The 111,466-nt window shown below is 65.8% G+C and carries 107 protein-coding genes, 4 tRNA genes and 1 riboswitch (2 of these 112 running past the window's edge); of the genes, 48 read left to right on the top strand and 63 right to left on the bottom strand.

Going from position 1 to position 111,466, the window contains the following annotated elements; all coding sequences use genetic code 11:
* Positions 1-118, bottom strand: partial view of a glutamine--tRNA ligase/YqeY domain fusion protein gene (locus KW836_RS23555; RefSeq protein ID WP_218344919.1) — the 5' portion only. 1,649 nt of this gene lie to the left of the window's left edge; only the first 118 of its 1,767 coding nucleotides appear in the window; its start codon is at positions 116-118; the stop codon falls past the left edge of the window.
* A 136-nt stretch (positions 119-254) separates the two neighbouring features.
* Here KW836_RS23555 and KW836_RS23550 point away from each other — a divergent pair, with 136 nt between their 5' ends.
* Together KW836_RS23550 and KW836_RS23545 are read left to right on the top strand one after the other, a co-directional pair.
* Positions 255-1,598 carry a cytochrome ubiquinol oxidase subunit I gene (locus KW836_RS23550; RefSeq protein ID WP_175137185.1) on the top strand — a complete coding sequence of 448 codons (1,344 nt, stop codon included), beginning with the start codon at positions 255-257 and terminating at the stop codon, positions 1,596-1,598.
* Positions 1,595-2,650, top strand: coding sequence for a cytochrome d ubiquinol oxidase subunit II (locus tag KW836_RS23545; RefSeq protein WP_175123204.1), 1,056 nt, complete (start codon positions 1,595-1,597; stop codon positions 2,648-2,650). Before KW836_RS23550 ends, KW836_RS23545 begins: the two co-directional genes overlap by 4 nt.
* Before the next feature lie 65 nt (positions 2,651-2,715).
* On the opposite strand, the gene recQ is transcribed toward KW836_RS23545, so the two are convergent.
* A complete protein-coding gene (gene recQ, locus KW836_RS23540; RefSeq protein ID WP_175123203.1) occupies positions 2,716-4,545 on the bottom strand; it encodes a DNA helicase RecQ in 1,830 nt (609 codons plus the stop codon).
* A gap of 92 nt (positions 4,546-4,637) precedes the next feature.
* Positions 4,638-5,975, bottom strand: a complete 1,338-nt coding sequence (locus tag KW836_RS23535) for a fimbrial protein (protein ID WP_255596164.1) — start codon at positions 5,973-5,975, stop codon at positions 4,638-4,640.
* A 219-nt stretch (positions 5,976-6,194) separates the two neighbouring features.
* Between KW836_RS23535 and KW836_RS23530 the strand changes: the two genes are divergently transcribed.
* The 5 genes from KW836_RS23530 to KW836_RS23510 all read left to right on the top strand — a co-directional run bounded on the left by KW836_RS23530 (position 6,195) and on the right by KW836_RS23510 (position 11,791).
* Positions 6,195-6,896 (top strand): response regulator, encoded by a 702-nt coding sequence (locus tag KW836_RS23530; RefSeq protein ID WP_008158717.1) that lies wholly within the window; start codon positions 6,195-6,197, stop codon positions 6,894-6,896.
* Positions 6,896-8,485: a sensor histidine kinase KdpD gene (locus KW836_RS23525; RefSeq protein ID WP_218344918.1), complete on the top strand. Its 1,590-nt coding sequence runs from the start codon at positions 6,896-6,898 to the stop codon at positions 8,483-8,485. Before KW836_RS23530 ends, KW836_RS23525 begins: the two co-directional genes overlap by 1 nt.
* Positions 8,486-8,614: 129 nt before the next feature.
* The gene (gene ruvB / locus KW836_RS23520) at positions 8,615-9,691 is read left to right on the top strand and encodes a Holliday junction branch migration DNA helicase RuvB (protein ID WP_175123201.1); all 1,077 of its coding nucleotides are present in this window, start codon (positions 8,615-8,617) and stop codon (positions 9,689-9,691) included.
* A 103-nt stretch (positions 9,692-9,794) separates the two neighbouring features.
* On the top strand, positions 9,795-10,760 hold the full coding sequence (locus KW836_RS23515; RefSeq protein WP_175123200.1) for a threo-3-hydroxy-L-aspartate ammonia-lyase: 966 nt from the start codon (positions 9,795-9,797) through the stop codon (positions 10,758-10,760).
* Between the two features lie 104 nt (positions 10,761-10,864).
* Positions 10,865-11,791 (top strand): complex I NDUFA9 subunit family protein, encoded by a 927-nt coding sequence (locus KW836_RS23510; protein ID WP_175123199.1) that lies wholly within the window; start codon positions 10,865-10,867, stop codon positions 11,789-11,791.
* A 9-nt stretch (positions 11,792-11,800) separates the two neighbouring features.
* On the opposite strand, the gene ruvA is transcribed toward KW836_RS23510, so the two are convergent.
* The 6 genes from ruvA to KW836_RS23480 all read right to left on the bottom strand — a co-directional run bounded on the left by ruvA (position 11,801) and on the right by KW836_RS23480 (position 17,340).
* A complete protein-coding gene (gene ruvA / locus KW836_RS23505) occupies positions 11,801-12,373 on the bottom strand; it encodes a Holliday junction branch migration protein RuvA (RefSeq protein WP_175137187.1) in 573 nt (190 codons plus the stop codon).
* A 128-nt stretch (positions 12,374-12,501) separates the two neighbouring features.
* The gene (gene ruvC, locus KW836_RS23500) at positions 12,502-13,050 is read right to left on the bottom strand and encodes a crossover junction endodeoxyribonuclease RuvC (protein WP_142050713.1); all 549 of its coding nucleotides are present in this window, start codon (positions 13,048-13,050) and stop codon (positions 12,502-12,504) included.
* The gene (purH, locus tag KW836_RS23495; protein ID WP_218344917.1) at positions 13,050-14,639 is read right to left on the bottom strand and encodes a bifunctional phosphoribosylaminoimidazolecarboxamide formyltransferase/IMP cyclohydrolase; all 1,590 of its coding nucleotides are present in this window, start codon (positions 14,637-14,639) and stop codon (positions 13,050-13,052) included. The genes ruvC and purH overlap by 1 nt, the downstream gene beginning before the upstream one ends.
* A 101-nt stretch (positions 14,640-14,740) precedes the next feature.
* The gene (locus KW836_RS23490; protein WP_006217670.1) at positions 14,741-14,980 is read right to left on the bottom strand and encodes a helix-turn-helix domain-containing protein; all 240 of its coding nucleotides are present in this window, start codon (positions 14,978-14,980) and stop codon (positions 14,741-14,743) included.
* A gap of 36 nt (positions 14,981-15,016) precedes the next feature.
* Positions 15,017-16,042, bottom strand: a complete 1,026-nt coding sequence (dusB, locus tag KW836_RS23485; protein WP_175184421.1) for a tRNA dihydrouridine synthase DusB — start codon at positions 16,040-16,042, stop codon at positions 15,017-15,019.
* Positions 16,043-16,158: 116 nt separating this feature from the next.
* Complete coding sequence (locus tag KW836_RS23480) at positions 16,159-17,340, bottom strand: UbiH/UbiF/VisC/COQ6 family ubiquinone biosynthesis hydroxylase (protein WP_218344916.1); 1,182 nt, start codon at positions 17,338-17,340, stop codon at positions 16,159-16,161.
* Positions 17,341-17,418: 78 nt separating this feature from the next.
* On the opposite strand from KW836_RS23480, the gene KW836_RS23475 reads away from it, so the two are divergent.
* Positions 17,419-17,883 carry an NINE protein gene (locus tag KW836_RS23475; protein ID WP_218344915.1) on the top strand — a complete coding sequence of 155 codons (465 nt, stop codon included), beginning with the start codon at positions 17,419-17,421 and terminating at the stop codon, positions 17,881-17,883.
* A gap of 18 nt (positions 17,884-17,901) precedes the next feature.
* Here KW836_RS23475 and KW836_RS23470 read toward each other — a convergent pair whose 3' ends face one another.
* A complete protein-coding gene (locus tag KW836_RS23470; protein ID WP_218344914.1) occupies positions 17,902-19,245 on the bottom strand; it encodes an aminopeptidase P N-terminal domain-containing protein in 1,344 nt (447 codons plus the stop codon).
* 147 nt (positions 19,246-19,392) lie between these two features.
* A riboswitch (yybP-ykoY riboswitch) is annotated at positions 19,393-19,583 on the top strand.
* A gap of 43 nt (positions 19,584-19,626) precedes the next feature.
* Here KW836_RS23470 and KW836_RS23465 point away from each other — a divergent pair.
* The 5 genes from KW836_RS23465 (at position 19,627) to KW836_RS23445 (ending at position 26,811) form a co-directional block, all read left to right on the top strand.
* Complete coding sequence (locus KW836_RS23465) at positions 19,627-20,631, top strand: sodium:calcium antiporter (protein ID WP_175123193.1); 1,005 nt, start codon at positions 19,627-19,629, stop codon at positions 20,629-20,631.
* 438 nt (positions 20,632-21,069) lie between these two features.
* Positions 21,070-21,402 (top strand): hypothetical protein, encoded by a 333-nt coding sequence (locus KW836_RS23460; protein ID WP_218345038.1) that lies wholly within the window; start codon positions 21,070-21,072, stop codon positions 21,400-21,402.
* Positions 21,403-21,831: 429 nt separating this feature from the next.
* The gene (gene mgtA / locus KW836_RS23455; protein ID WP_218344913.1) at positions 21,832-24,675 is read left to right on the top strand and encodes a magnesium-translocating P-type ATPase; all 2,844 of its coding nucleotides are present in this window, start codon (positions 21,832-21,834) and stop codon (positions 24,673-24,675) included.
* Positions 24,676-24,726: 51 nt separating this feature from the next.
* Entirely contained in the window at positions 24,727-25,830 is a 1,104-nt protein-coding gene (locus KW836_RS23450; RefSeq protein WP_218344912.1) for a porin, read from the top strand.
* A 108-nt stretch (positions 25,831-25,938) separates the two neighbouring features.
* Positions 25,939-26,811, top strand: a complete 873-nt coding sequence (locus KW836_RS23445; RefSeq protein WP_175123189.1) for a cytochrome c oxidase assembly protein — start codon at positions 25,939-25,941, stop codon at positions 26,809-26,811.
* Positions 26,812-26,863: 52 nt separating this feature from the next.
* On the opposite strand, the gene galU is transcribed toward KW836_RS23445, so the two are convergent.
* Entirely contained in the window at positions 26,864-27,715 is an 852-nt protein-coding gene (galU, locus tag KW836_RS23440; RefSeq protein ID WP_175123188.1) for a UTP--glucose-1-phosphate uridylyltransferase GalU, read from the bottom strand.
* A gap of 56 nt (positions 27,716-27,771) precedes the next feature.
* Between galU and KW836_RS23435 the strand changes: the two genes are divergently transcribed.
* A complete protein-coding gene (locus KW836_RS23435; RefSeq protein ID WP_175123187.1) occupies positions 27,772-29,295 on the top strand; it encodes a M48 family metalloprotease in 1,524 nt (507 codons plus the stop codon).
* 7 nt (positions 29,296-29,302) lie between these two features.
* On the opposite strand, the gene KW836_RS23430 is transcribed toward KW836_RS23435, so the two are convergent.
* The 4 genes from KW836_RS23430 to KW836_RS23415 all read right to left on the bottom strand — a co-directional run bounded on the left by KW836_RS23430 (position 29,303) and on the right by KW836_RS23415 (position 32,111).
* A complete protein-coding gene (locus KW836_RS23430; protein ID WP_056568815.1) occupies positions 29,303-30,403 on the bottom strand; it encodes a YheT family hydrolase in 1,101 nt (366 codons plus the stop codon).
* Positions 30,404-30,420: 17 nt separating this feature from the next.
* Entirely contained in the window at positions 30,421-30,843 is a 423-nt protein-coding gene (locus KW836_RS23425) for a nuclear transport factor 2 family protein (protein WP_175123185.1), read from the bottom strand.
* Positions 30,844-30,883: 40 nt separating this feature from the next.
* Positions 30,884-31,102, bottom strand: coding sequence for a zinc-finger domain-containing protein (locus tag KW836_RS23420; RefSeq protein WP_175123184.1), 219 nt, complete (start codon positions 31,100-31,102; stop codon positions 30,884-30,886).
* Positions 31,103-31,190: 88 nt separating this feature from the next.
* Positions 31,191-32,111 carry a branched-chain amino acid transaminase gene (locus KW836_RS23415; protein WP_175123183.1) on the bottom strand — a complete coding sequence of 307 codons (921 nt, stop codon included), beginning with the start codon at positions 32,109-32,111 and terminating at the stop codon, positions 31,191-31,193.
* A gap of 173 nt (positions 32,112-32,284) precedes the next feature.
* Between KW836_RS23415 and KW836_RS23410 the strand changes: the two genes are divergently transcribed.
* From KW836_RS23410 to KW836_RS23400, 3 genes are all read left to right on the top strand, one after another.
* Entirely contained in the window at positions 32,285-33,034 is a 750-nt protein-coding gene (locus KW836_RS23410) for an AzlC family ABC transporter permease (protein WP_175137193.1), read from the top strand.
* A complete protein-coding gene (locus tag KW836_RS23405) occupies positions 33,031-33,366 on the top strand; it encodes an AzlD domain-containing protein (protein WP_175123181.1) in 336 nt (111 codons plus the stop codon). Before KW836_RS23410 ends, KW836_RS23405 begins: the two co-directional genes overlap by 4 nt.
* A gap of 283 nt (positions 33,367-33,649) precedes the next feature.
* Positions 33,650-35,131: a DEAD/DEAH box helicase gene (locus tag KW836_RS23400; RefSeq protein WP_175184116.1), complete on the top strand. Its 1,482-nt coding sequence runs from the start codon at positions 33,650-33,652 to the stop codon at positions 35,129-35,131.
* 92 nt (positions 35,132-35,223) lie between these two features.
* Here the strand turns inward: KW836_RS23400 and KW836_RS23395 are convergent, their stop codons facing one another.
* Positions 35,224-35,607, bottom strand: coding sequence for a thioredoxin family protein (locus tag KW836_RS23395; protein ID WP_175137194.1), 384 nt, complete (start codon positions 35,605-35,607; stop codon positions 35,224-35,226).
* A 63-nt stretch (positions 35,608-35,670) separates the two neighbouring features.
* On the opposite strand from KW836_RS23395, the gene KW836_RS23390 reads away from it, so the two are divergent.
* The 3 genes from KW836_RS23390 to KW836_RS23380 all read left to right on the top strand — a co-directional run bounded on the left by KW836_RS23390 (position 35,671) and on the right by KW836_RS23380 (position 38,339).
* Positions 35,671-36,480: an EI24 domain-containing protein gene (locus KW836_RS23390; protein ID WP_218344911.1), complete on the top strand. Its 810-nt coding sequence runs from the start codon at positions 35,671-35,673 to the stop codon at positions 36,478-36,480.
* Positions 36,481-36,511: 31 nt separating this feature from the next.
* Positions 36,512-37,327 carry a molybdopterin-binding protein gene (locus tag KW836_RS23385; protein ID WP_175123177.1) on the top strand — a complete coding sequence of 272 codons (816 nt, stop codon included), beginning with the start codon at positions 36,512-36,514 and terminating at the stop codon, positions 37,325-37,327.
* Between the two features lie 148 nt (positions 37,328-37,475).
* Positions 37,476-38,339: an IclR family transcriptional regulator gene (locus KW836_RS23380; protein ID WP_175123176.1), complete on the top strand. Its 864-nt coding sequence runs from the start codon at positions 37,476-37,478 to the stop codon at positions 38,337-38,339.
* A gap of 100 nt (positions 38,340-38,439) precedes the next feature.
* Here the strand turns inward: KW836_RS23380 and KW836_RS23375 are convergent, their stop codons facing one another.
* Positions 38,440-39,417, bottom strand: a complete 978-nt coding sequence (locus KW836_RS23375) for a tripartite tricarboxylate transporter substrate binding protein BugD (protein WP_056568785.1) — start codon at positions 39,415-39,417, stop codon at positions 38,440-38,442.
* 381 nt (positions 39,418-39,798) lie between these two features.
* Between KW836_RS23375 and phaP the strand changes: the two genes are divergently transcribed.
* On the top strand, positions 39,799-40,377 hold the full coding sequence (gene phaP / locus KW836_RS23370; protein ID WP_105237564.1) for a TIGR01841 family phasin: 579 nt from the start codon (positions 39,799-39,801) through the stop codon (positions 40,375-40,377).
* 128 nt (positions 40,378-40,505) lie between these two features.
* On the opposite strand, the gene KW836_RS23365 is transcribed toward phaP, so the two are convergent.
* The 5 genes from KW836_RS23365 to KW836_RS23345 all read right to left on the bottom strand — a co-directional run bounded on the left by KW836_RS23365 (position 40,506) and on the right by KW836_RS23345 (position 44,725).
* Positions 40,506-41,549 carry a quinone-dependent dihydroorotate dehydrogenase gene (locus tag KW836_RS23365; RefSeq protein WP_218344910.1) on the bottom strand — a complete coding sequence of 348 codons (1,044 nt, stop codon included), beginning with the start codon at positions 41,547-41,549 and terminating at the stop codon, positions 40,506-40,508.
* A 62-nt stretch (positions 41,550-41,611) separates the two neighbouring features.
* Complete coding sequence (locus tag KW836_RS23360; protein ID WP_175137197.1) at positions 41,612-42,349, bottom strand: arginyltransferase; 738 nt, start codon at positions 42,347-42,349, stop codon at positions 41,612-41,614.
* An 84-nt stretch (positions 42,350-42,433) separates the two neighbouring features.
* Positions 42,434-43,204, bottom strand: coding sequence for a leucyl/phenylalanyl-tRNA--protein transferase (aat, locus tag KW836_RS23355; RefSeq protein ID WP_218344909.1), 771 nt, complete (start codon positions 43,202-43,204; stop codon positions 42,434-42,436).
* Positions 43,201-43,782, bottom strand: coding sequence for an NUDIX hydrolase (locus KW836_RS23350; protein WP_175123172.1), 582 nt, complete (start codon positions 43,780-43,782; stop codon positions 43,201-43,203). Before KW836_RS23350 ends, aat begins: the two co-directional genes overlap by 4 nt.
* Positions 43,783-43,792: 10 nt before the next feature.
* A complete protein-coding gene (locus KW836_RS23345) occupies positions 43,793-44,725 on the bottom strand; it encodes a LysR family transcriptional regulator (protein WP_239216275.1) in 933 nt (310 codons plus the stop codon).
* A gap of 132 nt (positions 44,726-44,857) precedes the next feature.
* On the opposite strand from KW836_RS23345, the gene KW836_RS23340 reads away from it, so the two are divergent.
* Positions 44,858-45,259: a DoxX family protein gene (locus KW836_RS23340; RefSeq protein WP_105237569.1), complete on the top strand. Its 402-nt coding sequence runs from the start codon at positions 44,858-44,860 to the stop codon at positions 45,257-45,259.
* 118 nt (positions 45,260-45,377) lie between these two features.
* The gene (locus KW836_RS23335) at positions 45,378-45,833 is read left to right on the top strand and encodes a nuclear transport factor 2 family protein (RefSeq protein ID WP_175137199.1); all 456 of its coding nucleotides are present in this window, start codon (positions 45,378-45,380) and stop codon (positions 45,831-45,833) included.
* A 14-nt stretch (positions 45,834-45,847) separates the two neighbouring features.
* Here the strand turns inward: KW836_RS23335 and KW836_RS23330 are convergent, their stop codons facing one another.
* The 6 genes from KW836_RS23330 to KW836_RS23305 form a co-directional block, all read right to left on the bottom strand.
* Positions 45,848-46,447, bottom strand: a complete 600-nt coding sequence (locus KW836_RS23330) for a DUF2946 family protein (RefSeq protein ID WP_175137200.1) — start codon at positions 46,445-46,447, stop codon at positions 45,848-45,850.
* A gap of 4 nt (positions 46,448-46,451) precedes the next feature.
* Positions 46,452-46,787 carry a hypothetical protein gene (locus KW836_RS23325; protein ID WP_175123169.1) on the bottom strand — a complete coding sequence of 112 codons (336 nt, stop codon included), beginning with the start codon at positions 46,785-46,787 and terminating at the stop codon, positions 46,452-46,454.
* Between the two features lie 102 nt (positions 46,788-46,889).
* Positions 46,890-46,963 (bottom strand) — tRNA-Cys (locus KW836_RS23320).
* 55 nt (positions 46,964-47,018) lie between these two features.
* A tRNA-Gly gene (locus KW836_RS23315) sits at positions 47,019-47,094 on the bottom strand.
* Positions 47,095-47,250: 156 nt separating this feature from the next.
* Positions 47,251-47,326, bottom strand: a tRNA-Gly gene (locus KW836_RS23310).
* Positions 47,327-47,550: 224 nt separating this feature from the next.
* A tRNA-Gly gene (locus KW836_RS23305) sits at positions 47,551-47,626 on the bottom strand.
* Positions 47,627-47,830: 204 nt separating this feature from the next.
* Between KW836_RS23305 and murB the strand changes: the two genes are divergently transcribed.
* The gene (murB, locus tag KW836_RS23300; protein ID WP_218344908.1) at positions 47,831-48,874 is read left to right on the top strand and encodes a UDP-N-acetylmuramate dehydrogenase; all 1,044 of its coding nucleotides are present in this window, start codon (positions 47,831-47,833) and stop codon (positions 48,872-48,874) included.
* A gap of 111 nt (positions 48,875-48,985) precedes the next feature.
* Here the strand turns inward: murB and dapB are convergent, their stop codons facing one another.
* Together dapB and KW836_RS23290 are read right to left on the bottom strand one after the other, a co-directional pair.
* Positions 48,986-49,777: a 4-hydroxy-tetrahydrodipicolinate reductase gene (dapB, locus tag KW836_RS23295; protein ID WP_218344907.1), complete on the bottom strand. Its 792-nt coding sequence runs from the start codon at positions 49,775-49,777 to the stop codon at positions 48,986-48,988.
* A gap of 16 nt (positions 49,778-49,793) precedes the next feature.
* Complete coding sequence (locus tag KW836_RS23290; RefSeq protein WP_175137203.1) at positions 49,794-50,330, bottom strand: outer membrane protein assembly factor BamE; 537 nt, start codon at positions 50,328-50,330, stop codon at positions 49,794-49,796.
* A gap of 154 nt (positions 50,331-50,484) precedes the next feature.
* Between KW836_RS23290 and fur the strand changes: the two genes are divergently transcribed.
* The gene (gene fur, locus KW836_RS23285; RefSeq protein WP_056321269.1) at positions 50,485-50,904 is read left to right on the top strand and encodes a ferric iron uptake transcriptional regulator; all 420 of its coding nucleotides are present in this window, start codon (positions 50,485-50,487) and stop codon (positions 50,902-50,904) included.
* Positions 50,905-51,040: 136 nt separating this feature from the next.
* Here fur and recN read toward each other — a convergent pair whose 3' ends face one another.
* Both recN and KW836_RS23275 read right to left on the bottom strand, forming a co-directional pair.
* Positions 51,041-52,702 (bottom strand): DNA repair protein RecN, encoded by a 1,662-nt coding sequence (gene recN, locus KW836_RS23280; RefSeq protein ID WP_218344906.1) that lies wholly within the window; start codon positions 52,700-52,702, stop codon positions 51,041-51,043.
* Positions 52,703-52,715: 13 nt separating this feature from the next.
* Entirely contained in the window at positions 52,716-53,615 is a 900-nt protein-coding gene (locus KW836_RS23275) for an NAD kinase (RefSeq protein WP_105237577.1), read from the bottom strand.
* Between the two features lie 141 nt (positions 53,616-53,756).
* Between KW836_RS23275 and hrcA the strand changes: the two genes are divergently transcribed.
* The 7 genes from hrcA (at position 53,757) to dnaJ (ending at position 60,501) form a co-directional block, all read left to right on the top strand.
* A complete protein-coding gene (gene hrcA / locus KW836_RS23270) occupies positions 53,757-54,761 on the top strand; it encodes a heat-inducible transcriptional repressor HrcA (RefSeq protein WP_062840377.1) in 1,005 nt (334 codons plus the stop codon).
* Positions 54,762-54,806: 45 nt separating this feature from the next.
* On the top strand, positions 54,807-55,922 hold the full coding sequence (gene hemH, locus KW836_RS23265) for a ferrochelatase (RefSeq protein WP_175123164.1): 1,116 nt from the start codon (positions 54,807-54,809) through the stop codon (positions 55,920-55,922).
* Complete coding sequence (locus tag KW836_RS23260; protein ID WP_218344905.1) at positions 55,912-56,148, top strand: hypothetical protein; 237 nt, start codon at positions 55,912-55,914, stop codon at positions 56,146-56,148. Before hemH ends, KW836_RS23260 begins: the two co-directional genes overlap by 11 nt.
* 126 nt (positions 56,149-56,274) lie before the next feature.
* Positions 56,275-56,832, top strand: coding sequence for a nucleotide exchange factor GrpE (gene grpE, locus KW836_RS23255; protein WP_175123162.1), 558 nt, complete (start codon positions 56,275-56,277; stop codon positions 56,830-56,832).
* 14 nt (positions 56,833-56,846) lie between these two features.
* Positions 56,847-57,251, top strand: a complete 405-nt coding sequence (locus tag KW836_RS23250; RefSeq protein WP_218344904.1) for a thioredoxin family protein — start codon at positions 56,847-56,849, stop codon at positions 57,249-57,251.
* Between the two features lie 84 nt (positions 57,252-57,335).
* Positions 57,336-59,261 (top strand): molecular chaperone DnaK, encoded by a 1,926-nt coding sequence (gene dnaK, locus KW836_RS23245; protein WP_175123160.1) that lies wholly within the window; start codon positions 57,336-57,338, stop codon positions 59,259-59,261.
* A 109-nt stretch (positions 59,262-59,370) separates the two neighbouring features.
* Positions 59,371-60,501 carry a molecular chaperone DnaJ gene (gene dnaJ, locus KW836_RS23240; protein ID WP_175123159.1) on the top strand — a complete coding sequence of 377 codons (1,131 nt, stop codon included), beginning with the start codon at positions 59,371-59,373 and terminating at the stop codon, positions 60,499-60,501.
* Positions 60,502-60,636: 135 nt separating this feature from the next.
* Here the strand turns inward: dnaJ and KW836_RS23235 are convergent, their stop codons facing one another.
* The 3 genes from KW836_RS23235 to KW836_RS23225 form a co-directional block, all read right to left on the bottom strand.
* Positions 60,637-60,918, bottom strand: a complete 282-nt coding sequence (locus tag KW836_RS23235; RefSeq protein ID WP_218344903.1) for a DUF4148 domain-containing protein — start codon at positions 60,916-60,918, stop codon at positions 60,637-60,639.
* A gap of 1,068 nt (positions 60,919-61,986) precedes the next feature.
* The gene (locus KW836_RS23230) at positions 61,987-62,376 is read right to left on the bottom strand and encodes a DUF4148 domain-containing protein (RefSeq protein WP_175137208.1); all 390 of its coding nucleotides are present in this window, start codon (positions 62,374-62,376) and stop codon (positions 61,987-61,989) included.
* Positions 62,377-62,663: 287 nt separating this feature from the next.
* Entirely contained in the window at positions 62,664-65,411 is a 2,748-nt protein-coding gene (locus KW836_RS23225; RefSeq protein WP_218344902.1) for a pitrilysin family protein, read from the bottom strand.
* Positions 65,412-65,528: 117 nt separating this feature from the next.
* Between KW836_RS23225 and KW836_RS23220 the strand changes: the two genes are divergently transcribed.
* The 3 genes from KW836_RS23220 (at position 65,529) to KW836_RS23210 (ending at position 67,416) form a co-directional block, all read left to right on the top strand.
* Entirely contained in the window at positions 65,529-66,128 is a 600-nt protein-coding gene (locus tag KW836_RS23220) for a GNAT family N-acetyltransferase (protein WP_218344901.1), read from the top strand.
* Positions 66,129-66,376: 248 nt separating this feature from the next.
* Positions 66,377-66,757 (top strand): hypothetical protein, encoded by a 381-nt coding sequence (locus KW836_RS23215; RefSeq protein WP_218344900.1) that lies wholly within the window; start codon positions 66,377-66,379, stop codon positions 66,755-66,757.
* A gap of 101 nt (positions 66,758-66,858) precedes the next feature.
* On the top strand, positions 66,859-67,416 hold the full coding sequence (locus KW836_RS23210; RefSeq protein ID WP_175123153.1) for a GNAT family N-acetyltransferase: 558 nt from the start codon (positions 66,859-66,861) through the stop codon (positions 67,414-67,416).
* A gap of 46 nt (positions 67,417-67,462) precedes the next feature.
* Here the strand turns inward: KW836_RS23210 and KW836_RS23205 are convergent, their stop codons facing one another.
* Positions 67,463-68,635: a VWA domain-containing protein gene (locus tag KW836_RS23205; RefSeq protein WP_175184131.1), complete on the bottom strand. Its 1,173-nt coding sequence runs from the start codon at positions 68,633-68,635 to the stop codon at positions 67,463-67,465.
* 25 nt (positions 68,636-68,660) lie between these two features.
* Positions 68,661-69,542: a MoxR family ATPase gene (locus KW836_RS23200; protein WP_175123151.1), complete on the bottom strand. Its 882-nt coding sequence runs from the start codon at positions 69,540-69,542 to the stop codon at positions 68,661-68,663.
* 175 nt (positions 69,543-69,717) lie between these two features.
* Here KW836_RS23200 and KW836_RS23195 point away from each other — a divergent pair, with 175 nt between their 5' ends.
* Together KW836_RS23195 and KW836_RS23190 are read left to right on the top strand one after the other, a co-directional pair.
* Positions 69,718-70,071, top strand: a complete 354-nt coding sequence (locus tag KW836_RS23195; protein ID WP_056568700.1) for a cytochrome c — start codon at positions 69,718-69,720, stop codon at positions 70,069-70,071.
* A 12-nt stretch (positions 70,072-70,083) separates the two neighbouring features.
* Positions 70,084-70,446, top strand: coding sequence for a cytochrome c (locus KW836_RS23190; protein ID WP_175123150.1), 363 nt, complete (start codon positions 70,084-70,086; stop codon positions 70,444-70,446).
* 63 nt (positions 70,447-70,509) lie between these two features.
* Here KW836_RS23190 and KW836_RS23185 read toward each other — a convergent pair whose 3' ends face one another.
* Positions 70,510-70,935 carry a DUF1841 family protein gene (locus KW836_RS23185; protein ID WP_056321316.1) on the bottom strand — a complete coding sequence of 142 codons (426 nt, stop codon included), beginning with the start codon at positions 70,933-70,935 and terminating at the stop codon, positions 70,510-70,512.
* Positions 70,936-71,140: 205 nt separating this feature from the next.
* On the opposite strand from KW836_RS23185, the gene icd reads away from it, so the two are divergent.
* The 3 genes from icd (at position 71,141) to KW836_RS23170 (ending at position 75,593) form a co-directional block, all read left to right on the top strand.
* The gene (icd, locus tag KW836_RS23180) at positions 71,141-72,397 is read left to right on the top strand and encodes an NADP-dependent isocitrate dehydrogenase (protein WP_056568692.1); all 1,257 of its coding nucleotides are present in this window, start codon (positions 71,141-71,143) and stop codon (positions 72,395-72,397) included.
* Between the two features lie 155 nt (positions 72,398-72,552).
* Positions 72,553-73,824, top strand: coding sequence for an O-antigen ligase family protein (locus KW836_RS23175; protein WP_218344899.1), 1,272 nt, complete (start codon positions 72,553-72,555; stop codon positions 73,822-73,824).
* A 212-nt stretch (positions 73,825-74,036) separates the two neighbouring features.
* Positions 74,037-75,593 (top strand): methyl-accepting chemotaxis protein, encoded by a 1,557-nt coding sequence (locus tag KW836_RS23170; protein WP_218344898.1) that lies wholly within the window; start codon positions 74,037-74,039, stop codon positions 75,591-75,593.
* Here the strand turns inward: KW836_RS23170 and KW836_RS23165 are convergent.
* The 9 genes from KW836_RS23165 to kdpF form a co-directional block, all read right to left on the bottom strand.
* Positions 75,556-76,455: a 4-hydroxy-tetrahydrodipicolinate synthase gene (locus KW836_RS23165; protein WP_218344897.1), complete on the bottom strand. Its 900-nt coding sequence runs from the start codon at positions 76,453-76,455 to the stop codon at positions 75,556-75,558. The genes KW836_RS23170 and KW836_RS23165 overlap by 38 nt on opposite strands.
* Before the next feature lie 3 nt (positions 76,456-76,458).
* Complete coding sequence (locus KW836_RS23160) at positions 76,459-76,785, bottom strand: hypothetical protein (protein WP_255596152.1); 327 nt, start codon at positions 76,783-76,785, stop codon at positions 76,459-76,461.
* A 139-nt stretch (positions 76,786-76,924) separates the two neighbouring features.
* The gene (locus KW836_RS23155; protein WP_218344896.1) at positions 76,925-77,686 is read right to left on the bottom strand and encodes a TorF family putative porin; all 762 of its coding nucleotides are present in this window, start codon (positions 77,684-77,686) and stop codon (positions 76,925-76,927) included.
* A 160-nt stretch (positions 77,687-77,846) separates the two neighbouring features.
* Positions 77,847-78,539, bottom strand: coding sequence for a two-component system response regulator KdpE (kdpE, locus tag KW836_RS23150; RefSeq protein WP_218344895.1), 693 nt, complete (start codon positions 78,537-78,539; stop codon positions 77,847-77,849).
* Between the two features lie 9 nt (positions 78,540-78,548).
* Positions 78,549-81,425, bottom strand: coding sequence for a sensor histidine kinase KdpD (locus KW836_RS23145; protein ID WP_218344894.1), 2,877 nt, complete (start codon positions 81,423-81,425; stop codon positions 78,549-78,551).
* A 51-nt stretch (positions 81,426-81,476) separates the two neighbouring features.
* Positions 81,477-82,085 carry a potassium-transporting ATPase subunit KdpC gene (gene kdpC, locus KW836_RS23140; RefSeq protein ID WP_218344893.1) on the bottom strand — a complete coding sequence of 203 codons (609 nt, stop codon included), beginning with the start codon at positions 82,083-82,085 and terminating at the stop codon, positions 81,477-81,479.
* Positions 82,086-82,125: 40 nt separating this feature from the next.
* On the bottom strand, positions 82,126-84,369 hold the full coding sequence (kdpB, locus tag KW836_RS23135) for a potassium-transporting ATPase subunit KdpB (RefSeq protein ID WP_218344892.1): 2,244 nt from the start codon (positions 84,367-84,369) through the stop codon (positions 82,126-82,128).
* Between the two features lie 21 nt (positions 84,370-84,390).
* Complete coding sequence (kdpA, locus tag KW836_RS23130; RefSeq protein ID WP_218344891.1) at positions 84,391-86,169, bottom strand: potassium-transporting ATPase subunit KdpA; 1,779 nt, start codon at positions 86,167-86,169, stop codon at positions 84,391-84,393.
* Entirely contained in the window at positions 86,169-86,258 is a 90-nt protein-coding gene (kdpF, locus tag KW836_RS23125; RefSeq protein WP_056321339.1) for a K(+)-transporting ATPase subunit F, read from the bottom strand. Before kdpF ends, kdpA begins: the two co-directional genes overlap by 1 nt.
* 738 nt (positions 86,259-86,996) lie before the next feature.
* On the opposite strand from kdpF, the gene KW836_RS23120 reads away from it, so the two are divergent.
* Positions 86,997-87,275, top strand: a complete 279-nt coding sequence (locus KW836_RS23120; protein WP_175123140.1) for a DUF4212 domain-containing protein — start codon at positions 86,997-86,999, stop codon at positions 87,273-87,275.
* The gene (locus KW836_RS23115; RefSeq protein WP_218344890.1) at positions 87,275-89,365 is read left to right on the top strand and encodes a sodium:solute symporter family protein; all 2,091 of its coding nucleotides are present in this window, start codon (positions 87,275-87,277) and stop codon (positions 89,363-89,365) included. Before KW836_RS23120 ends, KW836_RS23115 begins: the two co-directional genes overlap by 1 nt.
* Here the strand turns inward: KW836_RS23115 and KW836_RS23110 are convergent.
* The 5 genes from KW836_RS23110 to trxB are packed head-to-tail and all read right to left on the bottom strand — an operon-like array spanning position 89,362 to position 93,105.
* Positions 89,362-90,492 (bottom strand): hypothetical protein, encoded by a 1,131-nt coding sequence (locus KW836_RS23110; protein WP_218344889.1) that lies wholly within the window; start codon positions 90,490-90,492, stop codon positions 89,362-89,364. The two genes, KW836_RS23115 and KW836_RS23110, sit on opposite strands and share 4 nt — an antisense overlap.
* On the bottom strand, positions 90,479-91,126 hold the full coding sequence (locus tag KW836_RS23105) for a hypothetical protein (protein WP_255596150.1): 648 nt from the start codon (positions 91,124-91,126) through the stop codon (positions 90,479-90,481). The genes KW836_RS23110 and KW836_RS23105 overlap by 14 nt, the downstream gene beginning before the upstream one ends.
* 32 nt (positions 91,127-91,158) lie before the next feature.
* A complete protein-coding gene (locus KW836_RS23100) occupies positions 91,159-91,488 on the bottom strand; it encodes a multidrug efflux SMR transporter (protein ID WP_056568656.1) in 330 nt (109 codons plus the stop codon).
* Complete coding sequence (locus KW836_RS23095; protein ID WP_218344888.1) at positions 91,485-92,159, bottom strand: Smr/MutS family protein; 675 nt, start codon at positions 92,157-92,159, stop codon at positions 91,485-91,487. The genes KW836_RS23100 and KW836_RS23095 overlap by 4 nt, the downstream gene beginning before the upstream one ends.
* Positions 92,146-93,105 carry a thioredoxin-disulfide reductase gene (gene trxB, locus KW836_RS23090; RefSeq protein ID WP_218344887.1) on the bottom strand — a complete coding sequence of 320 codons (960 nt, stop codon included), beginning with the start codon at positions 93,103-93,105 and terminating at the stop codon, positions 92,146-92,148. The genes KW836_RS23095 and trxB overlap by 14 nt, the downstream gene beginning before the upstream one ends.
* Before the next feature lie 42 nt (positions 93,106-93,147).
* Here trxB and KW836_RS23085 point away from each other — a divergent pair, with 42 nt between their 5' ends.
* Together KW836_RS23085 and lolA are read left to right on the top strand one after the other, a co-directional pair.
* On the top strand, positions 93,148-95,529 hold the full coding sequence (locus KW836_RS23085; protein ID WP_175137219.1) for a DNA translocase FtsK: 2,382 nt from the start codon (positions 93,148-93,150) through the stop codon (positions 95,527-95,529).
* A complete protein-coding gene (gene lolA, locus KW836_RS23080; RefSeq protein WP_175123354.1) occupies positions 95,529-96,152 on the top strand; it encodes an outer membrane lipoprotein chaperone LolA in 624 nt (207 codons plus the stop codon). The genes KW836_RS23085 and lolA overlap by 1 nt, the downstream gene beginning before the upstream one ends.
* A 310-nt stretch (positions 96,153-96,462) precedes the next feature.
* Here lolA and KW836_RS23075 read toward each other — a convergent pair whose 3' ends face one another.
* The 9 genes from KW836_RS23075 to KW836_RS23035 form a co-directional block, all read right to left on the bottom strand.
* The gene (locus KW836_RS23075; protein ID WP_175123134.1) at positions 96,463-96,900 is read right to left on the bottom strand and encodes a RidA family protein; all 438 of its coding nucleotides are present in this window, start codon (positions 96,898-96,900) and stop codon (positions 96,463-96,465) included.
* 39 nt (positions 96,901-96,939) lie between these two features.
* On the bottom strand, positions 96,940-98,409 hold the full coding sequence (locus tag KW836_RS23070; RefSeq protein ID WP_218344886.1) for an amidohydrolase family protein: 1,470 nt from the start codon (positions 98,407-98,409) through the stop codon (positions 96,940-96,942).
* A gap of 13 nt (positions 98,410-98,422) precedes the next feature.
* A complete protein-coding gene (locus KW836_RS23065) occupies positions 98,423-99,295 on the bottom strand; it encodes a MurR/RpiR family transcriptional regulator (protein ID WP_175123132.1) in 873 nt (290 codons plus the stop codon).
* A 29-nt stretch (positions 99,296-99,324) separates the two neighbouring features.
* Positions 99,325-100,323: an ABC transporter ATP-binding protein gene (locus tag KW836_RS23060; protein WP_175184148.1), complete on the bottom strand. Its 999-nt coding sequence runs from the start codon at positions 100,321-100,323 to the stop codon at positions 99,325-99,327.
* Positions 100,320-101,327, bottom strand: a complete 1,008-nt coding sequence (locus KW836_RS23055) for an ABC transporter ATP-binding protein (protein ID WP_218344885.1) — start codon at positions 101,325-101,327, stop codon at positions 100,320-100,322. Before KW836_RS23055 ends, KW836_RS23060 begins: the two co-directional genes overlap by 4 nt.
* 2 nt (positions 101,328-101,329) lie before the next feature.
* Positions 101,330-102,199 (bottom strand): ABC transporter permease, encoded by an 870-nt coding sequence (locus KW836_RS23050; protein ID WP_056568629.1) that lies wholly within the window; start codon positions 102,197-102,199, stop codon positions 101,330-101,332.
* A gap of 9 nt (positions 102,200-102,208) precedes the next feature.
* Positions 102,209-103,150, bottom strand: coding sequence for an ABC transporter permease (locus tag KW836_RS23045; RefSeq protein ID WP_218344884.1), 942 nt, complete (start codon positions 103,148-103,150; stop codon positions 102,209-102,211).
* Positions 103,151-103,240: 90 nt separating this feature from the next.
* On the bottom strand, positions 103,241-104,800 hold the full coding sequence (locus KW836_RS23040; RefSeq protein ID WP_218344883.1) for an ABC transporter substrate-binding protein: 1,560 nt from the start codon (positions 104,798-104,800) through the stop codon (positions 103,241-103,243).
* Between the two features lie 111 nt (positions 104,801-104,911).
* The gene (locus KW836_RS23035) at positions 104,912-106,180 is read right to left on the bottom strand and encodes an amino acid deaminase (RefSeq protein ID WP_175123128.1); all 1,269 of its coding nucleotides are present in this window, start codon (positions 106,178-106,180) and stop codon (positions 104,912-104,914) included.
* 177 nt (positions 106,181-106,357) lie between these two features.
* Between KW836_RS23035 and KW836_RS23030 the strand changes: the two genes are divergently transcribed.
* The 4 genes from KW836_RS23030 to KW836_RS23015 all read left to right on the top strand — a co-directional run bounded on the left by KW836_RS23030 (position 106,358) and on the right by KW836_RS23015 (position 110,471).
* Positions 106,358-107,149 (top strand): deaminated glutathione amidase, encoded by a 792-nt coding sequence (locus tag KW836_RS23030; RefSeq protein WP_218344882.1) that lies wholly within the window; start codon positions 106,358-106,360, stop codon positions 107,147-107,149.
* A 107-nt stretch (positions 107,150-107,256) separates the two neighbouring features.
* Complete coding sequence (locus tag KW836_RS23025) at positions 107,257-108,597, top strand: replication-associated recombination protein A (RefSeq protein ID WP_056568621.1); 1,341 nt, start codon at positions 107,257-107,259, stop codon at positions 108,595-108,597.
* Between the two features lie 45 nt (positions 108,598-108,642).
* Complete coding sequence (gene serS, locus KW836_RS23020) at positions 108,643-109,989, top strand: serine--tRNA ligase (protein WP_175137226.1); 1,347 nt, start codon at positions 108,643-108,645, stop codon at positions 109,987-109,989.
* 233 nt (positions 109,990-110,222) lie between these two features.
* Positions 110,223-110,471 (top strand): hypothetical protein, encoded by a 249-nt coding sequence (locus tag KW836_RS23015; RefSeq protein ID WP_175123125.1) that lies wholly within the window; start codon positions 110,223-110,225, stop codon positions 110,469-110,471.
* A 231-nt stretch (positions 110,472-110,702) separates the two neighbouring features.
* Here KW836_RS23015 and KW836_RS23010 read toward each other — a convergent pair whose 3' ends face one another.
* Both KW836_RS23010 and KW836_RS23005 read right to left on the bottom strand, forming a co-directional pair.
* Positions 110,703-111,035, bottom strand: coding sequence for a virulence factor (locus tag KW836_RS23010; RefSeq protein WP_218344881.1), 333 nt, complete (start codon positions 111,033-111,035; stop codon positions 110,703-110,705).
* Positions 111,036-111,330: 295 nt separating this feature from the next.
* On the bottom strand, positions 111,331-111,466 hold the 3' end of the coding sequence (locus tag KW836_RS23005; RefSeq protein WP_175123123.1) for an ASCH domain-containing protein. The gene runs 377 nt beyond the window's last position; 136 of the gene's 513 nt are visible here — the last part of the coding sequence; the start codon falls outside the window, past its right edge; it ends in the stop codon at positions 111,331-111,333.

Here is a 111,466-nt window from a genome sequence, read left to right as displayed (position 1 = left end):
CCGGGCCAGGCTTGCCCGCCCAGCGCTTGCCCTGGAAGCGGTTGGCTTCGAGGTCGTCTTGGACGATGTTGAGCAGGAAGTTTGATGCGGCGGGGGTCGGCGTCGGGGCGGTGGTCATTCTTGAAAGAATAGGAAAAAGCAGCGACAAAGCGTCAATTTTGCCACGTTCCGCAGCGCGGCCATTTTTGCCACGCCTTCAACCGGTTTCGATCGGCCCCCATAGTCATGTAACTGGCTCTACACTACGGGCCATTATGGATATCTCGACCCTATCCCTGGCCCGGGCGCAGTTTGTGGCCAGCCTTAGCTTCCTGGCGCTTTTCCTAGCCGTCTCTCTGGCGCTGGCCTGGGTGCTGCTGTTCTTCAAGATCCGGGCCCGGTGGTCCAGCCACGGTGGCTGGACGGCGGCCTACCGCTTCTGGGTCCGCATCTTTGCGCTGTCCTTCGTGTTGACGCTGGCCGCCAGCGTGCCCGTCCTGATCCAGATCGGCAGCCTGTGGGCGGGCCTGATGGACAAGATCGGCAACGTGGCCGGTCCGCTGCTGGGTTACGGCATCCTGTCCGTCTTCATCCTCAAGTCCTGTTTCCTGGGCGTCATGCTGTTCGGCCAGCGCCGCGTGTCCGATGGCGCGCACACGCTGGCCGTCCTGATGGTGGCGGCCGGGCAGCTCGTCGCCGTGTTCTGGGTGCTTGCCCTGCAATCGTGGATGCAGACGCCGGACGGCGCGCTGCTGGTCGACGGCCGCTACCAGGTCTATGACTGGCACAAGGTCGTGCTCAATCCCTCGGTTGGCTGGCGCATGGCCGTGGTGATGGTCGGCGCGGCGTTGGCCGCCTCGTTCCTCATGATGGGCGTGACCGCGCTGCAGGCGTTGCGGCGGCCGCTGGGCGAGGGCGAGCGCAGCGCGTTCAAGACGGCGCTGGTGGTGGCCGTGGTGGCCGCGTTCCTGCAGGTGCCCGTGGCGACCGGCGCGGGTCAGATGATGGCAAAGCTGCAACCGGCCAAGGCCGCGGCCGCGGCGGGCTTCTGGGAAAGCGGCCCCGTGCCGCAACTGGTGCTGTTCGGCTGGCCCGACGCGCGCGGGCACGTCAACGAAGGCGACCTCACGATCAATAACGCCGGCGGCATGTGGCTGCATCGCAATGCGGACGGCACCTACCAGGGCCTGGACAAATATTCGGGCATGCTGCCGCCGGTGGCGCTGACCTTCTGGTCGCTGCGCGTGGCCGTCGGCCTGGGACTGCTGATGCTGGCCGTGGCGTGCGTGACCTTCCTGTGGACGTTCCGGCGCGGCATGGACCCGTCGGTCCTGCCGCCTTGGTGGCAGCGGGTCCTGTGCGGCATGATGTTCTCCGGCGGCATCGCCGTGGTGGCCGGCTGGTGGGTCTCCATCATCGGGCTGCAGCCTTTTGTCGTGAACGGCACCGTTACGCAGTCCGAGGTCCTGGGTTCCGTGCCCTCCAGCACCGTGCTGTACGGGCTGGCCGGCTACGGACTGCTGTACGCGCTGCTGCTGGCCGCGTTCGCCGGCATGCTGTTCCATGCGGCGCGCTACGGCGTCGTGCCTGTGCGCAAGCTGAGCGGAGGTGCGCCATGATCGCCATGCTGGCTGCGTCGCAAGGCCTGAGCCCCGACGATCCTTCGTTCTGGATGCCGCTCGCCTTCATGGCGCTGCTGTTTGTCGTGATTGCCGCGGGCATGGTCCTGGACGGCTTCGACCTCGGCGTGGGCATCCTGCTGCAGATCGCGCCGGAACACGAGCGCGGGCGCATGATGAGCCTGCTCAGCCCGTGGCGCGACGCCAACGAGTTCTGGCTGCTGCTGGGCATGGGGCTGTTTGCGGCGGCGTTCCCGTTCGCCTGGGGCGCCGTGCTGGGCAAACTTTATGGGCCGCTGACGTTCATGGTGCTGGGCGTGGTGCTGCGCAGCGTCGCCTTCGAATTCCGCATCCGCGCCCGTAACGAAATGAAGCCGCGCTGGATCTTCGCATTCTGGATCGGCTCGGTCATCACCGCGTTCGGCCAGGGCACGCTGCTTGGCCGCATCGCCACGGGCTACCAGTCCGACGCGGGTTATGGCTGGTTTGCGATGTTCGTGGGCCTGTGTGCGGTGGCCGCGTACGTGTTGCTGGGCGCGTCGTGGCTGGTCATGCGTGTCGAGGGCGACCTGCAGCGCCGCGCGGCCAACTGGGCGCGCCACGCCATCCGCTGGACCGCCGTGGGCATGGTGTCGATCGCGGTCACGCTGGGCCTGGCCAACGCCGGCATCTTCTACAAGTGGAGCAACATTGCCCACCTGAGCCTTGCGGCGTCGGTGTGGGTGCTGATGCTGGCCGGCTTCGTGGCCGCGGAAATGCTGCTGGCGCGGCTGCCGGGCCGCGCCGACCGCTTCAGCTGGCTGCCTTTCGTGCTGACGGTGGCGCTGTTTCTGCTGATGCTGAGCGGACTGGCGTACAGCCTGTTCCCGTACCTGATCCTGGACGACATGACGCTGTGGGACGGCGCGGGCGCGCTAGGCTCGATGCGGCTCGTGATGGCGGGCGCCGTCGTGGGGATTCCGGTGGTGCTGGTGTTCAACATCCTGGCGTACCGGTCGGTCTTCGGCAAGGAGCGCCGCCCCGTGCCGCTGCTGCCGCCGCCGTCGTACTAAGCGATTCAAGGCGGGGCGGATTGCCGGACCGGCATTCCGCCCGGGCTTCTGGTGCTGTCCGGGCGCTACAGCACCGGCCGCGCCACCCGCTGCAGGATTTCTTCGCCGTAGGCTTCCAGCTTGCGGGCCCCCACGCCGTTGATGTGGCTCAGTTCGTCCATGGACTCGGGCTGCGCCAGCGCGATCTCGCGCAGCGTGGCGTCGTGGAAGATCACGTAGGCAGGCACGCCGTGGCTCTTGGCGACTTCGCCGCGCCAGGCGCGCAGTGCCTCGAACACGGGCTGCAGTTCGGCCGGCAGGTCGATCGCCGCCGCCTTGGGCCGTCCGCTGCCCGTCTTGCCGGAACGCGGCTTCTTTTCGGATTCGCGCCGCAGCATGAGCTGGTGCTCGCCCTTGAGCACCGCGCGGCTGCCTTCGGTCAGGGCCAGCGTGCCGAAGCCTTCGTTGTCCACGGTCAGCAGGCCCTGCGCCAACAGTTGGCGCAGCACACCGCGCCACGCGGTGTCGGAGAGGTCGGCGCCCACGCCGAACACGCTGAGCGACTCGTGGCCATGCTGCTTGGTGCGGTCGGTGACCTTGCCGCGCAGGATGTCGATAATGTGGCCGGCGCCGTAGCGCTGGCCGCGTTCTTTCCAGAGCCGGTACACGGCTGACAGCACTTTCTGCGCCGCCACCGTGCCGTCCCACGCCTGCGGCGGATCCAGACAGACGTCGCAATTGCCGCAGGCGGTGATCTGCTGCCCAAAGTAAGCCAGCAGCCGCACGCGCCGGCATTCCACCGTTTCGCACAGGCCCAGCATGGCGTCGAGCTGCTGGCCCAGGCGCCGGCGATAGGATTCGTCGCCGGGCGATTCGTCGATCATGCGGCGCTGCTGCACCACGTCTTGCAGGCCATAGGCCAGCCACGCCGTGGCGGGCAGGCCATCGCGGCCGGCGCGGCCGGTTTCCTGGTAGTAGCCTTCGACGGACTTGGGCAGGTCGATGTGGGCCACGAAGCGCACGTCGGGCTTGTCGATGCCCATGCCGAACGCAATGGTGGCAACCATGACCACGCCGTCCTCGCGCAGGAAACGGGACTGGTTTGCCGCCCGGATCTGGGGGCTGAGGCCCGCGTGGTACGGCATCGCATCGATGCCCTGATTGCACAGGAATTCGGCCGTTTCTTCGACCCGGGCGCGCGACAGGCAGTACACCACGCCGGATTCGCCTTCGTGCTCGGTGCGGATCATGTCCAGCAACTGCTTGCGCACCTCGTTCTTTTCGACGATGCGGTAGCGGATGTTGGGACGGTCGAAGCTCGAGACGAAATGGCGCGCTTCATCCAGGGACAGGCGCTGCGCGATCTCGGTGCGGGTGACGGCGGTGGCGGTGGCCGTGAGCGCGATGCGCGGCACGTCGGGCCAGCGCTCGTGGAGCATGGACAGGCCCAGGTATTCGGGCCGGAAGTCATGACCCCATTGCGACACGCAGTGCGCTTCGTCGATGGCGAACAGGGCGATGCGGCCGCGGTCCAGCAATTGCAGGCAGCGGTCGGTCAGCAGGCGTTCGGGGGCGACGTAGAGCAGGTCGAGCTCGCCATCCAGAAAAGCCTGTTCAACTTCGCGCGCCACCCGCCAATCCTGCGTGGAATTCAGGAACGCCGCGCGCACGCCCAGTTCGGTCAGCGCGTCGACCTGGTCCTGCATCAGCGCGATCAGGGGCGACACGACGATGCCGGTGCCTTCGCGCACCAGCGAGGGGATCTGGTAGCAGAGCGACTTGCCGCCGCCCGTGGGCATGAGAACGAGCGCGTCGCCGCCGCCGATCACCTGTTCGACAATGGCTTGCTGGTCGCCGCGGAAGGATTCGTAACCGAAAACGCGCTGCAACACGCCTAGGGCGCGCGCGTCAGACATGGGGGTAGGCCGGAAGCATCATGGCAGCGATTTTAAGCCCCAAATCCCGGCCGCCCGTTCCGGAGGGAGATTTTGGCCACGCTATCCGGCACTTACCAGCTGAGCCAGGTGCCGCGCATGAAGGTGTCGACCGGCATGCTCAGGTTGGCGCGCCAGCCGTAGTCGCCCGTCACGATGTCGCGGTCGGCGCCGACGGCCAGCTTGACCTTCGGAGCGACGAACATGCTGTGGGACAGGCCCACGCGCTGTTCGGCCAGCACGGAGCCTTCGCGCAGCCCGGAATACGTACCGCTCAGCGTGCCCCAGCCGGACAACGGGACGCCCGCCGATACGGTATTGCGCGTCTGGGCCGTGGACGCGACGCCGTCGGAATAGGTGGACAGGTCGCCGTAGCCCGCACCGATCTGCTCGTTGGTGTAGCCCAGCGTCACCGTGTCGGCCACGTCGATGCTGTAGCCGAAGCGGTAGCGGTAGCCGCTGGCCGCATCGAAGGTGCTTTGCGTGGCGCCGGCCCGGAAGGTGCCGAATTCGCCGGCGTTGTACGTGGTGCCCACGCCGCGGGTGGTCAGGGATGGGGCGCTCTGCATCTGGCCTTCGACCGTCACCACGGGCGTCAGCCCGTAGCGCACGCTGCCGCTGCCGACGGACGCGCCGTAGTCCACGGCCCCGGACTTGGCGGCCGGGTCCATCAGGTTCAGTTTGCCCACCGATGACGAGTAGCCGAAGCTGCCCTCGGGCAACGTGGCGCCGCTGCCGCCCCAGTTGGCGATCTGCAGTCCGCCCACCGGCGCGCCGCTGCCCCACGCGGGCGCATTCGGATTGACATTGCCCACGGTGAGGGAAGGGCCGACGGTGTTGTTGTAGACCCAGTTGCGGCTGCCGCCATAGCGCAGGCCATCCAGTCCGCCGACGGACGAGAACCAGGGACGCGAGGGGCGCGAAACCCCGGAAATCACCACCACGGGTATTTTCGGGAGATCGCCGTCTTCCAGAGCAAACGAGTAATCGGGCGGGATGTCGACGGCGGAAGCCGGCGTTGCCAGGGGATCGCAGGACAGCGGGACCGTCGGCGCGTTGCCCGTCAGGCCCATGCCGGTGCCGGGGATGAAGCCTTCGGCAGGGTCGTCAGCGCCATCGCGCACCGTGGTGTCCATGCCGGGTTCCGTCGCGTGCAGGTCGCACGGCGTCGGGTCCAGCGGCACGGCCCGATCTTCCAGCGACGGGGCGGGGCGCACCGGCAGCGATTGAACCGGCGAGAGCACGCCGATGCCGCGCGCCACGCGCGTGACGTCGCCCGCCGGGGGCGGCGTCCAAGTAAAAGGGGACACGTCGGGCTCGTCACCAAAAGCGGGCGCCAGCGGCCAGGCCAGGCCCGCCGTCAGCGCCGCGTGCAACAGCCCTCTGCGCCAGGGGTTAGCTGTGGCGGCCATGGGGACAGTGTAGGGAGCACCCTGCCGGGCATCTGTAAACGATCTTTAGGAAAGTCCACGAAGGGCGGCAGGCGAAGCGACATTCTAGGGCCAGTTCGGGGGCGAGGGGACCCCCGTTGCAAAAAGCCCGACACATCATCCGTACATCGTGCAACGGGTATATTTCAGATGATTTCCCGCCCCTTGCGGGCGACGGCGACGCGCCGCACTATGACGCCCATGGACAATTCCCACACCAAGCTGCTGGTCGTCGACGACGATCCGGCGCTGCGCCAATTGCTGGCCGACTACCTGAACCGGCATGGCTACGACACTTTGCTTGCCCCGGACGCGACCGACCTTTCCTCGCGCATTACCCGTTACGCGCCCGATCTGCTGGTGCTCGACCGCATGCTGCCCGGCGGCGACGGCGCCGATGCCTGCCGCCGCCTGCGCGAGCAGGGCGAGGACATTCCCGTCATCCTGCTGACCGCGCGCGACGAAGCCGTGGACCGCATCATCGGCCTGGAGGCCGGCGCTGACGACTACGTCGGCAAGCCCTTCGATCCCCGCGAACTGCTGGCCCGCATCGAGGCCGTGCTGCGCCGCAAGCGCGGCCCGTCCGCGCTCACCAAGGACGCGCCGGTCTCGTTCGGCCCATTCGTGTTCGATCCGTCCACGCGTCAGCTGTCCCGCGACGGCACCGTCGTCAAGCTGACGGGCGGCGAGATCAACCTGCTTGAAGCCCTGGTGCGCAACGCCGGCAAGCCGCTGTCGCGCGAACGCCTGCTGGCGCTGGCCCGCGACGACGACGCCGGCGAACGCAACGACCGCGCGATCGACATCGCAATCCTGCGCCTGCGCCGCGTCATCGAAGACGATCCCAAGCAGCCGCGCTGGATTCAGACCGTCTGGGGCATCGGCTACCGGTTCTCGCCCTGATGCGCTTTTCCCCCGGCATTCTGGTGCCCCGCTCGCTGCGGGCACGGCTGATCCTGCTGATCCTGGGATCCGTCCTGCTGACGCAGGCCGCCACGTTAGTGACTGTGTCGTACTTCCGGCACAAGTTCATGGAAGACGTGGCCATCGGCTACATCGTCACCACCATCCGCACGCTGCGGGCCGCCGTGTCCCAGGTGCCGGCCGAAGACCGCGCCGATTTTGTGCGGGCCGCGTCGCAGAACCAGTGGCGGTTGTGGTCGCGTGTGCTGCCCGCCGAAGCCAAGCTGCAGCGTTTCAACGGCCGCCGTCCGCCACCGCCACGCGCCGCGCCGCGCCCGCCGCCTCCGCCGCCGTCGTCCTCCCAGGATGCCCAATTTCACGGGCCGCCGCCGCCCCCGCCGCCCGAAGTCCGCGACGACGAGCGCGACACGCACGCCGCCCAGGCCGACGGGCGCGGCGACGCGCAGCGCACCGGCGATGGCGCCCGCGACCGCGAGGAGTCCAACCGCCGCTACAAGCCCGAGCCCGACGACATCCGCCGCGATCTGCGCGTGCTGGTCCAGCAGCTCAACGAACGCCTGAACGACGGCACGCGCGTGGCGTTGTCGCGCGGCCCCACGCCGGAAATCTTCATTTCGCTGGCGCCCAACCCGGCCACCGAAGACGCACCGCGGCTGCGCGAGTGGCTGGTCATTCCGCTGGAACGGCTGGACCCGCCCGTGGCCACGCCCTTCATCGCCGCCTGGCTTGGTGGTCTGGGCCTCCTGCTGCTCCTGGCCGTGGGCTTTTCGTGGCACATCACGCGGCCGATCACCCGCCTTGCCGATGCCGCGGACCAGTTGGCCGCCGGCCAGCCGCAACGCGTGGAGCCCTCGGGGCCGCATGAAACCCGCGTGCTGGGCGAACGCTTCAACGCCATGCTGGACGCGTTGTCCGAGTCCGACTCGGTGCGGCGCACGCTGCTTTCCGGCCTGCCGCATGACTTGAAGGGGCCGCTGTCGCGCATGTGGCTGCGCGTTGAAATGGCCGATGATTCCACGCTGAAGGAAGGCCTGCGCACCGACCTGCGCGACATGCAGCACATGGTGGATCAGTTCATCGGCTTCGTGCGCGGCACCGATCCGGCGGCCTACCGCTATGCGCCCATCGTGCTGGCCGAATGGCTGACCGAGCGCGTGGGCGCCTGGCAGGGCGCCGGCACCGCGATCGGCCTGGACACCGCCCAGGATGCCAGCGGGGCGGTGGTGCAGGCCGACGCCGTGGCGTTGGGCCGTCTGCTGGACAACCTGATCGGCAACGCGCTGAACCACGGCGCGCCGCCGGTGGACATCGCGCTGCGCCGCGAAGAAGGGCACGCGGTGCTGGACGTGGCCGACCATGGACCGGGCATCGTGCCCGAACGCCGCCTGGAAGCCTTGCGGCCGTTCAGCCGGCTGGACGACGCGCGCACCCGCACGGGCAGCGTGGGCCTGGGCCTGGCCCTGGCCGAGGCCATCGCGCGGGCGCACGGCGGATCGCTCGAACTGCGCGAGGCCGAATCCGGCGGCCTGTGCGTGCGCGTGCGTCTGCCGCTGTCGCAGGCCGCCTGACCGCAGGCCGCCTGATCGCAGGCCGCCTGATCGCAGGCCGCCTGCCCGGCGTGTCCTCGGGGCGGCCCCAGGGCGGGCCGGGCTACGGTACGATTCATCCTGCTTCGTCCTCTGCCCGTACCCCGCACCATGGCCATCCAGTCCGATTCGCTTTCCTCCCGTCCCGACGCCCCTCGCATCGTGGCGCCGCAGCCGGTGTCGCCCAACGAGGAGTCGATCGAACGCGCGTTGCGGCCCAAGGCGTTACAGGAGTACGTCGGGCAGCAGCGCGCCCGCGAACAGCTCGAGATCTTCATCGCCGCGGCCAAAAAGCGCGGCGAGGCTCTGGATCACGTCCTGCTCTTCGGCCCGCCGGGCCTGGGCAAGACCACGCTCGCGCACATCATCGCCCACGAAATGGGCGTGCAGTTGCGCCAGACTTCAGGCCCGGTCCTCGAACGCCCGGGCGACCTGGCCGCGCTGCTGACCAACCTGGAAAAGAACGACGTCCTCTTCATCGACGAAATCCATCGCCTGTCGCCCGTCGTCGAGGAAATCCTCTACCCGGCGCTGGAAGACTTCCAGATCGACATCCTGATCGGCGAAGGCCCGGCCGCGCGCAGCGTGAAGCTGGATCTGCAGCCCTTCACGCTGGTAGGCGCCACGACGCGCGCCGGCATGCTGACCAATCCGCTGCGCGACCGCTTCGGCATCGTCTCGCGGCTCGAGTTCTACAACGCTGCCGATCTCGGCCACATCGTGACGCGCAGCGCGGGCTTGTTGAACGCCGTCATCACGCCGGACGGCGCAGCCGAGGTGGCGCGGCGCGCGCGCGGCACGCCGCGTATCGCCAACCGTCTGCTGCGCCGGGTGCGCGACTACGCCGAGGTCAAGGCGGGCGGCACGATCGACGCCGACGTCGCGGGCCGCGCGCTTGCCATGCTGGAAGTCGATCCGCAAGGGCTGGACCTGATGGACAGGAAGCTGCTCGAAGCCATCGTCCACAAGTTCGATGGCGGCCCGGTCGGCGTGGACAGCCTGGCCGCGGCCATCGGCGAAGAGCGCGACACGATCGAGGACGTCATCGAGCCGTATCTCATCCAGCACGGCTACCTGCAACGCACGCCGCGCGGGCGCACCGCCACGCTGACCACCTGGCGCCACCTTGGCCTGGCGCCGCCTGCGGGCACCGCCACCGGCGGCAGCGGCGACCTCTTCGGCAAATAATCCGCGCCACGCGCCGTCATGCCAACGGGCGGCGCGCAAACCGCGCGACGGGTTTATGATCCGAGGGTTTCGTTTCCCCCTCGCGATCTAAGGACCTTATTCCATGCAGCCCGAATTGCCCTCCTATGATGACGTCGTGCGCGCCAGCGAGCGCCTGGCCGGCAACGCACACCGCACGCCCGTCCTGACCTCGGCCACCGCCGATGCCATCGCCGGCGCGTCGCTGTTCTTCAAGTGCGAGAATTTCCAGCGCATGGGCGCGTTCAAGTTCCGGGGCGGCTACAACGCCATCGCGCGCCTCACGCCCGAGCAGCGTGCCGCCGGCGTGGTGACGTTCTCGTCGGGCAATCACGCGCAGGCCATCGCGCTGGCCTCGAAGCTGCAAGGCGTTCAGGCCACGATCATCATGCCGCTGGACGCGCCCGCGGCCAAGCGCGCGGCCACGGAAGGCTACGGCGGCAAGATCGTCACGTACGACCGCTACACCGAAGACCGCGAGACCATCGCCCGCCGCATCCAGGCCGAAACCGGCGCCACGCTGATCCCGCCGTACGACCACGAGGACGTGATCGCGGGGCAGGGCACCGCCGCCAAGGAGCTGTTCGAGGAAGTCGGCGAACTGGACTACCTGTTCGTGTGCCTGGGCGGCGGCGGCCTGCTGTCGGGCTCGGCCCTGTCCGCCTTCGCGCTCAGCCCCCGCTGCCTGGTGTACGGCGTGGAGCCCGAAGCCGGCAACGACGGGCAGCAGTCCTTGCGCAAGGGTGAAATTGTCCGAATCCCCGCGCCCAAGACGCTGGCCGATGGCGCCGCCACCACGCACCTGGGCAACATCACGTTCCCCCTCATCCAGAAGTACGTGCGCGACATCGTCACGGTGACGGATGAACAGCTCGTCACGACGATGAAGTTCTTTGCCGAGCGCATGAAGATGGTCGTGGAACCCACGGGCTGCCTGGCCGCGGCGGCCGTCATGCAGAACGTGGTGCCGGTGCGCGGGGCCCGGGTCGGCGTCATCATCAGCGGCGGCAACGTCGACCTTCCGGCCTACGCCCGGCTGCTGGCGGGCTGACGCGCATCAAGCGGCGCGCGCGGCGTGCGCCCTGCGCGCGCTTGCGCCTGCCGACCTGGCAAGGCAGAATCGAACCTCGATCCTGACGAACCGGAGGCTACGCCATGCGTATCCTTGTCATTGGCGGCACGGGCTTCATCGGCCGCCACTTGGTAGCACGGCTTTGCGCGGACCCGCATCAGATCGTCGTGCCCACGCGGCTCATTGCACGCGGACGCGACCTGCAATTACTTCCCACCGTCACGCTGCTTCAGGCGGACATCCATGATGACGCCGCGCTCGACGGCATGGTCCGGGGCTGCGATGCCGTCGTGAATCTGGTGGGCATCCTGCATGGCAATCTGGGCCGGCCATATGGGTCGGACTTCGCGCGGGCCCACGTGCATCTGCCGCAGCGCATTGCGCAGGCCTGCGTGCGCCACGGCGTGCGTCGCCTGCTGCACGTCAGCGCGCTGGGCGCCGATTCCAGCGGCGACAGCATGTACCAGCGCTCCAAGGGCGACGGCGAGGCCGCCATCAAGGCGGCCTACCAAGACCGCGGCGATATCGGCTGGACCATCTTCCGCCCGTCGGTACTATTCGGCCCCGACGACAACTTCACCAATATGTTCGCGTCGCTGGCGCGCTGGCTGCCGGTATTGCCGCTGGCTGGCGCCAACGCGCGCATGCAGCCCATCTATGTGGGCGACGTGGTGACCGCCATGACCACGGCGCTGGCCGACTCGCATACCTGCGGCAAGACCTACGAACTGGGTGGACCGCAGGTCTACACGCTGGGCGAGATCGCGCGGCTGTGCGCCGCCTGGAGCGGCCATCCCCGTCCCGTCATCAGCATCCCGATGGGGGTGGGGCGCATGCAGGCCCGGCTGTTCGAATGCATGCCGGGCACGCCGCTGATGTCGCGCGACAATCTGGATTCCCTGCGCCGCGACAACGTCTGCGGCGGGCCGATCGCCCCCGAGCTGCATGTGGTGCCCACGGGGCTGGAAGCCGTGGCGCCGCGCTACCTGCAGCACGGCAAGACGGCCTAGCGCGATTACTCAGCGCACCAGCGCCTTCAGCGCCTGCTTGATGCCGTCGGACACGCCCACGCCCTCGGGCAGCGTCTTCAGGGCCGACAGCGATTCCTTCTCGGAGTAGCCCAGCGCCAGCAGGGCATTCAGGATGTCGGACTGGTTGTCGTGCGTGACGTGCGCCGCGGCGCCGATGTCCGCGCCCAGCTTGCCGCGCATCTCCAGCAGCAGGCGTTCCGCGGTCTTCTTGCCGATGCCCGGCACGCGGGTCAGACGGCCCGACTCCTGCAGCGTGATGGCCTGCGCCAGATCCGCGACCGACAAACCCGACAGCACCGACAGCGCGGTTCGCGCCCCGATCCCGCTGACCTTGATGAGCTCGCGGAACGCGCTGCGCTCGCCTGCCGAGGCAAAGCCATACAGGATGTGCGCGTCTTCGCGCACGGTCAGGTGCGTGTAGAGCGTGACGCGCGCGCCCGTGTCGGGCAGCGAATACAGCGTGCTCATGGGCACGTCGATGTCGTACCCGATGCCGCCCACGTCCACGCAGATCGTGGGGGGCAGTTTTTCGATCAGGGTTCCGGTGATTCTTCCGATCATGGTGAGAGGCCTGGCAATGGTGGAGCCGCGCAATGCGCGGCAGATGCGGGGATTCTATACGTGCGGGCGCGCGAGCGGGCGGGGCCGCGTAGGCGTGATGTGACGCAGCGAAAAAGGGAAAGCGGGGATCAGCCGATCAGCCGGCCGTTGCGGATGCGGGTCTTGCCGCCCATGCGCAGCGCGCTGCCCAGGCGTTCCAGCTTGTCCTGCAGCGGACCCACGTGCGCGTGGCAGATCGCGCAGGCCAGCGCGTCGGCCGAGTCGGGGGCGGGCACGCCGTCCAGCGCCAAGAGATGCTGCACCATCATCTGCACCTGCTCTTTCGCCGCGCGGCCGGTGCCGACCACGGCTTTCTTGATCTGCAGGGCGGTGTATTCGTGCACGTCGAGCGAACTGTCGGCCAGCGCGCACAGCGCCGCGCCGCGCGCCTGCCCGAGCAGCAGGGTGGAAGCGGGATTGGTGTTCAGGAAGACGATTTCCAGCGCGGCCACGTCGGGTTGCGTGTCGCGGGCCACCTGGCGCAGATTGTCCAGGATGACCTTCAGGCGTTCGGACAGCGTCAGCGCCGGCGGGACCACGATGGTCCCGCTGGCCACGTAACGCAGCCGCGAGCCTTCGGCATCGATCACACCGAAGCCGGTGCGGCGCAGGCCGGGATCGATGCCGAGGACGCGCATCAGTGGCGGAAGTGGCGGGTGCCGGTCAGCACCATGGCGATGCCGTGCTCGTCGGCGGCGGCGATGACTTCGTCATCGCGCACGCTGCCGCCCGGCTGGATCACGCAGGTCGCCCCCGCCGCCACCACGACGTCCAGGCCGTCGCGGAACGGGAAGAACGCGTCGGACGCCACGGCCGAGCCCTTCAAGGTCAGGCCGGCGTTTTCCGCCTTGATCGAGGCGATGCGGGCCGAGTCGATGCGGCTCATCTGGCCGGCGCCCACGCCCAGCGTCATGCCGCCGCCCACGAACACGATGGCGTTGGACTTGACGTACTTGGCGACCTTCCAGGCGAACGACAGGTCGTTCATTTCCTGTTCGGTGGGCTGGCGCTTGGTGACGACCTTCAGGGCGTCACGCGGCACGTTGTAGGCGTCCGGCGTCTGCACCAGCCAGCCGCCGCCCACGCGCTTGATGTCGAAGGCGTTCTGGCCCGTGCCCATCGGCACTTCCAGCACGCGCACGTTCTTCTTGGCGGCCAGGATGGCCAGCGCGGCGCCGTCGTAGGCCGGGGCCAGCAGCACTTCCAGGAATTGCGCGCTGACGGCTTCGGCGGTCGCGGCGTCAACCGGGCGGTTGAAGGCGATGATGCCGCCAAAGGCCGACGTCGGATCGGTCTTGAAGGCTTGCTGGTACGCGCCCAGCGTGTCGGTGGCAACGGCCACGCCGCACGGATTGGCGTGTTTGACGATGACGCAGGCGGGCGCCTCGAAGCTGCGCGCGCATTCCCACGCCGCGTCGGCGTCGGCGATGTTGTTGTAGGACAGTTCCTTGCCCTGCAACTGGCGGTAGTTGCCCAGCAGGCCCGCCGGACGCTGCGCGTCCACATAGAAGGCGGCGCTTTGATGCGGGTTTTCGCCGTAGCGCAGGGCCTGTTCCTGCTTGACCTGCAGCGTCAGCGTGCCGGGCCATTCGTTGCGGGCGGGCACGGCTTCCTGCACGGGTTCGGCTTCGGTCAGGCTGGTCAGGTAGGCGGCGATGGCGCCGTCATACGAGGCCGTGTGGGCGTAGACCTTGGCGGCCAGCGCCAGGCGCAGGCCGTAGGAGGTCGAGCCGCCCTTGTCCATTTCGGCCAGGACGCGCGAGTAGTCGACCGGGTCGATCACGACGGTCACGCCGCCGGCTTCGGTGCCGTGGTTCTTGGCGGCAGCGCGCAGCATGGCGGGGCCGCCGATGTCGATGTTCTCGACGGCGTCGGCAAACGTGCAGTCGGGCTTGGCGACCGTCTCGCGGAACGGATACAGGTTGACCACCAGAATGTCGATGCGATCGATGCCAGCCGCCTTGATCGTGTCCATGTGCTCGGCGCTGTCGCGGCGGGCCAGCAGGCCGCCGTGGATCTTCGGGTGCAGCGTCTTCACGCGGCCGTCCAGGATCTCGGGCGAGCCGGTGTGGGCGGCCACTTCGGTGACGGTCAGGCCGGAATCGGCAAGCAGCTTGGCGGTGCCGCCGGTCGACAGCAGGCGCACGCCACGCGCGGCCAGGGCGCGGGCAAATTCAACGATGCCGGTCTTGTCGGACACCGAAAGCAGGGCGGTTTCGATTTTCATGATGGGACGGAGTGGGGCGGGGACGCCTTTCTCGTTCTGGTCGGATGGGAAATCTGGAGGGGGCGGCGGCGCCAAGCATGCGCCGCCCGCGCGGGGGAAAGCTAAACCTGGATATTGTGCGCCAGCAACTTCTTGCGCAGGGTGTTGCGGGTGATGCCCAGCATCTCGGACGCCCGGGACTGGTTGCCGCCCGACCGCTCCAACGCTACTTCAAGCACCGGGCGCTCCACGCAGCGCATGACCATGTCCCACATATCGTGGGGCTCGGACTCGCCCAAGTCTTCGAAATAGCGCTCCAGGCTGGCGCGCACGCATTCTTCCAGGACATCTTTCTTGCTCATTTGAGTACAGATATTTTTATGTTGGTGTTTAGGCGGTCATGCCGCCAATAGGGCTTCTGCGGCCGGCGCCGGGGTAGGGGCGCCGTCGCGTGATAGCGTGTCGAACCAGTCCGCCACCGCCCGCCATTGGTCGCGGGTGTTGTCGATCAGGTTCATGCCGGCGCAGAACGAATCCGCGCCCGGCAGGCCGTCCACATACCAGCCTATGTGCTTGCGCGCGGTGCGTACGCCGGTGTGCTCGCCATAGAAACGGTAGTGGTCGTCGAGATGTTCGAGCAGCAGCTCGCGCATTTCCCTATAAGAGGGAGGGGCCAGTGTTTCGCCCGTGCGCAGGTAGTGGTCGATTTCGCGGAAGATCCACGGACGGCCCTGGGCCGCCCGGCCAATCATGACCGCATCGGCGCCAGTGTAATCCAGGACATGCCGCGCTTTGGCGGGCGAGTCGATATCTCCGTTCGCAATCACGGGGATGCCGATTTCGGCCTTGACGGCGCGGATGGTGTCATATTCCGCCTCGCCCGTATAGAGGTCGGCCCGCGTGCGGCCGTGCAGCGTGAGGGCGGCAATGCCGGCGTTTTCGGCCAGCTTCGCGACGCGCAATGCATTGCGGCTGTTGCGATCCCACCCGGTGCGGGTCTTCAGGGTGACGGGCACGCCAAGTGGCGCGCAGGCGGCGACCACCGCGTCCAGGATGCGGACGATCAGGTCTTCATGGCGCAACAGCGCCGATCCCGACGCCACATTGCACACCTTCTTGACCGGACATCCCATGTTGATGTCGATGATCCGGGCGCCCTTGTTGGCGTTGAAGACGGCCGCCTCGGCCATCATGGCGGGGTCCGCCCCGGCGATCTGCACGGAAATCGGGGCGATCTCGCCATCGTGGTTCAGGCGGCGCGACGTCTTGACGCTGTCCCAGAGTTTCGGGTTGCTGGCGGCCATCTCGGACACCGCGTAACCCGCCCCCAGCTTCTTGCAAAGCTGGCGGAAAGGACGATCCGTCACGCCCGCCATGGGCGCGACAAGAACGTTGTTGGGGAGGGTCCACTGGCCTATGCGCATGCTCACATTTTAACCGGCTCGATCGAACCCCCATTTTTGGGGCGCGAGGGCCTGGTAACAAACAGGGAATAAAAGAGGGCGATCCCGCCCCTATGCGGGGCCGGATCGAAGGGAGGTCAGGCGCGGAATCCCTGCAGCAGGTGCTGCGCGAGCGGGGCGCGCAGCGGGGAGGCAAGGTCCATCCCCAAGAGCGCGGCGCCGCAGGCGTGTTCGACGGGCGCGAGGCCTGTGGCGAAGATGCGCGGCATGAAATCGGTGAGTCCGGCGGTGATGAAACGATCCAGATGGCGCGCGCTGGCGAATTCGGCGAGCGCGGGGCCGGGGTTTGAGCCGGCGTTGGCAGCGCGACTCGCCAGCCAGCCCGCCAGGGTCTGCGCCAGCCGCGCCGCGTCGCGCAGGCCCAGGTTCAGACCCTGCCCCGCCACCGGGTGCAAGGTCTGGGCCGCGTTGCCGATGGCCGCCACGCGGCCGTGCACCTGTGCGCGGCGGGCGGACAGCGCCAGCGGGAAAACGTGGCGGGGCGCATGGCTGGACAGGCGGCCCAGGCGTTCGCCGAAGGCCTGCGTCAGTGCGTGGGAAAACGCGGCGTTATCCAGCGCCGCCAATTCGGCTGCACGGTCCGGCGCGCTGCACCAGACGACCGAATAGGCGTCAGGCGTCTGCGGGTGCGGCAGCAGCGCCAGCGGGCCCTCGGACGTGAACCGTTCCCATGCCCAGCCGCGCCGGGGCAGGGTGGCCTGCGCGGTGGTCAGCACGGCGTGCTGGTCGTAGTCGCGCCGCACATCCGTGGCGCCAGCGCCGTCGGATTGCACCGCAACGCCGCAAAGGATTTGTGTTTCGCCCTGCTGGATACGCACGCCGTCGGCATCCTGGAGGCCGATCTGCGCCGGCGGACCGGCCAGCACGGTGACGCCGGACGCCGCGACGCATTCGTCCAGCTTGGCGTACAGCCCGGAATAGGCCACCACGCTGCCCAGCTGGGGCACGTTGAAATCGGTGTGCTGGATCAGCGTGCGGCCCAACCGGCCGCGCTGCGACACATGGATGTTGCGGATGTCGGCCGAGCGTTCGGGCCAGGCATGCAGCGACTCCAGCAGCACCCGGCTGCCGTGGTTCATGGCGAGCACGCGCGGATCCGCGGCCGGGATGGCCGCGGCCGGTGTGACGGGGACCGGCGCGCTGCCCGCGAGCAGGGCGATGCGCGCCGGATCGGGCGCCACGCGCGCCAGCATCAGGGCCAATACGCAGCCTACCGGGCCGGCGCCAAGAATCGCAATGTCGTAGGCGGAGGAAGTCATGCCCGGATTTTACTCGTCCACTACAATCGCGGCAGCCGCCGCAGCCCGGCGCCACGGCTCCCTTACCGGTTGATTGACATGACGCAGGCTCAGGCTTCCTCTTCGCTTTCCGCCGTATCCGCCCGCCGCCCCCGCCGCAAGGTTGTGGTGGGGCTGCTGGCCTGCCTGCTTGGCGCCTTCGGGGCGCATTGGTGGTATCTGGGCCGGCGCCACGCGTGGCTGGTCACCGCGTTCGCCGCCGTGTGCCTGTTCTGCGCATTCCGCTTCTACCCGGTCTGGTACGACAACCCCGCGTTCTTCCTGCTCTTCATCCCGATGATCGACGGCTTCATCGAAAGCGCCGTCTACTCGCTGATGCCGGACGAGAAATTCGATCGGCTCTGCAATCCGGGCTTGGGCAAGGTGTCGTCGACAGGTTGGGGCCCGGTGCTGGTGGCGATCCTGGCCTGCCTGGTCGGCGCCATCGTCACCATGTTCGCCATCGCCATGGTCGTGGTCTACGTGTGGGTGGCCATGGGCTGGCTCGACGGCTACGTGCTGTAAGTCGCTTGCCCCGCCGCGCTATTCGCGCATCAGCGCCTCGATCTCGGTGGCCTGCACCGGGACGCCTCGGGTAATCAGTTCGCAGCCCTCGTCCGTGACCAGCGCGTCGTCCTCGGTGCGGATGCCGATATTCCAGTAGACCTCGGGCACGTCGTCCGCCGGGCGCACATAGATGCCCGGCTCGATCGTCAGCATCATCCCGGTTTCCAGCGTGCGCCACGGCCGCTCCGCGCCGGTTGCCGTGCCCGGCTGTCGGTAGTCGCCCACGTCGTGGACGTCCAGCCCCAGCCAGTGGCCGGTCCGGTGCATGTAGAAGCGGCTGTAGTCGCCCGATTCCAGCACGCCGTCCAGCGACCCCTTCAACAGTTTCAGATCGAGCATGCCTTGCGCCAAGACGCGCAGGGCGGCCTCGTGCGCGTCGTTGAAGGTGCGGCCCGGCGCCGTGGCCTGGGCCGCAGCATCCTGCGCCGCCACCGTCAGGTCGTACAGCGCGCGTTGCGGGCCGCTGTAGCGGCCGTTCGCTGGAAACGTGCGTGTGATGTCGCTGGCGTAGCTGTCGACCTCGCAGCCCGCATCGACCAGCACCAGATCGCCGTCGCGCAGCACCGCCTCGCCGGCCGGATAGTGCAGCACACAGGCGTTGGCTCCGGCGGCGACGATGCTGTTGTACGCCACCGACTGCGCGCCATGCCGGCGGAATTCATAGAGCAGCTCGGCTTCGATTTCGTACTCGCGCATGCCTGGCCGCGCAACGCGCATGGCCCGCGCGTGCGCGCCCGCCGATATCTTGGCCGCGCGCCGCATCGCCGCGATCTCCGAGGCGTCCTTGATCAGCCGCATGTCGGCCAACAGCGGACGCACGTCCTGCTGCCGCGTCGGCGGGGTGTGTCCGCCACGGCTCTTTTCCTGCGCGGCGGCCAGCCAGCGGCGCAGGCGGCCATCCGTGCGCTTGTCGCCGGCCAGCGGCGCGTACAGCGTGGGGTGGTCCAGCATCAGCGCGGGCACCAGCTCGTCCAGCGCGTCGATGGGGTGGGCGTCGTCAAAGCCGAAGTAGGCCGCGGCAGCCTCGGGGCCGAAGCGCTTGCCTTCCCAGAGTTCATGCTCGACATGGCGCGGCCGGCAGAACAGCACGGCCCGGTCCGTGGCGCCGGCAACCAGGACCAGCCACGCGTCCGGTTCGGTAAAGCCGGTCAGGTAAAAAAAGTCGCTGTCGTGCCGGTAGGGGTACTCCGCGTCACGGTTGCGGATGGCTTCCTGCGCCGTCGCCAGGATCGCGATGCCGCCACCTTCTGCGCGCATGCGCTCCATCAGGCGCTGGCGCCGCGCGGCGAAAGGGGCGATGTCGTCGGGAGGCAGGCTCATGGCGGGCGGGTCGGGGCGGGCACCCCGGCAAGGGCGAAAGATGGGGCCTACTTTACCCGCCATCCCGCGAATGCAACACCCCGGCAGCGAATCCGCGAGGACGGCGCGGTGATGACTGGACGGCGCGCGAACCGCTGCTACAATCGCCGCTCTGTCATTGGGGAGTAGCCATCCTTTTCCCCTAAAGGAGTCAGCGTCAACAGACTTGGTGGTTCAGTGCTGCGGAGCAGCCGCTAGAACCCCATGGCGCTGACGGCACCCACGCCCGGCTTGCCGCCGCGTGGATCAGCCAGGCGAGACCTTTGGCCGCGTAGCGTTCACCCTTGGCCGGGCGAGCCGCTGCGTCGCGCCAATGGTATCTGCTCGTCCGGCCGCGTTCCCATGTTGCTCACCCTGTTTCTGTTCTTCCTGTCCGCGGCAGTGATCTACGTCGCGTGCGAGTTCTTCGTCAACGGCGTCGAATGGGTCGGTCATCGCTTCCAGTTGGGCGCGACCGCCACCGGCACCGTGCTGGCGGCCTTCGGCACCGCGCTGCCGGAAAGCGCCGTCACCTTCATGGCCGTTGTCTTCGGCGATACCCCAGAACAAAAGGACATCGGCGTCGGCGCCGCAATGGGCGGTCCTCTCGTGCTGGCCACGCTGGCCTACGCCGTGGTCGGCCTGGCCCTGTGGCGCGCGCGCCGCGGCCAACCCGCGCAGGCAGACTGTATCAACGCGGACCAGCGCCGGCTGGCCCGCGACCAGGCCTGGTTCATGGGCATCTTCATCTTCAAGGTGGGCCTGGGGCTGCTGGCCTTCGCCTGGAAGCCGTGGCTGGGCTTCGTGTTTCTGGCCACCTACGCGCTCTACATCAAGCGTGAGCTGAGCAACGACGAGGAATGCCTGGACTGCGAGGATCTCGAGCCGCTCAAGCTGCGACCCCGCGACGAGAACCCGACCATGTTCTGGGCCGCCACGCAGACCATCATGGCGCTGGTGGTGATCGCCGGCGCGTCGCACGTCTTCGTGAACCAGATCGAACTGCTCGGCATTGCGATGGGCGCATCGCCGCACGTGGCCGCGCTGCTGCTTGCGCCGGTGGCTACCGAATTGCCGGAAATCATGAACGCGCTGATCTGGGTGCGCCAGGGCAAGGAGCGTCTGGCGCTCGCCAACATCTCGGGCGCCATGATGATCCAGGCCACCATCCCCAGCGCGCTCGGCATCTTCATGACGCCGTGGGTGCTGGATGCGCCCCTGCTGGCCGCAGGTCTCTTCACCATGGTGTCCATCGGCCTGTTGTGGATGCGCTTCCGCCGCGCTGCCATGAGCGTGCCGGCGCTGTCGGCGGTGGGCGGACTGTATGCGCTGTTCGCCGGCTATCTGGGCTGGCACTTCTACGCCTGAGCGCAGTTGCCGGGCAGGCCTTTCCGTGCCTGTCCGGCTTTGCTTCATTTGTGTGTCAAAAGTGCGTCAGACCCTTGTCCATCAGTACAAACCCGCGTAAACTCGCCGTGTTTTCCATCCCAGGAGTTGTCTTCGTGAATACCGATTCCGGCGAAAGTTGTCGATCTTGCATCGACGTCGCTGTCTGACAGGATCCACGCAGAACTCCGTCTGCCGCATCCTGTCATTCAGGTTGCGGTGTATCCCAAGCGGCAGGCATCAGCCCGGCCCATAGTGCAGGCCTACGGTCTGCCGGGACTCCCCCCGACATAAACCGCCAGAACCGCCGCTAGTCGCAGCGCCAGCGTTCGTGCACGTTCGTCGTGCCCGCCGCAAGGGCGTTGTCCGGCTGCGCTCGTGTTCGCGATCACGCTCCGCCTTCTTGTCATGGAGGTCGTTATGCGTTTCTTCGACTTGTTCCTGCGCCGCGCTGGCGTGGACCGTGCCACCGCCCTGGGCCGCCGTCGCGGCACGTCCCGGCTGACGGTGATCTGTCCTCGCGGTGAGCTCGGCGCCCTGCGCAAGCAGATCTGCCTGGACTTCAGCGCCGCCGGCCTGGATGTCGCGCAAGTGCAGATCGATCAAGGCCAGGAGCGGGATCTCGCATCGGCTTGCATCACCGTCAATTGCCCCCCGGAGCTGCGGGCGGAACTGATGACGCAAGCGCGCCGTTTGAGCGCCAACCCTGCTGTCCGTCACGTGCATTTCGGCGCGCAGGCCGCATTGGCCTGATCGCGCCTTTTCTTTCAACCCAGGAGAAATCATGCCTAGCGCCTTAGACCCAGAGCCTCGATTGCGCCCTGTGCGCGGCTCCGGCATGCCTATCTGACCCGTCATCTCCCTGCGAGCCGACTGGCCGGATAGACATCCCGGTCCGTACGGAACCCGCAGCCTGGAATCCCCGGCCCAGCACGCGCCCTGCGCGCCCCGGCGCCCGGTCCTGATTCCACCGCCCGCTCCCTTTCCGTTTTCCGCACCCGGCGCGCCATAGACGCGATCCGGACACCGGCAACATTGCTCCGGCGCCTGCGCACGCCCGTCAGTGGCGGTCTCACGGCATTTCCTCGGAAACGCCGCGGCCCGCTGCTGCCCGCGCGCGGCCGCCGCCGGCAGGGTAGTCCGTGTCTCCCGCAACAACTTTAATAAATGCGGAGCACTCCCATGTTTGCTTTCCTGAAGTCCTTTTTTTCTTCCGCTGCGCGCCTGCGCCGCACCGGCCGGCACTTTCGCCGCGCCCCCATTCTCGAGCAAGGCGGGGATCAGGCCGCGGCTTCGTCCGAAGCCGCCCGCCGCGCCAGCCAGCGTATGGTCGAGACGTCCCGGCTCGGTTTCGATTCGCTGTTCGAGCGGTTCGGCAGCGGCTGGGGCGGCCTGTCCGACGCCCAGGCGCTGGCCGCGCGCGAACGCCACGGCGCCAACGAGGTCGACCACGAAAAGCCGCTGTCCTGGCCAGCGCACCTGTGGCTGTCGTACCGCAATCCGTTCAATCTGCTGCTGACCGCGCTGGCCGTGCTGTCGTGGCTGACCGACGTGCGCATGGCGGCGCCCGAGGAACAGTCCTGGACGGCGGTTGCGATCATCGGCTCGATGGTGGTGATCTCGACGGTGCTGCGCTTCGTGCAGGAGCAGCGCTCGAACCGCGCCGCCGAGGCCCTGAAGGCGATGGTGCGCAACACCGCGACGGTGCTGCGCAGCGATGCCGGAGCGCCGGCCGCCGGAGCGCCGGCCGCCGGGTCGCCGGCCGCTGGATCGCCGGACGCGGGCAATGGCCGGCGTTTCTTCGGCGCCGCCCTGCATGCCACCGGCTCGCAACAGTGCGAAGTGCCGCTGGCCGACCTGGTGCCCGGCGACGTGGTGCTGCTGTCCGCGGGCGACATGGTCCCCGCCGATTGCCGCATCCTCAACGCCAAGGACCTTTTCGTTGCGCAGGCCGCGCTGACGGGCGAATCGCTGCCCGTCGAAAAGCACATGTCCCCGCGTGAGCAATCGGCCAATGCCCTCGAGCTCGAAAACATCGCCTTCATGGGCACCAACGTGGTCAGCGGAGCGGGCAGCGCGCTGGTGGTGGCCACCGGCTCGGACACGTACTTCGGCCAGTTGGCGGGCCGCGTCACGCAGACCTCGCGCGCGCCCACGCAGTTCCAGCAGGGCATCAACCGCGTGAGCTGGATCCTGATCCGCTTCATGCTCGTCATGGCGCCGGTGGTGATGTTGATCAACGGCTTCACCAAGGGCGACTGGCTCGAAGCGCTGCTGTTCGCGCTGGCCATCGCGGTGGGACTGACGCCCGAAATGCTGCCCATGATCGTCACCGCGACGCTCGCCAAGGGCGCCGTGCGCATGTCGCGCCGCAAGGTGGTGGTCAAGCGCCTGGATGCGATTCAGAACCTGGGCGCCATGAACGTGCTGTGCACCGACAAGACCGGCACGCTGACGCAGGATCGCATCGTGCTCGAGCGCCATACCGACGTGTATGGCGCGGCCAGCGACGACGTGCTGGCGTACGCGTATCTGAACAGCTACTACCAGACGGGCCTGAAGAACCTGCTGGACGTGGCGGTGCTGGAGCATGCCGAGATCGCGCGCAGCCTGGATCTGGCGGGCCGTTACCGCAAGATCGACGAGATCCCGTTTGATTTCTCGCGCCGCCGCATGTCCGTCGTGGTGAACGAGACCGAGAACGGCCGCGACCACCACGAACTGATCTGCAAGGGGGCGCTCGAGGAAATGCTCTCGGCCTGCACGCGGCTGCGCGTGGGCAACGAGGTGCATCCGCTGACCGACGCCCGCCGCGCCGATATCCGCCGCGTGACCGCCGGTCTGAACCGCGACGGCCTGCGCGTCATCGCGGTGGGCGTCAAAGAGTTGCCACCCACGCAGCAGGCCTATGGCATCGCAGACGAATCCGATCTGGTGCTGGTGGGGTACATCGCCTTCCTGGATCCGCCCAAGGAGTCGACGGGGCCCGCGCTGGCTGCGCTGAAGGACTCGGGCATCGAGGTCAAGGTGCTGACCGGCGACGTTGAACTGGTCACGCGCAAGGTCTGCCGCGAAGTGGGACTGGACGTGCGCAAGGTTTACCTGGGCGCCGAGATCGAGGCGATGGACGACGAGGAGCTTGCCGCCGCCGTGCGCGAGGCCAACGTGTTCGCCCGCCTGTCGCCCATCCACAAGGAACGCATCGTGCGCAGCCTGCGCGCGCAGGGCAACACGGTGGGGTTCATGGGGGATGGCATCAATGACGCGCCGGCGCTGCGGGCAGCCGACGTGGGCATTTCGGTGGATTCGGCGGTGGATATCTCGAAAGAGGCTGCCGACATCATCCTGCTGGAAAAGAGCCTGATGGTGCTGGAGGACGGCGTGATCGAAGGCCGCAAGACCTTCTGCAACATGCTCAAGTACCTGAAGATGACGGCCAGCTCGAACTTCGGCAACGTGTTTTCAGTGCTGGTCGCAAGCGCCTTCCTGCCGTTTCTGCCGATGCTGCCGATCCATCTGCTGCTGCAGAACCTGATGTACGACATTTCGCAGACGGCGATCCCGTTCGACAACGTCGACGAGGAACTGCTGAAGCAGCCGCAGCGCTGGGACCCGGACGGCCTGGGCCGCTTCATGGTGTTCTTCGGCCCGATCAGCTCGATCTTCGATATCGCCACCTATGCCGTCATGTGGTACGTGTTCCAGGCCAATGCGCCCGAGCACCAGACGCTCTTTCAGTCCGGCTGGTTTGTCGAAGGCCTGTTGTCGCAGACGCTGATCGTGCATATGATCCGCACGCGCCGGATTCCCTTCCTGCAAAGCCGCGCCTCCTGGCCGCTGATGGGTATGACGCTGATGGTGATCGCGCTGGGCCTTGTGCTGCCGTTCTCGCCGTTGGCGGAATACTTCCAGCTGCAGGCGCTGCCCTGGAGCTATTTCCCCTGGCTCGTCGGCATCCTGCTCGGGTATTGCGTGCTGACGCAGGCGCTGAAGGGTTTCTGGGTGCGCCGCTACGGCTGGCAGTAGGCTGATGCAACCGGCGGCGGGCTCAACCCGCCGCCAACGCAAGGAAAGATCATGAGAATTGCATTGTGCGCCGCCTTGTCGGCGGCCGGCCTGATTCCGCCCTGTACCGCGCTGGCCGCCGATGCCGGGTCCGGACTGCAACTATATGGCGTGGTGGACGCGGGCGTTGCCGTGATCCGGGTGTCGGGGCAGGGCAGTCACAGCGGCCTGCTGAACGGCGGGCTGACCGACTCGCTCTGGGGGCTGCAGGGGACGGAAGACCTTGGCGGCGGTTGGGCCGCCAACTTCCAACTGGAAAGCGGCTTTGACCCGTCCAGCGGCACCGCGGCCGACGGCAGCCGCCTCTTCAACTATGGCGCCTGGGTCGGCCTGGCCCATGCGGACTATGGCGACTTGCGGTTCGGCCGCCAGTACACCGTTGGTCAGACCTACGGCGACGCGCTGGAGATCGCCTCCTGGAAAGACATGGGCATAAGCGCCACCTTCAAGGCGTCCGACAACTACCAGTTCAGCAACATGGTGAACTGGTATTCGCCGCAGTGGCGCGGGTTCCAGGCCGGGGTCGGATACGCCTTCGACGCGGATGGGCAGGACAACTTCCGCACCAACCAGAACACTCGGGCAATCAGTGTGGGCCTGAAGTATGAGGACGGCCCGCTGCTGGCCGTGGCGACTTGGGAACAACTGCGCCCGGCCGACCCTCCCGCGGCGGCCGAGGGGCGTCCGCAGGCGATGCAGCTGGGCGCCTCGTACGACTTTGAGGTGGCCAAGGTGTCGGTGGCCTGGTCGCGCCAGCGCAACGGTTACGTGGGGCTGGACGGCGGCGACCCGGATGGCCTGGGCGTCGGGCTGGGCCCGGCGGCCTTCGTGCAGGGCGGCACGGTCGATGCCTGGCTGGTCGGGGTCAGCGTGCCTGCCGGGCCGGGCGCGGTGCTGGTGCAATGGTCCCTGGCCAAACCCGACTGGCGTTGGGCCAATGGCATGACGGCGCGCAATGCGCAGGTCGCGACGCTGGGCTATACCTACGACCTGTCCCCACGCACGACCCTCTACGCCTTCGCCGGCTACGCGTCGAACTACACGCTGGACAACCAGTTCGACCCCGGCAACGCCCACACCACGCGCATCGGCACGGGCGTGTCGCACCGCTTCTGACGCATGCCGCCGCCGGCGGCGCCCGGCAGCGGACAACGGCGGGGTCTACTACAATCGCCTGAGATCGGCGCCCGGCGCGCCGGTCCTCGTCTTCGCGTCGTTTCTCGGATGGCCCGCATGGATAGTCTCGAATGGCTCGTACCCTGGGAGTTCTCTCCCACGCTGGTGGCTTCCTTCCTGGTGGCCATCGTGCTGTTCGTACGCGGCCAGCGGGTCCACCACGTCACGCGTGCGCGCAGCATTCTGTTCTGGACAGGGATGGTCCTGCTGTACCTGTCGCTGCACACCCGCCTCGACTATTACGCCGAGCGCATGTTCTTCATCCATCGCATCCAGCATCTGGTCCTGCATCATCTGGGACCGCTGCTCGTCATGGCGGCCTTCCCCGGACAGGTGATGCGGGCGGGCCTGCCGATGCGGTGGCGCGTTCGGCTGCGCGACTTCCTGCGCACGGGCACGGGCCGCGCAACGGTGGCCGTGCTGACCAACAAGATTTTCGTGCCGGCCCTCTTCGTGTTCCTCGTGCTGGTCTGGCTGATCCCGTCGGTGCAGTTTTATTCGATGCTGGATTGGCGCCTGTACCGGCTCATGAACTGGTCGGTGGTGATCAGCGGCTTCATGTACTGGAACTTGATTCTGGACCGTCGTCCAGCGCCTCCGGCGGCCATGTCGCCCGGCGGTCGGGTGATCTCGCCCGTGGCGACCATGCTGCCGCAGATGGTCGCGGGCGCCGTCATCGCCTTCACGGAAAGCGACATCTACCCGCTCTTCGAGCTGTGCGGCCGGGCCATCGCCATGTCGGCGCAGACCGATCAGACGATCGGGGGGCTGACGATGTGGATCCCCGCCGCGCTGGTGGAAGTGATCGGCCTGATGGTGGCATTGGGAACGCTGATGCGTCTTTCCGCCAAGGGGCGGCTGCGCAAGGCGGATCGCGATGCGCGCGCGCGCGCCAAGTCCGGCGCGGCGCTATCGTCGTAAGCCCGGCCGGGAATGCCGCGCTGATTGGCGCATTCCCGTCAGGCCGTGCGGGTCATTCCGGCAGCAGGCCGTGATACTTCTTGCCCAGCGCCACGGTGGCCTGGAACATGCCCGCCTTGTTGCCGCAGTCGTAGCGCACGCCGTCGAAGCGATGCGCATAGACCTCGCGCTCGCGCATCAGCGAGGCGATGCCGTCGGTCAACTGGATCTCGTTGCCCGCGCCCATCTTGGTCGAGCGCAGATGGTCGAAGATCGCGGCTTCCAGCACATAGCGGCCCACAACAGCCAGCGTCGACGGTGCGGCCTCCGGGTCCGGCTTTTCGACGATGTGCGTGACGCGCTCGGTGCGGCTGTCCGCCGGCGTTTCGCCAGTATGGGTGGCCACGATGCCGTACTTGCGCGTGTCGGCGCGCGGCACGTCCTGCACGCCCAGCACGCTGGCGTTGCGCGCCACGGCCACATCCACCAGTTGCTTCATGGCAGGCGTATTGGCGTCGATCAGGTCGTCGGCCAGCAGAACGGCAAAGGGTTCGTCACCCACGGCGGGCGCGGCCGACAGCACGGCGTGGCCCAGGCCCAATGGGGCCGACTGGCGGATATAGAGGCAATTGACGTGCGCGGGTAGAATGCCCCGCACCATTGCCAGGAGTTCATGCTTGCCCTTGCTTTCCAGGTCGGTTTCCAGCTCGGGTGCAGAATCGAAATGGTCCTCGATGGCGCGCTTGTTGCGGCCGGTCACGAATATGAGATCAGTGATGCCGGCGGCGACGGCCTCTTCCACCGCGTATTGAATCAGGGGCTTGTCGACCACAGGCAGCATTTCCTTGGGCATCGCCTTGGTGGCGGGCAGGAAGCGTGTACCCATGCCGGCGACAGGGAAAACGGCTTTACGGACGGGACGCATTGATACCTCGTTGAGGATTCGATGAAACATTTTAAGCTCATCGCTATCATAGGCTTATGAACCGCAGGAACATGCCATCCATTTGCTCGATTGCGAAACGGGGCGCGATCGCTAGCCTTTGCGCGGCGCTCGCCATTCCCGTTGCTCCCGTCACCGCGTGGGCGCAGCCGGTCGGGTTGCCTTCCATGGGCGCCGCCTCGTCGTCCGACCTGTCGCCCATGCTGGAGCGCACGCTGGGCGAAGCCATCATGTCGCAGGGGCGCCGCGACCCCACTTACATCGACGACTCCGAACTCAGCCAATACCTCACGACGATGGGGCGCAAACTGGCGCAGTTTGCGCCGGGCGGCGTGCCCGAGGTCGAGATGTTCGGCGTGCGCGATCCCGAAATCAACGCATTCGCGATGCCTGGCGGCTTCATTGGAATCAACACGGGTCTGATCGTGTCGTCGGCCAGCGAGTCCGAACTTGCGGCCGTGGTCGCCCACGAAATCGGCCACGTCGTGCAGCGCCACATTGCGCGCGGCATGACCCAGCAGAATCAGAACGGCATGCTCATGCTGGCTAGCCTGGCGGGCGCGTTGCTTGCGGCGCTGGCGGGCGGCGGCGGCAATCTTTCCATGGGCGTGGCCGCCTTCGGTCAGGCGGCGGCCATCAACCGGCAGTTGGGCTTTTCCCGCGACGCCGAACGCGAGGCCGATCGCGCCGGCCTGCAGATGCTCACCAAGGCCGGCTACGACGCCGCCGGCATGTCGCAGATGTTTGCGCGGCTGATGAACGCTTCGCGCCTGAACGAAGGCGCGGGCGGCGGCTCGTGGGCCAGTACCCACCCGCTGTCGATCGAGCGCATGTCCGACGTGCAGAACCGCACCCGCGCGCTGCCGGCAACGCGCCATCTGGACAGCGACGACTTCTGGTACATCCGCGCCAAGATGCGCGTGGTGCAGGGCCGCGATACCGTGGGCTTGCGCACCGCCGGACAGCAATTGCAGGACGAGGCCCAGGCGCTCTCGGGCGTGCGGCAGTCTGCCGCTTATTACGGACTGTCCCTGCAGAACTATCAGCGCAACAATCTTGCGGAAGCGGAACGCTATTGGAATCTGGCGTCCGCCGATGGGCGCAGTTCGCCCCAGTTGGCGAAGCTGGGCGTGGACATCGCGCTGGCGCGCAAGGATTTCCCGCAGGCGCTGTCACTGGCCCAGGCGGGCACCAAGCGCTATCCGGACCACCGGGCGCTGGGCATCGCGTACGCGCAGGCGCTGCAGGGCAATGGGCGGCACGCCGAGGCGCAGGACTACCTGCGCGCCAAGATCAAGCAGTGGGGCAGCGACGAGCCCAGCCTTTACCAGATGCTGGCGCAAAGCGAAGAGCGCAACGGCAAGCCCGTACAGGCGCGCCGCGACCTGGCGCGTTACTACGTCATGACAGGCGCCTATGCGGCCGCGGAATCGCAACTGCAACAGGCGCGCGGCCTGTCCAAGGACTTCTACGAGCAGTCGCAGATCGACGTGCAGATCAAGGAAGTGAAGGACAAGCTGGCCGAAGAGCGCCAACTGCTCGAGCGCTTCAAGTCGGGCTGACGGGCGCTTAGAGACCCGTTTCGAAGAACCGCCCCAGCCGCTGCGGCAGCCAGTTCAGATGCCCCGGGAAGCTGCCTGTCGGAAAGCCCGCGTGCCCGCCGTCGGAAGGCTGGTGCAGCAGGATGCCCGGCGCACACTCGTCAGGTTTCGGCAGCGAAGCGGCAGGAATGAAGGGGTCGTTGCGCGCGTTCAGCACCAGCGTCGGCACGGCGATCTTTGGCAGCCACGGCTTGCTGGAGGCGCGCGTCCAGTAGTCCAGCGCATTGCGAAATCCGTGCATCGGCGCGGTATAGGTGTCGTCGAACTCGCGCAGGTCGTGCGCGTGCGCGATCCGCATGACGTCGATGGAACCCGGAAATCGGTGCGCCTTTTCCAGGACCTTGTGCTTGAGCGTCTTCAGAAAGTGCGCCGTATACACGCGCCGGTTGAAGATGCCGGTGGATAGCGTCTTGCCGCAGGCGACCAGATCCAGCGGCGCCGACACGCCGGCGCAGGCGGTCAGCCACGTGGTGTCTTCCTGGTGTTCCCCCAGGTACTTCAGCAGCGCGTTGCCGCCCAGCGATACGCCGACAGCATGCCAGCGCGCGTGGGGAATCCGCTGGCGCACGGTGTTGAGCAGAAATCCGACCTCGGCCGAGTCACCCGAATAATACGCGCGGGCCAGCCGGTTGGGCACGCCAGAGCAACCCCGGAAATGCGCGATGACCACGATCCACCCGCGCGCCCGGAAATAATGCGCGACGGACTGCGCATAGCGGCTGTTGCTGCCGCCTTCCAGGCCGTGGAACAGGATCAGGGCAGGGGTGTCGGGCGTTTGCGGCAGCGACTTCCAGTCTGCGTCCGTCATCCAGCGCGCCGCGGCGGTCTTGCCATTGCCGACCGGACGTTGGCCGCTCACCGGCGCGCCATCGGCGGCCTTGTGCGGAAACAGACCAGGGCCTGTCCAGTCGAAGTCGACGAAGTCCGTATCGGGCGTGTCGACGCGATCGCGCACGAACGCGATGCGGTGATACTGCGCGAACAGGGCGGCGTAGACCGTCTGGCTGTCGCCCCCGGGAAGCCAGGGGGGTACAGGGCAGGGCGTTGTATCAAGACGAGCAGCGGCCAACTGGGAATCCACCGCGTTCAATGAAGCATGTCGGGCACGTCGTGCAGGTCGAGCACCCCGGCTTCGGAGGGCGCCTGCGAGGCATGGTGCATGACCATGCGCCAGCCCGTGGGGCCCTTGTGGTAGATGTTGGTGGCATAGCAGTTGGCGAACTGCGTACCCTCACGCGTGCGCACCGCGACCTGTTCCACCAGGACATGCACCGCGCACATCATGCTGAGCATGACGAGCGGGCGCAGTGGACGCACATGCAACGGACCGTTGGCCAGCACCTGTTGCCAGGACTCGTGCACCGCGGAATGGCCGACGACGCGCAGCCCTCCCGGATGGATGCATACGACTTCCTCGTCGTCGGCCCAGACCTGCATCAGGCGGACGGCGTCCGCCTGCTCAAGGGCTTCGTAGAACGCGTGTTCTGCTTCTTCGGGCGTGGCGAACATGGCTGCTGAAACGGTTAAGCGTGTTATGGGGCGGTGCCGCTCAATGGTGGCCGTGCAACACCGTGCCGGCCTTCAGGCGGTACTCGGCGCCACAGTAGGCGCAGCTTGCGGAACCGGTGCGGGCCACGTCCAGGAAGACGCGGGGGTGCATGCTCCAGAGCGGAGCCTTGGGGCCGGGACAGAACACGGGAAGGTCTTCGGCGCCGACCTCGATGACTTCGTTAGCGCGGGAGCCGGCGGCCGGGGCAGCAGCGGTCATGGATATTCCTGAAAAAAAACCGATAGACGGCAGGTTGAAACAATGATGCGGTCTTGCTGGGCAAAAGCGCGCCAATCAGAATTGAGAATCAGACTTTACTTAGCCAGTGATGGTACTTCGGGTTGCGGCCATTCACCACGTCAAAAAACGCGTTCTGCAATAGTTCGGTGACTGGACCACGCCGGCCCGAGCCGATCTGGCGGTTGTCGACTTCGCGGATGGGCGTGACTTCAGCGGCCGTGCCGGTGAAGAACGCCTCGTCCGCGATGTAGACGTCGTCGCGGGTGAGCCGCTTGGTGACCACACGCAGGCCGAGGTCGGCCGCCAAGGCGTGAATGGTCGAGCGGGTGATGCCGGTCAGGGCGGAAGCGATCTCGGGTTCGCAGAGCACCCCGTCCTTGACCAGAAAAAGATTTTCGCCGGAGCCTTCGGCCACGAAGCCGTCGGTGTCCAGCAGCAGGGCCTCGTCGTAGCCGTCCTGCAGGGCTTCGGTATTGGCCAGGATGGAATTGGCGTAGGTGGTGGCGACCTTGGCGCGCGGCATCGTGACATTCACGTGCTGGCGCGCAAATGACGACACCTTCACGCGGATGCCGCCGGACAGCGCCTCTTCGCCCAGATACGCGCCCCAGGGCCATGCCGCGATGGCCACGTGCACCCGGGCGCCCTTGGGCGACACACCCATTTTTTCGGGGCCGTAGAACACGAGGGGGCGCAGGTAGCCGGATTCAAGCTGGTTTTCGCGCACGACCGTCCGCTGCGCCTCGTTGATCGTGTCGCGATCGAACGGCATGGGGATCTGGTAGATGTGCGCCGAATTGAAGAGCCGGTTGGTGTGGTCTTCGAGGCGGAAGATAGCCGTGCCGAGGGTGGAGTTGTAAGCGCGCACGCCTTCGAAGACGGACAGCCCGTAGTGCAGCGAATGCGTCAGGACATGCGTCGTCGCGTCTCGCCATGGGACGAGCTTGCCGTCATACCAGATGAAACCGTCGCGGTCAGCCATCGACATGGTCTTCTCCACACAGTGCGCACCAAACCTGCCGCCGTGCGCCAGGCCATGGGGGCCAAGAATCTCGAGGGCGCTATTGTATCAAGCAGCGAGGTTACAATACGGGCCTATTCGCGCAGTTCATTCCCATCGAGTATCCATGTCGTCCTGCCTGAATCGCCAGGGGCCAGCCGTTGTCCTCTGAAACCGCGCTTCCTGAATCCGAAGACCCAGCCCTGGTCCGCCAGGAACGCGTAACAGCCTTCCGTGCCGGCGTCCACGCCATCGTGCCCGCCCTGATCGCCACCGCGACCTGGGGATTGGTGACCGGTGTGGCGATGGTCAAGTCCGGACTGACGGAATCCATGGCGCTTGCCATGACGCTGCTGCTGTATGCCGGCTCGGCCCAGCTCACCTCATTGCCGCTCATCGCCGCGGGCGCGCCGCTCTGGCTGATCTTCGCGGCCGGCTGCGTCGTGAATCTGCGTTTCATCATCTTCGGCGCCGCCCTGCAGCCCTATTTCCGCCACCTGTCGTGGCCCAAGCGACTGGGACTCGGCTATTTCACCACTGACATGGGCTTCGTGCTGTTCATGCCCCGTTTTGGCGACTCGGTCGAACGCGGGACCCGCGAGCAACTCTGGTTCTTCCTCGGTTCCATCGTGCCGGGCTGGCTGGTCTGGCAGTCGTCGTCGATCATCGGCATCTACCTGGGCGCGCAGGTTCCCACCGATTGGTCCCTGGATTTTGCCGCCGTGCTGGCGCTGCTGGCCATCACGGTGCCGCTGGCCAGTTCCAAACCGATGCTGGTGTCGATGCTGGCCGCCGGCGTCGTCGCCTGGGTGGGGCAGGCAATGCCCCTGCGCCTCGGGCTGGCCGCGGCGGTGATCTCCGGCGTCATTGCCGGCATGTGGGCCGAACGCTTCTTCAAGGCGCGTCCATGACAAATTGGTCCTGGGAACTCTACGTCTATTCCGCCATCCTTCTGCTTGCCCTGTGCAGCGTATTGACGCGCGCCGGGTTCATGCTGTTTGGCGATTACATTCCGCTGTCCGACAATGTGCGCCGCGCCTTGCGCTACGCACCCGCCGCGGCGCTCACTGCCATCGTGGTTCCCGATCTGCTGCCCTGGAAGGCCGGGCTGGGCCCTGTCTTCGACTACAAGCTGGTCGCCGGGCTGGTCGCCATCCTCGTGTTCCTGCGCACCCGCAGCGCGGTGCTCGTGATCGTGGTCGGCATGCTGGTGCTCTGGGGTTTGCGCTGGCTGGCCAGCTGACGGCCACAAATCCAGGGTCACATCGTCCGTCTGATGGACACTCGAGGCACTTTTTTTGCCTCGGTGGGCCGTTGGATCGTGCTGCCGACCGGCCCTCAAACAGACCGTTTGACCGTGTGGTAAGGCGGCTGCGCTAAAATTCATCAATCCACAGCAATCCGGGCCTGGTACTGCCCTCATAAGTATCGAATCCAGCATGGATGCCCCGATGCCTTATGTAGCAGTGCATGCAGCACTCTCGTTTTGTTCTTTTTCACTGGTCCCGGTACTTGCCTAACCCCTGATGACTGAATCCACTCAAACCGCAGCACCCACCGCTGACGCGCCCGCGCCGACGTTCGACGATTTCGGGTTGCACCCCCTGTTGTTGCAGTCCATCGCCGAAACCGGCTACACCACCCCCACGCCCATCCAGGCGCAGGCCATTCCCGTCGTGGTGTCGGGTCGTGACGTCATGGGCGCCGCGCAGACCGGCACCGGCAAGACGGCGGCCTTCACGGTGCCGATCCTGCACCGTCTCATGCCCCTGGCCAACACCAGTGCTTCGCCCGCCCGGCATCCGGTACGCGCGCTGATCCTGGCGCCCACGCGTGAACTGGCGGACCAGGTCTTCGAGAGCGTCAAGCGCTACAGCAAGAAGACGCCGCTGCGCTCGGCCGTCGTGTTCGGTGGCGTGGATATCGGTCCGCAGAAAGAAGCGCTGCGCCGCGGCTGCGAGGTGCTGGTCGCCACGCCGGGCCGCCTGCTCGACCACGTTGAACAAAAGAACGTGAACCTCAGCCAGGTCGGCATCCTGGTGCTGGACGAAGCAGACCGCATGCTCGACATGGGTTTTCTGCCCGATCTCGAACGCATCATCCGGCTGCTGCCCGCGCAGCGCCAGGGCCTCTTGTTCTCGGCCACGTTCAGCAACGAAATCCGCAAGCTGGGCCGTTCATACCTGAACCAGCCTGTGGAAATCGAAGTGGCGGCGCGCAACGCCACCGCGACGACCATCACCCAGATCGCCTACAAGATGACCAGCGACGCCAAGCGCGCCGCCGTCGTGCATCTGGTGAAGTCCCGCGGCCTGAACCAGGTCATCGTTTTCTCGAACACCAAGATCGGCACGGCGCGCCTGGCGCGCGACCTCGAACGCGACGGCGTCAAGGCTGAATCGATTCACGGCGACAAAACCCAGGCCGACCGCATGAAAGCGCTGGAAGCCTTCAAGGCGGGCGAGCTCGAAGTGCTGGTCGCAACCGACGTGGCCGCGCGCGGCCTGGATGTGGCGGGCGTGCCTTGCGTCATCAACTACGACTTGCCGTACAACGCCGAAGACTACGTGCACCGCATCGGCCGCACGGGCCGCGCGGGTGCGTCGGGCGAAGCCATTGCCCTGTTCACCGCCGATGAAGAGCGTTTCCTGCTCGACATCGAAAAGCTCATCAAGCGCGAAGTGCCTCGTGGCACGCTCGACGTGCCGGCCGATCTGATCGCCCGCAGCCATCGCCGCAGCGACGGTGGTTCGCATTCGCGCGAAGGGCGCGAGAGCAGCCGCGAAAGCCGCGGCGACCGTGGCGATCGCGGCCGTTCTTCGGACCGCCGCTCCAGCCATCATGGCGGCGGCTCGCGCCAACCGGTGGACGACTTCTTCCTGAAGCCTTACGAGCCCTCGACGACTGCCGCGCCGGCCGAAGAACAGGATTCGCGCAGCAATGCCGCGCCGTCGTCGGCGCCCAAGCGCCAGCTTGCCGTCCTGCTCGGCGGCAGCCGCAAGCCCTGATCGCACGCGACACCGGTCGCCGGTCCTCGGACCGCAAAAAAACCCGCAAGGCCTTCAGGCGTTGCGGGTTTTTTGTTGGGCGCGGCGCGATGTCAGGCGGCCAGCATTCGCGGCAGATCGGGCAAGGCGGTGGTCACGGCCGCGCTGTCTTCGTCAAGGCTTTCCAGCAGGCGCTCCAGGTGGCCGATATGCGGCAGCATGGGGCCGTAGAACACGACACGACCGCCGATCTGCACCAGCAGCGTAGGGAAGTTTTCGACGTCCACGTCGCCCAGCAATTCAGCGTGATCCTCGATGTCGACCCATGCAAAGACGTGTTGCGGCAAGGCGCCGGCCAGGGCCTGCAATTTGGGCTTGTATTCTTCGCAGGTGTCGCACCAGGCGGCGCAGAAACAGGCGATGAGCCAGGTGTTGGGCGTGGCGCTCAGCCGCGCGCGCAGCGGGGCGAGATCGGTACCAGGAGTAAGCAGAGACATGTGAGCGGATCGGGGCGGGTTTGACTATCATACCCGGGTTGTTCACCCCTCAATTTGATTGCCATGACCGTCCTGCGTACTGATCCGCCCACCCCCGGAAACGGCCGCTTGTCCGGCGCCGGCGCGGGGGCCGTAAGCGTGGGGCAGGCGTTCAAGCGCGCGCTCGTGTCGCAGTGCCACCCGACCATGCTGTTCGCGGTGCTGCTGCCTTTCCTGATCGCCCTTGTTGGCGCCATCCTGCTGCTCTGGTTTTTCTGGACGCCCCTGACCGACTGGTTGCGCACCGAGGTGTCGCAATGGGACATCGTCAATCGCGTCGACCAATGGTTAGTCGCGGTCGGCCTGTTCTCGCTCAAGATCTGGCTGATTCCGGTCATCGCCGCGGCCATCCTGTTGCCGGTGTCCGGCATCCTTGGACTAGCCATCGCCGCCGTCTTCGTCATGCCGCTGGTGCTGCGTCACGTCGGTCAGCGCGAATACGCCACGGTGGGCCGCCGCGGCAAGTTCTCCACCGCGGTCAGCGTGTGGAACGCCGTGTGGGTATCCGCGGCGTTTGCCGCGGGGTGGGTGCTGACGCTGCCGCTCTGGCTCGTGCCGCCCATGGCCGTCGTGCTGTCCATCTTCTGGTGGGCCTTCGCGTTCTCGCGGATGATGCGCGTCGACGCGATCGTCGAGCACGCCAGCCCGGATGAACGCAAACTGATCCTCGAACGGAACAACGGCGGCTTCTGGACCATCGGTCTGATTTGCTCGCTACTGAACCTGCTGCCGCCCGCGTGGATTATCCTGCCGGTGTTTTCCGCGCTGGTCTACGCGCACTACGGCCTGGAAGCCCTCAAGCGCCTGCGGCAGGACCGCGTCATCGACGTCTGACCGGCGTCTTTTCTTATCAATGGAATCGGACATGGCTGCAGAACCCACCGCCCGCCGTATCGGCCTCATCATCGTTGGCGATGAAATCCTGTCGGGACGGCGCCAGGACAAGCATTTTTCCAAGATCGTCGAAATGCTGGGCGCGCGCGGCATGCACCTGAGCTGGGCCGAATTCCTGCCTGACGAGCGCGACCGTCTGGTCGACGCCTACAAGCGCAGCTTCGCCAGTGGCGATGTCGTGTTGTCGTGTGGCGGCATCGGCGGCACGCCCGACGACCACACCCGCCAAGCCGCGGCCGCTGCGCTTGGCCTGCCGCTGGCACTGCATCCCGAAGCCGAGGAGGCCATCGCATTGCGCACGCGCGAAATGGCGGAAAAGGGGCAGGGCACCGCCGACATGAGTGCGCCGGAAAACCAGCAGCGGCTGCAAATGGGCATGTTCCCCGAAGGCTGCGAGATCGTCCCCAATCCGTACAACCGGATCCCGGGATTCTTCATCAAGGATCACACCTTCGTGCCGGGTTTTCCCGTCATGGCGTGGCCAATGCTGGAATGGACGTTGGATACCCGCTATCGTGCGCTGCAGCATATTCGCGCCCACGTCGAGCATTCCTTCTTGGTCTTCAGCATGCCCGAATCGCGCATCACGCCGTCGATGGTTGCTGTGGAAAGTCGTTGGCCCGACGTCCGCGCGTTCAGTCTGCCCAGCGTCGGCGAGGCGGGCGGCACGCCCCACATCGAGCTGGGCGTGAAGGGCGAACCCGAGGCTGCCGCAGCGGCGCTGGAATTCCTGCGCGCCGAAGTCCTGCGCCTGGGCGGCAAGCTGGCGCCCCCGGCGGCGGCCTGATTTGCGCGCCGGCGGGGGACGGCCGGTCGCGCCCGCTGCGCAAATACCATTTGCCAAACCGGCCGGTAAATTTCACAATACGGGATAAGAACTGTTTGCTGCATTGCCGCAACGCGTGTCTTGCGTGGCGGCGCCAGCCCAAAATTCCATGGCCCGTCTTCCCACCCCTCGCAATCCGCTGGACGCCGAAACCGAAGGCGCTTCCGCCCATCCGATCGCCATTCAGGTCATCGAACGCGCGATGCGTCTGCTCGACGCCCTGGCCGCGCAACCGGATCCAGTCACGCTCAAAGAGCTGTCGGCCACCACCGGTCTGCACGCCTCCACCGCCCACCGCATCCTGAACGACCTGGTCGTCGGCCGCTATGTCGAGCGGGTCGACAACGGGCTGTATCAGCTGGGCATGCGCCTGTTGGAGCTGGGATCGCTGGTCAAGGGCCGTCTGAACGTGCGCGAGGCGGCCATTCCCGCCATGCGGTCGCTGCACAAGCTGACGGGGCAGACCATCAATCTATCCGTCCAGCAGGGCGACGAAATCGTCTACATCGACCGCGCCTGGAGCGAACGCTCCGGCATGCAGGTGGTGCGGGCCATCGGCGGCCGCGCGCCGCTGCATCTAACGTCCACCGGCAAACTGTTTCTGTCCACGGGCGACACGCGCCAGGTGCGCGCCTACGCGCTGCGAACGGGGCTGGCCGGCCATACGCGCAACAGCCTGACCGATCTGGACAAACTGGAACGCGAACTGGCCCTGGTGCGCCGCCACGGCTACGCCCGCGATAACGAAGAGCTGGAGTTGGGCGTACGCTGCATCGCCGCCGGCATCTTTGACGACACCGGCAAGCTCGTGGCGGGGCTGTCGATCTCTGCGCCGGCCGAACGGCTGCAGGACGACTGGATCAAGGCGCTGGTCGAAACTGCCGCCAGCATTTCCGAAGCGCTGGGCTACGAACCCTCCGTGTCCTCGGGTTTCAACGGATTGGGCCTGGCGGCCGAAGCCATGCGGCCGTAGCTGCGGCGCACGCCAAAACAGAAAGCCCCCATGAGGGGGCTTTTTTATGGGCCGTTGCCGCAAGAGGCGCCGCCGAAGCGGGCGGCCTCTTGAAGCGGGCTTATTGCTTTTCGATGCCGGCCTTCTTGAACAGCTCGGCCCATTGCGGGACCTGCTGCTTGACCTTGGCGGTCAGCGCATCGGGGTTGGCTTCCGACGTCAGCACGGTGGCGCCGAGTTGCTTCATGCGCTCCTGGAACTTGGGATCGGCCAGACCGGCCTGCAAGCTCTTGACCAGCTTGTCCACGACAGGCTTGGGCGTGCCCTTCGGCACCCACATGCCATGCCAGATGCCCACTTCAAAGCCCTTGTAGCCGGACTCGTCCATGGTCGGCAGCTTGGGCAGCGTGGGAACGCGCTTCAGGCTGGTCACGGCGTAGGCCTTCACCTTGCCGCCTTCGATCTGCTGCGTGGTGTTGGTGGTCTGGTCGCACATCAGATCGACCTGCTTGCCCAGCAGGTCGTTCATGGCGGGCGCGGTGCCCTTGTACGGGATGGTCAGCAGTTGCACGCCCAGGGCTTCGACCAGCATCGTGCCGCACAGGTGGCTGGCGGCGCCGATGCCCGCGTTGGCGAGCGAGACCTTGTCCTTGTTCTTTTTGACGTAGTCGGCCAGTTCGGCGATGGTGTTGGGCGGGAAATCCGAGCGGGCGACGATGGTCATGGGCACGTCGACCACCAGGCCGACCGGCTCAAAGCTCGTGAAGGGGTCATACCCCGGATTCTTGTAGAGCGACGGGGCGGTCGAGAAGCCGGCGTGCATCAACAGGATGGAATAGCCGTCCGGCTGGGCACGGGCGACCTGAGTGGTGCCGATGGTGCCGCCGGCGCCGCCCTTGTTTTCAACGACGACCGTCTGGCCCAGGCTGGGCCGCATGGCTTCCGCAAGGGAGCGGGCGACGTTGTCCGTCGGGCCGCCTGCCGCGAACGGCACCACCATGTTGATGGGGCGTTCCGGATATTCCGCGTGCGCGGCGCCGGCCGCGAACAGGGCACCGGCCGCGAGCAGGGCCGAAAGCGTGCGGGGAATGAAAGTCATGAGGTCTCCGATTGCAGGGTTTTGCTTGCTGCGATTAGTTATCTTTCGCTGACATATCATTGGTATTTGTCTGTCATCAGCGTGAAAACAGTGTAGAAAAGAATTGATACCGCGTCATGTCCGGTATTTCCCGAGTTCCGGGAATTCGTTGAGCAGAATCAAGCCCCGGCAGGCGGGCGCACCGTTAAAGTGCAAACACTTGTTGCGCCGCACAAAAACTGCTTGACAAGTTTTTTACCCAGCCTAGAATGGCAATTGTGCAGTGCATCAAACGGGCCGGCGGTAGCTTGTAGTACCAGTTTCCGCGCACGTTTCTTATTTCGTCGCAGACAACCATCCTTACTGCCGGACAGCCTCCGGCTACCCTGAGAGGAGCATCCTATGAGCGCAATTCCGCAACAAGTTCTGGACCGTCAAAAGGCCAGCATCAACACCATCGTGGCCGCCCAGACCGCCGTCTTCGCCGGCTTCGAAAAGCTGGTCGAACTGAACCTGAAGGTCGTGAAGGCCACCCTGGACGAAGTCGCCCAGAAGTCGCAGCAAGCCGCTGAAGTCAAGGATCCGCAGGAAGCCGCCGCGTTCGCGACGGGCCTGCTGCAACCGGGCGCCGAAAAGGCCCTGGCCTATACCAAGCACGTGTATGACATCGTTGCCGGCGTGCAAGGCAGCCTGGTCAAGCTGACCGAAGAACAGATCGCCGAAAGCCAGCAACAGCTGAGCGAAGCCGTCGACCAGTTCTCCAAGAACGCCCCGACCGGTTCCGAAAGCGCCGTCGCCCTGATCAAGTCCTCGCTGGCCACCGCGACCAGCGCCTACGATTCGATGACCAAGGCTGCCAAGCAGGCCGCTGAAGTCGCCGAGTCGAACCTGAACGCCGCCGCCAACGCGACCTTCAAGGCCGCCACGGACGCCGCCGACGCCGCGACCAAGGTTGCCGGCCGCAGCCGCCGCAGCGCCTAAGTATTTGGCGCACGGTGCTGCGCAAAGCGCAGTAATGTAGTACTGTTGAGTGACAGAGCAGAGCTGGAATTAGGGCCACCCACAGGGTGGCCCCTTTTTTTGCCTGCGTTTTTTGTCTTTATCGGCCGTCAGCGGGACGCGACGGCGCGTACGCATTCGCCAACCAGCCCGGGGCCACGGTAGATGAGGCCCGTGTAGAGCTGCACCGCGTCGGCGCCGGCTTCCATCTTTTCGCGGGCTTCCCGTCCGGACAGCACGCCGCCCACGCCGATGATGGCCAGGCTATTGCCCAGCCGTTCCTTCAGGCGGCGGATCACCGCCAGCGACAGTTGATGCACGGGCGCGCCGGACAGGCCGCCAGCCTCCTCCGAGTGGGCCTGGCCCTTCACCGCGTCGCGCGACAGCGTGGTGTTGGTGGCGATGACGCCATCGATGCCGTGGCGCGGAAGGATTTCGGCGATGGCGTCGATTTCTTCCTGTGACAGGTCCGGCGCGATCTTCACCGCCATCGGGACCCGGCGCTGGTGCCGGTCTTCCAAGGCGCGGCGCTTGTCGGCCAGCTGCGCGAGCAGCGCCGAAAGCTCGTCGCCGCTTTGCAGCGCACGCAGGTTCTTGGTGTTGGGCGACGAGATATTCACGGTGACGTAGTCGGCATGCGGGTACACGCCGTCCAGGCCGATCAGGTAGTCGTCGGCGGCCCGTTCGATGGGCGTGTCCGCGTTCTTGCCGATGTTCAGCCCCAGGATCCCGCCTTGCTTGCGCCACGAGCTGCGCTGCACGTTGGCAAGAAAGGCGTCGAGCCCCTGATTGTTGAAGCCCAGCCGGTTGATCAGCGCATTGGCGCGCGGCAGGCGGAACATGCGCGGCTTGGGGTTGCCGGGTTGCGCGCGCGGCGTCACCGTGCCGACCTCGATAAAGCCAAAACCCAGGTTGCCCAGCGCGTCGATGTAGGCGCCGTTCTTGTCCAGGCCGGCGGCCAGCCCGATCGGGTTGGCCAGCTGCATCCCCATCAGCGTGCAGGGCGCCTTGGGCTGCGCGTGCATGAGCTTGCGCGTGGCGCCGCATTCATAGGCGCGCTGCAGGCCCGAGAGGGTGACTTCGTGGGCGGTTTCCGCGTCCATGGCGAAGAGCGCCGGGCGGGCCAGGGGATAGGCGTGGAAGAGGATAGACATGGGCCGGGATTGTAGAGCGATTTGCTCCGTCCCCGCCGATTGCAAACGACGCCGCAACAGATTCAGGCGGGCGGGCGCTCGGGACTGTCGCGCCATTCCCCGTCGACCAGGAACTGCGCCGGACGGAAGGCCGATTTGTAGGACATTTTGCGGCTGTCCGCGATCCAGTAGCCCAGATAGAGCCACGGCAGGTTCAGCGCGCGGCACTGTTCTACCTGCCAGAGAATGCTGTACGTGCCCAGGCCATCGGCGATGTCCGGGTCATAGAACGTGTAGACCGAGGACAGGCCGTCGTCCAGCACGTCGATGATGGAGACCATCACCAGCACACCCTCGGCGTTGCGGAACTCGACCAGCCGGGTGTTGACGCGGCTGGTCAAGAGGAACTGCGCGTACTGCGTGCGGCTGTCCTCGTCCATGCCGCCGCCCGGATGCCGGCCCTGCTGATACCGGGTATAGAGCCGGTAGTGTTCCGGCGACCATGCCAGCTCCGCGACGAACGACTGCAGATGCTGATGATCGCGCCACGCACGGCGCTGGCTGCGGTTGGGGGCGAATCCGGCCGTATCCACGCGTACGGGAATGCAGGCCTGGCAGTTGTCGCAATGGGGACGATAGGTAAATAGACCGCTGCGGCGAAAGCCTTGTTCCACCAATTGGGAATACGTGCCCGCGTTGATCAGATGCCCGGGCGCGGCAACCTGCGACCGGGCCTGGCGACCCGGCAGATAACTGCAAGGGTAGGGGGCGGTTGCGTAGAACTGCAGCGTGGAGAAGGGAAGTTCTTTCAGCTGGCTCATTGGAGCTGGCTCATGGGAGCTGGCGTATCGGATATCCCGCGTATAGGCGGCAAACCCGGGACGGGAGTGGCTCCATATTAACGCTTAACTCGGGCTGCAATCCGTCCCCTCGGGTGTATCCGGATGCAGCTGGCCCCGCGTGTCCAGCCGGCCGCGTGACCACGGAATGCCGGGCTGTTGAGTGGCGTGCCGAACATGCCGCAGAAAGTGTTCCCGTGGCACGGGAGCCGCGCCCATGCTGGCCAGATGCCGCGTCTGCTGCTGGCAGTCGATCCACTCGACGCCCTGCGCGTCCAGGTAGCGAACCAGATGCGCGAGCGCGATCTTCGAGGCGTTCGGGACGCGGGTGAACATGGATTCGCCGAAGAACATGCGTCCCAGGCTGATGCCGTACAGTCCGCCCGCCAATTCCCCGTCGATCCAGGTTTCGATGCTGTGCACGACGCCGGCGTCATGCCACTGCCGGTAGGCGTCCTGCATGGCAGCGGTGATCCACGTGCCCGGCTGGCCGTCGCGCGGCGCGGCGCAGGCCGCCATGACCTGGGGGAACACGGTGTCGACCCGCACCTGCACGCTGGGCGTGGCTTCGTATTCCCGGGCGGCGATCTGGCGGAGCAGCTTGCGCAGCGAGTGCGACGGCGCAAAGTCCTTCACGGGCAGCACCATGCGCGGGTTCGGACTCCACCAAAGCACGGGCTCGCCTTCCGAGTACCACGGAAAGATGCCGTTGGAATAAGCCTGGGTCAGACGTTTCGGCGACAGGTCCGCGCCCGCGGCCAGCAGGCCGTCCGGATCCGTCAGCGCGAATTCCGCAGGAGGAAACGGGGTGTCGGCAGCGAGCCAGGGCAGTTTCAACGGTGGGATTCTAGGGTGTAGTGATGCGGGCCGAAGGTGCCGCGTTTGCGGTCCTCGAAGAACAGGCGCAGGGTGCTGGCGACGGTGCGGAAGGCCAGGTCGTCCCAGGGAATTTCGGATTCGTCGTACCAGCGCGCTTCCAGGCTTTCCGGGCCCGGGTCCAGTTCCGGACCCACCGCCTGGGCGAGGTAGAACACGTGCACCTGCTCGATCTGCGGGACGTCGATGATGGTGTAGATGTCGCCCAACTGGATTTTGGCGCCCGACTCTTCCAGCGTTTCCCGCGCCGCGCCTTGCGCCGTGCTCTCGCCGAGCTCCATGAAGCCGGCGGGCAGGGTCCACGTGTTGTAGCGGGGTTCGATCGCGCGGCGGCAGAGCAGGATGCGGTTTTCCCAGACGGGCACGGTCCCGACCACCAGCCGCGGATTTTGGTAATGGATCGCCCCGCAGTGGTCACAGATGTCACGCTCGCGGTTATCGCCTTCCGGCACGCGGCGGTTTACCGGAGAGCCGCACTGGCTGCAAAAGTGGGAACGGCGCGGGGCGGGGAAGTATTCGAGGGGCGATTTGGCGGTCATGGGTACGATTCTACCGGCTGCGGCGGGTCGTGGCGCGCCGGGCCGGCGGCGTGGGCGCGGGGCTGCCGAACCGCGCTTCCAGGTGTTCGACGAACGACCGGACCTTGGGCGACAGAAAGCGGCGGTGCGGGTAGACGGCGACCATGGAAATCGGCGTGTGGGCATAGGAGGTCAAGAGGGCGGTCAGACGTCCGGCGCGTATGTCATCTCCGACCAGGAATTCCGGCTGCAGGATGATGCCGTGGCCGGCCAGTGCAGCGGTGCGCAGCACGTCGCCGTTATTGGCCCGCAACGCCGCGTTCACGCGCACCAGATGCGTCACGCCGTCCTTCTCGAAATGCCATTCATTGCCCGTGCTGGCGTAGGCGTAGTGCAGGCAGCGATGCTGCTTCAGGTCTTCAGGCACGGCCGGCGCGCCGTGGCGCTCCAGGTACGACGGCGCTGCGCAGACCAACAGTTGCTGCGGCGCCAGGGGTCTGGCCACCAGCGACGAATCCACCAGCGGGCCGATGCGCACCGCAACGTCGTAGCCGTCCTCGACCAGATCCACCACGCGGTCGTTCAGGTCCAGGTCGATCACCACGTCCGGATAGCGCTGCAGGTATTCGGCGATGGCTGGCCCCAGATGCAGGATGCCAAAGGACACGGGCGCGCTGACCCGCAATCGTCCGCTGGGCCGCTGGCCTTCCGCCTGCAGCGACAGCTCCAGGTCGGCAACCTCCGCCAGAATGGGCCGGACGCGGTCATAGAAGGCGCGTCCGGCGTCCGTCATGCTGAGCTTGCGCGTCGTACGGTTCAGCAGGCGTACGCCGTACTTCTGCTCCAGATAGGCGATCTGCCGCGTCACCACAGATCGCGCCTGGCCCATCTTGTCGGCGGCTGCCGCGAATGAGCCCAGTTCGACGACCTTGGCATAGGTCTGCATGGCGGTATGGGTGTCCAAGATTGTTTCCTATCGAGGAACAATAATTTGCAATTCTGCATGTTTATCTTTGTTTTTGGAATCGCAAGAATACGGCCCATGAAGGATCTGCCTGCTCCGGGCGATTCGCTTTTCTGCACAAGGATGATTGCAATGATTGATTCCCGTACCGCGCCGTATGCTGCGTTGCTCTTGCGCGTGGCGCTGGGCGTGATGTTCCTGGCTCATGGCCTGACCAAGCTGCTGGTGTTCACGCTGCCCGGCACCGCCCAGTTCTTCGCCAAGATCGGGTTTGCCAGCTGGTTGGCCTATCCGGTCACGTTTTTCGAGGTGGCCGGCGGCATCCTGCTGATCCTGGGCGTGGTGCCGCGCTGGGTCGCTGCGATTGCCGTGGTGCAGCTCTTCGCGGCGTCGACGGTCCATTTTGGCAATGGCTGGGGCTTCGGCAACCCGGGCGGCGGTTGGGAATATCCGATTTTCCTGACCGTGGCGGCTGCCGTCCTGGCGCTGTTGGGCGACGGCAAGTTCGCGCTGGTCAAAAGCGGCCGCCGCTGAGCCATAGCGGCGTCAAGCCACTGAGCGCTACGCGCATCAATCTGTTTACCGGGCCGGACGTGGCCCGCGCGAAGGCGGGGCCATAGAATGGCTTCGCCTTTTTTTATCTGGAGTCGATATGTCCCGGCCTATGTTCATGCGCACGTTTGCCGCACTGCTGTTTTCCGTCCTGGCCTGCGCCGCGCAAGCCACGCCCAAACAGGAAGCCGCCAACAAGGCTGCCGTCCTGGCGTTCTATGAAAAAGGCTTGAACCAGAAAGACGCGGACGCCGCGCTCAAGTACGTGGGCGATCGTTATGTGCAGCACAATCCCAACGCGGCCGACGGCCCCGAGGGCTTCCGGCAATTCATCGCATTCCTGCGCGACAAGTATCCCGCCTCGCACAGCGAAATCAAGCGCGTGTTCACGGATGGCGATTACGTCATCCTGCATGTCCACGCCGTGCGAGAGCCGGGTACGCGCGGCAACGCCATCATCGACATCTTTCGCTTGGAAGGCGGCAAGATCGTCGAGCATTGGGATGCCGTGCAACCGATTCCCGAGAAGGCCGCCAACAGCAACGGGATGTTCTGAGTTTGGCTGACCCGTCAGGCCGCGGGGGCGTGCGGGGCGGGGTCAAATCCCAGGCGCGCGGCGATGTCTGCCTGCGCGATTGCGTGCAGCGGCGCCGCCGCGTACACGTCAGGCCAGACGGCTGTCATCGAATGGCTAGCCGCCAGTTCGGCCAGCGCGTCCAGCAGCGGAACACCAGCTTGCGTCCGCATCATCTCCAGCAGCGGCTGCAAATCGCGGTCCAGCACGATGCCGGCGCCCATCGGCGTCGATGCGTAGAGCTGGCCTTCATCATCCAGCCACCACGCGCTGACTGCGTCGACGGACGCATCCGTGTGCGTGACGAGGCCGCGATTGTCATCGGCAAGGCGCAACACCAAGGGCGCTGCGTCCAGACGTACGAACACCCGCTGCGGGCCGTTCTGGAAAAACCAGCGGCCGTCATCGTCGCGTTCGTAATTGCGGCTGATGAATTCCAGGATCTGCGTATTGGTAATCGGCTCGCCCGGCCCGCCCTCATTGGCCTGGCCTTGCGGATGAAGGCGCCAGCGGCCGCGCGCATCCAGCGACAGCCATCCGTAGACAGCCGGCACATTCGGCCAGCGGGCGAGGGCGTCTTTTACCGATTGATCCATGATCTCAGGGGCGGATGACGATCGTGGGCGAGATGACGATGCCAGGTTGCACCGGCATCACGGGCACCGCCACGGGTTGCGGTGCGTAGCCATAAGCATAGTCGTCACGGCATTTGCGCTTTTCGCTGTAGTCGCCGTTGCGCTTCCACTTGCGCTCGACCTTGCAGGCGCCATCCCAATACTTTTCCTTGTACTCGCCGCCCTTGTGGCGGTGGTGATGGTGCTTGTCATGCGCCTCGGCGGCCAGCGGCGCAAGTGCGATCAGCGCGGCGGCGGACAGGCTCAGGAAAGCAGGGCGGGCAGTGAAGCGGCGCGGTTGCGATACCGGGATGTTGTGCATGGACTCATCGTTCAAATGAAAACGGGGTCACCATAACAATCATCCGGCTGACCGGGCGTAGGGATGGGTAACGAGATGCTGGGGGGAAGGGGGGAAAGATGCTGGAGGCGCAAGCCGGAATCGAACCGACGTACACGGATTTGCAATCCGCTGCATAACCACTCTGCCATTGCGCCAGCACTTGCAAGAAAAAAGGAAGCGCGGTGTTGGCCGATGCTTCCTCTTTGTATTTGGAGCGGGAGACGAGTCTCGAACTCGCGACCTCAACCTTGGCAAGGTTGCGCTCTACCAACTGAGCTACTCCCGCGGGGGTACTGCTGGGGTACTGCTGGGGTACTGCTTATTACTACTAAGCTACAAGCTTTAGCTTGTTTTGATGAATGCCTGTTTTGGTAACAGGGCTGTTCACCAAAGACAGCGATTGTACATACTTTTAAGGGTCTTTGCACGGCAGACCGAAATCTGGAGCGGGAGACGAGTCTCGAACTCGCGACCTCAACCTTGGCAAGGTTGCGCTCTACCAACTGAGCTACTCCCGCATTTGCTAATACCCTCATCGCTGGCTGTGCGCTTGAGTCTTCAAGAAGAATCTTCAAGAATCTAGCGGCTGTCCAATCAGCGAGGCGAGAGTATACATTAATTTTTTCATCCATCAAGCCGGCTCGCATGTGCAGCATGAACTGGCTTTTCAGGCATGAAAAAAGGGCCTTTCGGCCCTTGCTTTCAATGATCTGCAGCTTTGAAAAAGCTGCACATCAAAATTTGGAGCGGGAGACGAGTCTCGAACTCGCGACCTCAACCTTGGCAAGGTTGCGCTCTACCAACTGAGCTACTCCCGCATTGGTTCCGCAAACTGCTCAGAACCGCTTTTCTTATTCACTCTGATCAACTTGGTTATCGATCAGAAGGCGCGCAGTCTAGCACGATTTTTTGAGCTTGTCCTGAGCCGCTGTGGCCGTTTCGATTCGAACTTCAAATCGGGTCAAGCACTCAATCAAGTAAACTGAGCGAAGACAGAAACTATAGCACACCATGTAGCACCCATGTCAAATTCCTTCGCCGGACCCGCGTCCGATTCGTTGTCTCCGGCCGTGCAGGACCTTACTCGTCTGAATACGCTGGGACTCGCGTCCCGGGCCGACGCCTTCGTCGCGCTGCGCGATCCGGCGCAATTGCCGGCCTTGTCGGCGCTCGCGCAAGCGGCGCCCTCGCTGCTGGTGTTGGGCGGCGGCAGCAATGTGGTGTTGCCCGAGCGTGTGCCGGGCTTGGTCGCGCGCGTCGCGTTCGAAGGCGTGCGTCTGCTGGAGGCGCGGCCGGACGCATGGATCGTCGAAGCCGCGGGCGGCGAGAGCTGGCACGGATTCGTAGCGGCCTGCGTGGCGCAGGGATGGGACGGCCTGGAGAATCTGGCGTTGATCCCCGGTACCGTCGGCGCCTCGCCGGTGCAGAACATCGGCGCTTACGGCGTTGAGCTGCAGGAGCGGTTCCACAGTCTGACGGCCTGGGATGTGCGCGAGGCACGCTTCGTGGAAATGCGGGCGGCCGAGTGCAGGTTTTCATACCGCGACAGCACGTTCAAACATGATGAACCTGGCCGCTGGATCATCGTAAGCGTGCGTTTTGCGTTGCCGCGCCCCTGGCGGCCCGTGCTGGAATATCCCGATCTGCAACGTCATGCGCGGCTGTCGCACGGAGCGCCCAGCGCGCGCGACGTGTTCGAGGCGGTTTGCGAGATCCGGCGAGCCAAGCTGCCGGACCCCGCCGTCACTGGTAATGCGGGCAGCTTCTTCAAGAATCCGATCGTGCCGGCTGCGCAGCGTGAAGCGCTGGCGGCGCGTTTTCCCGGCCTGGTGTCGTATGCGCAGCCCGATGGCCGCTACAAGCTGGCCGCCGGCTGGCTGATCGATCAATGCGGCTGGAAGGGCAAGGCGTTGGGCGCGGCGGGTGTGCATGATCGCCAGGCACTCGTGCTGATCAATCGAGGCGGCGCCACGGCCGAGGACATCATGGGCCTGGCGCGAGCGGTGCAGGGCGCCGTGGCTGACCGTTATGGCGTGCGGCTGGAGCCGGAACCCGTCGTGGTGTGACCGGCCGCGCCTGGCCGGCCGCGCCTAGCCGGCCACGCCAAAAGAACCGCAAGAACACGGCATGAAAAAAGGACCCCGAGGGGTCCTTTATTTTTGGCGCCGTGAACCGGATCAGAGGCCCAGCACCGACTGCATGTCGTACAGACCGTTGCTCTTGCCGTCGAGGAAGCGCGCCGCGCGCAGCGCGCCTTCCGCGTAGGTGGTCCGGCTGGACGAGCGGTGCGTGATTTCGATGCGCTCGCCGATGCCGCAGAACGACACGGTGTGATCGCCAACGATGTCGCCGCCGCGCAGCACCGAAAAGCCGATGGTGCCGGGTTTGCGCACGCCGGTGTCGCCGTGGCGGCTCCAGGTGGCGACGTCGGGCAGGGCCACGTCCCAGGCGGACGCAATCGTTTCGCCCATCTTCAGCGCCGTGCCCGAAGGCGCGTCGATCTTGTTGCGGTGGTGCGCTTCAAACACTTCGACGTCATAGCCGGCGTTCAGGATGCGGGCCGCCATGTCCAGCAGCTTGAGCGTGGCGTTGACGCCCACGCTCATGTTGGGGGCGAACACGATGGCGGTCTTTTGCGCAGCGACTTCGATTGCGGCGCGGCCATTGTCGTCAAAACCGGTGGTGCCGATGACGGCCTTCACGCCGTGCTTGACGCAGGCTTCCAGGTGCTTGAGGGTGCCTTCCGGGCGGGTGAAGTCGATCAGGCAATCGGCGCCGGCAAGGGCGTCCAGATCATCCGTGATGGCCACGCCCGTCTGCTTGCCCAGCTGGGCGCCGGCATCGCGGCCCAGCGAAGCAGAGCCCGGAACGTCCAGCGCAACAGCCAGCTCCAGGCCGTCGGCCTTCAGGATGGCCTCGATCAGCATCTGGCCCATGCGGCCGTTGGCGCCGGCGATAGCAATACGCATAAAAAAGTCCTTCGGTTTAAAGCAGCGGCTCGGGCGCGTTGCCCGGCTGGCCTGGGTATTGGTTGAGCGGGCTGACGGGCGCATCGGCGTCGCGCTTCTGTTCGTCCTGCTCTTGCTTGATACGCTCTTCGTCCCGATTCAGACGCTTGTCGGCCTTTTCGTCGGCAACGGCATCCGGCGTGTTGATCTGGTAGGGCTGCAGATCAGGCTGCTTGTCGCCTTCCCAGCGCACGAGGCGGTCGTTTTCGAACCAGACGGTGAACTTGCGCTCTTGCGAGTTGCCGTAACCGGGCTTGAAGTAATACGGGTAGTCCCAGCGGTTGGCGTGCAGCACGCTGGTGAGCGTGGGGCTGCCGAGCGCGAAGCGGACTTGTTCGCGGGTCATGCCGGGCTGGAGCAGTGCGACCTGTTCCTGCGTGATCCAGTTACCCTGCTGGACCGGAGCTTTGTAAGGGAAGCCCCATTTGTTTGAGGTGCAGCCCGCCAAGGCGACGGCCAGGGCGGCGACGGCCAAACCGGTCTTCAGAGAGCGGGAGGGAATACGTGCAAACATGGACACTACGCGCCCCTATTATTTGGAAGCAAGCAAAACCGTTATCATAAAGGTTTCATCAGGATAGTTCCGCGAGGCGGCATGAATTCGGCGAGCCGGCTTGCGGTGACCCCAGTCCTTGCCCATGCCAACGCGGACGGAGAGCGATTACACCATGAGCGACCAAAGCGAACTGAAAAACATGGGTTTGAAGGCGACTTTTCCTCGCCTGAAGATTCTTGATATTTTCCGCAAATCGGGTGAACGGCACCTGAGCGCCGAAGACGTCTACCGCGCCCTCATCGGCGAAAACGTCGAAATCGGCCTGGCGACCGTCTATCGCGTGCTGACCCAGTTCGAGCAGGCCGGCATCCTGGCGCGCAGCCAATTCGACAGCGGCAAGGCCGTTTTCGAATTGAACGACGGCGACCACCACGACCACTTGATCTGCACCAATTGCGGCAAGGTTGTCGAGTTCTCGGATCCCGAGATCGAAAAGCGCCAGCAGAAGATCGCCAAGGACAACGCCTTCGCACTGGAAAGCCATGCGATGGTGCTGTACGGCATCTGCGGTAGCTGCCTCAAGGGCCGGTAAGCGCAGGTCGGCAGGCTAGCGGCCGGTCCGTCCGGCTGCTTAGGCGAAAAACAAAGCCCCTTCGATGTGAAGGGGCTTTTTGCATTTGGCCATTGCGTGCGCGTCGGTCGAGGGATGCCCCCACGCGGGGTCAGACTCAGGGCGCGGTCTGCCCGAAGCCTTCCAGCATTTCGCGCGCGTGTTCCCGGGTGGTGGCGGTGAGCTTCATGCCGCCCAGCATGCGCGCGATTTCCTCGACGCGGGCCGGGGCGTCCAGCGGTTCGATGCTGGAGCGCGTGGTGCCGCGCGATTCGGCCTTGCTGACCAGGAACTGGTTGTTGGCGCAGGCAGCAACCTGGGGCAGGTGGGTGACGCACAGCACCTGATGGCGTTCACCCAGCTCGCGCAGCAGCTTGCCGACGGATTCGGCGACAGCGCCGCCCACGCCGCTGTCGACTTCGTCGAAGATCAGCGTGGGGACGCGCGCCGCGCGGCTGGCGATAACCGATAGCGCAAGCGAGATGCGGGACAGTTCGCCGCCCGACGCGACCTTGGCCAGCGGCCGCGGGGTGGTGCCGGCGTGGCCGGCCACCAGGAATTCCACCTGTTCGCTGCCGTGCGCGGAGGGTGCGGACGGTGCAAGCGCCGGTTCGAAGCGGCCGCCCTGCATTGCGAGCGTCTGCATGGCCTGGGTGACCTGCTTGCCCAGATCCTTGGCAACCTTGCGGCGCGCGGTCGACAGCTTGGCGGCGGCCGCGTCGTATTGCGCCTGCGCCGCGGCCGCCTGGGCGCGCAGCGCGTCGATGTCGCCGGCGGCCTGCAGGGCCGCCAGCTCTGCATGCAGGGATTCCCGCAATTCGCACAACGCGTCGGGTTCGGTGCGGAACTTGCGGGCGGTCTCGAACACCAGCCCAAGACGCGCTTCCACGTCCGCAAGCCGCTTCGGATCAAGTTCGACCCGGCTGACATAGTTGTTCAGGTCGGACACGGCTTCGCTGATGGCGATGCGGGCCGATTCCAGTTCGTCATGGACTCCCTTCAGGCCCGGATCGTGCCGCAGCATCTGCTGCAGGCGCTGGTTTGCAGCCGTCACCCGGTGATGCGCGGAGTCGCCTTCGCCGTCCAGCGTTTCAAGGATCTGCGAAGCCCCGTCCAGCAGCGATTGCGAATGCGACAGGCGCGTGTGCTCGGATTGCAGGGCTTCCCATTCGTCCGGCCCGAGGTTGAGCTGGTCGAGTTCATTGACCCGCCATTGCAGGCTTTCGCGTTCCGTCGCGAGGCTTTCCGCGTCTTTTTCAGCGGATTCCAATTGGCGCGCCAGCGCGCGCCATTGCTTCCATGCCTGGCCGACCGCCTGACGCAGATCGCCATGGCCGCCGTGCGCGTCCAGCAGGTCGCGCTGGGCATCGGGCCGCATCAGACTTTGGTGCGCGTGCTGGCCGTGGATGTCGACCAGGCTGTCGCCGAGTTCGCGCAGCTGCGCCACGGTGGCCGGTGTGCCGTTGATATAAGCGCGGCTGCGGCCTTGCGCATCGATGACACGCCGCAGCGAGAGTTCGTCGTCGGCGTCGATCTCGCGTTCGGCCAGCCACGCATGCAGGGCCTTGGGGGTGTCGAAGACGGCGGTGATGTCGGCGCGGGTCGCGCCTTCGCGCAGCATGCTGGCGTCGCCGCGCTCGCCAAGGGTCAGGGCCAGCGCATCGACCAGGATGGATTTGCCGGCGCCGGTTTCGCCGGAAAAGACGGTGAAGCCGGGACCGAAATGGATTTCGGTCTGTTCGACGATGACGAAGTCGCGGATGTGCAGGGTGCGCAGCATGTGGGGGCGCTAACTACTCTACGTTGTCGGAGGCTTCGGGCATCAGGTTCCAGTGCAGCTTGCGGCGCAGGGTGGAGAAGAAGCTATAGCCTTCGGGATGCACGAATCGGATGGTGTAGGGCGCACGCTGCACGACGATGCGGTCGCCCGGTTGCAGGTCGGACCAGGTCTGCATGTCGAAATGCACACTGGCGCCGACTTCGACGCGGCCCATGGCAGTGAGCGTCATGTTGAGCACACCGGTGTCCGGGATGACGATGGGGCGGTTCGACAGCGTTTGCGGCGCCACCGGCACCAGCACCATGGCGTTCATGCCCGGATGCAGAATGGGACCGTTGGCCGACAGCGCATAGGCGGTGGACCCGGTGGGCGTGGCGATGATCAGGCCGTCGGCACGTTGGGTGTACATGAAGGCGCCGTCCAGTTCGACCCGGACCTCGATCATGCCGCCGCGTCCCGCACGGTTCAGGACCACGTCGTTCAGCGCCGAGGCGGAGTACATCTTTTGATCGCCGCGCCACACGCTGCCTTCGAGCAGCATGCGGTCTTCGATCTGGAAGCTGCCCTCGAGCACCCGGGCAAGCGCTGCGTGCGCGTCCTGCAAGGCGATGTCGGTGATGAAGCCCAGGCGCCCGTGGTTGATGCCGACCAGCGGCATGCCATAAGGCGCGAGATGGCGGCTGGCGCCCAGCACGGTGCCGTCGCCGCCCATGACCACGGCCAGCGAGGCGGTCTTGCCGATTTCCTCGAGCGTGGCGATGGGATATTCGGTCAGCCCGGTATTGCGCGCCGTGTCCGCGTCGATCAACACGTGCCGGCCCGCTTGCGTCAGCGCGTGCGCAAGGGCTCTCAGCGGTGTGTCCAGGCCGGTGTCCTGGTATCTGCCGATCAGGGCGACGGTGGGAAAGTGCATGGCTGCGTACAAATGAAAAAGGGCAAAACCGTAAAGCTGAATGTACCCAGAATGGGCCAATTAGCCGATTATATGGGGCCGTATATCGGGTTGCGGGACAAAAATCGCCCCAACCGAAAAAGATTCCCTAAAATAGCCGCTATGGATGACCGCGCACGCGCATTACTGAAAGCGTTGATAGAACGCTACATCGCCGATGGGCAGCCAGTCGGCTCGCGGACGCTATCTAAAGTCTTCGACTTGTCCCCAGCCACCATCCGCAACGTCATGGCGGACCTGGAAGAGCTGGGGTTGATCCATAGTCCGCATACTTCCGCCGGCCGTGTACCCACGCCGCGCGGATACCGCATGTTCGTCGATTCGCTGCTGTCGGTACAGTCGTACCAGCTTCAGCCGCACAACATGGGCGAAATGCTCTCTGCCGCCGAACCCACCCGCGCCGTCAACGCGGCCGCCGCGTTGCTGTCGAATCTGACGCAATTCGCGGGCGTGGTGCTCACGCCCAAGCGGGCCCAGGTGTTCCGCCAGATCGAATTCATCCGCCTGTCCGACAAGCGCGTCCTGTTGATCATCGTGACGCCCGATGGCGACGTCCAGAACCGCATTCTCTTCGTCCAGCGGGATTACGCCGAATCCGAACTGCTGGAGGCCGGCAACTTCTTCAACATGCACTTCGCCGGCAAATCGTTCAATGCCGTGCGCCAGACGCTCTCGACCGAGCTGGCCCAGTTGCGCGAAGACATCTCGCGCCTCATGCAGGCCGCCGTCGAGGCCAGTGCCGAAGCCGCCGAGGACGGCGACGCCGTGGTCATTTCCGGCGAGCGCAAGCTGCTGGACGTGACCGACATCGCGTCCGACATGGACCGGCTGCGCAAGATGTTTTCGTTGTTCGAGAAAAAGACCGACCTGCTGCAGTTGCTGGATGTCTCCAGCCGGGCGCAGGGCGTGCAGATCTACATCGGTGGCGATTCGCAACTGGTGCCCCTGGAAGACGTTTCCGTCATCACCGCGCCGTACGGCGTGGATGGCAAGGTGGTGGGCACGCTGGGCGTCATCGGTCCGACCCGCATGGCCTACGAGCGCGTCATACCCATCGTGGACATCACGGCGCGCCTGCTGTCCAACGCCCTCAGCCACAACCAGTAGTTCCATTCAAAGCTACATCCTCCTTGCGGAGGAAGGGGAGTTTTTGTGTTTCTTCGCCTGTTCAAGTATCTCTGGCCTGAGCGCTACCTTCCTGAACCCGAGCAAGAAGACCCCTTCAACGAAGATCCGCCGCCGCGCGTGCCCGGCAAGGTCGGCGTGCTGCTGGTGAATCTGGGGACGCCCGACACGCCGACGGCCAAGGACATCCGCAAGTACCTGGGCGAATTCCTGTCCGACCCCCGCGTCATCGAGATCCCGCGCTACCTCTGGAAGCCCATCCTGCACGGCATCGTGCTCGTGCGCCGCCCCAAGCGGCTCGAGCCCCGCTATGGCGGAATCTGGATGAAGGAAGGCTCGCCCCTGATGGTCTACAGCCAGCGGCAGACCGACGGCGTGCGCGCCGCCCTGCAGGCGGCCGGGGTGGATGCCGCAGTCGAGCTGGGCATGCGCTATGGCAATCCCTCCATCCCGCATGCCATCTCCAACCTGCGCAAGCAGGGCTGCGAGCGCATCCTGACCGTGCCGCTGTATCCGCAGTACGCCGCCAGCACCACCGCCACCGTCGTCGACGCGGTTACCCGCTACATGGGCAAGCTGCGCGATCAGCCGGAAATGCGCTTCATCAAGCGGTTTCACGACGACCCCGCCTACCTGGACCCGCTCGCCGCGCGCATCGAGCGGTACTGGAGCGAACACGGCAAGCCGCAGAAGCTGGTCATGAGCTTTCATGGCCTGCCGCGCTACTCCATCGAACTGGGCGACCCGTATTACCGCGACTGCATGGAAACGGCCCGGCTCCTGGCCCAGCGACTTTCGCTGCCCCGCGACCAGATCGAAGTGACCTTCCAGAGCCGGTTCGGCACCGCCCGCTGGCTGGAGCCCTACACCGAACCGACCCTCAAGGCACTAGCCGCATCGGGCGTCACCGAGGTCGATGTGGTGTGCCCGGGATTTGTGGCAGACTGTCTCGAAACCCTGGAAGAAATCAGCCTGGAATGCCGCGACGCCTTTCTCGAGGCCGGTGGCAAGCAGTTCCGTTACATTCCCGCCATCAACGACGATCCGGCCTGGATCGCGGGGTTGTCAGGGCTGGTGGAACGATACTTGCAGGGGTGGATTCCAGACACCACGGACTTGAAGGAGAAGGCGCATGCACCATGATCCCAAGACTGGCGAACCGGTCAAGAAGGGCAAAGTCAGCACTCCCGTCGACGAAGACCGCGTCGAACACGACCTGGACGAGGCCCTGGCCGACACCTTCCCGGCCAGCGACCCCGTCGCGATCCCTTCGGATCCGGACGCGGACGACAAGCGGGTGGACCGCGCACTGAAGGAAAGCTTCCCCGCCAGCGACCCCGTCGCTCCCGCGCAGCCAAGCAAAAAGTAGGAAACCGCGGCCAGGCGCCCGGCCGCGGCGCCGGGTCCTGGGGAATATTTCGCTTACCCGGGCTTGAATTAGGGGTATTGGCCCCCATTCATGTCTCCGAAAGCCATTCTTTTTGGAGGATTCCCCATGACGGCACCCCACGAGCCTGCTGACCAGGCGCCCGAAGTCGGCCAGAACGCCGATGCGGCACCCGCCGCCCAGGACGCCGCGCAGGCCGAGCTGAACGAGTTGCGCGCCCAGCTGGACGCCGCCCAGGCTACCGTCAACGAGCAGCACGACCAGCTTCTGCGTGTGCAAGCTGAAGCCGAGAACGTGCGCCGCCGCGCCCAGGAAGAAGTGTCCAAGGCGCGCAAGTTCGGCATCGAATCGTTCGCCGAAAGCCTGGTTCCGGTCAAGGACAGCCTGGAAGCTGCCCTGGCCCAACCTGATCAGACGGTCGAAACGCTGCGCGAAGGCGTCGAAGTCACCCTAAAGCAGTTGGCCGCCGCATTCGAGCGCAACCTGCTCAAGGAAATCGCACCGGCGCAGGGCGACAAGTTCGATCCGCACCAGCACCAGGCCATTTCGTCCATTCCGCATGAACAGCCCGCCAACACGGTGGTGCAACTGCTGCAGAAGGGCTATGTGATCGCCGACCGCACCCTGCGCCCTGCGCTCGTGGTCGTCTCGGCTGGCCAGGGCTGAACCGCGTATCCGCCATGACCGACCCGCGCTTCGACCCGGCCCAGGTATTCCAGGTGTTCGGCATGCGCCATGTCGATACTGCGGGATTCGACGCGGACGTGGTGCAAGCGCCTGGCGCCGACCTGCGCTGTGTCTTCCTGTGGGGCCAGGATTGCTACAACTGCAACCTGTTCAAGCAGGCGGCGCTGCTGCACCAGGAAACGCTGCTGGGGCTTGGCCTTACGTGGTTCGAAGCCGATGTCTACGCGGATGAACCGCTGGGCCGCCGGTTTTCGTTGCATGGCGTCCCCACTTTTGTGCTGTACCGGGCCGGCAAGCGCCTTGGGCGCATCACCGGCTGGCCCGGATTGCCCCAGTTCACGGCGGCAATCCAGCGCCTGCAGGACCCGGGCCCGGAAATTTCCAGCCCGGCGTCTTGAAAAACCCCACGGGCAGCCCCAGTTACGGGGAGACAAGCAGTTTTCCCCAAATTTTCATAGATTTAATAATCAAGGTAACCCACCATGAGCAAGATTATTGGCATTGACCTGGGAACGACCAACAGCTGCGTGGCTGTCATGGACGGCGGGCAGGTCAAGATCATCGAAAACGCGGAAGGTGCTCGCACCACTCCCTCCATCGTTGCCTACATGGATGACGGCGAGACCCTGGTCGGCGCGCCTGCCAAGCGTCAGGCCGTGACCAACCCGCGCAACACGCTGTACGCAGTGAAGCGCCTGATCGGTCGCAAGTTCGAAGAAAAAGCCGTGCAAAAGGACATCAATCTGATGCCCTACGCCATCGTCAAAGCCGACAACGGCGACGCCTGGGTTGAAGTGCGCGGCAAGAAGATGGCGCCTCCCCAAGTGTCGGCCGACGTGCTGCGCAAGATGAAGAAGACCGCCGAGGACTACCTGGGCGAAGAAGTGACCGAGGCCGTCATCACCGTGCCCGCGTACTTCAACGACAGCCAGCGCCAGGCCACCAAGGACGCCGGCCGCATCGCGGGCCTGGAAGTCAAGCGCATCATCAACGAACCCACCGCCGCGGCGCTGGCGTTCGGCCTGGACAAGACCGAAAAGGGCGACCGCAAGATCGCCGTCTATGACCTGGGCGGCGGCACGTTCGACGTGTCCATCATCGAAATCGCCGATGTGGACGGCGAAAAGCAGTTCGAAGTGCTGTCGACCAACGGCGACACCTTCCTGGGCGGCGAAGACTTCGACCAGCGCATCATCGACTACATCATTGCCGAGTTCAAGAAGGAACAAGGCGTTGACCTGTCCAAGGACGTGCTGGCGCTGCAACGCCTGAAGGAAGCCGCTGAAAAGGCCAAGATCGAACTGTCGTCCGCGCAGCAGACCGAAATCAACCTGCCGTACATCACGGCCGATGCTTCCGGTCCCAAGCACCTGAACCTGAAGATCACGCGCGCCAAGCTGGAAGCGCTGGTTGAAGAACTGATCGAACGCACGATCGAGCCCTGCCGCGTCGCCATCAAGGACGCCGGCGTCAAGGTTTCCGACATCGACGACGTGATCCTGGTCGGCGGCATGACCCGCATGCCCAAGGTCCAGGAAAAGGTGAAGGAATTCTTCGGCAAGGATCCGCGCAAGGACGTGAACCCCGATGAAGCCGTCGCCGCTGGCGCCGCCATCCAGGGCTCCGTGCTGTCGGGCGACCGCAAGGACGTGCTGCTGCTGGACGTCACGCCGCTGTCCCTGGGTATCGAAACCCTGGGTGGCGTCATGACCAAGATGATCCAGAAGAACACCACGATCCCGACCCGGTTCTCGCAGACGTTCTCGACGGCCGACGACAACCAGCCGGCCGTGACGATCAAGGTCTTCCAGGGCGAGCGCGAAATCGCTGCGGGCAACAAGGCCCTGGGCGAATTCAACCTTGAAGGGATCCCGCCGTCGCCGCGCGGCATGCCGCAGATCGAAGTCACGTTCGACATCGACGCCAACGGCATCCTGCACGTGTCCGCCAAGGACAAGGGCACCGGCAAGGAAAACAAGATCACCATCAAGGCCAACTCGGGTCTGTCGGAAGACGAGATCCAGCGCATGGTCAAGGATGCCGAGGCCAACGCCGAGGAAGATCACCGCGTCGCCGAACTGGCTCAGTCGCGTAACCAGGCCGACGCGCTGGTGCATGCCACCCGCAAGTCGTTGACCGAGTACGGCGACAAGCTCGAAGCTGCCGAGAAGGAAAGCATCGAGGCCGCCATCAAGGACCTGGAAGAAACGCTGAAGGAAGGCGACAAGGCCGCGATCGACGCCAAGGTCGAAGCCCTGTCCACGGCTTCGCAGAAGCTGGGCGAAAAGATGTACGCCGACATGCAGGCGCAGCAAGCCGCCGGCCAGCAGCAAGCGGCCGACAACGCGAAGCCGGTGGACGACAACGTCGTCGACGCCGACTTCAAGGAAGTCAAGCGCGACCAATAATGGCCGGGCACTGACCTGCCTCTGCCGCCCGGTAGCTGGAGAAATCCGCCTACCGGGCGTACTCATTCTGTAGCACTGAAAAGAAGGCTCGGTTTCGAGCCCACGGATCATGGCAAAACGCGACTATTACGAAATCCTGGGCGTGGCAAAAAACGCCTCGGACGACGATCTCAAGAAGGCCTATCGAAAGCTGGCCATGAAATACCATCCGGATCGTAATCCGGACAGCAAAGAAGCCGAAGAGAAGTTCAAGGAAGCCAAGGAAGCCTACGAGGTCCTGGGCGATGACCAAAAACGCGCCGCATACGACCGCTACGGTCATGCAGGCGTCGACCCCAACGCCGCCGGCATGGGTGGCGCGGGCATGGGCGGCGGTTTCGCCGACGCGTTCGGCGACATCTTCGGCGAGATCTTCGGCGGCGCCGGCGGCGGCCGTCGCGGCGGCGGACCCCAGGTCTACCGCGGCGCCGACCTCAAGTACGCGCTGGAAATCACCCTGGAACAAGCGGCAGCCGGTTTCGACACCGAAATCCGCGTCCCCAGCTGGGAAAACTGCGACACCTGCCACGGCTCCGGCGCCAAGCCCGGCACCTCGCCCAAGACCTGCCGCACCTGCGGCGGCTCGGGCGCCGTGCGTATGCAGCAGGGCTTCTTCAGCGTCCAGCAGACCTGCCCCACCTGCCACGGCAACGGCAAGGAAATCACCGACCCCTGCCAGGCCTGCGACGGCGTCGGCCGCATTCGCCGCAACAAGACCCTCCAGGTCAAGATTCCGGCCGGCATCGACGACGGCATGCGCATCCGCTCCAGCGGCAATGGCGAACCCGGCATCAACGGCGGTCCTCCGGGCGACCTGTATGTGGAAATCCACATCAAGCAGCACAAGATCTTCCAGCGCGACGGCGACGACCTGCACTGCGAACTGACCATCCCGTTCACCACGGCGGCACTGGGCGGCGAACTCCAGGTCCCCACGCTGGGCGGCAAGGCCGAGATCTCCATCCCCGAAGGCACGCAATCCGGCAAAACCTTCCGCCTGCGCGGCAAGGGCATTCGCGGCGTGCGCGGCAGCTACCCGGGCGACCTGTACTGCCACGTCGTGGTGGAAACGCCCGTGCGCCTGAGCGACGACCAAAAGAACATCCTGCGCCAATTCGAGGCTTCGCTGAACGACGGTGGCGATCGCCACTCGCCGCAAAGCAAGTCCTGGACGGACCGCGTCAAGGAATTCTTCAGCTGATCAGTCTTCAGCTGATCGCGCTGCCGCTCAGCGCAAAAAGCCGCGACGAGAGTCGCGGCTTTTTTTCGTTTGGTCGCCAACAATGCTTGGCGCGTCAGGGACAGTGCTGCGGGATCACGCAGAACCGCGAGCCCCTTAGCGGGTGCTCGGCGGGTAGTCGAGTTCGCCGAACGTGTACTCGCCGTTGGCCTTGGCGCGCTCAAGCTGGACGCGCACGTCCTGCTCGGTCAGGTTGGAGGTGCGGGGCTGTGCCGCCGGATAGTCCTGCTCGCCAAACGTGTATTGGCCGCTGACCTTGGCTTCCTGCAATTCGGCCGCCACCTGGGAACGGGACTTGGATTGTTCAACGCCAGCTGCGTGAGCGCCGGCGCCTGCCAGGGCCAGGGAAACAAATAGCGTCGTGGCCAGGATTTTCATGAGTGAGACCTCCAGATTGCTTTAAGTGAAACCGAGTCCGGCGGCCCATCGTCGTGGTCCATCTGATGATCTCGATGGCCAGATGCAGCACGCCAAATCCCGGCATGAACCCGAACGGCATGAAACCACCTTCCAAATTGGCGAGATATCGAAGGGCTTCTAAAAATTACGCATATGCGGGAATACGCAGTCCAGGAAGCCTTTGCCAGCATGCAATGCACAAGCCTGTATGCAGGTCCTATACCGAGCGCTCCACTAGGGGCGCAACGCAGCGTTGCCATAAGCTCTCCACCAACGCGCAACGCACACTTCTGCCCAGGGCTCTCCACCAACTCGCAACGCACACTTCTGCCCAGGGCTCTCCGCCAGCGGGCAACGCACACTTTTGCCCAGGGCTCCCCATCAGCGCGCAGCGCACCCCCGTTGACGCAACGCATCGCGTAAGCGTTGCAAGGCCGCCCGCGCGGCCGACGCAACGCGGGCCCCGCAAGATCCTCCACAGGCGAAAGCTCGTCGCAAAAACGCCAAGAAATCCGCCCGTCCCAGCGTCCGAGGCCGTTCGACACGGCGAGCCTGGTGTGGCCGCGGCACTCGGCGCGCGGGGCGTCGATAAGCCCAACGGAATCCGAAGGAACCGCCAAAGGCGGTGACGAGGATGAGGCAGGGGAAGTCCGGAGCGAAGGCTCCGGACCGCAATCGTGGCCCCGCGCGCCGAGTGCCGTGGCCGCGCCAGGCGCTAAAGAACCCCAACGGCAGCCCAGCAAAATCCCGACGAAAAAAAGAGACCGCGACAATCGCCACGGCCTCTTCGCTGCTACCACTGCAACTTCAACTGCGAACTGCAACTTCAACTTCAACTGCGAACTGCAACTTCAACTTCAACTGCGAACTGCAACTTCAACTGCTGACTGCACTTCAACTGCTGACCTCAACTTCAACTGCTGACTTCAACTTCAACTGCTGACTTCAACGACTACTGCTACTGCTACTTCAACCGCCGCTGTACACCGAAAATACCGGCCTCAGGCCATGATGCCACCCGAGGCCGGCCGGGCTACAGCAAGCAGCTCACCGGCTGATCGGCGGGTACTCGAGCTCGCCGAACGTGTATTGACCGCTGGCCTTCGCTTGCGCCAGTTCCTGCTGAACGTCGGCACGCGACTTTGCGCTGCTCGACGCTGCGACGACCGGCGGGTACTGCAATTCGCCGAACGTGTATTGACCGCTGACCTTGGCTTGCTGCAGCTCGGCTTGCACTTCCTGCGAGCTCAGGCTGGTCTTCTGGGGCAGGGCGGGCGGATAGTCCAGCTCGCCGAACGTGTACTGGCCGCTTGCCTTCGCTGCTTGCAGTTCCGTCGCCACTTGGGCGCTGCTCTTTGCTTGCTCGACGCCGGCGGCTTGTGCGCCGAAACCGGCCAGGGCCAGGGATAGGAAAAGGGTGGTTGCTAGGGTTTTCATGGTGAGACCTCCAATTCGTCGTAAAGAGGGACCGAATCCGGCGGCACTCCGTCGTGGTTCGTTTGCTGTTCCCGATGGACTGAATTGTGCGCGCCTTCCAACCTGGGATAAACCCTTAATCCCTGAAAACATCTTTCCAAATAACCGAGTAATAGATCAGAACGAAAGAATTGACCCCATGAATGGAATGGTCAAGCCCAATCCCAGAATCCTCAAACCGCAACAGCCCACCGACTATGCAAAAAAAACCCCTGCCGAGGCAGGGGCTTTCCCAAACATAGGCTGCATCAGGGTTTCTTGAAATCCCCCGCCAGCGCCGTGCTGAACCCGTCCGGACGCACGTACTTGCGCAGCGCCGCGTTCACCGTCTCCGGCGTCAAGGCGGAAATCTTCTTGTCCATTTCCGCAGACCACGCAAACGTACGGCCGCGCTCCAGGTAATCCAGCCACGTGCTTGCCAACACGTCGTCCTGCGCCCGAGCCAGATTCCGGTAGTTCAGCAGCGCCGTAATGCCCTCCGTGATTTCCTTCTCCGAGAAACCGTCCTTCAGCACTCGCGCCAGTTCCTCGTTGATCGCCTTCTCCAGCCGCTCGCGATTCTGCGGCGCGTAGATCGCGTAAATGCTCCAGCTTGCGGTCGGTTCAAACGCCGACACCGACAGCGAGCTGCGCACGTTATACGACAGGCCTTCCGTCTCGCGCACCCGGTTCCACAAGCGCGACGTTTCCGATGCACCGAACAGGTAATTGGCCAGGTACAGCGCCGGATAGTCCGCGTCCGTATCCTGCACCTTCAGCGGCATGCGCGACAGATAGAACGCGTTGGCCTTGTCCGGCGTATCGATGTCGAACTGCTTGGCCGGTACGTCGCGGTACGGGTTCGGCACGCGGGTGTAGGCCGGCGCCTTCTTCCATCCGGCCAGTCCCGTGCGCAGCGACTTTTCCACCGCTGCCGGCTCGAAATCGCCCACCGCCGAGAACTCGATATCGCCAGCGCCGTAGAACTTGGCGTGGAACGTTGCCAGCGCCTCGCGGTTCAGGCCGCGCACGCTAGCCAGCGACTCTTCGAACGTCGGCACATAACGCAGATCGTCCGCAGGCCACGGATTGTCGTGGCGCGCCAGCGCGCGGCCGGCCAGCGCCGACGGTTCCGTCATCGCATTCTGGATCGAGGTTTCAAGTTGGCGTTGATATTCCTCGACCTGCTCCTTCGGGAAGCTGGCGTTGCGGATGATCTCCAGCGCCAGCGCCGTCAACTCAGGCAGATTCTCGCCCTTGGTCGACATCGCCACCTTCAGTGTCGTGCCGCCGCCGGTAAAGCCAAGTTCAGCCTGCAGTTTGTCCAGACGGTCCTGGATATCCTGGCGCGACAGCTTGTCCGTGCCGCGCAACAGCAGGTCCGCCGCCGCGCTGGAATTGACACGCTGGCCCAGCAGGTCTTTTTCGTTGCCGAACTGGATCAGCATCTGCGCCTGCACACGGCTGCCGCGCGTCGCCTTGGGCAGCAGCGCCAGTTTCACCGGACCATTCGGCAGATCAAGCGTCGTGCGTTGCGTCAGCTTGTCGATGTTGGCCGGCGAGGGATCGAACGCCGACGCAGCCTTGAAGTCCGGATCGCCCTTGTAGTCCTTGAACACCGCGGTGAGGTCCACGCGTTCCGTCTGCGGCGCACGCACCGGCTTCTCGGTCGGAATGTAGCGGCCCTCGATGCGGTTGCTCTGCACCAGATAGGTCGTCGCGGCCTTTTGCACCTCGGCCAGCGTCGCCTTGCGCGCGCGGTCGCGTTGCAGGAAGAACAGGCGCCAGTCGCCCGCGGCGATCGCTTCGGACAGCGCCACGCCCACCTGCTCGGGATCGCTGTACGTCTGTTCCCACGACGTCAGCCACTTGCTGCGCGCGCGGTCCAGTTCCTGCTCCGTGAAGGGCTTCTTGTCGAGCGTCTCCAGCGTGCCCGTCATCGCCTTCATGGCGGCGTCCAGATCCTTGCCCGGCGTCAGTTGCGCGGCGAACATCGCCAGTCCCGGGTCCAGGTTTTCCATCGTGAAACCGAACACGCCCGAGGCCAGCTTGGTCGGCACCAGGGCATGGTACAGGCGGCCCGACGGGGTGTCCGCCAGGATCGTGGTCGCCAGGTCGAACGGCACGAAGTCCGCGCTGCCGCCGGCCGGGATGTGATACATCGCCGCGACCAGCGGGGTGCCGCCGGTGCGGCGCAGCGTCACCGAGCGCTCGCCGTCCTGCGTCGGTTCCACCGTGTATTCCGGCGGCAGCTTGCGGTCGGGCTTGGGCAGCTTGCCCAGCGTGGCTTCGATGTCCGCCAGCGTCGTCTGCGGGTCGAACTTGCCCGCCACGATCAGCACGGCGTTGTCCGGCTGGTAATACTCGTGATAGAAGGCGCGCAGCTGGCCGATATCCACGTTCTCGACGTCGGAACGCGCGCCGATCGTGTTCTTGCCGTAGCTGTGCCACTGGTAGGCGGCAGCCTGCATCTTCTGCATCAGGATGCGGAACGGGTTGTTCTCGCCGCTTTCCATCTCGTTGCGGACCACGGTCATTTCCGAGTCCAGGTCTTCCTTGGCGATCAGCGAATTGACCATCGCATCGGCCTGCCAGCCGAGGTACCACTTCAGCGTCTCGGGGTTGGCCGCGAAGCTGGCGAAGTAATTGGTGCGGTCGCTGGACGTCGAGCCATTGGCCTGCAATCCGCGGCGGGAGAACTCGCCCATCGCGTTGCGGGTGGTCGACGTGCCCTTGAACAGCATGTGCTCCAAGAGGTGCGCCATGCCCGTCTGGCCGTAGTTTTCGTTGCGCGAGCCCACCAGGTACGTCATGTTGACCGTGGTGGACGGCTTGGATTCGTCGGGTACCAGGAGCACCCGCAGGCCATTGGCCAGTCGGTATTCGGTGATGCCTTCGATCGAGGCGGCCTCCGTGACGCCGGCCGGCAGGCTGGCGGCTCCGGCCTGAAAGGCCAGGAAGGAGGAAAACAGCAGCACGCCTAGCGGGCGCGGCAGCTTCGACAGGGACAAGCGCATGGCGGACTATTCCTTTGGCATGGCAGAATCCGTTGGAGTGTATACGTTGGCAATGGTTCAGGCGGGCGGGAAGGGGCCTTCGCCGCCATCGCCGGCCGCCATGCTGAGGAAGTTGATATGTCCCTGAACATCGAAGTCGAAACGCCCCGCCTCGTGCTGCGGCAATGGCGCGCGGCGGACCGCAAGCCGTTCGCCGCCCTGAATGCCGACCCGCAGGTGACGCAGTTCCTGTTGCCGATGACGCCCCAGGAAAGCGATGCCCTGGCCGACAGGCTGGCCGCCGGCATTGACGAGCACGGCTGGGGCTTCTGGGCCGTGGAGGCGCCGGGCGTGGCGCCCTTCATCGGCTTCGTCGGCATCAAGCCGCTGGCGCCCACGCTGCCTTTTGCGCCTGGCGTGGAGATCGGCTGGCGTCTCGCGCAACCGTTCTGGGGACGGGGCTACGCCAGCGAAGCGGCTGATGCCGCATTGCGGGTCGGCTTTGAACAGGTGGGCGCGGAAGAAATCGTTGCCTTCACGGCGACGGACAACGTGCGCTCACGCGCCGTGATGGACCGTCTGGGCATGGCCGCCGAACCCGAATGCTTTGACCATCCGGCCGTGCCGGCGGGACACCCGCTGCGTGCACATGTGCTCTACCGGCTTGGACGTGAAGCATGGCGGCGGCGTCGGGAGGCGGGCGGCGCCAACGACGGCGCCATCTTTGCGGCGGCTTGATGCTCCGCCAAGCCGCGCCAGTGTTGATGTTGCGATGCAGCAGTTCAGCGCTCCCAGGCGATTTGAACCACTTCCCGTCGCGGGTGTAAGCTTTCAAGGACGCATTCACTGTTGCTGACGGGATGCGCGACGGCCGTCTTACCGGCTTCCCGTCCAACGCCAGACGCTGCCTCAGCGCGGCGCCGGTGCTTGTCGTTCGCGCCTTCGCCGCTGGCATCCTGCCGGCGCATTCTACGGAGGAACGACCCATGCTGACCGAAATCGTCACGCGTGCCTTGTCCCAGCTGACTGGCAGCGCCCTTAACGGCGATGGCATCAAAGGACAGTTTCAGTACGCTTATGCCAGTGATGACGGCCAATACGTGGCCATACTTACCCATGACATGACCACCTATGTGGTGGACCTGAGTACGCAGCGGTATTTCGCGGAGTGCGGTGGATCGCCTCGCGGATTTGCCGGCCATGTGCTTGAAATGGAGGGCGCCAGCGCGCGCTCCCATCCGTGGCCCGCCGCGCAAGATTTGTTCGACCTGGACATGGACGCCGACGAATTGTCGTGGCGGCAATGCCCCGGTTTGCGCCACATGAGTACAAGCGCGCATCGATCTGTGGAGAGCCGCGCCGCCTGAGAGTGGCCAGAAGCGGCAACGTTTCACTGAACCGGCGTCATCGCCGGTTTTTTTTCGTCCGCTTGATACCGGCAGGCGGCGCCATCGCTAAAATTCCCGCCATGAAAACGCCCGCCGAATTCCGCGCCCCGCAGGGCGCCACGCTGGTTGACTGCACGCACGAGCGCCACGCCGACCAGATCCTGGCCATCTTCAATGACGCCATTGCGACATCCACTGCGCTGTACGACTACAAGCCGCGGCCGCGCGAAGCGATGGACGGATGGTTCAAGACCAAGCAGCAAGGCGGCTTCCCCGTCGTGGGGCTTGAGAATGCGGACGGCGAGTTGATGGCGTTTGCCAGCTACGGCACGTTCCGCGCGTTTCCCGCCTTCAAGTATTCGGTTGAGCATTCCGTGTACGTGGACGGGCGCTTTCGTGGCCGCGGTCTGGGCGAAGCCATGATGGCCATCCTGATCGAGCGAGCGCGCGCCAATGGCGTGCACGTGCTGGTCGGTGGCATCGACGCCTCGAACCAGGGCAGCATCCGCCTGCATGAAAAGCTGGGGTTTGTACATGCCGGCACGATCCGCCAGGCCGGCTTCAAGTTTGGACGCTGGCTCGATCTGGCGTTCTATCAGTTGACGCTGGACACGCCCGACAACCCCGTCGACGGCTGACAGCGCCAACCGCGGCGGCAGCATCGCCGCCGCGACGGCGCAACTTTTACTTCGACAGCACCCGCATCGCCTGCTCCAGGCCGGCGACCGTCACGGGATACATGCGGTCCTGCATGATGTCGCGCATCAGCGCAATGGATTGGCGGTACTGCCAGGACGCCGTGGGCTCGGGATTCAGCCAGACCGACTTGGGCCACGCGTCCAGCAGCCGGCGCATCCATTCGGCGCCCGGTTCCTTGTTGTAGTGCTCGACCGAACCCCCCGGCTGCAGAATTTCGTATGGGCTCATCGTGGCGTCGCCCACGATGATCAGGCGCCAGTCCGGGTTGTACTTGCGCAGCACGTCCCAGGTGTCGAAGCGCTCGTTCTGGCGGCGGCGGTTGCTTTGCCACAGGCTTTCGTACGGGCAGTTGTGGAAGTAATAGACCTCAAGGTTGCGGAACTCGCTGCGTGCCGCCGAGAACAGTTCCTCGACCCGGCCGATGTGGTCGTCCATGCTGCCGCCCACGTCCAGCAGCATCAGCACCTTCACCGTGTTGTGGCGCTCCGGGATCATGCGCAGGTCCAGATGCCCTGCGTTGCGCGCCGTGCTGGCGATGGTGTCGTCCAGGTCCAGTTCCAGTTCGGCGCCCTGGCGCGCGAAGCGGCGCAGGCGGCGCAGCGCCACCTTGAAATTGCGCGTGCCCAGTTCGACCTGGTCGTCGTAGTCCTTGAACTGGCGCATGTCCCAGACCTTGACCGCCGTGCGGTTGCCGGCCGATGCGCCGCCCACGCGGATGCCTTCGGGGTGATAGCCGCCGTTGCCGAACGGCGAGGTGCCGCCCGTTCCGATCCACTTGCTGCCGCCGGCGTGGCGTTCCTTCTGCTCGTCCAGGCGCTCCTTGAAGAGCTCCATCAGCTTGTCCCAGCCGTGCTTTTCGATGGCGGCCTTTTCTTCGGGCGACAGGCTTTTCTCGAACTGCTTGATCAGCCAGTCGAGCGGGATGTCCTTGCCCGCGGGCAGCGCGGCTTCGATGCCGCGGTAATACGCGCCGAAGGCCTTGTCGTAGCGGTCGTAGAGGGACTCGTCCTTGACCAGCGTGGCGCGCGCCAGGAAGTAGAACTCGTCCAGCGTGGGCGACATCAGGTCCTGGCGCAGCGCGTCCACCAGCGTCAGGTATTCGTTGACCGAGACGGGCAGCTTGTGCGCCCGGAGGTGATAGAAGAAGTCGATCAGCATGTGCGGGCCGCCCGTGGATGCCGGATCAGCGGCGTTGGCCGCCGCGCGTCATGGCCGCCAGGCGTTCGAGCAGATGCACGTCCTGCTCGTTCTTGAGCAGCGCGCCGGCCATCAGCGGCACGGCGGTGGCCGTGTGCGCGTCGATCTGCGCGGCCGTGACGTCTTCGGCCAGCAAGAGGCGCAGCCAATCCAGGAGTTCGGACGTGGACGGCTTTTTCTTCAGCCCGGGCGCATCGCGCAGCGAGAAGAACGTGTCCAGCGCGGCGCGCAGCACGTCCTGCTTCAGGTCCGGATAGTGGACGGCCACGATGTCGCGCATCGTCTCGCGGTCCGGGAAGCGGATGTAGTGAAAGAAGCAGCGGCGCAGGAATGCGTCTGGCAGATCCTTTTCGTTGTTGGACGTGATGATGACGAGCGGACGGTGGCGCGCGGCGATGGTCTCGCGCGTTTCGTACACATGGAATTCCATGCGGTCCAGCTCGCGCAGAAGATCATTGGGGAACTCGATGTCGGCCTTGTCGATCTCGTCGATCAGCAGCACCACCGGCTCGTGCGACTGGAACGCCTGCCACAGCGTGCCCTGCACGATGTAGTTGCGGATGTCGCGGACTTTTTCGTCGCCAAGCTGCGAATCGCGCAGGCGCGACACGGCGTCGTATTCGTACAGACCCTGATGCGCCTTGGTGGTGGACTTGATGTGCCATTGCAGCAGCGGCCGGCCCAGCGCGCGGGCCACTTCCTCGGCCAGCATCGTCTTGCCGGTGCCGGGTTCGCCCTTGATGAGCAGCGGGCGCTGCAAGGTAAGGGCGGCGTTCACGGCGAGCTTGAGGTCATCGGTGGCGACGTAGCTGTCGGTGCCATCGAAGCGGACTGGCTTGGCGGATGAGGCGGTCTGGGCTGCGGACATGGTCTGATGGCTTCTGTGGTTTGATTGGGATCAACACTAACGCAAGGTATTAATCCTGAGCAATTATCGTACAATCAGGCGGTTTTGCTTTGGGTTCCACCCGCAACGTGTTTGCAGAGGGCCTTTTCGTGTGAGCAGGCCCTAGTCCTTAGCCATACCAAGAAGAGTCATTCCAATGAAGTTGCGAACCTCTCTGAAGTACACGGTTTCCGTGTTGGCCACGATGGCATCCTGTGCGATCGCCGGCCAGGCTGTTGCTGCAGACGCAGCGCCGGTCGGTAATGTCCAGAATGCCCGCGACAAGGTTTCGATGTGCATCGGTTGCCATGGCATCCCTGGCTACAAGGCATCGTTTCCCGAGCTTTACCACGTTCCGATGATTGCTGGCCAAAACGCCAAGTACATCGAAACCGCCCTCAACGAGTACAAGAAAGGCGCGCGCAGCCATCCCACGATGGACGCCGTTGCCGGCAGCCTGTCCGATCAGGACATTGCCGACTTGGCCGCGTACTACTCGAATCTCAAATAAGGGGGCAAAATCATGAACCGCACCATGCTTGCCCTTGCGGGCGCGACCCTGGCCATCTGGGGCTCTGCCGCCCAGGCGCAGGATCTGGCGGCCGGCAAGGCCGTCTTCGAGAAATTCAACTGCGCCTCGTGCCACGGCGCCGACGCCAAGACGGCGGTGGATCCGGCGTATCCGACGCTGGCCGGGCAGCACGCCGACTACCTGGCGCATGCGCTGAAGGCCTACAAGCGGGGCGCCTCCGGCAGCGCCGCCACGGCCAACGTGCGCAAGAACCCCATCATGGGCGCCTTCGCCACGCAGTTGTCCGACCAGGACATCTCCAACGTGTCGGCGTGGCTGGCCACGCTGCCCAGCGATCTGGGTGTGCGCCGCTAGGACGCAACGCTTTTCGGTCGATGTGAATGAAAAACCCTCGCTAGCGAGGGTTTTTTCGTTGGGTCAGAGGCTGGCGCGGCGGCGGATCAGGTCGATGTAGGTGTCGCTGTCCAGCGGCGTGCCCAGGCGCTGCGCTTCCCAGACCACCTGCCCCAGGCATTCCATGATTTCGTGCGCGGCGTGATGCGCGTCCGAACGTGCGGTGAGCTGCTGGTAGGCCTGGCGAATGCCCGGCGGATGGTCGATTGACAATTGTTCCGCGATGGCCAGGTGCATGGACAGGTGCAGGAACGGATTCGTGCGGCCTTTTTCCACCGCGTATTCCGCCGTCATGGCGTCCGGGCTTTCGAGGTCCGCATGGTATTCGGGATGCTCGATGATCCAGTCCAGCGCAATCGCCTCCAGCGGGGTCAGCACCTCGTTGGCGCGATGTTTGCGCCAGGTTTCAATAAAGAATTCGCGGACTTGGTCGCGGGAGGGATTGAACATTCGGGAGGGGGCCAAAAGCAGGATGTGGGCGCTTTATTTTACCGCCCCGCGCGGACCGCCGGTTTCGCCCGGCGCTTTGCGATATAGAATGGGTTGCTATCCGCCATCCGGTGTGCGGTTCGCAGGAGGCGGTATAACCCGCGGAATCGGACGCTGTCCGATCCTGGCGCGTGCAAGAAAACCACCCGGAGCAAATGGAGCATTCATGTCCTACCAACATATCAAGGTTCCCGCCGGCGGCCAGAAAATTGCGGTCAACGCCGATTTTTCGCTGAATGTGCCTGACCAGCCCATCATCCCCTTCATCGAAGGCGACGGCACGGGCGCCGACATCACCCCCGTCATGATCAAGGTCGTCGACGCGGCGGTGCAGAAGGCCTACGGCGGCAAGCGCAAGATCCATTGGATGGAAGTCTATGCCGGCGAAAAGGCCACCAAGGTCTACGGTCCTGACGTGTGGCTGCCCGACGAAACCCTGGAAGTCGTCAAAGACTACGTGGTTTCCATCAAGGGCCCGCTGACTACCCCGGTCGGCGGCGGCATCCGGTCGCTGAACGTGGCGCTGCGCCAGCAGCTTGACCTGTACGTCTGCCTGCGCCCCGTGGCGTACTTCAAGGGCGTGCCGTCCCCGGTGCGCGAACCCGAAAAGACCAACATGGTGATCTTCCGCGAGAACTCGGAAGACATCTACGCCGGCATTGAATACATGGCCGAAAGCGAGCAGGCCAAGGAGCTGATCCAGTTCCTGCAGACCAAGCTCGGCGTCAAGAAGATCCGTTTCCCGAACACCTCGTCCATCGGCATCAAGCCGGTGTCGCGCGAAGGCACCGAGCGCCTGGTGCGCAAGGCCGCGCAGTACGTCATCGACAACGACCGCACGTCGCTGACGCTGGTGCACAAGGGCAACATCATGAAGTTCACCGAAGGCGGCTTCCGCGATTGGGGCTATGAGCTCCTGCAGAAGGAATTCGGCGCGCAGCTGATCGACGGCGGCCCGTGGTGCAAGTTCAAGAATCCCAAGACCGGCCGCGAGATCATCGTCAAGGATGTGATCGCCGATGCGTTCCTGCAGCAGATCCTGCTGCGGCCGGCCGAATACGACGTCATCGCCACGCTGAACCTGAACGGCGACTACATCTCCGACGCGCTGGCCGCGCAGGTGGGCGGCATCGGCATCGCGCCGGGCGCCAACATGTCCGACTCGGTAGCCATGTTTGAAGCCACCCACGGCACGGCACCCAAGTACGCGGGCAAGGACTACGTGAATCCCGGTTCCGAGATCCTGTCGGCGGAAATGATGCTGCGTCACATGGGCTGGACCGAAGCCGCGGATCTCATCATTTCCAGCATGGAAAAGTCGATCCAGTCCAAGAAGGTCACGTACGACTTTGCCCGTCTGCTGGAAGGGGCGACGCAGGTGTCGTGCTCGGGCTTTGGCCAGGTGATGATCGAGAACATGTAAGCCTCGGCCGGGGCTTCTCGCCAGGCTGCCGCTGTGCGCTTGGGGTCCCATCTCGAGTTTGAGCAAAACCCGCCCGCCGTCATGGCGGGCGGGTTTTGTCTAACCACCCGCATCATGCGTATTGCGTGTGCATTGTTCTTTTCAGGTTGATTGTTGTGCCCCGAATGTATGTAAATCTGGTCGCCTGGCTGGTGTTGCTCATGCCCGCCCTGGCGCTGACCAGTCCCGTTGGCGGTCCCGCCGTGCTGTACCTGAGTGCATTGATCGCGCTGACGGCCATTGCCGTCAATGCGGTGAAGCGCTACGAGCCCATGGATTTCCGGGCGCTTTGGCCCATGGCGTTGGCGCTGCTGTCCCCGCTCGTCTGTATGCTGATCACGTCTTCCGTGAAAAGCGTGTGGAGCAATTCCGAACTCGAAAAGCTGCTGCGCTTTGCATTGGCCCTGCCCGTGTTGTGGCTGCTGCTGCGCGCGCCGCAGCGGCTGCTGCGCCATATCGAATGGACCGTATTGGCCGGCGCGCTTGCCGGCTCCATCCTGCTGATCACGATGATGCTTACGGGCGGCCGAGGCGCGGTGGTCGAGGTTGGAGGACGCTATAACGCCGTGGCCTTTGCGAACATGGTGCTGCTGTTCGGGGGAATGACCTTGCTGTCGCTCGGCTGGGGCCCCGGATCGCGCTGGCCGCGACTGGAGACCGGCCTGAAGGTCCTGGCCGCGGCGCTGGCCGTGTGCGCGACCTGGATGTCCGAAACCCGCAGCAGCTGGATGCTGCTGCCCATTCTGGGACTCGTCTTCCTGCTGGGCCTGCGCAACTGGCGGCGGCGCCACAAGGTGTACTGTGCACTGGCCGTGAGCGTGGCGCTGGTCGTCAGCGCGGCGGCCATCTGGACGTTCAGCAGCCGCATGCAGGAGATCACCCACGACGTGCAAGGGTTCGCCACCTCGGCCAACCGTGACACGTCCTTCGGCATCCGGTTGCAACTGTGGCATGCCGCAATCCTGATGTTTGAAAAAAGCCCGGTCGTGGGCATTGGTCCCAGCAAGTTCCGCGACGAGCTGCGTGTGCTGCAAGGGCAGGGCATCGTGACGCAGGAAGTCGTCGACGGTTTCGGCGAGCCGCACAACGACCTGCTGGCGGCGCTGGCGGGGTACGGCGTGCTCGGCCTACTGAGCATGCTGACGCTGTATCTGCTGCCGGCAGCCATTTTCTTCCGGCGTTTGGCCAGTGATGACCGCGTGATCCGCGTGGGCGCCCAGATGGGCCTTCTGTTCTGCCTGAGCTATTGCGCCTTCAGCCTGACCGAGATGATGTTCCGCAATATGCGCAGCGTGCCCACTTACGCGCTGATCACGGTGACGTTGATTGCGCTGACGACGGCGCGTCCGGTGCGCAGGGTTCCCCCGGCGTCCCAGTCCGTGGCTTGAATTCGCGCGGGCCAGTCCCGAAACCGGCTTCCATAAGAAACGCAAGGCGTGACGCGCCTTGCGTTTTTTTTATCGGACTTGAGCTAGATCAAAGTGACTAGTCAAATCGAATTCAAACGAAGTTTGAAAGGGTATGCTCGACGGCCAAATTACATAAAACGTCACATCCGGCTAGATATTGTTTCTAATTGGTGGCGTGTCAAAGAGAGTCGATGAGTACTTCCAGCTTGCGTAGGGAACTGTTGTGGTTCGTGTTTGCCATTGGCGCCGCCGTCCTGGCGCTTGGCGTGTGGGACGCCTGGCAGCGCCGTGCCGAGATGGTGGAGGACCGCAAGACGGAGCTTCGCCATGTCCTGGATATGGCCGCGGGCATCGTCCGCGGCGGCAAGCAGCGCGTTCAGGAAGGTGTGCCGCTGGCCGACGCCAAGCGCGACGTGGCCCGCCAACTGTCGCAATTGCGGTACGGCGGGGACGGTTATGTGGGCGCGTTTGGCGACGACTACGATCTGCTGGTGCATCCCGACGCGAAGCTGGTGGGCACCAACGTGCGCGCTACGCGCGACAGCCAGGGGCAGCCGCTGTTTGAAAACCTTTACGCGCAGGGCAAGGCGGGCGGTGGCTATGTGCGCTACCTGTTTCCGCGCCCCGGTTCCGAGGACCCGTTGCCCAAGCTGACCTACGCGGCCTACGACGCGGAATGGGGCTGGCTGATGTTCACAGGCCTGTACGTGGACGACGTCGATGCAGCGTTCTACGGCACGCTGTGGCGGCAGGGCAGCGTGACGCTGGTGCTGCTTGCGCTGGTGCTGACGGCGGCGCTGCGCTTTTTCAGCACACACATCCTGCGGCCGTTAAACGAGGCAGTGGCCGTGTGCGAGCGCGTGGCCAATGGCGACCTGTCCAGCGGCATCTCGCGTCATCACCGGGGCGAGATCGGCCGCCTGTTCGACGCAATGGCGCGAATGCAACAGCGGCTGGACGCGGCGGTGCGCAGCATCGTGCATTCCACGGCGTCCATTGCGGCCGCATCGCGCCAGATTGCCGCGGGCAGCGTGGACCTGTCCGACCGCACCGAAAAGCAGGCCGCCGCGTTGGAACAGACCGCGGCCAGCGTGGAGGAAATCACCGCCACTGCCCGCCAAAGCGCCGAGCACGTGCGTGAGGTCAGCGCGCTGGCCGGCGAAGCCGCACGGCTGGCGCGGCAGGGCAGCGACGAGACGCAGCATGCGATCGACGCGATGCGCGAGATCTCGCAAAGTTCGCAGCGCATCGACGAGATCATCGGCCTGATCGACGTGATCGCGTTCCAGACCAACATCCTGGCATTGAACGCCGCCGTCGAAGCCGCACGGGCGGGCGAACAGGGGCGCGGTTTTGCGGTGGTGGCCGGCGAAGTGCGGGCGCTGGCGCAGCGGTCCGCCACCGCCGCCAAGGAGATCAAGTCGCTGATCGAAGCGTCGGCCGACTCGGTGGCGCGCGGCAGCCAGCGGGTGGAACAGGCGAGCGCCACGATGGGAAGCGTGCTGGAATCGGCAGCCACCAGCGCGCCGCTGATGAGCGAGATCGCCACGGCGTCCGGCGAACAGAGCGCGGGCATCGAGCAGATCAACCAGACCGTGACGCATCTGGACGAAGCGACCCAGCAGAACGCTGCGCTGGTAGAGGAGTTTGCGGCGTCTGCCGCCGCCCTGCACGGTCAGGCGGGGGATCTGGCCCGCGCCGTGTCGATCTTCAGGCTGTCTGCAGCCGCTCAGCCGATGCCGGGATAAGGCTCATAGCCCGCCGCAGTTTCGCGCCCAGGTCGCGGCTGGCGGGCATCATCGGCATGCGCAGCTCGTCGGCGATGAGGCCCTGCATGGCCAGCGCGCGCTTGACCGGCGCGGGATTGGGCTCGCTGAACAGCAACCGGATCAGGGGGCGCAATGGGTCGAAGCAGTCGCGCGCGGCCTCGTCGTGGCCGGCTTGTGCAAGCAGCATCATCTCGACGAAGCGCTCCGGAAACAGGTGCGCGGCGGCTGGAATCGCGCCGCGCCCGCCCGCCAGGAAGTGATCCAGCAAGGCCAGGTCCTCGCCGCAAAGGGCATTGAGGCGGCCCCGCGCATTCAAGGCGCCCAGCACGGCGGGATTGCATTCCTTGACTGCCCCGAAATTGGGCAGCGCCGCCAGCGCTTCCATGGTTTCGACCGTCATGGCGACACCTGCGCGCTTGGGGATGTTGTACAGGATGATGGGCCGCTCGGTGGCCCACGCGATCTGCCGGTAATGCCACAGGATGCCGGCCTGGGATGGCCCCAGATAGTACGGCGGGGGAACCAGGTAGCCGGCGGGTGCGTAGCGGTCCAGTCGTCGCACCGCGGCGGCCACGCCCCGAGTATCGACGCCGCCCACGCCCAGCACCAGCGGCAGCGCATGCGCGTCGCTGGCGATGGCTTCGATCATGTCGGTCTTCTCGGGCATGCTGAGCAGGTTTCCCTCGCCGGTGGAGCCGAAGAGGACCAGGCCGGCGATGCCGGCGTTGCGGTAGTAGCGGGCCAGCGCCTGCGCGGCGTCCAGGTCCACGTGGCCGCCGCGCATGGGCGTCACCATCGGCAGCCACAGGCCTTCGAATGCGGGTTTGGCAAGGGTGTCCATGGCTCATCGCTCCGTGAGGGCGGCGGCCGGGCGCGCCGGACCGAATTCAGCGCAGGGCAGGCCGCGCATGATCGCGGCCATCATGGCGTCCAGTTCGCCGCGTTCGCATTGCAGTTCGAGCGTGCTTTGGGCGTGCGCATGGTCGACCGACAGCAGGTAGACCCCGATGCGATCGCCCAGTGCGCGGTGCAAGGCCAGCCGCACGTTCAAGGCGTCCAGCGTATCGATGCGCACGGTCAGCGCGATCAGGCTGCATTGCGGCTGCGGCGCGGGCTGGGCAGCTAGGGCGGCGTCGAGGGTGGCCTGGTGGCGGTGCGATCGGGGAATCATGGCGGTGTGGGGGCGGGGCTGAAGACGGCGACCCGCGAATCCGGTGGTTGACGACGATTCCACTATAGGAATGCCGCCGTAAATCCTGCCGATAAATGCGGGGGCGCCGTATAAAAACGGCGTCAACGGCCGCGGCGTTTCAGAACGTCTTGGTCACCGACAGGAGGCCCGTGGCGCGGCCCATGTCACGGCCGCGCGTGTTGGTGTAGACAGCGCGGTCGGCGTTGGTGTCCAGATAGGCCAGCGAGACCGACAGCCCCTGCCCGAAGTCCTTGGTCACGCCCAGCTTCCAATCCGTGCAGGAGCCGTTGTCCACATTGCGCACGATCTGGCGGCCCGCATGAACGTTGACGACGAGCCCCCAGACGCCGGTATCGAAGTTGCCCGACAGGTCGAAGTATTGGCTGTACTTGCTGTCGGCAAAGCCGAACAGGTTGGTCAGCGCAAGGGAGTACTTGAACATCACCGGGCCGTAGCCGATGCCGGCGTAGAGTTCGGTGGTGTCGGGGCTGGTGTAGCCGGACGGATAGTCGCCCGGGTAGTAGTACTGCAGCACGCCCAGGTCGACGGGCACGTTGTCCGTGAGGTTGCCCTTGTAGCCGCCGTAGAAGTCCATCTCGACGGGCGCGGACACGTCGCTGTTGCTGTCGTTCAGCCAACTGATGCTGGAGTTCCAGTTGCCCAGGTAGAAGCCGCTCGCGTGCGTGAGGTCGAAGCCGCCCTGGATGGCGGGCTGGTTGTTCGTCTGCATGAGGCCGCGATAGCGGTACTGGCTGGCGAGCGTGACGTTGGCCGTCAGCGAGTACGGCGATGCGGAATCGGCGGCGCTGGGGGCGTCGGCGGCCTGTGCCGCGGGAATGAGGGAAAGCAGCGCCAGCGCGGCGAGGGTGTTGCGGGGCATGTGAAGCCTCCTGGTGTTGAGCGGACCGCAACAATAGGAGGATCGGCATAAAGCGCGAGACAAGACTCGCGCCCTGCGCGTAAAGCGCGTATCAAAAAGCGGGTTTCAAAAAGTGGGCTTTGAAATGGCGTCTATCGAAGCCGGCGTTGAATGCGTCTGCTCAGCCCGCGAAGCGATAGCCCACGCCGATCTCCGTCAGCAGGAACACAGGTTGCGCCGGGTCGGCTTCGAGCTTCTGGCGCAGATGGCCCATGTAGATCCGCAGGTAGTGATTGCTTTCGACGTGGGACGGGCCCCACACCTGCCGCAGCAGCTCTCGGTGAGTCATGACCTTGCCGCGATGAGCCAGCAGCGCGGCGAGCAGGCGGTATTCCATGGCGGTCAGGTGCACGTGCTGGCCAGCGCGTTCGACCACGCGCCGCGAGAAGTCCACGCGCACGTCGCCAAACACGATCTCAGCCGCATTGCCCGCGCCGCCGCGGCCATGCCGGCGCAGCAGCACGCGCAGGCGCGCCAGCAGTTCGCTCACGCCGAAAGGCTTGGCCAGATAATCGTCGGCGCCCGCGTCCAGCGCCGCCACCTTGTCGGCCTCGGCACTGCGCGCGGACAGCACCAGCACCGGCACCTCGGTCCAGCCGCGCAACTCGCGGATCAGGGTCATGCCGTCGTCGTCGGGCAGGCCAAGGTCGAGCACGATCGCGTCCGGCTGGCGGGTGCCGGCCTCGATCAGGCCGCGCTTGACTGTGTCGGCCTCGTGCACCACGCAGCCTTCGCTTTCCAGCGCCTGGCGGACAAACCGCCGGATGTTGGCGTCGTCTTCGATGATGAGGACTATGGGCTGAAAATCGAACATGACGCGGACTCAGGCGCTTTCGGGTTGGATTGAGGGCGGGGCGCCCAGCGGCAGGCTGAAGACGAACTGCGCGCCGCTGGCCTGGCCCGGCGCGTGTTCGACCCAGATGCGGCCGTGATGGGCGGCGACGATGGCTTCGCATACGGCCAGGCCCAGGCCGACGCCGGGCGTGGCGGACTCGCGTTCGCCCCGCGTGAATTTTTCGAAGATGCGGCGCTCGGCGCCCGGCGCGACGCCCGGACCGTTGTCGGTGATGGCCACGCGCATTTCGGCATGGTGCGGCACAGTCGTGTGCGGTACGGCCGTGTGCGTTGCAGCCGCGTGCGCCTCGGCCTCGTGCATCCCGGCCTTGCGTATCCCGTCTTCATGCACGTAGGCATGGATGCGCAACGTGCTGCCGGCCGGCGTGTACTTGGCCGCATTTTCCAGCAGGTTGCACAGCACGCGTTCGATCAGCACGCCGTCGCACTCCACCAGCGGCAGCGCCGACAGGGGCGAAACGTCGACCTTGCGGCCCGCCAGCGGTTCGCGCATGGCCGCCAGCGCGGCGCCGACCAGCTCCTCGATGGATTGCCACTCCATACGCAGCGGCGCGTCGCGGCTTTGCAGCCGCGCCATGTCCAGCAGGTTGACGACCAGCGCATGCATGCGCTGCGCCTGATCGCGCATGGCGCGCACGGTGTCCTGCACGCCGTCGGGCAGCGCGTGCTGCTGGCGCATCAGCGTATCGGTCATGCCGACCAGGCTGGTCAGCGGCGTGCGCAGGTCGTGCGACACCGCGGCAAGCAGTGAGTTGCGCAGCTTTTCGGATTCCATGCTGACCACGGCCTGCTGCGCGACTTCCACGTAATGCAGGCGTTCCAGCGCAATGGCGATCAGCGTGGCGTAGGCCTCGACCTGGCGGCGCGTGTCGGGATTCGCGTAGAGGCTGCGGCGGGGGGCATCCAGCACCAGCACGCCGCGCGTGCGCATGGGCGCCTTGAGCGGCAGGTACAGCAACGCGCTGTTTGACAGGGTGGCGGTGCCCGCGCCTGCAGGCTGGCCGTGGTCGTACACCCACTGCGCCAGCGCCGATTCCGGAGCGGTCGTGTCGCCGCTTTCGGGCGAGGCGAGTTTCAAGCGGTCGTCCAGGCCCAGGATGTAAAGCGAGCAGCGCGCGCCGAACGTGGCATGCACGAACGAGCCGGCGAGCGCGACGATCTGCTCGGGCAGCAGGGCGGACGACAGTTCGCGCGCGAATTCGTACAGGCTGCGCGCATCGGCCTCGCGCTTGACCGAGGCCTGCGCCTGCAGCCGCAGGCCGGCGGTAAGTTGGCCGATCAGCAGCCCCACGCCCAGCAGCACGCCGAAGGTCAGCAGATACTGCACGTCAGACACGGCGAACGACGACAGCGGCTGCACGAAGAAAAAGTCGAACAGTCCCACGCTGACGACGGACGCCAGCGCGGCGGGCCCGCGCCCGTGGCGCAGCGCCACTGCGGCCACCGCCAGCAGAAAGAGCATGACGATGTTGGTCTGGTGCAGCGTCGGGAACGCAAGCGCCGACAGCGCCGTGGCCACCGCGCAATAGCACAGCGCCCACGCATAGCCTGCAAGCGGCCGCGCCCCGCGTTCGTCATCGGACGGGCGGGCGCGGCGTCCCAGCGTGAACGGGTCGCGTCCGGGCGGCGCCTGCGCGGGCAGGGGTGGCGCGCCCAGCCGGATGATGTCGATCTCCGGGCAGCCGGCGGCCAGCATGTCGGCAAAGCTGTGGCGCCGCCACAGCCATCCCGGCGACATGACGGCGGTAAGCAGCGCGGTCAGCGACAGTCGCAACCGCTGCCAGCCGCCCGCGCGGGTCCGGCCCACGATCGCCTTGGTGATGTTGTGGCGGCGCACGTAGCGGACGACGGCATCGACCATGTCGCCACCCGCCAGCGTCTCGGTGCGCGCGCCCAGCGCGTCGGCCAGCGCCAGGCTGTGCTGCAGCCGCTCGACGTCGGCCGCCGCGGGCGGCGCGGCGCGCGGCGTGTCGATGGTGACGACGTGCAGATCGCAATCGAGCTGCTGGCTCATGCGATGGGCGCTGCGGATCACGTAGTCGGCGTCGGTATCGGACCCGACGCAGGCGACGATGGCTTCGCGCGTGCGCCACACCGAATCTATGGCGCGGTCGCGGCGATAGGCCTGCACGTCGTCGTCCACGTGCTCGGCGGTGCGGCGCAGCGCCAGTTCGCGCAGCGCGATCAGATTGCCCTTGCGAAAGAAATTGCGGGCCGCGTGGCGCGCCTGTTCGGGAAGGTAGACCTTGCCTTCCTTCAGGCGGCGCAGCAGTTCGTCGGCCGACAGGTCGACCAGCATGACCTCATCGGCCGCGTCGAACACGTCGTCGGGCACCGTTTCCCAGACGCGCACGCCGGTGATGCTGCCGACGGCCTCGTTCAGGCTGTCCAGATGCTGCACGTTCAGCGTCGTCCAGACGTCGATGCCGGCCGCCAGCAGTTCCTGGATGTCCTGCCAGCGCTTGGCGTGGCGCGAACCCGGCGCGTTGGAATGGGCCAGCTCGTCGACCAGCACGAGCGCGGGGCGGCGCAGCAGGGCGCCGTCCAGGTCGAACTCTTTGAGGGTGTGACCGCGGTAGGCCACGTCCTTGAGCGGCAGGACCGGCAGGCCGTCGAGCAGCGTCGCGGTCTCGCGGCGGCCGTGGGTTTCGACGATGCCGGCGAGCACGTCCATGCCCTGCGCCGCCTGCGCGCGCGCCGCGGCCAGCATGGCGTAGGTCTTGCCCACGCCGGCCGACGACCCGAAGTACACGCGCAGCTTGCCGCGCACCGCCTGGCGCTCGGCGGCGTCCAGGGTCTTCAATAGCGCGTCCGGATCGGGACGCTCGCCAGCGATGTCAGCCATGAACGCGCAAGGGAGGGGAGGAAACGGCTGGCAATACTATACGCCGCCGCATCAGCGCGCCACGCGCAGCTTGTCCAGCGCCAGGTTCAGCGTCAGCACGTTGACCGCGGGGTCGCCCAGCACGCCCAGCGACGGGGCGGCGGTGTGCGCCCGGATCAGCGCATCGACCTCGCCACGCGGCAGGTTGCGGGCGCGCGCCACGCGGTCGGCCTGGTACGCCGCGGCCGCCGGACTGATGTGCGGATCCAGCCCGCTGCCCGATGCGGTGATCAGGTCGACCGGAACGGGCGCGGCATTGTCCGGGTCTGCCGCTTTCAGGGCCGCGATGCGCGCTTCGATGGCCTCGGCCAGCGCGGGGTTGCGCGGGCCGAGATTCGAGCCGCCGGAAGCCGCCGCGTTGTACGGCATGGGCGTGGTGGCCGAGGGGCGGCCCCAGAAGTATTGCGGCGAGGTGAACGATTGGCCGATCCATTCCGAACCGATCACCTTGCCGTCCTGCTCGATCAGCGAACCGGCGGCCTGGTGGGGAAACACGGCGGACGCGATGCCGGTGGTCAGGAAGGGATACGCCAGGCCGGTGATGAGCGACAGCGCGGCGAAGAGGGTCAGCGCGGGGCGCAGGATGCCGCCTTGGCGCGGCGTGGAGGTTGCTGAGTTCATGAGGATTTCCTTTGCGTAGGGGCTTGATCGCGGGCGGGCATCACACCCAGCCCAGCGCGGCCAGCACCATGTCGACCAGCTTGATGCCGGCAAACGGCACCAGGAGGCCGCCCAGGCCGTAGATGAGCAGGTTGCGGCGCAGCAGCACCGAGGCGCCCAGCGGGCGGTACCGCACGCCCTTCAGGGCCAGCGGGATCAGCACCACGATGATCAACGCGTTGAAGATCACGGCCGACAGGATGGCCGAGGACGGCGTGGCCAGCCCCATGATGTTCAGCACGTCGAGTTGCGGATACACCGTGGCGAACGCGGCGGGGATGATGGCGAAGTATTTGGCGACGTCGTTGGCTACGCTGAACGTGGTCAGCGCGCCGCGGGTCATCAGCATCTGCTTGCCGATCTCGACGATCTCGATGAGCTTGGTCGGGTTGGAATCCAGGTCCACCATGTTGCCGGCTTCCTTGGCGGCCTGCGTGCCGGAGTTCATCGCCACCGCCACGTCGGCCTGCGCCAGCGCGGGTGCGTCGTTGGTGCCGTCGCCGGTCATTGCGACCAGACGGCCTTCCGACTGGTAGTTGCGGATGAGCTTGAGCTTGGCCTCGGGCGTGGCTTCGGCCAGGAAGTCATCGACGCCCGCTTCGGCCGCGATGGAGGCGGCGGTCAGCTTGTTGTCGCCGGTGATCATCACCGTCTTGATGCCCATGCGGCGCAGCTCGGCAAAGCGCGACTGGATGCCGGGCTTGACGATGTCCTTGAGCTCGACGACGCCCAGCGCGCGGTTGCCGTCGCTGACCATCAGCGGCGTGCTGCCGCGGCGCGCCACGTCTTCGGCCAGGCGCAGGGCCTCGGCCGGCACGGTGGCGCCCTGCGCGACCAGCCAGGCCTGGATCGCGTCGACCGCGCCCTTGCGGATCTTGCGTTCGCCCAGGTCGACGCCGCTCATGCGGGACTGCGCGGTGAACGGCACGAACTCAACGCCGGTCATGCGCGGGGCCGGCGCATGGATGGCCTTGTCCGCCAACGCCACGATGCTGCGGCCTTCCGGCGTCTCGTCGGCCAACGACGCAAGGCGCGCGGCGTCCGCCAGTTCGCGCGCGGACACGCCGGGCGCGGGCAGGAAGGTGGAGGCCTGGCGGTGGCCGAAGGTGATGGTGCCGGTCTTGTCCAGCAGCAGCACGTCGACGTCGCCGGCCGCTTCGACGGCGCGGCCCGAGGTGGCGATCACGTTGGCGCTCATCATGCGGCTCATGCCCGCCACGCCGATGGCGGACAGGAGGCCGCCGATGGTGGTGGGGATCAGGCAGACCAGTAGCGCGACCAGCACGGTCACCGTGACCGCCGCGCCGCCGCCGGCTGCCGAGACGGCATACAGCGAGAAGGGCATCAGCGTGACGACGACCAGCAGGAAGACCACGGTCAGACCCACCAGCAGAATAGTCAGCGCCAGCTCGTTGGGCGTCTTCTGGCGCTTGGCGCCTTCGACCATCGAGATCATCCGATCCAGGAAGCTCTCGCCAGGATCGGCCGCGATGCGCACGAAGATCCAGTCCGACAGCACGCGCGTGCCGCCGGTGACGGACGAGAAATCGCCGCCCGACTCGCGGATGACGGGCGCGGACTCGCCCGTGATGGCGCTTTCGTCGACCGAGGCCACGCCAGCGATGACCTGGCCGTCGCCGGGCACCGTGTCGCCGGCTTCGACCAGGACGACGTCGCCGCGGCGCAGCAGGCCTGACGGTTGGCTGACCGCCTGGCCGCGCCATTGCGCGGGGTCGGCATCAGCCGCATCGGCGTCGCGAAAGCCTTGGAGCAGGCGCGCGTCGATGGTGGTGCGCAGGCCGCGCAGCGTGGCCGCCTGCTGCTTGCCGCGGCCTTCGGCCAGCGCCTCGGCAAAGTTGGCGAACAGCACGGTGAACCAAAGCCACACGGTGATACCCAGGATGAATCCCGGCGGCGCTTCGGCCTGCCCGCGCAGGGCCATGATCCACAGCACGGTGGTGAGCAGGCTGCCCACGTAGACCACGAACATCACGGGGTTCTTGAGCTGCGCGGCGGGCGACAGCTTGCGCAGGCTGTCGACGATGGCGGGGCCGACCAGTGCGCGGGACCACATGCCGAAGGCGGGCGCCGCCTCGGGTCCGGCTGCGACGGGGCGGGCCGCGCCAGGCCGGGCCGCGTCAGGCCGGGCCGCGTCAGGCTGAGCCGTGACAGGCTGCGCGCCCGCAGCGGGCGCCCGGGCCACGCTGCCGCCCGAGCTGGTTGTTTCCATTTCAATCTTGGCCATGTTCTTTCCTAGCCTGTTGCATCAGGGTTGCAGGTGTTCCGCGACCGGGCCGAGGGCCAGTGCGGGCACGTAGGTGAGGGCGCCGACCAGCAGCACCGCGCCGATCAGCAGCGTCACGAAGAGCGGGCCGGTGGTCGGCATGCTGCCGGGGCCGGCGGGCAGCCGGCGCTTGGCGGCCAGCGAACCGGCCATCGCCAGCACGGCAACGATCACGGCGAACCGGCCGAACCACATCGCGATGCCCAGCAGCACGTTGTAGAAGGGCGTGTTGGCCGACAGCCCGGCGAAGGCGCTGCCGTTGTTGTTGGCGGCGGACGAGAGCGCGTAGAGGATTTCCGAGAAGCCGTGGATGCCCGGATTGAGCACGCCGGCCTGGCCCGCCGTCACGGACACGGCCAACGCCGTGCCGCCCAGCACGAGCAGCGGGGTGGCCAGGATGACGATGGAAACCATCTTCATGTCGAAGGCCTCGATCTTCTTGCCCAGGTACTCGGGTGTGCGCCCGATCATCAGCCCGGCGATGAAGACGCCCAGGATCGCAAAGGCCAGCATGCCGTACAGCCCCGAGCCCACGCCGCCGTACACGACTTCGCCCAACTGCATCAGCAGCATGGGCGACAGGCCGCCCATCGCCGACAGCGAGTCGTGCATGCCGTTCACCGCGCCGCAGGAGGCAGCGGTGGTGACCGTCGCAAACAGCGAGGTGGCGGCGATGCCGAAGCGCGTCTCCTTGCCTTCCATGTTGCCGCCGGACGTCACGGCCCCGGCCTGGACGGCCATCGGATTGGGCTGCTGCTCGAAGTACGCGGTGGATAGCGCGAAGACGGCAAACAGCGCCGTCATCGCCGCCAGGATCGCGATGCCCTGGCGCCGGCTGCCCACCATCTCGCCGAAGGTGAAGCACAGCGCGGCGGGGATGGCCAGGATCGCCAGCATCTGCAGGAAGTTCGACAGGGGCGTGGCGTTTTCAAAAGGGTGCGCCGAGTTGGCGTTGAAAAAGCCGCCGCCGTTGGTGCCCAGCAGCTTGATCGCTTCCTGCGACGCCACCGGTCCCATGGCAATCGTCTGTGTGCGCGTCGTGACCGGGTCGGTGACCGCCGCGCCGGCTGCGTCCAGCACGGGCTGGCCCTGCGCGTCCAGGCGCGGTGCGTCGTAGCGCACCGCTTCGACCGTCTGTACTTCCTGGTAGGCGCTGAAGTTCTGGATCACGCCCTGGCTGACCAGCGCCACTGCCAGAACCAGCGACAAGGGCAGCAGCACATACAGCGTGCAACGGACCATGTCGGCCCAGAAGTTGCCCACCGTGGCGGAACAGTGCCGCGCCAGTCCGCGGATCAGCGCGAACAGCACGGCAATGCCGGTCGCGGCGGACACGAAGTTCTGCACCGTCAGCGCCAGCATCTGCGTCAGGTAGCTCATCGTGGATTCGCCGGCATAGCCCTGCCAGTTGGTGTTGGCGACGAAGCTGATGGCGGTGTTCAGCGCCGAATCGGGCGACACGGCGCCCAGGCCCGCGGGGTTCAGCGGCAGCAGCCCCTGCACGCGCTGCAGCGCGTAGACGGCGGCAATGCCAACCAGGTTGAAGACCAGTACGGCGGCGGCATAACGCTTCCAGCCCATTTCCGCCTGCGGGTCGATGCCCGCCAGCCGGTAGATGCCGCGCTCGATCGGCCGGCCCCAGGCGGTCAGCCGGGATCGGCCGTCTTCCATGGCGATGCGGATGTAGCGGCCCAGGATGGGCGCGATCGCAAGCAGGACTGCCAGGTACAGGACCAGCAGTCCAACGAATTCGGGGGTCATCAGAATTTCTCCGGTTTGAACAGCGCGACCAGCAGGTACACGAACAGGAATGCGGCCGTCAGGCCGCTCAGCCAGTAGAGCCAGCTCATGGCTGGTCTCCGGCCGACAATGCGTCGCAGAACCGGACAAGGGCCCAAGTCAGCCCGGCCATCCCTGTGAAGATGGCGATATAAATGAGATCCACGTTTTTTCTCCCCGGGAGGCTTACTCCCTTCGAACAGGCCTGCGCGGCAGAAAGCGGATGCGCGCCGGGCAGGCGAGGTGACCCTTCAGGACACCGGCAGGTTACGGAGCGGGGGGTAAAAACGGGGTATAGCTTGGCGAGCGGGGTGTAAACGGCGCGTAAAGATGATCTGGAATGCTGTGGGTTCCATGCCCGGAATCGGGCGCTTCGCGATGCACGGACTTGGACGGCCAGCGCCATCGGCCATGATCACTAACTGAGCACTGCTCAAGTATTAGGCGGTACGATGGGCCGATTTGCCGGAAAAATCCCAATATTTAGTACGGCGACCCCAAAATGCACTCATATGGTGCATGGAATATGTAAATGAATGCTCCGTCTTAGGGCATTCCCCTAGTGTGGCATTCCCGCATCTGGTGCAGAATCTCTTCCCATGCAGGTGAGGAGACAAAGCCCTGCATGGGCAAATACCGGCGGCACCGGTACATAAAAAAAGTAAAGCAGTACTCAAAAAAAGCAAACGCACAACGGCTGGCACCAGGAAGTGCCAGCCGTTGTCGCATAAAAAGCCGGCAAATCAAGGTTCAGGGCTTTTCAAGCGCTGCGTTTGGCGATATTCAGATGGGATCTGCTTATCCACGCTATGCCGCAAACGCGCCTTACTCCGTCCCGGACATCCATCACGCCCTACTGGCGCCGCAATCTGCGGCTGATCGTGCTGCTGCTCGCCGTCTGGGCGGCGCTGACCTTCATCCCCTCGTACTTCGCACGCAGCCTCTCCTTCGACTTCATCGGTTGGCCCTTCGCCTTCTGGATGGCCGCCTATGGCGCTCCGCTGGCCTACCTGATCATCATCGCCGTCTACGCCCGGGTCATGAATCGCGCCGATGAGCGCGCCGACGAAACCGGGGAGCCGCGCTGATGCCGTTTTTCACCGGAGACACTCCGCAGGAGTTCCGCATCCGGCTGCGGCGCATCTATGTGCTGTACACGGCCGGCTTCGCGCTGATGATCCTGCTGATGGCGCTGGCCGAGATCCTGGGCATGCCGCGCAACTGGATCGGCTATGTGTTCCTGCTGGTCACCGTCAGCCTGTACGCCGGCATCGGCATCGTCTGCCGCACGTCCGACCAGGTCGAATACTACGTCGCCGGCCGGCGCGTGCCGGCCATCTACAACGGCATGGCGACGGCGGCCGACTGGATGTCGGTGGCTTCCTTCATCGGCGTGGCGGGCACGCTGTACCTGACCGGCTACGGCGGGCTGGCCTACATCATGGGTTGGACGGGCGGCTACGTGCTGGTGGCGATGCTGCTGGCGCCGTACCTGCGGCGCTTCGGCCAATACACCATTCCCGATTTCATGGGCGCGCGCTACGGCGGCAACCTGCCTCGGTTGGCGGGGGTCTTCTGCGCCATTCTGTGCTCGTTCACGTATCTGGTGGCCCAGATCTACGGCGTGGGCATCATCACCACCCGGATGACCGGCATCTCGTTCGAACTGGGCATCTTCGTGGCGCTAGGCGGCATGCTGGTGTGTTCGTTCCTGGGGGGCATGCGCGCGGTCACGTGGACACAGGTCGGGCAGTACATCATCCTGGTGATCGCGTATCTCGTGCCGGTGATCTGGCTGTCGGTCAAGCACACCAACATGCCGTTGCCTCAATTGTCGGGTGGGGCCGTGCTGCAGCAGGTGACCGAAAAAGAGGTCTACCTGCAGAACGATCCTTCGGAGATCGAGGTGCGCAGGATCTGGCAGCAGCGCGCCGACGAAATGGGGCGGCGCCTGCAGGCGCTGCCCGAGTCGTGGACGCTGGAAAAGGACAAGCTGCGCAGCCGGCTGGCCCAGTTGAACGCGGGCGATGCGCCCATGGTCGAGATCCGGTCGGCCGAGCGCGAACTGGCTGCCTATCCGCCGACCGTCGAGGATGCGCGCGCCACGTGGTCGCAGGCCAAGGCGACCTTCGAGGCCAGGGCCGCGCCGCCCACGCCACATGCCGAGCCGTTCCCTGCGAAGGACGCCGAGGAACGCAGCAACATGCGCATCAACTTCCTGGCGATGGTGCTGTGCCTGATGCTGGGCACCGCGGGCATGCCGCACATCCTGATGCGCTCCTACACGACGCCGTCCGTCATCGAGGCGCGCAAATCGGTGTGCTGGTCGCTGCTGTTCATCCTGCTGTTGTATTTCATGGCGCCCGCGCTGGCGCTGCTGGTCAAGTTCGAGATCTATACGCAGGTCGTTGGATCGAACTTCCTCAGCCTGCCCAACTGGGTGCATGCCTGGAGCGCGGTCGACACCAATCTGCTCGACGTCAGCGACATCAACCGCGACGGCGTCGTGCAGCTCAGCGAAATCAGCATGGGGGCGGACGTGGTGGTGCTGGCCATGCCAGAGATCGGCGGGCTGCCTTACGTGATTTCGGGGCTGGTTGCTGCGGGCGGGCTGGCGGCGGCGCTGTCCACGGCCGACGGCCTCCTGCTGACGCTGTCCAATTCGCTGTCGCACGACATGTGGTACCGGGTCGTGTCGCCGCGGATGTCGGCGGCGCGCCGGGTGATGGTGTCCAAGATCCTGCTGCTGGTGGTGGCGTTTGGCGCGGCGTGGGTCGCGGCGCGCAAGCCGGCGGACATCCTGTTCATGGTGTCGGCCGCGTTTTCGTTTGCGGCCTCGTCGTTCTTTCCGGCGCTAGTCATGGGCGTGTTCTGGAGGCGCGCGAACAAATGGGGCGCCACGCTGGGCATGGCGGCCGGGCTGGCCGTGACGTTCGCCTATATGACGCATACGCATCCGTGGCTGCGGGAGTCGGTGCTCGGCATCGCCCGCACGCAACCGGTGGATCTGTGGTGGGGCATCCAGCCGATCGCGGCGGGTGTGTTCGGTGCGCCCGTGGCGTTTCTGACGATCGTGGTGGTGTCGCTGCTGACGCCGCCGCCTGACCGGGCCACGTTGGCGCTGGTGGATTACCTGCGCAATCCGGACGTGCGTCACCCGCAGCCGGACAACACCTAGGGGGCGGGGCAGGCGGCCGCGCGGCGGTCGTCGGGATCGGCGCAGGCTGCCCAGGCGGCGCCGGGCATGGCCTGCAACAGCGTCAGGACCTGACCCGGCGCCCATAGCCATTGCACACCGCCGGGCGCGCGGCCCGCTGCCTTCCAGATACGTTGGCGGGCGTCGGCGCTAAGGTCGAAGCGCCCATTGGCGCCGCTGTTGCCGCTGGCCAGCACGGACGAAGGATCGCGCTTGGCGTCGTAGACATCGGCGTCGCCACGCGGCTGCACGATGGCCCAGTCGTAGTGGTAGGAGTCCAGCGCCGGCGGCTGCCAGTTGGGGCTGGGCAAGACGAGGATCGGGTGTTCGCCCTGCACTGCGCGATACGGCAGTGCCGCCTGCGTGCCCAGGCCGTCTTCAGTGTCGCGGACCGGCCGCAGGTAGCGCTGGGCGGCTCCGCCTTTTGCGTCATGCACGATGACCTCGTTCGCCTCGCCGGTTTCGGGCGCGTGGCGGATGGTCCGTAACAGGCGGCCTGCGGCGTCATGCACGTAGCGCACTTGCGGGCGCGTGGCGCCGTCGCAGGCGCCGTCGGCCAGTTCCGCCAGCCAGCCATTGGCGTCGTAACGCAGGCAATGCCGCACCGGGCGATTCTGCCGGCCGTCCCAGGCGCGGGAGCGGAGGTCATAGCCGGTCAGCCTGCCGGCCGCGTCGTACCGAAAGCGGGTTTCGTTGTCTGGCGGCGGCAGGGCGGGGCCGGGCTGGGCGCGCGCCTCATCCACCGTGTGCGGGTTGTATTGGGCAATGCCGCAAAGATGCTGGCGGCCGTCTACGCCGCGTTCGAAGCGCAGCACGGTGACGCCGATGCGCGCGCCGGGTTCGGCTGCATAGACGGACCAGTCCACGCGTTCGGCCCAGAGGATCGGCGTGGCGCGCGGACCGTCTGGCACCTGGACAGGGGGCAGCCAGCTCCGGACGCGGGAACCGTCTTTGCCCAGCAACGTGTTGGTGTCGTCGAGCCGGACGTCGGCGACGACGGTCAGCTTGTCGCCCGAAGCCAGCGGCTGGCACAGGGCCAGCGCAAGCCCCGGCGCCGCGGAAAGCGCGGCAAGGGCAAGCAGGCGCAGAACGCAATCAGTTCGCGGCATTGTGCAGCCATGCAACGAGGCCCCACAACTCGGCGCTGACACCGCCCAGCCTCAGCGTCCCGTCGCGCGACTCCATCAGCAGGAAGGGATAGGCCTTGCGCTCGAGCGTGCCGGCGGGCGGCAGCCGGTAGGGGGTGAAGTGGCCGGACGACAGCAGATAGGTGTTGGTCATGTCGCCAACATCCACGTGCAGGTACCAGACGATCAGATCCGTGCCCTTGAACGCGGCATCGGATTCGGGATACGTGCCGCCTTGGCCGGCGGGAATGCCGCTGGCCAGCACGCCCAGGAAGACCGAGCGCGGTCCGTATTGCGGGTGGTAGTCGCCATCGCTGTTGCGGCGGGTGAAGGCTTCGCGGATGAAGCCAGCGGCTCGCGAGCCGGGCACCACGGATTTGTCGAACATCGCATCGAGCTGCGCGTCGTTCAACGGGCCCCGCGCGGCGGCCAGCCGGTCCATGTCCTGCGTGAAGACGGTCAGCCAGGCCCGGTAGCGCTTGAGCTCGGCCGCCCGGTCAAAGTCGTGGGCGGATGCGCTGCCGGCGAATAGGCAGGCCAGGCACAGGAAGGCCGCCAGCGCGCGGCGCAACGAGCCCTGCGCGAGGAAGCCCTGCGCCAGGAAGCCCTGCGCCAAAAAGCACCGCGCGAGGACTGCGGCGACGGCCGTCAATGCGAGACGGACTTGGAGAAGACGTTCATCACCACCACGCCGGCGATGATGAGGCCGATGCCAATGAGCGCGGGCGTGTCCAGATGCTGCTTGAACAGAACCGCGCCCACGATGGAGATCAGCACGATGCCGACGCCGGACCAGATCGCGTAGGCAATGCCCACGGGGATCTCGCGCAGGGTCAGCGACAGGAAATAGAACGAGATCAGGTAGCCGAAGACGGTAATGACGGACGGCACCAGCCGCGTGAACCCTTCGGACCCCTTGAGGGCGCTGGTGGCGAAGATCTCGGCGACGATCGCCACGCCCAGGTACAGCCATTTCATTTGCGCGGACCCTCAGACTGCCGCAGCAGCACCAGCAGGGCGCCGGCGCCGCCTTCGCGTTCGGGCGCCTCGGAAAACGCCATGACCTCGGCCTTCTGGACCAGCCACGTGCGCGCCTTGTCCTTCAGGACCGGCTCAAGGCCTTCCGAGTTGTAGCCCTTGCCGTGCACGATGCGCACGCAGCGGATGCCGTGTTCCTGGCATTCGTCCAGGAACGACAGCAGCGCATGCCGCGCCTGTTCGACACGCAATCCGTGCAGGTCGAGTTCAGCCCCCGCGCGCCATTGGCCGCGGCGCAGGTTGCGCGCGGTGTCGGGCGCCACGTCGCCGCGCACGAAGGCGGTGCCGCCTTCGGACAGCAGATGCGTGATCTCGCCGCCGTCCGAGACACCGGCATCGGCGCGGCTGGGCGTTTCGCCCAGCGCGTTGGCGCGCCGCAGGGCGGGCGCCGGTTCGGCGGCGGGCTTGTGCGTGACGCGTTCCGTGTGCCGGATCGGCGTGACGGACTTCATCGAACGCTTGAACGCCGCCAGATCGTCCTCGGGGGGCGATGCCGCGCGCGCCGGCGCTGCTGCCGCCCGTTGCGGGGCAAGGGCGGCGCGCTCGCGTTCTTCCTGCAGGTCCTTCTTCAGGCGTTTCAGGTCGGCCACGCCGACCTTATTGCCCCGCATTCTCCAACCACCGTTGGGCGTCCAGGGCGGCCATGCAACCCGTGCCGGCGCTGGTGATGGCTTGGCGGTAGACGTGGTCCTGCACGTCGCCGGCGGCAAACACGCCGGGCACCGAGGTCATCGTGGCCATGCCGGACAGGCCGCTCTTGGTGACGATGTAGCCGTCCTTCATTTCGAGCTGGCCCTGGAAGATTTCCGTGTTGGGCTGGTGGCCGATGGCGATGAAGGCGCCGGTGACGGCCATGTCTTCGGTCGCGCCGGTGTCCACGTGGCGAACACGCACGCCGGTCACGCCGCTGTCGTCGCCCAGCACTTCTTCCAGCGTGTGGAAGGTCTTGAGCTCCATGTTGCCGTTTTCGACCTTGCTCATCAGCTTGTCGACCAGGATGGGCTCGGCGCGGAACTTGTCGCGGCGGTGGATCAGGGTGACCTTGCGGCAGATGTTGGACAGGTACAGGGCTTCTTCGACGGCGGTATTGCCGCCACCGACCACGACCACGTCCTGGTTGCGGTAGAAGAAACCGTCGCAGGTGGCGCAGCCGGACACGCCGCGGCCCATGAAGGACTGTTCGGACGGCAGGCCCAGGTATTTGGCCGAGGCGCCGGTCGCGATGATCAGGGCGTCGCAGGTGTAGACCTTGCCGGTGTCGCCGGTCAGGGTGAAGGGGCGCTTGGAAAGGTCGACCTTGGCGATGTGGTCGAACAGCATTTCCGTGTTGAAGCGTTCGGCATGCTTCTGGAAGCGCTGCATCAGGTCGGGGCCCTGCACGCCATCGGCGTCGGCCGGCCAATTGTCGACGTCCGTGGTGGTCATGAGCTGGCCGCCTTGGGCCAAACCTGTAACAAGAACAGGGTTAAGATTGGCGCGTGCCGCATAGACGGCCGCCGTGTAACCGGCGGGGCCGGAACCGAGTATCAAAACTTTAGCGTGCGTAGGCGTGGACATGGGCAGGTATCTTTAGGGTAACGCCCAATTATAATGAGCCGCATGCCGCGTATCTCGACTGCTTCTCCGCGCGCCTCGCGCAACACCCGCAACGGACCTTCGCCGCTGCAAACGCGCATTTCCGCGCTGTTGCGTGAAGCCCGCTGGATCCTCTTTGCCGCCCTGGCGGCCTGGCTTACCCTGGTGCTCGCCACCTGGAGCGCGTCCGACCCTGGCTGGTCGCACTCGGTTCCGGGCGATGTCGTGCGCAACCAGGGGGGACGCCTGGGCGCCTATCTGGCCGACATCCTCCTCTATCTATTCGGTTTTTCCGCCTGGTGGTGGGTCATCCTGCTGCTGCACCGCGTCCGCGCCGGTTATCGGCGGCTGGCCGCGCAGTTGCGCGTCGCCAACAGCAAGCAGCCCGAAGTGCTGCCGCGTGTCCATTGGGAAGAGGGCATCGGCTTCTTTCTGCTGATGGTGGGCTCGCTGGGCATGGAAGCCCTGCGCCTGGCCAGCCGCGGCACGCACCTGCCGGGCGCCTCGGAAACGTCCAGCGGCGCGGGCGGGGTCATCGGCCAGATGCTGGCCGGCCTGATCGGCAGCAGCATCGGCTTTACCGGCGCCACGCTGGCCTTCCTGGTCATGCTCGCAATCGGGCTCAGCCTGTTTTTCTCGTTCTCGTGGTTGGCGGTGGCCGAGCGCGTCGGTTCCTGGCTGGAAGGCCTGGTCCGCAAGATGCGCAATTCGTATACGGCGCGTCAGGACCGCAAGGTCGGCGAAGTCGCCAAGGCCGTGCGCACCGAACAGGTCGTGGCCAAGCAGGAAAAGCTGGTCCACGAGCAGCCGGTGCGTATTGAACCGGCCATCACCGTGGTGCCCAAGTCCGAGCGCGTCGAAAAGGAAAAGCAGCAATCGCTGTTCTTCCCGCCCACGGGCGGCGCCGAAGGCGACCTGCCCACCCTCGGTCTGCTCGATCCGCCCCTGAACAACCAGGAAACCGTCTCGGCCGAGACCATCGAATTCACCTCGCGCCTGATCGAAAAGAAGCTGGCCGACTTCGGCGTGTCGGTCACCGTGGTCGCGGCGCAGGCCGGCCCCGTCATCACCCGCTACGAGATCGAACCGGCCACCGGCGTGAAGGGCAGCCAGATCGTCAACCTGGCCAAGGACCTGGCGCGGGCGCTCAGCCTGGTCAGCATCCGGGTGGTCGAGACCATCCCCGGTAAGAACCTGATGGGGCTGGAACTGCCCAATCCGCGCCGCCAGATGGTGCGCCTATCCGAGATCCTGGGTTCGCAGACCTATCACGCCAGCCATTCCGTCGTGACCATGGCGCTGGGCAAGGATATCGCCGGCAACCCGGTGGTGGCCGATCTGGCCAAGATGCCTCACCTGCTGGTGGCGGGCACGACCGGCTCGGGCAAGTCCGTCGGGATCAACGCGATGATCCTGTCGCTGCTGTACAAGGCCGACGCCTCGCACACCCGCCTGATCCTGATCGATCCCAAGATGCTCGAAATGAGCGTCTACGAAGGCATCCCGCATTTGCTGGCGCCGGTCGTCACCGACATGCGCCAGGCGTCCAACGCGCTGAACTGGTGCGTGGGCGAAATGGAAAAGCGCTATCGCCTCATGAGCAAGATGGGCGTGCGCAACCTGGCCGGCTACAACACCAAGATCCGCGACGCGATCAAGCGCGAAGAGCCGATCCCCAATCCGTTCTCGCTGACGCCGGACCAGCCCGAGCCCCTGTCCCCGCTGCCGACCATCGTCGTCGTCATCGACGAGCTGGCCGACCTGATGATGGTCGTCGGCAAGAAGATCGAAGAACTCATCGCCCGTCTGGCGCAGAAAGCGCGCGCAGCCGGCATCCACCTCATCCTGGCCACGCAGCGTCCCAGCGTGGACGTGATCACCGGTCTCATCAAGGCCAACATCCCGACGCGTATCGCGTTCCAGGTGTCGTCCAAGATCGACTCCCGCACCATTCTTGACCAGATGGGCGCGGAGACGCTGCTGGGTCAGGGTGACATGCTGTACATGCCGCCGGGCACGGGCCTGCCGGTGCGCGTGCACGGCGCGTTCTGCAGCGACGACGAAGTCCATCGCGTGGTCGAGAGCCTGAAGTCGCAGGGTGAACCCAATTACGTCGAGGGCCTCTTGGAAGGCGGTCTGGACGGCGACGGCGCCGAGGGCGCCAGCAGCGTCACGGGCATCGGCGGCGACGCGGAATCCGACCCGATGTACGACCAGGCCTGCGAAGTCGTGCTCAAGCACCGCCGCGCGTCGATCTCGCTGGTGCAGCGTCACCTGCGTATTGGTTACAACCGTGCGGCCCGGTTACTCGAGCAGATGGAGCAATCGGGTATGGTGTCGGCGATGCAATCCAATGGGAACCGCGAGATCCTGGTTCCTGCAGCCGCCGCCCGAGAGGAAGCATGATGAAGACGTTTCAAAGGCTGGCCGCCGTCGCGGTCCTGGGCCTGTCGCCGACTTTGGTGCTGGCCGCCAGCGCGCAGGAGCAATTGCGCGCTTTCGTGAGCACGGTCACCTCGGCCACCGGATCGTTCTCGCAGTACACCGTCAACGATCAGGGCCGGACGCAGCCCGCGCAGACCGGGGTGTTCTCGTTCCAGCGGCCCGGCAAATTCAAGTGGGCCGTGCAGAAGCCTTATGAGCAGTTGGTGATTTCCGACGGCCGTCAGGTGTTCCAGTACGACCCGGACCTGGCGCAGGTCACCGAGCGCAAGGTCGACGCCGCCATCGGCACGTCGCCTGCGGCCATCCTTTTCGGCTCCGGGTCGCTTGAGCAATCGTTCGACGTATCGGCGTTGCCCGCCAAGGACGGCGTGGACTGGCTGCGCGCCAAGCCGCGCACGGCCGACGCCGGGTTCTCGCGCGTGGACATCGGCATGAAGAACAACCTGCCGGTGCGTGTGGAGCTGCTGGATTCGTTCGGCCAGACCACTCGCGTCGACCTGTCTGGCATTCAGGCCAATCCGCAATTGCCCGCCAAGGAATTCCAGTTCACCGCGCCCAAGGGCGTGGATGTGGTGAAGATGTAGGCGCGGGCTGCTCGTCCGCTGAATGCAGAATGCTCGGTGGAAACCGGGCATTTTTGCTTTGGGTGCGGTGCCTGGCGGCGGCCGTGTAATGAACCCGGTGTCTGACACCCGTGTGAGACGGCCGTCAGCTTGGGCCGGCGTCGCAGGGGTGTCAGACACCTGCCGCCGACACCCGCCGCGCCACGCCGCCGGGCCGCCCCAAGGCGGGGCAGCCCCCTTGGGGGGCAGCTAGACCACGTTAGTGGTCGCGGCGTGGGGGCTGCCACGCCGCCGGGCCGCCCCAAGGCGGGGCAGCCCCCTTGGGGGGCAGCTAGACCACGTTAGTGGTCGCGGCGTGGGGGCTCCTATACGCCACGCAATCGACTTCCACTTTCGCATCCACGACCAGACTCGACTGCACGCAGGCACGCGCTGGCGGATTCGCGCCGAAATACTCCTTGAACACCTTGTTGAACGACGCGAAATCCCGCGCGTCGTCCAGCCAGACGCCGCAGCGCACGACGTGTTCGGGACCGTAGCCGGCTTCCTGCAGGATCGCCAGCACCTGCTGGATGGCCTTGTGGCTTTGCGCGACGATGCCGCCTTCGATCACTTCGCCGTTGTCCATCGGCACCTGGCCGGACACATACAGCCAGCCGTCCGCAGCGACGGCGCGGGCGAAGGGCATGTGCGAGCCGCCCTGGCCGGTGCCGCCGGCCACGCCGTAGCGGGTGATGCCGTTGTTGTCGGGAGTGGGGGTAGCGCTCATGGGATGGTTCTCCTTGAAGATGTCCGGATGCCGCCGCAGTCAGGCGGCCGAAAGATCGGGGTAAGACTTTCGCAGGTCGCCGCTGCGCGGCAGCCAACGGCCGGCGCGCTCGCCGGTGGCCTGGCCCTTGCGGTAGGACAGGACGCCATTGACCCACACCGCCTCGATGCCCGCGGCAGTCTGCACGGGCTCAGCGAAAGTGGCGCTGTCGATAACGGTGTCGGGGTTGAACAGCACCAAGTCAGCGTGATAACCCTCGCGCACGAAGCCGCGCTCGGCCAAACCGAAGCGGGCGGCAGACAGGCCGGTCATCTTGTGCACGGCCTGGGCCAGCGGAAACAGGCCCACGTCGCGGCTGTAATGACCCAGCACGCGCGGGAAGGCGCCCCACAACCGCGGATGCGGCATGGGATCGTTCGGCAGGCCGTCTGATCCGACCATCGTGAGGCGGTGCGACAGCACGCGTCGCACGTCGTCCTCGTGCATGTTGTGATACACCGCACCGGCCGGTTGCAGCCGCTTTGCCGCCTCCAGCAAGGTCACGCCCCAGTCGGCCGCGATGGCCGCGAGCTTGCGGCGCGCCTGTTCCGGATGCGGCTCGGACCACGTGATGTCGATGTCGAATTCGTCAGTGACCTGCTTCAGATCCAGCGTCGACGAACTGGCCGAATACGGATAGCAGTCGCAACCCACGTGCTGCATGCGCCCCGCGTTCTCCAGCGCGAACAGCACCTCTTTCGTGCGGCCCCAGTTGCCGGCCCCCGCGCATTTCAGGTGCGACACCACCACCGGCACGCGCGCATGCAGGGCGATGTCGAAGGCTTCCTGCATCGCCTCCAGGATGGCGGCGAACTCCGAGCGCAGATGCGTCGTGTACAGCGCGCCGAACTCGTCCAACGCTTCGGCCAGCAGCTTGACCTCGGCCGTGTCCGCCTCGAACGCGGACGCATAGGCCAGGCCCGTGCTCAGGCCGATCGCGCCGTGCGCCAACGCATCGCGCAACTGTTCGCGCATCGCCAGCACTTCTTCCCGCGTCGCCGCCCGGTCCAGCCGGTCCATGTGATTGCTGCGCAAGGCCGTATGCCCGACCAGCGCCGCCACGTTAACCGCCGGCCGCGCGGCCTCGATCGCGCGGGTGTAGTCGGCAAAGGTGGCGTAGCGGAAGTCTTCGCGCTTGCCCAGCAGGTTCATCGGGTCGGGCGGATCGCCGCGCAGCGTCACCGGCGAGGCGCTGATGCCGCAATTGCCCACGACCACCGTCGTCACGCCCTGCGACAGCTTGGGCAGCATGTCCGGGGTGCGGATGACGTTGGTGTCGTCGTGCGTGTGGACGTCGATGAAGCCGGGCGCCAGCACCAGGTCAGTGCCGTCGATGATCTGGCGTGCCGGCGCACCGGGCAGGTCGCCGATGGCGGCAATGCGGCCATCTGCCAGCGCCACGCTGGCGCGGATTTCCGGACCGCCGGAGCCGTCCAGAATCCGGACGTTGCCTATGAGGGTGTCGTACATCGTGGTTTCCAGATCAATCGCCCAGCGGCAGGCGGTTCGGCCCGCCGCGGTGTTCGTCCAGCGCCAGCTTGATGCGGCGCAGGCGTTCGCGGTTTTCTTCCTGGTTCAGCATGGCCAGTTCGGTCGACAGCAGGTCGATGGCCAGCATCATCGCGTAGCGCGAGGCGGAGGGCTTGTAGATGAAGTCGGTTTCGTCGGTGCGGATGGGCAGCACGACGTCGGCCAGTTTCGCCAGTTCGGACGAGGCGTCCGTGATGGCGACGATGCTGGCGCGGTACTGCTTGACGATGCGCGCCGCTCCGACGATTTCAGGCGTGAGGCCCGAGGCCGACAACACCAGCACGGCGTCGCGCTCGTCCAGCGTGGCCGCCACCATGCGCAGCAGCACGGCGTCGCTGTAGACGGCGATGGGATAGCCCAGCCGCACCAGGCGCGACTGCACTTCCTGCGCCAGCACCGCGGATGCGCCGCCCATGCCGAAGACATAGATCATGCGCGCGCCGTCGACGATGGATGCGGCCGCTTCGAACAGCTGCTCGGTGAAGGCCGGCAGATGCGCGCGCAGCGTGCTCTCGATGTCGGCGTAGATGCGGGCGTAAAACGTGCTTTCTTCGGCCGGCGCGCTGGGATCCAGAAAGCGGCTGCCCACCGTGCTGGCCTGCGCCAGCTTCATCTTCAGGTCGCGCGTGTCGTCGCAGCCCACCGTGCGCGCAAAGCGCGAGATGGTGGCGATGCTGACGCCGGCCTTGGCGGCAAGCTGGTCCACCGTGGCGCTGGCGCTCCAGATGATGTCGTCCAGAATGGCGTCGGCCACCTTGCGTTCGGTCACGCTCAATGCGTCCCGCCGACTGCGTATCTGGAAGACGATGTCGCGGATGATGTTCATGTGTGATTCCTGGATCAATTCGGGCGGGCTCAGGCCGCGAGCGCGGGATCGTCGAGTCGGATGCAGGACACGTAATGGTCCGCGCTGACGCCCACGGCCGGCGGCACGGCCGCGGCACAGGCGTCGATGGCGTGCGGGCAGCGCGTGCGGAACACGCAGCCGGAAGGCGGGTTCACCGGGCTCGGGATATCGCCCTTCAGGAGGATACGCGAACGCGGGGCGCGCGGATCCGGCACGGGCGCGGCGGATAGCAGCGCGCGCGTGTAGGGATGGCGGGGGCGGGCGTAGACCTCGCTGGTCGGCCCGCGCTCCATGACGCGGCCCAGGTACATCACCACGACGTCGTCGCACAGGTAATCCACCACGGCTAGGTCATGCGCCACGAACAGCATCGTCAGGCCCAGGTCGCGTTGCAGGTCCTGCAGCAGGTTCAGCACCTGCGCCTGCACCGACACGTCCAGCGCGGATACGGGTTCATCGGCCACGATGAAGTCGGGTTCAACCGCCAGCGCGCGGGCGATGCCGATGCGCTGGCGCTGGCCGCCGGAAAATTCGTGCGGATAGCGGCGGCTGTGGTCCGCATTCAGGCCCACGCGTTCCAGCAGTTCGCCGATCCGCTCGGCGCGGCGGTTCTGCGCCAGCTTGTGCGTGTCCAGCGCCTCTCCCAGGATCTCGGCCACCGTCATGCGCGGATTCAGGCTGGCGTACGGGTCCTGGAACACGATCTGCATGCGGCGGCGCCACGGCAGCATCTGCTTTTCGTTCAGCGTGGTGATGTCCTGTCCGTCGAACACGATGCGTCCGGCAGTGGGGGCAAACAGGCGCAGCAACGCGCGGCCGGTGGTGGTCTTGCCGGAGCCGGATTCGCCGACGAGGCCGACGATGGTGTTGCGCGGCACGTCGAAGCTCACGCCGTCCACGGCGCGCACGACGGGGGCGTTGCGCGCCTGCGAGGTCGGAAAATGGACCTTCAGGTCGTCGATGCGCACCAGCGGCTCGGCGGCGCGGGGAGTCGGAATGCTCGTCATATCGGGTTCACCTTGATGCAGCGGGCGCGGTGTTCGGCCTGCACCGTCACCAGGTCGGGAACGCCCGCGCGGCAGTCGTCCGCGGCCAGCGGGCAACGCGGCGCGAACGTGCAGCCTGCCGGCAGCGACAGCACGCTGGGCACGTTGCCCGGAATGGCGCGAAGACGTTCGCCCGACGCCAGCAGCGCGGCGGTCGGCAGACAGGACAGCAGGCCGCGGGTGTAGGGATGCGTGGGCTTTTCGAACAGGTCGTAGACGCCGGCGTCTTCCACCACGCGACCGGCGTACATGACGGCCACGCGATGCGCGATCTCGGCCACCACGCCCAGGTTGTGCGTGATGAAGAGGATGCTCATGTTCATCTCGGCCTGCAGGCGGCGCAGCAGGTCCAGGATCTGCGCTTGCACCGTCACGTCCAGCGCCGTGGTGGGCTCGTCGGCGATCAGCACCGCGGGATTGCACGCCAGGGCCAGCGCAATCATCACGCGCTGGCGCATGCCGCCCGACATCTGGTGCGGGTATTCGTTTACGCGGCGGTCGGCCGCCGGAATCTCGACGCGCTCCAGCATCTCGCGGGCGCGCTTCAATGCCGCGGCGCGCGAGCCGCCTTCGTGCTGCAGCACCGCCTCGGCGATCTGGTCGCCCACGGTGTACAGCGGGTTCAGGCTGGTCATGGGCTCCTGGAAGATCATCGCGATCTCGGCGCCGCGGATGCGTTGCAGCGTGGCGGGCGTGGCGTGCGCCAGGTCGTGCTGCACGCCCTGGCGGTCGCGGAACAGGATCTTGCCGGCCTCGATGCGGCCCGCCGGCTTGGGCAACAGGCCCATGATGGACAGGCTGGTCACGGACTTGCCGGAGCCGGATTCACCGACGATGGCCAGCGTCTCGCCGCGGGCAAGGTCGAAGGTGACGCCGTCCACCGACTTGGCGATGCCGTCGCGGCTGTGGAACCAGGTCTTCAGGCCTTGCACCGACAGCACGATGTCTCGGGTGCTTGCGGTCATGTTTACAGCTCCTTGCGCAGGCGCGGATCGAGGACGTCGCGCAGGCCGTCGCCCACCAGTTGCAGCGACAGCACGGACAGCACGATGGCGATGCCGGGAAAGATCATGATCCAGTCCGCCGACCCCATGTACTGCTGGCCGGCGTTGATCATGGTGCCCCAGGTCGGGATGTCGGGCGACACGCCCACGCCCAGGAACGACAGGCCCGCCTCGGCCAGGATGGCGTACGCGAAGATGAACGTGCCCTGCACCAGGATGGGAGACACCAGGTTGCGCAGCACGTGGACGGTGACGATGCGCCACGTGGGCACGCCCAGCGCGCGGGCCGCTTCCACGAAGGGCAGCTCGCGGATCACCAGCGTCGAGGCCCGCACGATGCGCGCCAGGCGCGGCGTGTACACGATGCCCAGCGCGATCACCACGTTGACCAGCGACGGCCCCAGCGCGGCCACCAGCGAGATCGCCAGCAGGATGTCCGGGAACGCCATCATCGCGTCGATCAGCCGCGACACGAACTTGTCGGCGGTGCGGAAGAACCCGGCGATCAGCCCCAGCGCAATGCCCAGCACGCTGGACAGGATGACAACGGAAAAGCCGACCATCAGCGACAGCCGTCCGCCGTGGATGACGCGGCTGAACACGTCGCGGCCGAAGTCGTCGGTGCCGAACCAGTGCGCGGCGCCCGGCGCCTTCAGGCGGTTCATGATGGATAGCTTGAACGGATCGTAGGGGCTGATCCACGGCGCCAGCAGCGCGGCGGCCGCCAGCACCACGATCACGATGAGGCTGATCAGCACCGTCTTGCGCGACACCAGCAGGCGCAGGACCTGCCAGCGGTCCGAGCCGGGATTCATGGAAGTTGCAGTCGTCATGTCGATGGCTCAGTAACGCACGCGGGGGTCGACCACCAGATACAGCAGGTCGATGAACAGATTGATCAGCACATAGATGGCCGCGATGATCAGCAGCGCGCCCTGGATGACGGGGTAATCCCGCCGCAGCACGGCCGACACCACCAGGCTGCCCACGCCGGGCAGGCCGAACACGGTCTCGGTCACCACCGCGCCGCTGATGAGCAGCGCCGTGGTCAGGCCCAGCACCGTCAGGATCGGGATCAGCGCGTTGCGCACCGCGTGCTTCAGGATGACCTTGCGTTCCGGCAGGCCCTTGGCGCGCGCCGTGCGCACGTAGTCGTCGCGCAGCACGTCCAGCATGCTGGCGCGGATGAAGCGGGTAATCAGCGCAGAATTCACCAGTCCCAGCACGACCGCAGGCAGGATCAGGTGCGACAGGCGCGTGGCCAGCGAGGCGTCCGGTCCGCCATAGCCGGCCACCGGCAGCCAGCCCAGCTTCACGGAGAACACCTGCATCAGCAGCAGCCCCAGCCAGAAGCTGGGCACGCTGGACGTGAACATCGAGAACGACAGCACCGATTGGTCCAGCGTGGTGCCGCGCTTGACCGCCGACAGAATGCCGACCGGCAGCGCGATGGCGCTGGCGATCAATAGCGACATCAGCGTCAGCAGAATCGTCGGTTCGGCGCGGTCGGCCAGCGCCGACAGCACCGGCTTGTTCATGAAGATTGACTGGCCCAGGTCGCCCTGGAGCAACTTGCCCAGCCACGACACGTACTGCATCGCCACGGGCTGGTCCAGCCCCAGCTGCGCGCGCAGGGCGGCGATGTCCTGCTGGCTGGCCTGGGGGCCGAGCATCACGGCGGCCGGGTCGCCAGGCGTGAGGCGGATGATGACGAACACGATGGTCGCGACGATGAACATCACGGCCACCAGCCCGACCAGCCGATTCAAGAGATAACGCAACACGGTGAAGTCCTGGAAATCATTCTCGTGGGCGCGAGCGGATCGCGCGGTCTGCGGTGGCGGGCGGCTGCGGCCGCCCGCCGGGGCAGGGGCTTACTTGGCCGCCTTCCAGGCGTTCCAGAAGTACGGCCACGGCACCGCCTGTGTGCCTTGCAGCGATGGCGAGCGCGCGGCTTGCGCGTTGAAGTCGCCCACCTTGATGAACGGCACTTCGTCGTACACGGCCTGCTGCACGTCGGCCCAGCGCTTGACGCGCTCTTCCTGCGACCCGGCCTGGTTGAAGGCGTCCAGCACCTGATTGCGGCGCGGCGTGTCCCACCAGCCTGGCGCGTCCTTGGACGGGAAGTCGATCAGCGCGGGCTCAGGCAGGAAGGGGCTGTGGGTAATGAAGATGTCCCACACGGCGGGGTCCTGACGGCGTTGCGTCAGCGTGGCCCAATCCACGACCTGCATGTCCACCGTGAAGCCGGCGGCCTTCAGGTATTCGGCAGCGACCAGCGCCATCTTGTAATGGAACTCGTACTGCTGGCTGGTCAGAATGCGGATCTTGCGGTCCTGCACGTTGGCGCTGTCGACAAGCTTCTTGGCCGCCGCGGCGTCGCCCTTGTTGTAGACCTTGCCGCCCAGCGACGTGGCCCACGGGAAGCCTTCCGGATACAGGTCGCCGTTGAGCTTGTAGAAGTTCTTGTCGCCGAACGCGGCGAACAGCATGTCTTCTTCGTTCAGGGCCAGCTGCACCGCCTGGCGCACGGCCTGGTTCGACATGATGCCCTGCTTGGTGTTGAGCACCAGGCGAGGCCAGCCGAAGGGCTTGAGCATGACCGGATCGGAGCGGCCATTCTTCAGCTTGGGCAGCGACTCCACGGGCAGCGAGTCCACGTAGTCGAACTGGCCTGCCACCGCGCTTTCCACGCGGGTATTGGCGTTGCTGACCGGCACGAAGCGGATCTCGTCCAGGTATTGCTTGCGCGCGCCGCCGTAGCCGTTGGGCTCGCCTTCGCGCTGCTTGTAGCCGTCAAAGCGCACCAGCTGCACGTACTGGTCGGGCACGCGGGCCTTGAGCTGATAGGGGCCGGTGCCGACGAATTCGGTCAGGGACGGCGCGATCTTGCCCTTGGGCATGACGACCGCGGCGCTGTTGTTCATGGCCAGCAGCGCGGTCAGCGGCGCGTACGGCTGCTTGAGGGTGATGCGGATCGTGTTGGCGTCCGGCGCCTCGATGCCGCTGATGATCTTGGCGGCCATCTTGCCGCGCGTGGCGGTCTCGGTCCAGCGCTTTAGCGACGCCAGCACGTCCGACGAATCCATCTTCGAACCGTCATGGAACGTGATGCCCTGACGCAGCGGGATCGTATAGACCAGCCCGTCGGCCGACACTTCCGGCATCTTGTCGGCCAGCAGCGGCGTCAGGTTCCACTTGGCGTCAAAGGTGTACAGCGTCTCGAAGAAGTGCTGGGTCAGGATGCCAACCAGGTCGGCCGTGCTGGTCATCGGGTCCAGCGTCGGCGGCTCGCCGATGGTGGCGACAGAGATCGTGCCTCCCTTGACCGGCGTGGCACAGAGGGCGGGGGTCGACAAAGCGGTCAAGCCAATTGCGCCGGCCGCGAGCAGGCTCTTCAGCCCACCGCCTCGCCGGGAGGTACGGAAGTTCATGATTCTCTCTCCAGAGGAACAGAAACAGGTTGTCGCGTGAAATCGGATGCGCGCCGGTGCCCGGATGCTGCGGTCCCCTTGGGGCCTGGCGCGGTGCCGCGGGCAGGGGGACTAGAAGAAGGTTTCGGCTACGCCGGTGACGCCGTAGTGCTCATTCACCAGCAGCACCTGGCGCCACTTGTCGAACGTCAGGCAGGGATGCGAAATGTCGAAGGCGATCATGTCGCCGACCTGGATGTCGTCGCCGTCGCCCACCTGCATGAAGGCGTGCTGGTCCATCATCGCGGACAGCTTCCAGTGCGACGGCGCGGCGCCGGGCTGCACTGAGCCGGGCCGGTACAGCAGGGCGGGAGTGGGCAGGCCCGCGTCGAAGGCGGCGTCGCGCTTGCCCATCGCGATGATGGCGCGGCCGGGTTCGGGCAGCGACTGCACGTAGGCCCAGACCTGCAAGGCGGGCTGCAAGCCGGGCTCCATCTTGCGCGCCACCGGGTTCTGCGCATTGATGCGCTCGGCGGCGGTGCGGTAGATGCCCACGTCGTGCGACAGGTAGCAACCCGGACGCAGCACCACTTCCAGGGCGCCGCCGATGTCCAGTTGCGAAAATTCCTCGGCGACCACATCGAACCAGGCCGAACCGGCGCCGGAGATGATGGCCGGACCGTTCTTGCGCAGCCGGCCCGCGGCGGCCAGGCCGCGCAGCGCATCGGTGGCGCGGCGCAGAAACGCGCGGATGGCGCCTTCTTCCTGCAGTACGCCTTCGTAGACTTCGATGCCGGCCAGCGCCAGGCCGGGCCAGCGGGCGATCTCGTCGGCCACGGCCTGCAACTGTGCGTCATCGCGCACGCCGGTGCGTCCGCCGGCCGGACCCAGTTCGATCAGCACGGGCAGCACCTTGCCCTCGTCGCCGAAGAACTTGCCCAGTTGCGCGGCGTTGGCGACCGAATCCACGATGCAGAAGAACGTAAAGGCGGGATCCTGCAGCAAGCGCGCAATGATGGCCATGTTTGCGCGGCCCACGAGCTGGTTGGCCATCAGCACCCGGCGCACGCCGTGCTGGTAGGCCGCCAGCACCTGCGGCGCGGTGGCCAGGGTGATGCCCCAGGCGCCGTTGTCGATCTGGCGCTTGAACAGCGCCGGGCTCATCGTCGTCTTGCCGTGCGGCGCCAGCTTGACGTGATAGGCCTCCATGAATTGCTGCATCCACTGCAGGTTGTGGCGCACGCGCGCTTCGTACAGCACGGCCACCGGCAGGCTCACGTCTTCGTTTAGCAGATTCCAGTTCAGCGCCGCCACGTCGGCGGTGGTACAGGACTCGGGAAACGCGCCCAGGCCTTTGCCGTTCACGTCCAGCGGCGCTGCGGGGGAGGAGGAGTTGGTCATGGCGGCGGTCCGGTATGGAAAATATTTACGTCAAAACTGGTTTTTTTCATTATCGTGAAAGAAATTTACAAGCGGGAGCTAGGAGTTTCCCGTAGCCCCGGCCGCGCCGACGGTGGGAAAATAGGTCCATGCTGCGCGCCCCACAGGGCGCGCCCGTGCTTCGACAAAGGAAAAGCCATGCTGAAAGTCGCCCTGGGCCAGTTCGCCGTCAGCCGCGTCTGGGAAGAAAACGCGCAGGTCTGCATCGACCTGATGGAACGCGCCCGCGCTGGCGGGGCGGGGCTGCTGGTTCTGCCCGAAGGCATCCTGGCCCGCGACATCACCGACCCGCAGATCGTGCTCAAGGCCGCGCAGCCGCTGGATGGCCCGTTCATCACGCGTCTGCTCGACGCCAGCCGCGGTTCGGACCTGGCCACGATGATGTGCGTCCACGTGCCGACGGGCGAGGGCCGCGTCTGGAACACGCTGGTCACCATCCGCGACGGCCAGATCCTGTCGCAGTACCGCAAGCTGCACCTGTACGACGCCTTCACCATGAAGGAGTCCACGAATGTCACCCCCGGCACCGACATCCCGCCGCTGCTGGACATCGCCGGGCTGCGCGTGGGCCTCATGACCTGCTACGACGTGCGCTTTCCCGAACTGGCTCGCCGGCTGGCGCTGGACGGCGCCGACCTGCTCGTGCTCCCGGCCGCCTGGGTGCGCGGTCCGCTCAAGGAAATGCACTGGGAGGTCCTGGTGACCGCGCGGGCGTTGGAAAACACCTGCTACGTCGCCGCTACTGGCGAATGCGGCGAACGCAATATCGGGTGCAGCATGGTCGTGGATCCGCTGGGGGTGGTCACGGCGCGGGCCGGCGAAGCGCCTGCGCTGGTCTTTGCGGACATTGACCCCGAACGGCTGGCCCATGCCCGCAAGGTCTTGCCCGTGCTGGCCAACCGACGGTTCGGTCCGCCCGAACTGGCGTAGGCCTGGCGTGCTGCCGCCGAGCGGGGCGGCTGGCAGGCAAGGGGGCCGAGCCGGACATGGTGTAATGCAGGCTTGAAATCCTTGCTGTATTCCTTCATCTGCTGCCAATGAGCAACGATCTCTTCGCGGCCGATCCTGCGCATCGGCCTTACGTTCCCCTGGCCGAACGCCTGCGTCCCCGCACCCTGGCCGACGTGGTCGGCCAGTCGCATCTGCTGGGACCCGACAAGCCGCTGCGCGTCGCCTTCGAATCCGGCCGTCCGCACTCCATGATCTTCTGGGGGCCACCGGGCGTGGGCAAGACCACGCTGGCGCGTCTGATGGCCGACGGCTTTGACGCGCAGTTCATCGCCATCTCGGCCGTGCTTGGCGGCGTGAAGGACATCCGCGACGCTGTGACGGTGGCGCAGATCGCGCAAGGCCAGGGCCGCCGCACGATCCTTTTCGTTGACGAGGTTCACCGCTTCAACAAGGCGCAGCAGGATGCTTTCCTGCCGTATGTCGAAAGCGGATTGTTCACGTTCATTGGCGCGACCACTGAAAACCCTTCGTTCGAAGTCAATTCGGCATTGCTGTCGCGGGCACGCGTCTACGTGCTGCAGTCGCTGACGGCCGAAGAGCTGCAGCAGCTGGTTGACCGCGCCGTGCAGGCGCTCAACGAAGGACAAGACGACGGCGCGGCGATCCGCATCGAACCCGACGCGCGCGAGCAACTGGCCGCCTGGGCCGATGGCGATGCGCGCCGGCTGATCAGCGCGGTGGAAGTCGTGGCCGAATCGGCGCAGTCCGCCGGACGCGACACGGTGGATGCGGCCTGGCTCGAAATTTCCCTGTCGCAGAATCTGCGCCGCTTCGACAAGGGTGGCGACGCCTTCTACGATCAGATCAGCGCGTTGCACAAGTCGGTCCGCGGCTCCAATCCGGACGCGGCGCTGTACTGGTTCTGCCGCATGATCGACGGCGGCGCCGATCCCAAGTACCTGTCGCGGCGCCTGGTGCGCATGGCGGTCGAAGACATCGGCCTGGCCGACCCCCGCGCCACGGACCTGGCGGTAAACGGCGCCGACATCTACGAGCGCCTCGGTTCCCCCGAAGGCGAGCTCGCGCTGGCGCAGGCCGTGGTCTACATGGCGTGTGCCGCCAAGTCCAACGCCGTCTACAACGCGTACAACCAGGCCCGCAAGTTCGCGGCGGAACACGGCAGCGCGCCGGTGCCCATCCACCTGCGCAACGCGCCGACCAAACTGATGAAACAGCTGGGCCACGGCAAGGCCTATCGCTACGCGCACGACGAGCCCCACGGCTACGCCGCGGGCGAGCAATATTTTCCTGACGGACTCAAGCCTTCCTTCTATCGGCCGACCGATCGCGGCCTGGAGGCTAAAATCCAGCAGAAGCTGGCATTCCTGCGCGAGCTGGACGCGCAGGAACGCGCCAAGAACCGGTGACGGGCAAAGTCCCGCCACCTTTTTTGCAACCTCACCGACCTCACCATGCTAGACCCGATACTGCTGCGTAAAGACCTGCAAACCGTCGTAGACCGCCTCAAGACCCGCGGCGTCGCCTTCGACACGGAACGGTTCAACGACCTGGAGTCTCGCCGCAAGGCCGTCCAGACCGAGACCGAGTCCCTGCAAGCCCGCCGCAATGCGCTGGCCAAGCAGATCGGCCAACTGAAGGCCAAGGGCGAGGACGCCAGCGCCGTCATGGCGGAATCGCAAGCCGTGCCCGAGCGCCTGAAGCAGCTCGAGGAAGAGCTGGCCGCCCTGCAGCAGCCGCTCAACGACCTGCTGATGTCGGTGCCGAACCTGCCGCACGCCAGCGTGCCGCTGGGCGAATCCGCCGACGACAACGTCGAGGTGCGCCGCTGGCTGCCTGGCGAAGCGGGCGCTGACGGCAACCCGCCTGCGCTGGCCTTCGAAGCGCGCGATCACGTGTCGCTGGGCGAACCGCTGGGCCTGGACTTCGACATGGCCGCCAAGCTGTCGGGCGCGCGCTTTTCGTTCATGCGCGGCCCCATCGCCCGCCTGCACCGCGCGCTGGCGCAGTTCATGCTGGACCTGCAAACCGGCACCCACGGCTATACCGAGTGCTACACCCCCTACATCGTCAATGCCTCGACGCTGTACGGCACGGGTCAGTTGCCCAAGTTCAAGGACGACATGTTCGCGGTCTCCAAGGGCGGCGGCGACGACGATCCCAAGGTCGACGACCAGGGCAAGCCGTATGTGCGTGAAGACCAATACCTGATCTCCACGTCGGAAATCACGCTGACCAGCGTGGCCAGCGGCGCGATCCAGGCAGCCGCCGATCTGCCGCTCAAGCTTACTGCCCACACGCCGTGCTTCCGCTCCGAAGCCGGCAGCGGCGGCCGCGACACCCGCGGCATGATCCGTCAGCACCAGTTCGACAAGGTTGAAATGGTGCAGATCACGCAGCCGGACCAGTCGTACGACGCGCTGGAAGAAATGGTCGGCCACGCCGAGCGCGTGCTGCAGTTGCTGAACCTGCCTTACCGCGTCGTGCTGCTGTGCACGGGCGACATGGGCTTTGGTTCGGCCAAGACCTATGACCTGGAAGTCTGGCTGCCGGCGCAAAACACGTGGCGCGAGATCTCTTCGGTGTCCAACTGCGAAACCTTCCAGGCCCGCCGCATGCAGGCGCGTTTCCGCAATGCCCAAGGCAAGCCGGAATACGTGCACACGCTGAACGGTTCGGGATTGGCGGTGGGGCGTGCGTTGGTCGCCGTGCTGGAAAATCACCAGCAGGCCGACGGCAGTGTGCTGATTCCGGAAGCGCTGCAGCCGTACATGGGTGGTATTTCGGTACTCAAGCCCTGATATTGCCGCACGTCCATCGGCCATATGGCTGATAAAAAGACGGAGCCTTCGGGCTCCGTTTTTTTTTATCATTGCCGACATATTCCTGTCGTTTTGGAACGCTATCGTGCTCGCGTGAGTGCTTGATTTTTGATGTGAGCAATTGTGTATTTGGCATAAAAGGGCCGGATAGTTACGGCACAATACACCGGCGTTCTACACGCTTCATTCACTTATATAACAAGGAGTTGTCCATGACTTCAAGAATGATTGGAGATTTTCGTGTGAGATGCTCTGTGGCAAAGGAAGACGAGCAGGGCTATCGGGTGCAAATATGGACCCGCCGAATTGGCGGTACCGCACCCGAAAAATGCTGGACCGTGCCGGGACAGCCGCCCTTCGCTGAATTGCACGAAGCAGAACAGGAAAGCCGTCATCTGTTTCAGGGCATCAATGGTGTGCGTTTCAACGGTGAACCGGAGTTTGCTCATGCGTCCGCATAATGGTTGGTGGCGGGCGTCCAGTGCGCCGCGCCGCTGGATTGATCTCGTTCAGGAATCGCCGCGTTGGGCCGATGAAAAGGCCAAACCGGTATTGCAACAACCGGCCTCGCTGGCCGCAAAACCCGTCCAGGCCCCCGCTGCCTGACAGGTCATCGCGCGGGGCACCGGACATTGCCCCGACGAAAAAAGGCCACTCGCAAGAGTGGCCTTTGCTTTTGCCGCCGGGCATATTCAGTGACGGTCGCGCCCATGTCCATGGCCGTGGCCGCGGTAATGGCCGTGGCGGGGTCCCGGGCCTCGCCATTCGCGGCGGTCGTAATAGCGGCCGCCACCGTAATACACCGGCCCCGGGTAAACGACGGGCGGCGCGACATAAACCGGTGCAGGACGGTAATACACCGGTGGGGGCGGTGCGACGTACACCGGCGCCGGGGCCACGTAGACGGGTGCGGGGTAGACGACGCCTGGAACGCCGATCGAGATACCAACGTCCACGCGGGCCAGGGCGACGCTGGAAATCAGCAGACCCGCGGCACCGACACCTGCAATAAGCCATTTTTTCATCTTGCACCTGCCTGCTGCGAGACGCAGCAAAGTTGAGTATTCGTTGGTGCTATTTTCGGCGGTTTGCGCAAGCTATTCGTAAGCATCCCGGCCGCAATGGCGACAATCCGCAACCGCCCCCGTTTTCAAGTGGGTGCGCCTGCTGCACTGCGGCAGCGGGCGCCCGCTCTGGCGAGTTCGCGATTGAAGTCGATTGAAATAGGATGGAATTAACTGAAGCGGAGGGCTGGTGTTACAGCTGGACACTAACTGCAGGCGTGCAGCCGTACCGGTGTTGTTGCGGCACACCAGCCGGCTAGTAGTCCGACTTGTTGTAAGGCGTCGTCTGGCGGTATTCGACCACCCATACCCAGGGATTGGCCGCCCACGCATGTGCGCCATAACGTTCGCACCACATCAGCGCGAACGCAGTCTGCAGAGGCACGCCCGGC

The sequence above is a fragment of the Achromobacter sp. ACM05 genome, from assembly GCF_019218915.1.
Lineage (GTDB): Bacteria > Pseudomonadota > Gammaproteobacteria > Burkholderiales > Burkholderiaceae_B > Achromobacter > Achromobacter animicus.
Note: the sequence above shows the minus strand (reverse complement) of the source record. Positions and strands in the feature narration are given on the sequence as shown.

Bases quoted from the DNA above. Each gene is read 5' to 3' on its own strand.
- KW836_RS23550 (WP_175137185.1), top strand. From the start codon at position 255: ATGGATATCTCGACCCTATCCCTGGCCCGGGCGCAGTTTGTGGCCAGC.
- KW836_RS23545 (WP_175123204.1), top strand. From the start codon at position 1,595: ATGATCGCCATGCTGGCTGCGTCGCAAGGCCTGAGCCCCGACGATCCT.
- recQ (WP_175123203.1), bottom strand. From the start codon at position 4,545: ATGTCTGACGCGCGCGCCCTAGGCGTGTTGCAGCGCGTTTTCGGTTAC.
- KW836_RS23535 (WP_255596164.1), bottom strand. From the start codon at position 5,975: ATGGCCGCCACAGCTAACCCCTGGCGCAGAGGGCTGTTGCACGCGGCG.
- KW836_RS23530 (WP_008158717.1), top strand. From the start codon at position 6,195: ATGGACAATTCCCACACCAAGCTGCTGGTCGTCGACGACGATCCGGCG.
- KW836_RS23525 (WP_218344918.1), top strand. From the start codon at position 6,896: ATGCGCTTTTCCCCCGGCATTCTGGTGCCCCGCTCGCTGCGGGCACGG.
- ruvB (WP_175123201.1), top strand. From the start codon at position 8,615: ATGGCCATCCAGTCCGATTCGCTTTCCTCCCGTCCCGACGCCCCTCGC.
- KW836_RS23515 (WP_175123200.1), top strand. From the start codon at position 9,795: ATGCAGCCCGAATTGCCCTCCTATGATGACGTCGTGCGCGCCAGCGAG.
- KW836_RS23510 (WP_175123199.1), top strand. From the start codon at position 10,865: ATGCGTATCCTTGTCATTGGCGGCACGGGCTTCATCGGCCGCCACTTG.
- ruvA (WP_175137187.1), bottom strand. From the start codon at position 12,373: ATGATCGGAAGAATCACCGGAACCCTGATCGAAAAACTGCCCCCCACG.
- ruvC (WP_142050713.1), bottom strand. From the start codon at position 13,050: ATGCGCGTCCTCGGCATCGATCCCGGCCTGCGCCGCACCGGCTTCGGT.
- purH (WP_218344917.1), bottom strand. From the start codon at position 14,639: ATGAAAATCGAAACCGCCCTGCTTTCGGTGTCCGACAAGACCGGCATC.
- KW836_RS23490 (WP_006217670.1), bottom strand. From the start codon at position 14,980: ATGAGCAAGAAAGATGTCCTGGAAGAATGCGTGCGCGCCAGCCTGGAG.
- dusB (WP_175184421.1), bottom strand. From the start codon at position 16,042: ATGCGCATAGGCCAGTGGACCCTCCCCAACAACGTTCTTGTCGCGCCC.
- KW836_RS23480 (WP_218344916.1), bottom strand. From the start codon at position 17,340: ATGACTTCCTCCGCCTACGACATTGCGATTCTTGGCGCCGGCCCGGTA.
- KW836_RS23475 (WP_218344915.1), top strand. From the start codon at position 17,419: ATGACGCAGGCTCAGGCTTCCTCTTCGCTTTCCGCCGTATCCGCCCGC.
- KW836_RS23470 (WP_218344914.1), bottom strand. From the start codon at position 19,245: ATGAGCCTGCCTCCCGACGACATCGCCCCTTTCGCCGCGCGGCGCCAG.
- KW836_RS23465 (WP_175123193.1), top strand. From the start codon at position 19,627: ATGTTGCTCACCCTGTTTCTGTTCTTCCTGTCCGCGGCAGTGATCTAC.
- KW836_RS23460 (WP_218345038.1), top strand. From the start codon at position 21,070: ATGCGTTTCTTCGACTTGTTCCTGCGCCGCGCTGGCGTGGACCGTGCC.
- mgtA (WP_218344913.1), top strand. From the start codon at position 21,832: ATGTTTGCTTTCCTGAAGTCCTTTTTTTCTTCCGCTGCGCGCCTGCGC.
- KW836_RS23450 (WP_218344912.1), top strand. From the start codon at position 24,727: ATGAGAATTGCATTGTGCGCCGCCTTGTCGGCGGCCGGCCTGATTCCG.
- KW836_RS23445 (WP_175123189.1), top strand. From the start codon at position 25,939: ATGGCCCGCATGGATAGTCTCGAATGGCTCGTACCCTGGGAGTTCTCT.
- galU (WP_175123188.1), bottom strand. From the start codon at position 27,715: ATGCGTCCCGTCCGTAAAGCCGTTTTCCCTGTCGCCGGCATGGGTACA.
- KW836_RS23435 (WP_175123187.1), top strand. From the start codon at position 27,772: ATGAACCGCAGGAACATGCCATCCATTTGCTCGATTGCGAAACGGGGC.
- KW836_RS23425 (WP_175123185.1), bottom strand. From the start codon at position 30,843: ATGTTCGCCACGCCCGAAGAAGCAGAACACGCGTTCTACGAAGCCCTT.
- KW836_RS23420 (WP_175123184.1), bottom strand. From the start codon at position 31,102: ATGACCGCTGCTGCCCCGGCCGCCGGCTCCCGCGCTAACGAAGTCATC.
- KW836_RS23415 (WP_175123183.1), bottom strand. From the start codon at position 32,111: ATGTCGATGGCTGACCGCGACGGTTTCATCTGGTATGACGGCAAGCTC.
- KW836_RS23405 (WP_175123181.1), top strand. From the start codon at position 33,031: ATGACAAATTGGTCCTGGGAACTCTACGTCTATTCCGCCATCCTTCTG.
- KW836_RS23400 (WP_175184116.1), top strand. From the start codon at position 33,650: ATGACTGAATCCACTCAAACCGCAGCACCCACCGCTGACGCGCCCGCG.
- KW836_RS23395 (WP_175137194.1), bottom strand. From the start codon at position 35,607: ATGTCTCTGCTTACTCCTGGTACCGATCTCGCCCCGCTGCGCGCGCGG.
- KW836_RS23390 (WP_218344911.1), top strand. From the start codon at position 35,671: ATGACCGTCCTGCGTACTGATCCGCCCACCCCCGGAAACGGCCGCTTG.
- KW836_RS23385 (WP_175123177.1), top strand. From the start codon at position 36,512: ATGGCTGCAGAACCCACCGCCCGCCGTATCGGCCTCATCATCGTTGGC.
- KW836_RS23380 (WP_175123176.1), top strand. From the start codon at position 37,476: ATGGCCCGTCTTCCCACCCCTCGCAATCCGCTGGACGCCGAAACCGAA.
- KW836_RS23375 (WP_056568785.1), bottom strand. From the start codon at position 39,417: ATGACTTTCATTCCCCGCACGCTTTCGGCCCTGCTCGCGGCCGGTGCC.
- phaP (WP_105237564.1), top strand. From the start codon at position 39,799: ATGAGCGCAATTCCGCAACAAGTTCTGGACCGTCAAAAGGCCAGCATC.
- KW836_RS23365 (WP_218344910.1), bottom strand. From the start codon at position 41,549: ATGTCTATCCTCTTCCACGCCTATCCCCTGGCCCGCCCGGCGCTCTTC.
- KW836_RS23360 (WP_175137197.1), bottom strand. From the start codon at position 42,349: ATGAGCCAGCTGAAAGAACTTCCCTTCTCCACGCTGCAGTTCTACGCA.
- KW836_RS23350 (WP_175123172.1), bottom strand. From the start codon at position 43,782: ATGACCGCCAAATCGCCCCTCGAATACTTCCCCGCCCCGCGCCGTTCC.
- KW836_RS23340 (WP_105237569.1), top strand. From the start codon at position 44,858: ATGATTGATTCCCGTACCGCGCCGTATGCTGCGTTGCTCTTGCGCGTG.
- KW836_RS23335 (WP_175137199.1), top strand. From the start codon at position 45,378: ATGTCCCGGCCTATGTTCATGCGCACGTTTGCCGCACTGCTGTTTTCC.
- KW836_RS23330 (WP_175137200.1), bottom strand. From the start codon at position 46,447: ATGGATCAATCGGTAAAAGACGCCCTCGCCCGCTGGCCGAATGTGCCG.
- KW836_RS23325 (WP_175123169.1), bottom strand. From the start codon at position 46,787: ATGCACAACATCCCGGTATCGCAACCGCGCCGCTTCACTGCCCGCCCT.
- murB (WP_218344908.1), top strand. From the start codon at position 47,831: ATGTCAAATTCCTTCGCCGGACCCGCGTCCGATTCGTTGTCTCCGGCC.
- dapB (WP_218344907.1), bottom strand. From the start codon at position 49,777: ATGCGTATTGCTATCGCCGGCGCCAACGGCCGCATGGGCCAGATGCTG.
- KW836_RS23290 (WP_175137203.1), bottom strand. From the start codon at position 50,330: ATGTTTGCACGTATTCCCTCCCGCTCTCTGAAGACCGGTTTGGCCGTC.
- fur (WP_056321269.1), top strand. From the start codon at position 50,485: ATGAGCGACCAAAGCGAACTGAAAAACATGGGTTTGAAGGCGACTTTT.
- recN (WP_218344906.1), bottom strand. From the start codon at position 52,702: ATGCTGCGCACCCTGCACATCCGCGACTTCGTCATCGTCGAACAGACC.
- KW836_RS23275 (WP_105237577.1), bottom strand. From the start codon at position 53,615: ATGCACTTTCCCACCGTCGCCCTGATCGGCAGATACCAGGACACCGGC.
- hrcA (WP_062840377.1), top strand. From the start codon at position 53,757: ATGGATGACCGCGCACGCGCATTACTGAAAGCGTTGATAGAACGCTAC.
- KW836_RS23260 (WP_218344905.1), top strand. From the start codon at position 55,912: ATGCACCATGATCCCAAGACTGGCGAACCGGTCAAGAAGGGCAAAGTC.
- grpE (WP_175123162.1), top strand. From the start codon at position 56,275: ATGACGGCACCCCACGAGCCTGCTGACCAGGCGCCCGAAGTCGGCCAG.
- KW836_RS23250 (WP_218344904.1), top strand. From the start codon at position 56,847: ATGACCGACCCGCGCTTCGACCCGGCCCAGGTATTCCAGGTGTTCGGC.
- dnaK (WP_175123160.1), top strand. From the start codon at position 57,336: ATGAGCAAGATTATTGGCATTGACCTGGGAACGACCAACAGCTGCGTG.
- dnaJ (WP_175123159.1), top strand. From the start codon at position 59,371: ATGGCAAAACGCGACTATTACGAAATCCTGGGCGTGGCAAAAAACGCC.
- KW836_RS23235 (WP_218344903.1), bottom strand. From the start codon at position 60,918: ATGAAAATCCTGGCCACGACGCTATTTGTTTCCCTGGCCCTGGCAGGC.
- KW836_RS23230 (WP_175137208.1), bottom strand. From the start codon at position 62,376: ATGAAAACCCTAGCAACCACCCTTTTCCTATCCCTGGCCCTGGCCGGT.
- KW836_RS23225 (WP_218344902.1), bottom strand. From the start codon at position 65,411: ATGCGCTTGTCCCTGTCGAAGCTGCCGCGCCCGCTAGGCGTGCTGCTG.
- KW836_RS23220 (WP_218344901.1), top strand. From the start codon at position 65,529: ATGTCCCTGAACATCGAAGTCGAAACGCCCCGCCTCGTGCTGCGGCAA.
- KW836_RS23215 (WP_218344900.1), top strand. From the start codon at position 66,377: ATGCTGACCGAAATCGTCACGCGTGCCTTGTCCCAGCTGACTGGCAGC.
- KW836_RS23210 (WP_175123153.1), top strand. From the start codon at position 66,859: ATGAAAACGCCCGCCGAATTCCGCGCCCCGCAGGGCGCCACGCTGGTT.
- KW836_RS23205 (WP_175184131.1), bottom strand. From the start codon at position 68,635: ATGCTGATCGACTTCTTCTATCACCTCCGGGCGCACAAGCTGCCCGTC.
- KW836_RS23200 (WP_175123151.1), bottom strand. From the start codon at position 69,542: ATGTCCGCAGCCCAGACCGCCTCATCCGCCAAGCCAGTCCGCTTCGAT.
- KW836_RS23195 (WP_056568700.1), top strand. From the start codon at position 69,718: ATGAAGTTGCGAACCTCTCTGAAGTACACGGTTTCCGTGTTGGCCACG.
- KW836_RS23190 (WP_175123150.1), top strand. From the start codon at position 70,084: ATGAACCGCACCATGCTTGCCCTTGCGGGCGCGACCCTGGCCATCTGG.
- KW836_RS23185 (WP_056321316.1), bottom strand. From the start codon at position 70,935: ATGTTCAATCCCTCCCGCGACCAAGTCCGCGAATTCTTTATTGAAACC.
- icd (WP_056568692.1), top strand. From the start codon at position 71,141: ATGTCCTACCAACATATCAAGGTTCCCGCCGGCGGCCAGAAAATTGCG.
- KW836_RS23170 (WP_218344898.1), top strand. From the start codon at position 74,037: ATGAGTACTTCCAGCTTGCGTAGGGAACTGTTGTGGTTCGTGTTTGCC.
- KW836_RS23165 (WP_218344897.1), bottom strand. From the start codon at position 76,455: ATGGACACCCTTGCCAAACCCGCATTCGAAGGCCTGTGGCTGCCGATG.
- KW836_RS23160 (WP_255596152.1), bottom strand. From the start codon at position 76,785: ATGATTCCCCGATCGCACCGCCACCAGGCCACCCTCGACGCCGCCCTA.
- KW836_RS23155 (WP_218344896.1), bottom strand. From the start codon at position 77,686: ATGCCCCGCAACACCCTCGCCGCGCTGGCGCTGCTTTCCCTCATTCCC.
- kdpE (WP_218344895.1), bottom strand. From the start codon at position 78,539: ATGTTCGATTTTCAGCCCATAGTCCTCATCATCGAAGACGACGCCAAC.
- KW836_RS23145 (WP_218344894.1), bottom strand. From the start codon at position 81,425: ATGGCTGACATCGCTGGCGAGCGTCCCGATCCGGACGCGCTATTGAAG.
- kdpC (WP_218344893.1), bottom strand. From the start codon at position 82,085: ATGAACTCAGCAACCTCCACGCCGCGCCAAGGCGGCATCCTGCGCCCC.
- kdpB (WP_218344892.1), bottom strand. From the start codon at position 84,369: ATGGCCAAGATTGAAATGGAAACAACCAGCTCGGGCGGCAGCGTGGCC.
- kdpA (WP_218344891.1), bottom strand. From the start codon at position 86,169: ATGACCCCCGAATTCGTTGGACTGCTGGTCCTGTACCTGGCAGTCCTG.
- kdpF (WP_056321339.1), bottom strand. From the start codon at position 86,258: ATGAGCTGGCTCTACTGGCTGAGCGGCCTGACGGCCGCATTCCTGTTC.
- KW836_RS23120 (WP_175123140.1), top strand. From the start codon at position 86,997: ATGCCGCAAACGCGCCTTACTCCGTCCCGGACATCCATCACGCCCTAC.
- KW836_RS23115 (WP_218344890.1), top strand. From the start codon at position 87,275: ATGCCGTTTTTCACCGGAGACACTCCGCAGGAGTTCCGCATCCGGCTG.
- KW836_RS23110 (WP_218344889.1), bottom strand. From the start codon at position 90,492: ATGCCGCGAACTGATTGCGTTCTGCGCCTGCTTGCCCTTGCCGCGCTT.
- KW836_RS23100 (WP_056568656.1), bottom strand. From the start codon at position 91,488: ATGAAATGGCTGTACCTGGGCGTGGCGATCGTCGCCGAGATCTTCGCC.
- KW836_RS23095 (WP_218344888.1), bottom strand. From the start codon at position 92,159: ATGCGGGGCAATAAGGTCGGCGTGGCCGACCTGAAACGCCTGAAGAAG.
- trxB (WP_218344887.1), bottom strand. From the start codon at position 93,105: ATGTCCACGCCTACGCACGCTAAAGTTTTGATACTCGGTTCCGGCCCC.
- KW836_RS23085 (WP_175137219.1), top strand. From the start codon at position 93,148: ATGCCGCGTATCTCGACTGCTTCTCCGCGCGCCTCGCGCAACACCCGC.
- lolA (WP_175123354.1), top strand. From the start codon at position 95,529: ATGAAGACGTTTCAAAGGCTGGCCGCCGTCGCGGTCCTGGGCCTGTCG.
- KW836_RS23075 (WP_175123134.1), bottom strand. From the start codon at position 96,900: ATGAGCGCTACCCCCACTCCCGACAACAACGGCATCACCCGCTACGGC.
- KW836_RS23070 (WP_218344886.1), bottom strand. From the start codon at position 98,409: ATGTACGACACCCTCATAGGCAACGTCCGGATTCTGGACGGCTCCGGC.
- KW836_RS23065 (WP_175123132.1), bottom strand. From the start codon at position 99,295: ATGAACATCATCCGCGACATCGTCTTCCAGATACGCAGTCGGCGGGAC.
- KW836_RS23060 (WP_175184148.1), bottom strand. From the start codon at position 100,323: ATGACGAGCATTCCGACTCCCCGCGCCGCCGAGCCGCTGGTGCGCATC.
- KW836_RS23055 (WP_218344885.1), bottom strand. From the start codon at position 101,327: ATGACCGCAAGCACCCGAGACATCGTGCTGTCGGTGCAAGGCCTGAAG.
- KW836_RS23050 (WP_056568629.1), bottom strand. From the start codon at position 102,199: ATGACGACTGCAACTTCCATGAATCCCGGCTCGGACCGCTGGCAGGTC.
- KW836_RS23040 (WP_218344883.1), bottom strand. From the start codon at position 104,800: ATGAACTTCCGTACCTCCCGGCGAGGCGGTGGGCTGAAGAGCCTGCTC.
- KW836_RS23035 (WP_175123128.1), bottom strand. From the start codon at position 106,180: ATGACCAACTCCTCCTCCCCCGCAGCGCCGCTGGACGTGAACGGCAAA.
- KW836_RS23030 (WP_218344882.1), top strand. From the start codon at position 106,358: ATGCTGAAAGTCGCCCTGGGCCAGTTCGCCGTCAGCCGCGTCTGGGAA.
- KW836_RS23025 (WP_056568621.1), top strand. From the start codon at position 107,257: ATGAGCAACGATCTCTTCGCGGCCGATCCTGCGCATCGGCCTTACGTT.
- serS (WP_175137226.1), top strand. From the start codon at position 108,643: ATGCTAGACCCGATACTGCTGCGTAAAGACCTGCAAACCGTCGTAGAC.
- KW836_RS23015 (WP_175123125.1), top strand. From the start codon at position 110,223: ATGACTTCAAGAATGATTGGAGATTTTCGTGTGAGATGCTCTGTGGCA.
- KW836_RS23010 (WP_218344881.1), bottom strand. From the start codon at position 111,035: ATGAAAAAATGGCTTATTGCAGGTGTCGGTGCCGCGGGTCTGCTGATT.